This window comes from Subtercola boreus (assembly GCF_003399645.1).
GTDB lineage: Bacteria > Actinomycetota > Actinomycetes > Actinomycetales > Microbacteriaceae > Subtercola > Subtercola boreus_A.
Map to the genome: position 1 here is coordinate 1 of NZ_NBXD01000030.1, position 115,343 is coordinate 115,343.

The 115,343-nt window shown below is 68.2% G+C and carries 98 protein-coding genes and 3 pseudogenes (1 of these 101 running past the window's edge); 38 read left to right on the top strand and 63 right to left on the bottom strand.

From position 1 onward, the window contains the following. Positions 1-474: 474 nt before the first annotated feature. Both B7R24_RS14685 and B7R24_RS14690 read right to left on the bottom strand, forming a co-directional pair. On the bottom strand, positions 475-3,120 hold the full coding sequence (locus B7R24_RS14685) for an ATP-dependent Clp protease ATP-binding subunit (RefSeq protein ID WP_116419718.1): 2,646 nt from the start codon (positions 3,118-3,120) through the stop codon (positions 475-477). 96 nt (positions 3,121-3,216) lie between these two features. Then, a complete protein-coding gene (locus B7R24_RS14690; protein WP_116419719.1) occupies positions 3,217-3,840 on the bottom strand; it encodes a hypothetical protein in 624 nt (207 codons plus the stop codon). Between the two features lie 113 nt (positions 3,841-3,953). Here B7R24_RS14690 and B7R24_RS14695 point away from each other — a divergent pair, with 113 nt between their 5' ends. After that, the gene (locus tag B7R24_RS14695; RefSeq protein ID WP_116419720.1) at positions 3,954-4,493 is read left to right on the top strand and encodes a GNAT family N-acetyltransferase; all 540 of its coding nucleotides are present in this window, start codon (positions 3,954-3,956) and stop codon (positions 4,491-4,493) included. Positions 4,494-4,637: 144 nt separating this feature from the next. On the opposite strand, the gene B7R24_RS14700 is transcribed toward B7R24_RS14695, so the two are convergent. Beyond that, positions 4,638-7,175, bottom strand: a complete 2,538-nt coding sequence (locus B7R24_RS14700) for a LamG-like jellyroll fold domain-containing protein (RefSeq protein WP_253259482.1) — start codon at positions 7,173-7,175, stop codon at positions 4,638-4,640. Positions 7,176-7,286: 111 nt separating this feature from the next. Further along, on the bottom strand, positions 7,287-8,141 hold the full coding sequence (locus B7R24_RS14705) for a putative protein N(5)-glutamine methyltransferase (protein ID WP_172582854.1): 855 nt from the start codon (positions 8,139-8,141) through the stop codon (positions 7,287-7,289). Positions 8,142-8,355: 214 nt separating this feature from the next. On the opposite strand from B7R24_RS14705, the gene B7R24_RS14710 reads away from it, so the two are divergent. Further along, a complete protein-coding gene (locus B7R24_RS14710) occupies positions 8,356-9,195 on the top strand; it encodes a fructosamine kinase family protein (protein ID WP_116419998.1) in 840 nt (279 codons plus the stop codon). Between the two features lie 81 nt (positions 9,196-9,276). Then, positions 9,277-9,891 carry a histidine phosphatase family protein gene (locus B7R24_RS14715; protein WP_116419722.1) on the top strand — a complete coding sequence of 205 codons (615 nt, stop codon included), beginning with the start codon at positions 9,277-9,279 and terminating at the stop codon, positions 9,889-9,891. Positions 9,892-9,979: 88 nt separating this feature from the next. Here B7R24_RS14715 and B7R24_RS14720 read toward each other — a convergent pair whose 3' ends face one another. Together B7R24_RS14720 and B7R24_RS14725 are read right to left on the bottom strand one after the other, a co-directional pair. Next, the gene (locus tag B7R24_RS14720; RefSeq protein ID WP_116419723.1) at positions 9,980-10,741 is read right to left on the bottom strand and encodes an anti-sigma factor family protein; all 762 of its coding nucleotides are present in this window, start codon (positions 10,739-10,741) and stop codon (positions 9,980-9,982) included. Next, positions 10,738-11,241 (bottom strand): sigma-70 family RNA polymerase sigma factor, encoded by a 504-nt coding sequence (locus tag B7R24_RS14725; protein WP_301182491.1) that lies wholly within the window; start codon positions 11,239-11,241, stop codon positions 10,738-10,740. The genes B7R24_RS14720 and B7R24_RS14725 overlap by 4 nt, the downstream gene beginning before the upstream one ends. 284 nt (positions 11,242-11,525) lie before the next feature. Here B7R24_RS14725 and B7R24_RS14730 point away from each other — a divergent pair, with 284 nt between their 5' ends. Both B7R24_RS14730 and B7R24_RS14735 read left to right on the top strand, forming a co-directional pair. Continuing rightward, positions 11,526-12,035: a Rieske (2Fe-2S) protein gene (locus tag B7R24_RS14730; RefSeq protein ID WP_116419724.1), complete on the top strand. Its 510-nt coding sequence runs from the start codon at positions 11,526-11,528 to the stop codon at positions 12,033-12,035. 10 nt (positions 12,036-12,045) lie between these two features. Next, complete coding sequence (locus B7R24_RS14735; RefSeq protein WP_116419725.1) at positions 12,046-12,744, top strand: DUF2231 domain-containing protein; 699 nt, start codon at positions 12,046-12,048, stop codon at positions 12,742-12,744. Between the two features lie 47 nt (positions 12,745-12,791). Here B7R24_RS14735 and B7R24_RS14740 read toward each other — a convergent pair whose 3' ends face one another. Genes B7R24_RS14740 through galT form a run of 5 tightly spaced genes read right to left on the bottom strand, consistent with a single transcriptional unit; the run spans position 12,792 to position 17,669 of the window. Further along, on the bottom strand, positions 12,792-13,262 hold the full coding sequence (locus B7R24_RS14740) for a hypothetical protein (protein WP_116419726.1): 471 nt from the start codon (positions 13,260-13,262) through the stop codon (positions 12,792-12,794). A 56-nt stretch (positions 13,263-13,318) separates the two neighbouring features. Further along, entirely contained in the window at positions 13,319-14,296 is a 978-nt protein-coding gene (gene galE, locus B7R24_RS14745) for a UDP-glucose 4-epimerase GalE (RefSeq protein ID WP_116419727.1), read from the bottom strand. Next, complete coding sequence (locus B7R24_RS14750) at positions 14,293-15,324, bottom strand: aldose 1-epimerase family protein (RefSeq protein WP_116419728.1); 1,032 nt, start codon at positions 15,322-15,324, stop codon at positions 14,293-14,295. The genes galE and B7R24_RS14750 overlap by 4 nt, the downstream gene beginning before the upstream one ends. Continuing rightward, positions 15,317-16,528, bottom strand: a complete 1,212-nt coding sequence (gene galK / locus B7R24_RS14755; RefSeq protein WP_116419729.1) for a galactokinase — start codon at positions 16,526-16,528, stop codon at positions 15,317-15,319. The genes B7R24_RS14750 and galK overlap by 8 nt, the downstream gene beginning before the upstream one ends. Further along, on the bottom strand, positions 16,521-17,669 hold the full coding sequence (gene galT / locus B7R24_RS14760) for a galactose-1-phosphate uridylyltransferase (protein WP_116419730.1): 1,149 nt from the start codon (positions 17,667-17,669) through the stop codon (positions 16,521-16,523). The genes galK and galT overlap by 8 nt, the downstream gene beginning before the upstream one ends. Positions 17,670-17,812: 143 nt before the next feature. Between galT and B7R24_RS14765 the strand changes: the two genes are divergently transcribed. After that, on the top strand, positions 17,813-18,640 hold the full coding sequence (locus B7R24_RS14765) for a DeoR/GlpR family DNA-binding transcription regulator (RefSeq protein ID WP_116419731.1): 828 nt from the start codon (positions 17,813-17,815) through the stop codon (positions 18,638-18,640). A gap of 23 nt (positions 18,641-18,663) precedes the next feature. Here the strand turns inward: B7R24_RS14765 and B7R24_RS14770 are convergent, their stop codons facing one another. The 6 genes from B7R24_RS14770 to B7R24_RS14795 form a co-directional block, all read right to left on the bottom strand. Then, on the bottom strand, positions 18,664-20,007 hold the full coding sequence (locus B7R24_RS14770; RefSeq protein ID WP_116419732.1) for an aminotransferase class III-fold pyridoxal phosphate-dependent enzyme: 1,344 nt from the start codon (positions 20,005-20,007) through the stop codon (positions 18,664-18,666). Between the two features lie 72 nt (positions 20,008-20,079). Continuing rightward, the gene (locus B7R24_RS14775) at positions 20,080-20,778 is read right to left on the bottom strand and encodes a DedA family protein (RefSeq protein ID WP_116419733.1); all 699 of its coding nucleotides are present in this window, start codon (positions 20,776-20,778) and stop codon (positions 20,080-20,082) included. Then, a complete protein-coding gene (locus B7R24_RS14780; RefSeq protein WP_116419734.1) occupies positions 20,775-22,517 on the bottom strand; it encodes a sensor histidine kinase in 1,743 nt (580 codons plus the stop codon). The genes B7R24_RS14775 and B7R24_RS14780 overlap by 4 nt, the downstream gene beginning before the upstream one ends. A gap of 119 nt (positions 22,518-22,636) precedes the next feature. Beyond that, positions 22,637-23,311, bottom strand: coding sequence for a response regulator transcription factor (locus B7R24_RS14785; protein WP_116419735.1), 675 nt, complete (start codon positions 23,309-23,311; stop codon positions 22,637-22,639). Between the two features lie 167 nt (positions 23,312-23,478). Continuing rightward, positions 23,479-24,039 carry a hypothetical protein gene (locus tag B7R24_RS14790; protein WP_116419736.1) on the bottom strand — a complete coding sequence of 187 codons (561 nt, stop codon included), beginning with the start codon at positions 24,037-24,039 and terminating at the stop codon, positions 23,479-23,481. A gap of 95 nt (positions 24,040-24,134) precedes the next feature. Then, entirely contained in the window at positions 24,135-24,356 is a 222-nt protein-coding gene (locus tag B7R24_RS14795) for a hypothetical protein (RefSeq protein WP_116419737.1), read from the bottom strand. Positions 24,357-24,505: 149 nt separating this feature from the next. Here B7R24_RS14795 and B7R24_RS14800 point away from each other — a divergent pair, with 149 nt between their 5' ends. Next, positions 24,506-25,354 carry a TspO/MBR family protein gene (locus B7R24_RS14800; protein WP_116419738.1) on the top strand — a complete coding sequence of 283 codons (849 nt, stop codon included), beginning with the start codon at positions 24,506-24,508 and terminating at the stop codon, positions 25,352-25,354. 77 nt (positions 25,355-25,431) lie between these two features. Then, entirely contained in the window at positions 25,432-26,499 is a 1,068-nt protein-coding gene (locus B7R24_RS14805; protein ID WP_172582855.1) for a DMT family transporter, read from the top strand. Between the two features lie 101 nt (positions 26,500-26,600). On the opposite strand, the gene B7R24_RS14810 is transcribed toward B7R24_RS14805, so the two are convergent. Beyond that, a complete protein-coding gene (locus B7R24_RS14810) occupies positions 26,601-27,011 on the bottom strand; it encodes a hypothetical protein (protein ID WP_116419740.1) in 411 nt (136 codons plus the stop codon). Between the two features lie 154 nt (positions 27,012-27,165). Next, on the bottom strand, positions 27,166-27,813 hold the full coding sequence (locus B7R24_RS14815; protein ID WP_116419741.1) for a TetR/AcrR family transcriptional regulator: 648 nt from the start codon (positions 27,811-27,813) through the stop codon (positions 27,166-27,168). A gap of 76 nt (positions 27,814-27,889) precedes the next feature. On the opposite strand from B7R24_RS14815, the gene B7R24_RS14820 reads away from it, so the two are divergent. Further along, positions 27,890-29,365, top strand: coding sequence for a DHA2 family efflux MFS transporter permease subunit (locus B7R24_RS14820; protein ID WP_116419742.1), 1,476 nt, complete (start codon positions 27,890-27,892; stop codon positions 29,363-29,365). A 111-nt stretch (positions 29,366-29,476) separates the two neighbouring features. Here B7R24_RS14820 and pip read toward each other — a convergent pair whose 3' ends face one another. The 10 genes from pip to B7R24_RS14870 form a co-directional block, all read right to left on the bottom strand. Next, on the bottom strand, positions 29,477-30,457 hold the full coding sequence (gene pip, locus B7R24_RS14825; protein WP_116419743.1) for a prolyl aminopeptidase: 981 nt from the start codon (positions 30,455-30,457) through the stop codon (positions 29,477-29,479). Between the two features lie 41 nt (positions 30,458-30,498). Beyond that, positions 30,499-31,494: a bacteriorhodopsin gene (locus B7R24_RS14830; RefSeq protein ID WP_116419744.1), complete on the bottom strand. Its 996-nt coding sequence runs from the start codon at positions 31,492-31,494 to the stop codon at positions 30,499-30,501. A gap of 3 nt (positions 31,495-31,497) precedes the next feature. Continuing rightward, complete coding sequence (locus B7R24_RS14835; RefSeq protein ID WP_116419745.1) at positions 31,498-31,809, bottom strand: DUF7882 family protein; 312 nt, start codon at positions 31,807-31,809, stop codon at positions 31,498-31,500. 75 nt (positions 31,810-31,884) lie between these two features. Next, positions 31,885-32,589, bottom strand: coding sequence for a response regulator (locus B7R24_RS14840; protein ID WP_116419746.1), 705 nt, complete (start codon positions 32,587-32,589; stop codon positions 31,885-31,887). Beyond that, positions 32,586-33,992 carry a sensor histidine kinase gene (locus B7R24_RS14845; protein WP_172582856.1) on the bottom strand — a complete coding sequence of 469 codons (1,407 nt, stop codon included), beginning with the start codon at positions 33,990-33,992 and terminating at the stop codon, positions 32,586-32,588. Before B7R24_RS14845 ends, B7R24_RS14840 begins: the two co-directional genes overlap by 4 nt. 2 nt (positions 33,993-33,994) lie before the next feature. Next, positions 33,995-34,828 (bottom strand): ABC transporter permease, encoded by an 834-nt coding sequence (locus tag B7R24_RS14850; RefSeq protein ID WP_116419748.1) that lies wholly within the window; start codon positions 34,826-34,828, stop codon positions 33,995-33,997. Further along, positions 34,825-35,856, bottom strand: coding sequence for an ABC transporter ATP-binding protein (locus B7R24_RS14855; protein ID WP_116419749.1), 1,032 nt, complete (start codon positions 35,854-35,856; stop codon positions 34,825-34,827). Before B7R24_RS14855 ends, B7R24_RS14850 begins: the two co-directional genes overlap by 4 nt. A 157-nt stretch (positions 35,857-36,013) precedes the next feature. Continuing rightward, positions 36,014-38,146 carry an acyl-CoA dehydrogenase family protein gene (locus tag B7R24_RS14860; protein WP_116419750.1) on the bottom strand — a complete coding sequence of 711 codons (2,133 nt, stop codon included), beginning with the start codon at positions 38,144-38,146 and terminating at the stop codon, positions 36,014-36,016. 205 nt (positions 38,147-38,351) lie between these two features. Continuing rightward, positions 38,352-40,406, bottom strand: a complete 2,055-nt coding sequence (gene recQ / locus B7R24_RS14865) for a DNA helicase RecQ (RefSeq protein WP_116419751.1) — start codon at positions 40,404-40,406, stop codon at positions 38,352-38,354. Between the two features lie 103 nt (positions 40,407-40,509). Further along, positions 40,510-42,723 (bottom strand): bifunctional metallophosphatase/5'-nucleotidase, encoded by a 2,214-nt coding sequence (locus tag B7R24_RS14870; RefSeq protein WP_253259956.1) that lies wholly within the window; start codon positions 42,721-42,723, stop codon positions 40,510-40,512. A gap of 147 nt (positions 42,724-42,870) precedes the next feature. Here B7R24_RS14870 and B7R24_RS14875 point away from each other — a divergent pair, with 147 nt between their 5' ends. Further along, a complete protein-coding gene (locus B7R24_RS14875; RefSeq protein ID WP_116419753.1) occupies positions 42,871-43,494 on the top strand; it encodes a TMEM175 family protein in 624 nt (207 codons plus the stop codon). 77 nt (positions 43,495-43,571) lie between these two features. Here the strand turns inward: B7R24_RS14875 and B7R24_RS14880 are convergent, their stop codons facing one another. The 6 genes from B7R24_RS14880 to B7R24_RS14905 form a co-directional block, all read right to left on the bottom strand. Then, positions 43,572-45,992: a DEAD/DEAH box helicase gene (locus B7R24_RS14880; RefSeq protein ID WP_116419754.1), complete on the bottom strand. Its 2,421-nt coding sequence runs from the start codon at positions 45,990-45,992 to the stop codon at positions 43,572-43,574. A gap of 342 nt (positions 45,993-46,334) precedes the next feature. Beyond that, positions 46,335-48,449, bottom strand: coding sequence for a YhgE/Pip family protein (locus tag B7R24_RS14885; protein WP_116419755.1), 2,115 nt, complete (start codon positions 48,447-48,449; stop codon positions 46,335-46,337). Further along, positions 48,446-51,550, bottom strand: a complete 3,105-nt coding sequence (locus B7R24_RS14890; RefSeq protein WP_116419756.1) for an MMPL family transporter — start codon at positions 51,548-51,550, stop codon at positions 48,446-48,448. Before B7R24_RS14890 ends, B7R24_RS14885 begins: the two co-directional genes overlap by 4 nt. A 12-nt stretch (positions 51,551-51,562) precedes the next feature. Next, on the bottom strand, positions 51,563-52,162 hold the full coding sequence (locus B7R24_RS14895; protein ID WP_116419757.1) for a TetR/AcrR family transcriptional regulator: 600 nt from the start codon (positions 52,160-52,162) through the stop codon (positions 51,563-51,565). Positions 52,163-52,226: 64 nt separating this feature from the next. Beyond that, entirely contained in the window at positions 52,227-55,463 is a 3,237-nt protein-coding gene (locus B7R24_RS14900; RefSeq protein WP_116419758.1) for an efflux RND transporter permease subunit, read from the bottom strand. Between the two features lie 41 nt (positions 55,464-55,504). Continuing rightward, entirely contained in the window at positions 55,505-57,577 is a 2,073-nt protein-coding gene (locus tag B7R24_RS14905) for an MMPL family transporter (protein ID WP_116419759.1), read from the bottom strand. 72 nt (positions 57,578-57,649) lie between these two features. Between B7R24_RS14905 and B7R24_RS14910 the strand changes: the two genes are divergently transcribed. Continuing rightward, on the top strand, positions 57,650-58,168 hold the full coding sequence (locus B7R24_RS14910) for a MarR family winged helix-turn-helix transcriptional regulator (RefSeq protein WP_253259484.1): 519 nt from the start codon (positions 57,650-57,652) through the stop codon (positions 58,166-58,168). 289 nt (positions 58,169-58,457) lie between these two features. On the opposite strand, the pseudogene B7R24_RS18170 reads toward B7R24_RS14910, so the two are convergent. Then, a pseudogene (locus B7R24_RS18170) lies at positions 58,458-58,616 on the bottom strand (MerR family DNA-binding transcriptional regulator); the annotation flags it as partial. Positions 58,617-58,674: 58 nt separating this feature from the next. Next, positions 58,675-60,918, bottom strand: coding sequence for a transglycosylase domain-containing protein (locus B7R24_RS14920; RefSeq protein ID WP_147304060.1), 2,244 nt, complete (start codon positions 60,916-60,918; stop codon positions 58,675-58,677). Positions 60,919-61,057: 139 nt separating this feature from the next. Here B7R24_RS14920 and B7R24_RS14925 point away from each other — a divergent pair, with 139 nt between their 5' ends. Then, on the top strand, positions 61,058-62,002 hold the full coding sequence (locus B7R24_RS14925; protein ID WP_116420001.1) for an aldo/keto reductase: 945 nt from the start codon (positions 61,058-61,060) through the stop codon (positions 62,000-62,002). 73 nt (positions 62,003-62,075) lie between these two features. Here B7R24_RS14925 and B7R24_RS14930 read toward each other — a convergent pair whose 3' ends face one another. Beyond that, entirely contained in the window at positions 62,076-63,053 is a 978-nt protein-coding gene (locus B7R24_RS14930; protein ID WP_116419761.1) for a sugar-binding transcriptional regulator, read from the bottom strand. A 128-nt stretch (positions 63,054-63,181) separates the two neighbouring features. Between B7R24_RS14930 and B7R24_RS14935 the strand changes: the two genes are divergently transcribed. From B7R24_RS14935 to B7R24_RS14960, 6 genes are all read left to right on the top strand, one after another. After that, on the top strand, positions 63,182-64,957 hold the full coding sequence (locus tag B7R24_RS14935; RefSeq protein ID WP_116419762.1) for a glycerol-3-phosphate dehydrogenase/oxidase: 1,776 nt from the start codon (positions 63,182-63,184) through the stop codon (positions 64,955-64,957). A 168-nt stretch (positions 64,958-65,125) separates the two neighbouring features. Further along, complete coding sequence (locus B7R24_RS14940; RefSeq protein ID WP_116419763.1) at positions 65,126-65,893, top strand: MIP/aquaporin family protein; 768 nt, start codon at positions 65,126-65,128, stop codon at positions 65,891-65,893. 102 nt (positions 65,894-65,995) lie between these two features. Then, complete coding sequence (glpK, locus tag B7R24_RS14945) at positions 65,996-67,516, top strand: glycerol kinase GlpK (RefSeq protein ID WP_116419764.1); 1,521 nt, start codon at positions 65,996-65,998, stop codon at positions 67,514-67,516. 111 nt (positions 67,517-67,627) lie between these two features. Further along, positions 67,628-68,767 carry a hypothetical protein gene (locus B7R24_RS14950; protein ID WP_116419765.1) on the top strand — a complete coding sequence of 380 codons (1,140 nt, stop codon included), beginning with the start codon at positions 67,628-67,630 and terminating at the stop codon, positions 68,765-68,767. A gap of 54 nt (positions 68,768-68,821) precedes the next feature. Beyond that, positions 68,822-71,026 (top strand): APC family permease, encoded by a 2,205-nt coding sequence (locus tag B7R24_RS14955; RefSeq protein WP_216363719.1) that lies wholly within the window; start codon positions 68,822-68,824, stop codon positions 71,024-71,026. Positions 71,027-71,246: 220 nt separating this feature from the next. Then, a complete protein-coding gene (locus B7R24_RS14960) occupies positions 71,247-71,501 on the top strand; it encodes a DUF3073 domain-containing protein (RefSeq protein WP_116419766.1) in 255 nt (84 codons plus the stop codon). A gap of 202 nt (positions 71,502-71,703) precedes the next feature. Here B7R24_RS14960 and B7R24_RS14970 read toward each other — a convergent pair whose 3' ends face one another. After that, positions 71,704-72,147 (bottom strand): hypothetical protein, encoded by a 444-nt coding sequence (locus B7R24_RS14970; RefSeq protein WP_147304061.1) that lies wholly within the window; start codon positions 72,145-72,147, stop codon positions 71,704-71,706. A 35-nt stretch (positions 72,148-72,182) separates the two neighbouring features. Then, entirely contained in the window at positions 72,183-72,632 is a 450-nt protein-coding gene (locus tag B7R24_RS14975) for a sterol carrier family protein (protein ID WP_116419768.1), read from the bottom strand. A gap of 432 nt (positions 72,633-73,064) precedes the next feature. Here B7R24_RS14975 and purD point away from each other — a divergent pair. Further along, a pseudogene (gene purD, locus B7R24_RS18530) lies at positions 73,065-74,336 on the top strand (phosphoribosylamine--glycine ligase); the annotation flags it as partial. Further along, positions 74,322-75,365: a phosphoribosylaminoimidazolesuccinocarboxamide synthase gene (locus B7R24_RS18535; RefSeq protein ID WP_437123536.1), complete on the top strand. Its 1,044-nt coding sequence runs from the start codon at positions 74,322-74,324 to the stop codon at positions 75,363-75,365. The pseudogene purD and the gene B7R24_RS18535, both read left to right, overlap by 15 nt. A 15-nt stretch (positions 75,366-75,380) precedes the next feature. Here the strand turns inward: B7R24_RS18535 and purM are convergent, their stop codons facing one another. From purM to B7R24_RS15005, 5 genes are all read right to left on the bottom strand, one after another. Then, on the bottom strand, positions 75,381-76,490 hold the full coding sequence (gene purM / locus B7R24_RS14985) for a phosphoribosylformylglycinamidine cyclo-ligase (RefSeq protein WP_116419770.1): 1,110 nt from the start codon (positions 76,488-76,490) through the stop codon (positions 75,381-75,383). Between the two features lie 85 nt (positions 76,491-76,575). Further along, positions 76,576-77,370, bottom strand: coding sequence for an anti-sigma factor (locus B7R24_RS14990; RefSeq protein ID WP_116419771.1), 795 nt, complete (start codon positions 77,368-77,370; stop codon positions 76,576-76,578). Further along, a complete protein-coding gene (locus B7R24_RS14995) occupies positions 77,360-77,917 on the bottom strand; it encodes an RNA polymerase sigma factor (RefSeq protein ID WP_116419772.1) in 558 nt (185 codons plus the stop codon). Before B7R24_RS14995 ends, B7R24_RS14990 begins: the two co-directional genes overlap by 11 nt. An 85-nt stretch (positions 77,918-78,002) precedes the next feature. Further along, the gene (locus B7R24_RS15000; RefSeq protein WP_253259485.1) at positions 78,003-78,710 is read right to left on the bottom strand and encodes a class F sortase; all 708 of its coding nucleotides are present in this window, start codon (positions 78,708-78,710) and stop codon (positions 78,003-78,005) included. Between the two features lie 49 nt (positions 78,711-78,759). After that, complete coding sequence (locus B7R24_RS15005) at positions 78,760-79,584, bottom strand: DUF4397 domain-containing protein (RefSeq protein ID WP_116419773.1); 825 nt, start codon at positions 79,582-79,584, stop codon at positions 78,760-78,762. Positions 79,585-79,788: 204 nt separating this feature from the next. On the opposite strand from B7R24_RS15005, the gene purF reads away from it, so the two are divergent. From purF to B7R24_RS15015, 3 genes are all read left to right on the top strand, one after another. Continuing rightward, positions 79,789-81,246 (top strand): amidophosphoribosyltransferase, encoded by a 1,458-nt coding sequence (gene purF, locus B7R24_RS15010; protein ID WP_116419774.1) that lies wholly within the window; start codon positions 79,789-79,791, stop codon positions 81,244-81,246. Positions 81,247-81,269: 23 nt separating this feature from the next. Continuing rightward, entirely contained in the window at positions 81,270-81,404 is a 135-nt protein-coding gene (locus B7R24_RS18325) for a hypothetical protein (protein WP_301182492.1), read from the top strand. Positions 81,405-81,479: 75 nt separating this feature from the next. Next, complete coding sequence (locus B7R24_RS15015) at positions 81,480-81,821, top strand: hypothetical protein (RefSeq protein ID WP_116419775.1); 342 nt, start codon at positions 81,480-81,482, stop codon at positions 81,819-81,821. 37 nt (positions 81,822-81,858) lie between these two features. On the opposite strand, the gene B7R24_RS15020 is transcribed toward B7R24_RS15015, so the two are convergent. Further along, a complete protein-coding gene (locus B7R24_RS15020; RefSeq protein WP_172582857.1) occupies positions 81,859-82,914 on the bottom strand; it encodes an LLM class flavin-dependent oxidoreductase in 1,056 nt (351 codons plus the stop codon). Positions 82,915-82,954: 40 nt separating this feature from the next. Beyond that, positions 82,955-84,199: an MFS transporter gene (locus B7R24_RS15025; RefSeq protein WP_116419776.1), complete on the bottom strand. Its 1,245-nt coding sequence runs from the start codon at positions 84,197-84,199 to the stop codon at positions 82,955-82,957. Positions 84,200-84,281: 82 nt separating this feature from the next. Between B7R24_RS15025 and B7R24_RS15030 the strand changes: the two genes are divergently transcribed. Further along, positions 84,282-85,181 (top strand): VOC family protein, encoded by a 900-nt coding sequence (locus B7R24_RS15030; protein WP_253259486.1) that lies wholly within the window; start codon positions 84,282-84,284, stop codon positions 85,179-85,181. A gap of 85 nt (positions 85,182-85,266) precedes the next feature. Here the strand turns inward: B7R24_RS15030 and B7R24_RS15035 are convergent, their stop codons facing one another. The 5 genes from B7R24_RS15035 to B7R24_RS15055 form a co-directional block, all read right to left on the bottom strand. Further along, on the bottom strand, positions 85,267-86,307 hold the full coding sequence (locus tag B7R24_RS15035; RefSeq protein WP_147304062.1) for an alpha/beta hydrolase: 1,041 nt from the start codon (positions 86,305-86,307) through the stop codon (positions 85,267-85,269). A 145-nt stretch (positions 86,308-86,452) separates the two neighbouring features. Then, entirely contained in the window at positions 86,453-87,679 is a 1,227-nt protein-coding gene (locus tag B7R24_RS15040; RefSeq protein WP_116419778.1) for a mechanosensitive ion channel family protein, read from the bottom strand. A 74-nt stretch (positions 87,680-87,753) separates the two neighbouring features. Continuing rightward, on the bottom strand, positions 87,754-88,959 hold the full coding sequence (locus tag B7R24_RS15045) for an MFS transporter (RefSeq protein ID WP_116419779.1): 1,206 nt from the start codon (positions 88,957-88,959) through the stop codon (positions 87,754-87,756). Between the two features lie 178 nt (positions 88,960-89,137). Then, complete coding sequence (locus B7R24_RS15050) at positions 89,138-90,679, bottom strand: catalase (protein WP_116419780.1); 1,542 nt, start codon at positions 90,677-90,679, stop codon at positions 89,138-89,140. Then, the gene (locus B7R24_RS15055) at positions 90,676-91,155 is read right to left on the bottom strand and encodes a Fur family transcriptional regulator (protein WP_116419781.1); all 480 of its coding nucleotides are present in this window, start codon (positions 91,153-91,155) and stop codon (positions 90,676-90,678) included. The genes B7R24_RS15050 and B7R24_RS15055 overlap by 4 nt, the downstream gene beginning before the upstream one ends. Before the next feature lie 165 nt (positions 91,156-91,320). On the opposite strand from B7R24_RS15055, the pseudogene purS reads away from it, so the two are divergent. The 3 genes and pseudogenes from purS to B7R24_RS15070 form a co-directional block, all read left to right on the top strand. Next, positions 91,321-91,560, top strand: a pseudogene (purS, locus tag B7R24_RS18175) (phosphoribosylformylglycinamidine synthase subunit PurS); the annotation flags it as partial. A gap of 128 nt (positions 91,561-91,688) precedes the next feature. After that, positions 91,689-92,411 carry a phosphoribosylformylglycinamidine synthase subunit PurQ gene (purQ, locus tag B7R24_RS15065; RefSeq protein WP_116419783.1) on the top strand — a complete coding sequence of 241 codons (723 nt, stop codon included), beginning with the start codon at positions 91,689-91,691 and terminating at the stop codon, positions 92,409-92,411. A 169-nt stretch (positions 92,412-92,580) separates the two neighbouring features. Next, positions 92,581-93,267 carry a hypothetical protein gene (locus B7R24_RS15070; protein ID WP_147304063.1) on the top strand — a complete coding sequence of 229 codons (687 nt, stop codon included), beginning with the start codon at positions 92,581-92,583 and terminating at the stop codon, positions 93,265-93,267. A 48-nt stretch (positions 93,268-93,315) separates the two neighbouring features. Here B7R24_RS15070 and B7R24_RS15075 read toward each other — a convergent pair whose 3' ends face one another. Further along, complete coding sequence (locus tag B7R24_RS15075) at positions 93,316-93,882, bottom strand: hypothetical protein (protein ID WP_253259487.1); 567 nt, start codon at positions 93,880-93,882, stop codon at positions 93,316-93,318. Between the two features lie 210 nt (positions 93,883-94,092). Between B7R24_RS15075 and purL the strand changes: the two genes are divergently transcribed. Then, positions 94,093-96,402: a phosphoribosylformylglycinamidine synthase subunit PurL gene (gene purL / locus B7R24_RS15080; protein WP_116420006.1), complete on the top strand. Its 2,310-nt coding sequence runs from the start codon at positions 94,093-94,095 to the stop codon at positions 96,400-96,402. Positions 96,403-96,406: 4 nt separating this feature from the next. Here the strand turns inward: purL and B7R24_RS15085 are convergent, their stop codons facing one another. From B7R24_RS15085 to B7R24_RS15095, 3 genes are all read right to left on the bottom strand, one after another. Next, on the bottom strand, positions 96,407-96,766 hold the full coding sequence (locus B7R24_RS15085) for a chorismate mutase (protein WP_116419785.1): 360 nt from the start codon (positions 96,764-96,766) through the stop codon (positions 96,407-96,409). Between the two features lie 9 nt (positions 96,767-96,775). Beyond that, positions 96,776-97,750, bottom strand: coding sequence for a DMT family transporter (locus B7R24_RS15090; RefSeq protein ID WP_253259488.1), 975 nt, complete (start codon positions 97,748-97,750; stop codon positions 96,776-96,778). Positions 97,751-97,866: 116 nt separating this feature from the next. After that, positions 97,867-98,286, bottom strand: coding sequence for an organic hydroperoxide resistance protein (locus B7R24_RS15095; RefSeq protein ID WP_116419786.1), 420 nt, complete (start codon positions 98,284-98,286; stop codon positions 97,867-97,869). A 52-nt stretch (positions 98,287-98,338) separates the two neighbouring features. Here B7R24_RS15095 and B7R24_RS15100 point away from each other — a divergent pair, with 52 nt between their 5' ends. Together B7R24_RS15100 and B7R24_RS15105 are read left to right on the top strand one after the other, a co-directional pair. Continuing rightward, positions 98,339-98,947, top strand: a complete 609-nt coding sequence (locus B7R24_RS15100) for a maleylpyruvate isomerase family mycothiol-dependent enzyme (RefSeq protein ID WP_116419787.1) — start codon at positions 98,339-98,341, stop codon at positions 98,945-98,947. 83 nt (positions 98,948-99,030) lie between these two features. Next, positions 99,031-100,206, top strand: a complete 1,176-nt coding sequence (locus B7R24_RS15105) for an alcohol dehydrogenase catalytic domain-containing protein (protein ID WP_116419788.1) — start codon at positions 99,031-99,033, stop codon at positions 100,204-100,206. Between the two features lie 27 nt (positions 100,207-100,233). Here the strand turns inward: B7R24_RS15105 and B7R24_RS15110 are convergent, their stop codons facing one another. The 3 genes from B7R24_RS15110 to B7R24_RS15120 all read right to left on the bottom strand — a co-directional run bounded on the left by B7R24_RS15110 (position 100,234) and on the right by B7R24_RS15120 (position 102,426). After that, complete coding sequence (locus B7R24_RS15110; RefSeq protein ID WP_116419789.1) at positions 100,234-100,443, bottom strand: DUF2945 domain-containing protein; 210 nt, start codon at positions 100,441-100,443, stop codon at positions 100,234-100,236. A gap of 199 nt (positions 100,444-100,642) precedes the next feature. Continuing rightward, the gene (locus B7R24_RS15115; protein WP_116419790.1) at positions 100,643-101,932 is read right to left on the bottom strand and encodes an adenylosuccinate synthase; all 1,290 of its coding nucleotides are present in this window, start codon (positions 101,930-101,932) and stop codon (positions 100,643-100,645) included. Between the two features lie 2 nt (positions 101,933-101,934). Next, complete coding sequence (locus B7R24_RS15120; protein ID WP_116419791.1) at positions 101,935-102,426, bottom strand: DUF3151 domain-containing protein; 492 nt, start codon at positions 102,424-102,426, stop codon at positions 101,935-101,937. 185 nt (positions 102,427-102,611) lie between these two features. On the opposite strand from B7R24_RS15120, the gene B7R24_RS17870 reads away from it, so the two are divergent. From B7R24_RS17870 to B7R24_RS15150, 7 genes are all read left to right on the top strand, one after another. Then, positions 102,612-104,027 carry a hypothetical protein gene (locus tag B7R24_RS17870; RefSeq protein WP_216363722.1) on the top strand — a complete coding sequence of 472 codons (1,416 nt, stop codon included), beginning with the start codon at positions 102,612-102,614 and terminating at the stop codon, positions 104,025-104,027. 79 nt (positions 104,028-104,106) lie between these two features. Further along, complete coding sequence (locus B7R24_RS15130) at positions 104,107-104,814, top strand: AfsR/SARP family transcriptional regulator (RefSeq protein ID WP_116419792.1); 708 nt, start codon at positions 104,107-104,109, stop codon at positions 104,812-104,814. A 41-nt stretch (positions 104,815-104,855) separates the two neighbouring features. After that, a complete protein-coding gene (locus tag B7R24_RS15135) occupies positions 104,856-105,542 on the top strand; it encodes a TetR/AcrR family transcriptional regulator (RefSeq protein WP_116419793.1) in 687 nt (228 codons plus the stop codon). Further along, entirely contained in the window at positions 105,539-106,243 is a 705-nt protein-coding gene (locus B7R24_RS15140; RefSeq protein WP_116419794.1) for a hypothetical protein, read from the top strand. Before B7R24_RS15135 ends, B7R24_RS15140 begins: the two co-directional genes overlap by 4 nt. Beyond that, positions 106,240-108,471, top strand: coding sequence for a YhgE/Pip domain-containing protein (locus B7R24_RS15145; RefSeq protein ID WP_116419795.1), 2,232 nt, complete (start codon positions 106,240-106,242; stop codon positions 108,469-108,471). The genes B7R24_RS15140 and B7R24_RS15145 overlap by 4 nt, the downstream gene beginning before the upstream one ends. A 53-nt stretch (positions 108,472-108,524) precedes the next feature. Continuing rightward, positions 108,525-108,674, top strand: coding sequence for a hypothetical protein (locus tag B7R24_RS17680; RefSeq protein ID WP_172582858.1), 150 nt, complete (start codon positions 108,525-108,527; stop codon positions 108,672-108,674). A 41-nt stretch (positions 108,675-108,715) separates the two neighbouring features. After that, entirely contained in the window at positions 108,716-109,315 is a 600-nt protein-coding gene (locus tag B7R24_RS15150; RefSeq protein ID WP_116419796.1) for a hypothetical protein, read from the top strand. Positions 109,316-109,330: 15 nt separating this feature from the next. On the opposite strand, the gene B7R24_RS15155 is transcribed toward B7R24_RS15150, so the two are convergent. Next, entirely contained in the window at positions 109,331-110,908 is a 1,578-nt protein-coding gene (locus B7R24_RS15155) for a molybdopterin-dependent oxidoreductase (RefSeq protein WP_116419797.1), read from the bottom strand. Positions 110,909-111,090: 182 nt separating this feature from the next. Here B7R24_RS15155 and B7R24_RS15160 point away from each other — a divergent pair, with 182 nt between their 5' ends. Further along, a complete protein-coding gene (locus B7R24_RS15160) occupies positions 111,091-112,443 on the top strand; it encodes a beta-propeller fold lactonase family protein (RefSeq protein ID WP_116419798.1) in 1,353 nt (450 codons plus the stop codon). A 17-nt stretch (positions 112,444-112,460) separates the two neighbouring features. Here B7R24_RS15160 and B7R24_RS15165 read toward each other — a convergent pair whose 3' ends face one another. The 3 genes in view from B7R24_RS15165 to B7R24_RS15175 are tightly spaced (each overlapping or abutting the next) and all read right to left on the bottom strand, a layout consistent with a single transcriptional unit that may run on beyond the window. Continuing rightward, the gene (locus tag B7R24_RS15165; protein ID WP_147304064.1) at positions 112,461-113,780 is read right to left on the bottom strand and encodes an MFS transporter; all 1,320 of its coding nucleotides are present in this window, start codon (positions 113,778-113,780) and stop codon (positions 112,461-112,463) included. Then, positions 113,777-115,108, bottom strand: coding sequence for an NtaA/DmoA family FMN-dependent monooxygenase (locus B7R24_RS15170; RefSeq protein ID WP_116419800.1), 1,332 nt, complete (start codon positions 115,106-115,108; stop codon positions 113,777-113,779). Before B7R24_RS15170 ends, B7R24_RS15165 begins: the two co-directional genes overlap by 4 nt. After that, positions 115,105-115,343, bottom strand: the 3' portion of a protein-coding gene (locus B7R24_RS15175) for a cysteine hydrolase family protein (protein WP_253259489.1). It continues 475 nt past the right edge of the window; the window shows 239 of its 714 coding nt (coding positions 476-714); the start codon falls outside the window, past its right edge; it ends in the stop codon at positions 115,105-115,107. The genes B7R24_RS15170 and B7R24_RS15175 overlap by 4 nt, the downstream gene beginning before the upstream one ends.

Genomic DNA, 115,343 nt, shown 5'->3' on the forward strand with positions numbered 1-115,343 from the left:
TCCAGGTGCAGTGCGACCTGTGGTTCCCCCACGAGGACCTGCCGCTCGGCGACGATCAGCACGCGTCACCGCCGGTGTTGGTGATGACCTCGATCTGTTCCGGGTTCATCCAGGCGCGGGTGGGGCGCGGGCGGCCGCAGCGGCTAGAAGGGGCCGAAGCCCCCGAGGCGGCGGGTGGAGCCGGAGGCGGCGTCGCGCCGCGGCGGAGTAGGAGGCGGCGGCGCGGGGCGCGGCGCTCTCGGTGGGGGCGGGGCGCGGGTGGAGCTACCGGCCCGTGTCCCGGGTGCGGTGCTGCGGCAGGAGCCGGAGCACCACGAGCATGGCGATCACCAGGACGGATCCGGTGGCGAACCAGAACAACAGAGTCGTGCGAGCGACCTTCGGTGTTCCCCACGCTGGGGAGGGTTCCTGTACGTGCACCAGGAACGGCAGAAGGCCGGATCCGGGAGGGTCCGGCCTTCTGCGGGCCGAGCGTTACGCCGCGAGAGGCAGCGCGGCTTCCGCGGCAGTGCCGCCGGCACTCCCACCGGTACGGGACGCCCCAGGGGTCACGACGAGGGTGCCGGCCACGGCATCCACGGTGACGGCGCCGCCGTCGGTGAGCGCCCCCGTCACGAGCAAGTCGGCGATCTGGTCGTCGACCTCGCGCTGGATGACGCGGCGGAGCGGCCGGGCGCCGTACTCGGGCTCGTAGCCGTGTTCTGCGATGACGTCGACCGCAGCATCCGTCACCGTCACGCTGATCGACCGGGCTGCCAGACGGGCACGGGTTGCGCCGAGGAGCAGTTGCACGATCTCGCGCAGTTGCGGCTGATCGAGCTTCTGGAACAGCACGATCTCGTCGATACGATTCAGGAACTCGGGCCGCATCGCCTCACGGAGCTTGCCCATGACACGATCCCGCAACGCCTTGTCGCTGCCGAACCCGCCTCCCGCACTCGGATCCGCGACGAAGCCGATCGCGCCCCCGCGGCTCGCCAGGAACTCCGAACCGAGGTTCGACGTCATGATGATCACGGTGTTGCGAAAGTCGACCGTGCGACCCTGACCGTCGGTCAGGCGACCGTCGTCGAGCACCTGCAGCAGCAGGTTGAACACGTCGGGGTGCGCCTTCTCAATCTCGTCGAAGAGCACGACGGAGTAGGGGTTGCGGCGAACCCGCTCGGTGAGCTGGCCGGCTTCGTCGTAGCCGACGTATCCGGGAGGGGCGCCGACGAGCCGCGACACCGTGTGCCGCTCGCCGAACTCGCTCATATCGAAGCGCAGCATCGACTTCTCGTCGCCGAACAGCGACCCGGCGAGAGTCTTCGCCAGTTCGGTCTTGCCCACCCCGGTCGGCCCGAGGAACAGGAAGCTGCCGACCGGGCGGTTCTGGTCGCCGAGCCCTGTGCGGTTGCGTCGTACGGCCTTCGCGACTACCGAGACGGCGTCGTTCTGGCCGATGACGGCCAGGTGCAGCTCCTCCTCCAGCGCGGCGAGGCGAACACGGTCGACCTCGGTGAGCCGGGAGGCGGGGATGCCCGTGGCCCGCGAGATGACGGCGGCGATCTCGGCCTCGTCCACGACCGCCGCGCTGGCGGCAGAAGCAGAAGACGCAGAGGCGGAAGCAGAAGAAGTCGTCGCGTTCGCACCGAGCGACCCCAGCGTCTGGGTCACGCCCTCGATCTCGTCGCGGAAGCGGGATGCCTCTTCGTAGTGCTCCGACGCGACCGCCGCGTTCTTCGACGCCTCGAGCTCGGCCAGACGCGCGAGGAGGGCCGAGACATCCACTCGCTTGCCCAATCGGAGGCGCAACCGCGCACCGGCCTGGTCGATCAGGTCGATCGCCTTGTCGGGCAGGAAGCGGTCGGTGACGTACCGGGCCGAGAGTTCGACCGAGGCGCGGATCGCGTCATCCGTGTACGTCACGCCGTGGTGCTCCTCGTAGGCTCCGCGGAGCCCCGACAGGATGAGCACAGCGTCTTCGATCGACGGTTCGGGCACCTGCACGGGCTGGAACCGGCGTTCGAGCGCCGCATCTTTCTCGATACCGCGGTACTCGCGCAGGGTGGTCGCACCCACCAGGTGCAGGTCGCCGCGGGCCAGCCGGGGCTTCAGGATGTTTCCGGCGTCCATTCCCTCACCGGCACCGCCAGCGCCGACCACCGTGTGCAGCTCGTCGATGAACACGATGAGCTCGTTCTTGTGGGCGCTGATCTCGTCCATCGTCTTCGTCAGACGCTCTTCGAAGTCGCCGCGATAGCGGGTTCCGGCGAGCATCGCGGGCAGATCGAGCGAGATGACGCGCTTCTCGCGCAGGGCCTCGGGCACGCCGCCATCGACGATGGCCTGGGCGAGTCCTTCGACGATCGCGGTCTTTCCGACACCGGCCTCACCGATCAGCACCGGGTTGTTCTTGGTGCGGCGCGACAGGATCTCGATGGTCTGCTCGATCTCATCGGACCGCCCGATCACGGGGTCGAGCCGCCCGTCACGGGCGAGCTGGGTGAGGTCGGTGCCGAACTGGTCGAGCAGGGGGGTCTCGGATGCGGCGTCTGCTGCCGGTGCGTCTGAAGCCGCCGCACCGCCGGCGGTGGTGCCGACGTCTTCGCGCATTCCGGCCTGCAGAGCATCGGGTGTGACGCCGGCTGCGGCGAGCACCTGGCCGGCGGGGGAATCCTGGTTCAGCACGAGCGCGAAGAAGAGGTGCTCCGGGTCGATGTAGGTCGAACCGGATGCCCGGGCCACCTGGTAGGCGTGAAAGAGCGCTCGCTGGGCCGACTGCGTCAGCGCGGGAGCGGTGTCGGTGCGCCCGCTGGCCTGCGGCAGCCGCTGCTCGGCGGCATCTGCCACGACGGTGGGGTTGGCGCCGACGCGCGAGATGGCGTCGGAGGCGGGTTGCTGGGTGGCGATGACGCGGAGGATGTGCAGGGCATCCAGTTCGCTGTGTCCGTGTTCGAGCGCGAAACGGCCGGCTTCGGCAAGCACCTCGTGGGTGCGCCGACTCATCAGGCGGCTGATGTCGATGGAGCGCCCGGTCTGGGCCTGGCGCTGCTCGCCCTGCAGGTAGCGGGCGAGGAATTCGTCGAAGGAGTTGCCTTCGTTCGGGTTCTCGGCGGTGAAGTCTGGGGTGTTAGGCATGTGTCCTCCTGTGAAACGTGAGTGCCCTCGACTCAAGTCAACGCCGTACCCCCCGGGGGCATTCCCGTCCTCACGAAATACTTGAGTCGACCCGACTCAACGCAGTTTCGGAGACGCCCGACCCGGAGTGTTGCGACCCAACGCCTGCAGATCGATGTGACGGAGGGCCATCATCCGGCCCGCCCGTTTCTGCGCATAGTCGGCCTCGGTCGCCGAGCCGGCCACCCGATCGAGGCGGGACTCGACGTTCGACCGCACGTCGTTCCAGGCGGTCTCGCGGGCGGCTTCGACGACCTCGTCGACGAAGCCCGGCTCCCCGCGGAGGCGCGTCAGCTCGGAGGCGAGGGCGGAATAGGTGACACGACGCTGAGTGAGGAGCGTGAGCTGGTCGCTCACCTCATCGGTCTGCGTACCCGACTTGCGCTTCTTGCCCTCCAGCAGGGCTGAATCGGCCTGCATGCGCCGGGCGTAGCTCACCTGCTCGAGCGCAAGGTCGATGAGCTCGGAGCGTACGAAGACCCGCGCACTCTCGACATCGAACGCCTGGTTCTCGCGCAGGGCCTCGACGATGATGAAGTTCTTCGCGGCCATGGTGAGAGCGAGCCGCGTGATGAGCACCCCCTCGTCGACCGAGCGGGCGACGGCCGCCGCGTCGAGTGGGTGCAACGTGAGCGAGCTGCGTCGAAAGAGCGAGCCGAGCCGTGACCGCCTGTTCACCACTGGCCACACCTCCTCGTCTCATGCAACAACCCCTCCCAACCTACGGCGTCGACCCCGCCGCCGACAGGCCACACCCCGCACCCGCTCCGAATAGGGTGGGTGCAGGAGGCGTGATGATCATTCGACAGGCGGGGGCGGATGATATGCCGGCGATTCTGGCGATCCACAACGATGCCATTGTGAACTCGGTGGCGATCTGGACCGACACGACCGTCGATCTGGCCGAGCGGGCGGCGTGGCTCGAGGGGCACGAACGCGACGGCTATCCGGTGCTGGTCGCGGTCGACGAGCCCGACGGCACGAGCGCGGGGCCGAGGGGCGCGGGCGGCGACAGGGACGGCACCGTGCTCGGCTACGCGAGCCTCAGCAGTTGGCACGCGAAGAGTGGTTTTCGGCATACCGTCGAGGATTCGATCTACCTCCGCCCGGATGCCACGGGGCGCGGGCTGGGAAAGGTTCTGCTCGGGGCGCTGCTGCAGCTGGCGCGGGAGGGCGGGTACCACGTGGTGGTGGCCGACATCGAGGCCGGCAACGCGGCATCCATTCGCCTGCATGAGACGTTCGGGTTCGAGAACTGCGGCACCGTGCGCGAGGTGGGCACGAAGTTCGGGCGCTGGCTCGACCTCACCACGATGCGCCTCCCCCTCACCTGAAGGCCCGCCACGCAGGCACGCACGCAGCCTCACCACGCCACCGACGCACGACGCAGCACGCACGAGCGCAGGCACTCTCCGGTCCAAAGCGTTCTGGATGGGCCGGAGAATGCCTGCGCAGGGTGTTGTGCGGTGGCGCGGGTGCTACTTGGCGGGGCCGGCCGCCGTCAGCTGGGCGACCTCGGCCGCCGACAGGGCGCGATCGAAGATCTTCGCGCCGTCGACGGAGCCGTTGAGGTAGTCGACGGGGTTGCCGCCGAACTTGCCTCGGCCGACCTCGAAGTTGCCCGTTCCCTTGTCGCCGCCGCCGAGGATGCCGACGCTGCCCGAGAGCTGGCCGTCGACATAGATCGACAGCTTCGAGTTCGTCACGTCACGCACCCCGACCAGGTGGTACCACTTGCCCACCTGAGGCACGCCCACCGTGTTCGCCAGTGCGCGAACGCTTGCGAAGCTGAACGCCCAGCGCTTGTCGGCACCCGAGTACTGCAGGAAGAAGGCGCTGTTCGCGTCTCCGTCCTCGCTCGCGACCGTCTGGAAGGCGTCGCCCGCCGCGTTGAGCTTCGCCCAGGCCGAGACACTGTAGTTCGTGTTCTCGGTCGGGATCAGCGTCTTCGCACTTTCGGCGAACTGGTTCACGCCGTTGAGCACGAGCGCGTTGCCGTCGAGTCCGGGGCCGAAGGCGGCACCGTTCTTCAGCGTGAGCGGGTTACTGCCCACCGAGTCGGCGGCCGTGGTGCCCGACGTCTCGTCGAACTTGTAGGAGTCGACACCCGCGAGCCCGGGGGTTCCGGGAGGAGCGGGCGGCGTCGCCTTGGCGCCGGCGGCGATCACCTCGAGGTTGATGGCGCGAACGCGGGCCTCATCCACCTTCTCGACCTTGCGGTCGTAGGTGAAGAAGCCGTTCTGCTCGCCCTCGACATCCGTGATCTGCGTGTAGACCGCGCCCGAGAGGCCGTAGGGCGCTCCCTGGTCACGGAGCACGGCCGTATTGGCGACGTACTTGTCATTCAACTCGGCGGCATCCTTCACCGACCCGTAGGGGTTGATGCTCGCGGTCGGCCACAGGTGACCGGCCACACTGAGCGTCAGGCCGCCGTGCTCACCGTCGATGGATGCCCGGGTGGCGTCGGGCGCGGGAAGCGCCGGCCCCTGGTACTGGTGCCAGTCGATGATGTCGCCCGTTCCCGGGTCACCGGGCGTGTCGCAGCAGTTGGAGCCCGATCGGTCGTTGACCAGCCGTGACGGATCCTGCGCCTTCACCTGGGCGCCGACATCCGATGCCGCCTGAACGCTCCACTGGCCCCAGCCCTCGTTGAACGGGATCCAGCCGATGATCGACGTGACGTTCTTCAGCTGGTCGACCATGGTGGCGGTCTCGGAGCGGAAGTTCGCCTTGTCTGCGGTGCTGAGCGAACCGTTGCGACCGGTCGGCAGGGCGGGTGAGTCCTGCCAGACCATCAGTCCGAGCTTGTCGGCCCAGTAGTACCAGCGGGCCGGCTCGATCTTGATGTGCTTGCGGATGGTGTTGAACCCGAGATCCTTGGTCTTCTGGATGTCGAACTTGAGTGCGGCATCCGTCGGCGCCGTGTAGATGCCGTCGGGCCAGTACCCCTGGTCGAGCGTCGAGAGCAGGAAGGTCGGCTTGCCGTTCAGCGTGATGCGCTGCTTGCCGTCGACGTTCGCGATCGCAATCGAGCGGAGGCCTGCGTAGCTCTCGAAGATGTCCTTACCCGTGCTCGAGGCCAGCGTGGCCTTGAACGTGTACAGGAACGGGTCGTCGGGGCTCCACAGGTGGGGCTTCGGAATGGTGATCTTCATGGGGTCACCGATCGTTCCGCTGCCGGAGGCCACCTTCGTCTTACCGTCGTAGACATCGACGTTCAACTTGGCCTTGGTCGGGTCGCCGTTGACGGTCGTCGTGATCGCAAAGGAGCTCGACGCGACATCCGGAGTCGCCGTGAAGCTCGCGATGCTGGTCGCAGCGACGGGCTCGAGCCAGACGGATTGCCAGATTCCGGATGCTGCGGTGTAGAAAATGCCGCTGGGGTCGTTGCGCTGCTTGCCGACCGGGATGTTCGCGTCATCGACGGGCGAGTGCACGGCGACGACGATCTCCTGCTGGCCGGTTGCGCGGAGGGCTCCCGTGATGTCGACACTGAACGCGTCGTAGCCGCCGGTGTGGCGGGCGACCTGGGTGCCGTTCACGTAGACGGTCGCGTCGTAGTTGACGGCGCCGAAGTTCAACCGCAGGTGCTGGTTTCCGTTCCGAAAGCTGTTCGGAACGTCGACGAGCTTGCGATAGAACATGAATTCGTCATGCTCCTGCACACCCGAGAGTGCCGATTCGGTGGGGTACGGCACGAGGATCTGGCTGGCCAGGTCTTTGCCGAAGGACGGCTTCGTGAAACCGTCGGTGCCGGTGTACTGCCACAGACCGTTCAGGCTCTGCCACTTCGGCGCTGCCACGCTCGGGCGGGCGAGCTGCGGGCGCGGATAGTCGGGCAGCGCATTCGTCGGCGTGACATCGGCTGTCCACGGGGTGGAGAGCGGAGCGGGCTTCTGCGCCCATTCCGCTTTCGCTCCGGCCGCGATGGCGGCGGTGGGGGCGGAGAGCAGACCGATGGCGCAGGCTGCGGCGAGCCCCAGCCCCATCAGTCTGCCGAGATTCTTTCTTCTCATTCGAGACCAACTTCCTTGTTGATGCAGAGGCGACCAGAAAGCCAGCTGTGAATTCACTGCTGTGAATTTGCACAGAGACGGTCGTCACTCAGAAGTGTCGCAAAATAGTGTTCAAAAGTCCATTGATGTTCGAAAAAGATCGTTTGTGAAAGGTGCGGTGCCGATCACGACCGTGACTTCGTACTCATCGTCAGCCAGCGTTCGGGCGTGGAGGCCGCCGGTTTCGAAGATCCCCGACGCCACGTGGGCCTGCGCTTCGTTCACTTCGACCAGCAGGTGACCTCCCGGGGCGAGCCAGCGTGTGGCCTCGGTCGCGATGCGGCGCTGCAGGTCGAGCCCGTCTGTGCCGCCGTCGAGGGCGAACCGCGCCTCGTGCAGGCGGGCCTCGGGCGGCATGAGCTCGAGGGCGTCGGTCGGCACGTAGGGGGTGTTCGCGACGATCACGTCGACGGTGCCGGCGAGGCGCGGCGGTAGTGCTGCGAAGAGGTCGCCGGTGAAGACACGGTCGGGGTGGCTGAGGTTCTGGCGGGCGCACTGGGTGGCGGCCGGATCGAGGTCGGCCGCGTAGACGACGGCCTGCGGGATGCTCGCCTCGACGACGGCGGCGATGGCGCCCGATCCGCAACAGAGGTCGAGCACCACTGGGGTGGGATGGTGGGGCCCGGTGTTCGCGTCGCGGGTCAGCGATACCGTCACCTGGGCCAGGAACTCGGTGCGGCGGCGCGGAACGAACACGCGGTCGGCTACGCGGATGCGGAGCCCGGCGAACTCGGCCCAGCCGAGGATGTGCTCGAGCGGAAAACCCTCGACCCGCCGCGCGACCATCGCCTCGAGTTCGGCGCCCGAACGCGCAGCCTCGAGCAGCAGCGCCGCCTCGTCTTCGGCGAAGACGCACCCGGCCGCTCTCAGGCGCCGGACGATCTCGTCAGCGGTCGGAGGGATGGGCAGAGGAGCGCCGGCCGGCAAAGCGGGAGCGGTCGGTCAGTCGCGGTAGGGCGACTTGAACATCGCGATACCGGCCGCGACGCCGGTGATGCCCACGCCCACCGTGATGAAGGCAAGCAGCCCGATCAGAAACCCTGTCATCGCTCTTCTCCCTCTGCTTACGTCGACCTGTGCTGCAATCCTAGCGGGCGGTTTCCCCTGACCGGGTGGGGAAGGCGGTGGCAGCATGGTGGGCATGGGTGACGGCAGTTCTGACGGTGGCGGCCGGGTGTTCGAGAAGAGGCGGGCGGATGCTCCACCGGGGTTCTTCGAGGCAGAAGCCGCCGGGCTGGCCTGGCTGGCCGCAGCGGGTGGATCCCGCGTGGTCGGGGTGGTCTCGGTGGAGCCCGGGCGCATCCGACTCGAGCGAATCACCGAGGTGAGCCCGTCGGAGCCGAGCGCCCGGCGATTCGGCGCCGCCCTCGCCACGACGCACGACGCGGGGGCGCCCGCTTTCGGCGCCGCACCGCCCCCGTTCGGCGCAGACCCGCCGGGAGGCAGCGTGGAGCCGACCGCGGGCAGCGCAGGCGACAGTGCACCGATGTTCATTGGGCGGCGCGCCCTGCCTGCCGCCCTTGGAACGGCGTGGGGGCGGTTCTACGCCGAAGCGCGCGTGCGCCCCTTTCTCGACCCCGCCGAGCGGGCAGGCAACCTGAGTCGAGCGGCGCGCTCGGTGGTCGAGGACGCCTGCGACCGGATCGCCGACGGCGAATTCGATGACGGCGAGCCGCCGGCGCGCATCCACGGCGATCTCTGGGCCGGCAATGTGCTCTTCGCCGCCGAGGGGGTCGTGCTCATCGACCCGGCCGCCCACGGTGGCCATCGCGAGACCGATCTGGCGATGCTGGCGCTCTTCGGATGCCCGTTCCTCGGGAGCATCGTCAGCGCCTACGAGGAGTCGCATCCGCTCGCCCCGGGCTGGCGTGAGCGTGTTCCGCTGCACCAGTTGCATCCGCTCGCCGTGCACGCCGCAGGTCACGGGCCCTCGTACGGACACGAACTCGAACGCGCCGCCTTGTTGACCCTCGCCCTGTAGCCCCGGGCTCACGGGCCAACGAGATCCACCCGACGACACCGATTCGCCCGAGTACCGGCGCCCGGGTGCGACAATTGTGAGGTGAATTCCGCTACCACCTTTGCTCTCGTTCGTCACGGTGAGACCGACTGGAACGCCGAGCGCCGCATTCAGGGCCGGTCGGATGTTCCGCTGAACGACACCGGGCGCGACCAGGTTCGTGCCACAGCCGCACTGCTGCGGGCGGAGGAATGGGACTTCGTGGTCAGCTCGCCCCTTTCCCGGGCGCGCGAGAGCGCCGAGATTCTGGCGGCCGAACTGGGGCTCGAGGTGATCGGGCACGTTCCCGAACTGGTCGAACGCCACTACGGGCTGGCTGAGGGCATGCAGGACGGCGACGAACTGCGAGCGCTGCGCATTCCCGGCGGGTTTCTCGAAGCCGAGACCGAAGAGGATGTCGCGGCACGGGCATCCGTCGCCCTGCGCGCGCTCGTGGCCGAGCATCCCGGCGCCCGGATCATCGTCGTGGCGCACGGCACGCTGATCAGACTGGGGCTTTCGGCGCTCAGTGGCGGGCCGGTCGAGACCATCCGCAACGCGGGTCACTGCGTGATCCAGCACGAGTTCGGCGAGGGTGACGCGGCACTGTGGTCGCTTTCGATCGTGAACGGTGCTGCCTGGGGCGTGGGCGTGCAGCCCGCCCGCGCAACGGCCTGAGGGACTGGGAAGCTGACCGCCTGAGGGCTCACGGTCTGCGGACTCGCGGGCTGCAGGCTGGCGGTCTGCAGGCTGCCCGTTTGCGGCCCTACGGGTCGGAGCGCAGCAGCACCGCCCCGGAGTCGCCGTCGACGATCGAGACCGAAGCGATGTCGGCACGGTGGATGCTCGTGGTCGCGGTCGGCGTCGCTGTGGTTCCGGGGCCCGAGGTCCAGGTCGCCACCCGGGTGCTCGCGCCGGAGCGCTCGGTGACGACCATGGCGTAGTCCCGTGCGTAGGCCGAGCCGCCGAGCTTCTCGTACGTGCAGGTCCAGTCGATGCGGGTGCCCCACGGCTCATCGTCGAGGGTGGCGACGGCCGTGAGCGGGCTCGGCACCTCGGCGGTGAACGTGAGCTGGCTCGCGAGGGTCGCTCCGGGGGTGGGCTCCGGGGGCAGCCCTGGGGTGCGGCCGAAGCTGAGCGCGAGAGTGACGGCGATGGCGGCGGCGACGGCAGTGAATGCGGCTGCAGCGACCAGCACCCTGGGTCGCGGGCGGGTGCGGGTGCGGGTGCGGGTGGGGCTCGGCAGGAGCGGGCTCGACAGGAGCGGGTCCCGCAGCGCGACCGGTGCCGGCGCGGCAGAGCTCGGCGCCGCCGGGTCGAGAAGCTCGAGCGCCTCCGCCCGCGGGATCGACGCGAGCAACCCGGGCATACCGGCGAGCTCGGCGAGGGCGGCCCGGCACTCCGGGCACCCCGCCAGATGATGCTCGTACTCGTGTCGCTCGGCGGGTGAGAGCGAGCCGAGCACGTACGCAGCATCCCACTCGCGGTAGCGGTCGACGCCGGGTGAGTCGAAGTCGGGGTCGGTCACCTCGTCACCCCCTTCTCCTGCAGCGAGAGCCGCAGCGCGCGCAGGGCATAGTGCAGGCGGGACTTCACCGTTCCATCGGGGATGCCCAGCTGCTCGCCGATCTCAGCGACCGTCTTCTGGCCGTAGAACGAATGCACGAGAACCTCGCGGTGCGGCGGTGAGAGCTGACTGATCGCCTCGGAAACCAGCCAGGCCTCGAGAACCGCGTCGGTATGGTCTGCGGATGCCCGTTCCGGCACGGTATCGGTGCCGATCTCGTTGCGCGCGCGGGCGCTTCGCCAGTCATCGATCACGAGGTTGCGCGCCACGGTGAACAGCCACGAGCGACGGGATCGGTCGTTCCGCAGAACGTCAGGGTTGCGCCAGGCGCGCAGCAGGGTCTCCTGCACGACGTCTTCGGCGAGCTGGCGGTCGCCCGTGAGACGCACGACGAAACGACGGAGGGCAGGAGCGTGCTCATCGTGCAGCTCGCGCAGCAGGCCGGACCGGTCATCCGTCACCGCCGCACCCTCTCTCTTCACCATGACACCTGTGAATACGAAGTCCACGACGAAAAAGTTCATTTCTGGGTGAACGGAACGGTCGGGACTCTCGTAGGTACCGGTAGCAGTATCTCAAGTGAGCGCATTTCGGGCGACTGCTGCATCTCGACCGTCCCCCGTAGCACGTCGCTCGCAGCACTTCCTTCGTAGCACTTCCTTCGTAGCACGTCCCTCGTAGCACTTTCTTCGTAGCACTTCCTTCGTCGCACGTCCCTCGTATCGCAGAAACGAATTGGAGCATCATGACCGAGAACAAGGCCATCAGCCGCCGCGTCATCCTCACCGCCGGAACCACGGGTGTGATCGGCGCGAGCACACTGCTGCTCGCCGCCTGCAGCACGGGTGGGGCCGACACGGGAACGGCCGCCAGCACGGCACCGACCACGGCGCCGACCTCGGGTGCGGCCGGCACGGCGAGCACGGCGCCCAGCGCGGCCGCCTCCGGCTCCGCATCGGCAGGTGGGGCGACCATCGCCAAGCTGGCGGATGTTCCGGTCGGCCAGGCCACGAGCGTCGAGTTCGAGGGCCAGGCCCTCCTGGTCGCGCAACCCACCGCCGGCTCGGTCGTCGCCTTCAGCTCGGTCTGCCCCCACCAGGGCTGCGCCGTGGCGTTCGCGAAGACGAATTTTGCGTGCCCCTGCCACAATTCCACCTTCGACCTCGCCACCGGCGACGTCACACACGGCCCCGCGCAGAAGGGGCTCACGCCCGTCTCCGTGACCGTGTCGGGCGACTCGATCGTGGCCGCGTAGGCTGCCCATCATGCTGCCCTACGAAGTCAACGGACTGCCGCTGCACATCCTGCTGGTGCACGTGGTGGTGATCGTGCTGCCCGCCGCGGCTCTGATGACGGTACTCGGCGCCGTGTGGCCCGCGTTCCGGCGCAGGCTCGGGGTGTTGACGCCCCTCGTCGCGCTGATCGGCCTCGTCAGCGTGCCCCTCGCGACAAATGCGGGCGAGTGGCTCGAGGCGCGTGTCACGTCGACTCCGCTCATCCAGGCGCACGTCGCCCTCGGGGACACACTGCTGCCGTGGGCGGTCGGGCTGTTTCTCGTGTCGCTCGGGATCTGGGTGTGGTACCGCTGGTTCGCCGCCGTGCGGGTGCCTGCGGAGGGCCGAGGAGTGCGCGCGGGGTCGCCCCGGCCGGCAGGGTCGCTCGTTCCGGCGGGTTTCGCCGCCCCGGGGACACCAGCGGCGGACTCATCCGGCGATGAACCGTTGCACGGCGACGACCCGTACGCCCCGCTGTCTGGAGCGGCGACGACGACCCCGGGCGTGCGCCCCACAGCCCCCGCACGGGCCCGCGTCGGCCGCACCACCTCTGCCGTGGTTTCGGTCGCCTGGATCGTGCTGGCCCTCGTCGTCTCGACCGGCACCGTCGTCAAGGTCGTACAGATCGGCGAATCAGGCTCGTCTGCCGTCTGGCAGGGCAGCTTCAGCACCGACCCCGTCGAAGGCTGAGCCGCCGCGAGGCGCACCACCCGACGGGCGCACGGGGTTCGATGCGCCTAGGGGATGCGCCAGAAGTCGGTGCCTCCGCTCAGGCGGTTGCGTTCGGTGATGGTCGGGGCGCCGGGTGTACCGAGAAGCACCATGCTCCACGTTCCGGTCGGTACGAAGCGACTCACCCCTGACGCCCAGAGCGCAACGTTGTCGGCGCGGTACACGACGACGTTGCCGTCGCTCTGGAGGCTGATCTTGGCGGCGCCCCGGCCGTAGGTGCGCGACTGCCAGACGGCGCGACCACTGTCGGCGTACAGCACAAGGTTGCCGTCGGTCTGGAAGACGAGCTTGGAGTTGTCGGTGCGCGACTCGACCCAGAACGCTCCAAGACCGAACTCCGTGAAGCCACTGTCGGAGCTCCACTTGTATTCGGCGAGTGTTCCGTCGGCGTGGGCGGCCTGCGGCACGAGTGCGCCGGCAAGGAGGGTTGCTGAAATGAGGGGTGCCGCAACAAAGGCACGGAGGGTTTTCTTCATTCACCCAGAATACTGAGTAAGTCTCATGTAGAACAGAGCGAAGACGCCCCGCGCTTTCAAACCGAGCGGGTGGCCGCTGCCCAGCCGGAGGCGATCATGTCGGTGAGCGTGTGGGCGGGAGCCCAGTCGACGTCGCGGGCCGCACGCTCGCCCGAGGCAACGATGCGGGCAGGGTCGCCCGGGCGAGGCGGAAAGACCTCGGGGGTGAACGGGATGCCCGTGACCTCTGCCATCGACGTCATGATCTCGCGCACCGAGACGCCCGAACCGCTGCCCAGGTTGTAGGCGGCGTCGAGGGGGTGCCCCGCGTCGAGGGTACGGGCGGCCGCAACGTGGGCGGCCGCGACATCCGCCACATGAACGTAGTCACGCACGCAGGTTCCGTCGGGGGTGGGGTACTGGTCGCCGAAGATCTTGGGGGTCTGGCCGTTCTGCAGCGCGCGGAACACGAGCGGGAACAGATTGTGCGGACTGGTGTCGCTCACTTCGGGGAGCGCGGACCCGACGACGTTGAAGTACCGCAGCGCGGTGTGCCGCAGGCCGGTCGCGACAGCCTGGTCGGCGATCAGCCACTCCCCGATCAGCTTCGTTTCGCCATAGGGCGACTCGGGCGAGGTCGCGGTCTCCTCTGTGACGAACTCCGCCGGAGTGTTGCCGTAGACGGCGGCACTCGACGAGAACACGATCGACCCGACGCCGGTCTCGTGCATGGCCTCGAGCAGGTTCACCGTGGCCGTGACGTTCTGCGTGTAGGTGTGCAGGGGCCGCTGCACCGAGACACCCGCGTACTTGTAGCCGGCCAGGTGCACGACGCCGGTGATCGGATGCTCTGACCCCGCATACCCGGCGAAGACACTGTCGACGAAAGCCCTGTCGACGAGCGAACCCTGTTTGAGGGTCGCTCCGTCGGGCACGAACGAGGCCCGGCCACTGGAGAGGTCGTCGATCACCACGACCTCGATCCCAGCGTCGAGGAAGGCGCGGGCGACGTGCGATCCGATGTAGCCGGCGCCGCCGGTCACGAGCCAGGTCATGGAGTCTCCGTGGGGTCTGTCGCGGGGAGGGAAGTCGGGTGTGAAGCGGGCAGGGCGGTAGAACGGAGTGGGGCTGACGGGGTCGCCTCAGGCACGACGAACGTGATGCCCCACGACGCGGTCCAGCTCGAGCCGGGCTCGATCACGTGCAGGTCGATCGAGCTGTTGAGCGCGTCTGGCGGCGCCGTGGTCGGTTCGACGGTGACCGCCCAGATGGGGCCGTCGGCCGTCGGGAAGATCTGCGTCGTGAAGACCTGGCTGTGACTGTAGTTCGCGTCGCCCCAGAGCTCGATCCGCCGGGCATCCGGAGCTTTGATCGTGTGCACGTACCGACCGTCGGGCTCGGGAGTGAGGTCGAAGTAGGCGGTGTCGAGGTCGAGATCGCCGACCCGGGCCCCCTGGGAGAGGTCGTACGGGGTGCCGGCGACGGGCTCGGCTCCGATCGGGTTCAATCTCTCATCCACCAGCACGCGGGTCGCCGCACGAACGGTCACGACCAGCTCGGGGATGGGCACGTCGCCGATGCGGAAGTACGGGTGCGCGCCGAGTGCCGTCGGCGCCGGCCGCTCCCCCACGTTGTTCAGCGTGTGCGTCACCGTGAGCGTGTTCTCGCCGAGCTGGTAGGCCGTGTCGACGGTGAGGGCGAAGGGATAGCCGTCGGTGGGCTGGATGCTCGCCCGCAGCACGATAGACGACTCCGTGCGGCGCACCACCGTGTGCTGCAGCGCGAAGAGAAAGCCGTGCAGCGCGTTGCCGCGCTCGGGCTCGGTGAGGGGCAGCTGGCGGATCGTGCCCCCATCGTTCCAGCGCCCGTCGCGCACGCGGTTCGGCCAGGGCGCGAGCATCCAGCCGGGGCAGAAGAGCGGTTCGGCGTCTTCGGCGAAGCCCTGGATGATCGGCACGCCGTCGAACTCGAGAACCCGCAGCATCGCACCGACCGAGGTGACGACGGCGTGGGCCGACGGCACTCCGTGCTCGGGCCAGACGAGATCGAACTGTTCGCCGGTGGGAAAGTGGTGCTCAGTCATCGACGTGGCCTTTCATCGTGGCTCCGGCTGACGGATGCACGACGAAGAGGTCGGGCTGCCGAAAACTCAGCTCTCTGAACCTCTCCAGAATACGGGCTTCGAGGGCAGGCCTCTGCGCGCGCGGAACGAGCGCGAGTGCGGAGCCGCCGAAGCCTCCGCCGGTCATCCGCGCGCCGATCGCCCCGTTGGCCTGAGCCGTGGCCACCGCGAGATCGAGTTCGGGCACCGAGATCTCGAAGTCGTCGCGCATGGAGACATGTGAGGCGTCGAGCAGGTCACCGATGCTCCGCGGCCCGTCGGACTCCAGGCGCCGCACCGTCTCCTCGACGCGGTCGTTCTCGGTGATGACGTGCCGCGCCCGACGGAACGTCTCGTCGTCGAGCCTCTCCTGCATGCGCGGCAGGTCGGCCGGAGTGAGATCGCGGAGGGAGCCGACGCCCATCGTGGCAGCGGCGAACTCGCAGGATGCCCGTCTGGCCGCATAGCCACCGGTGGCGTGGTCGTGGCTGACCCTGGTGTCGATGACGAGAATCTCCAGGTCTTCTGCAGCGAGGCCCAGCGGAACGCTCTCAGTGCTCATGCTTCGGCAGTCGAGAAAGACGGCCGCGTCGGTGCGGCCGAGCATGGAGGCGGACTGGTCCATGATGCCCGTGGGTGCGCCGACGGCCTGGTTCTCGGCGATTTGGCCGATGCGGGCGAGCTCAGTGGGGGTGAGCCCGAGCTGCCAGAACTCGTTCAGCGCGACCGCGGTGGCGCACTCGATGGCGGCCGAGGAGGAGAGCCCGGCACCGATGGGTACCGCGGAGTGGATGTGCAGGGCGAAGCCGGGGAGGGTGGAGGTCGCGGCGGGCACCTCGGTTTCGGATGCCGCTGCGGCACGCTCCGCGAGCGCCCACGCGACGCCGAGGGGGTAGGCCGACCAGCCGTCGAGCGCGGCCGGGGCGAGGTCGGCCAGCGCGATCTCGACGATCTCATCGGAGAACGTCGACGACACGCGAGCGACACCCTGAGCATCCGGAGCGGCCGGGCCCAGCGCGACGACAGCGCGACGGTCGATGGCGAACGGCAGGACGAAGCCCCTGTTGTAGTCGGTGTGCTCGCCGATCAGGTTGACGCGGCCGGGCGCCGACCAGAAACCCAGCGGCGGGCGGCCGTGGCGCGCCTCGAACTCGGCCGCCAGTTCTGCGAAGAGGGGGTCACTCATGGCTCTGGTAGCTCTCTCGGAGGTTCTGGGCGGTCAGTTCGGGGGGAACGTCGCCGATGAAGGCACCCATCGCCGACTCCGACCCGGCCAGGAATTTCAGGCGGTCGACCGCGCGGCGGGGAGACGTGATCTGCAGCATCAACCGGATGTCATCGCGGTGCGCGTTCACCGGCGCCTGGTGCCAGCCCGCGATGTACGGCGTCGGCGTCGGGTAGAGCCCGTCGATAGCCCGCAGCACGCGCGGGTAGAGCACCGCGAGCTCATCGCGTTCTTCGGGCGTGGTGGCCGCGAGGTCGGGAAGCTGGCGATGGGGCAGGATGTGCACCTCGACCGGCCAGCGTGCCGCGAAGGGAACGAAGGCGCTCCAGTGTTCGCCCTGCACGATCATCCGGTCGCCCGCCTGCTCGTGGGCCAGAATGTCGGCGAACAGGTCGGGCCCGTACGAATCGATCGACGCGATCAGGCGCTGGGTACGCGGGCTGACGAACGGGTAGGAGTAGATCTGGCCGTGCGGATGATGGAGCGTGACGCCCACCTGCTCGCCACGGTTCTCGAACGGGAACACCTGCTCGACCCCCGGCAGCGCGCTCAGCACGGCGGTTCGGTCGGCCCAGGCCTCGATGACCGTACGGGCGCGCGACGTGCCCAGCGAACCGAACGAGCCCTCGCGCTCCGGGCTGAAGCACACCACCTCGCAGCGGCCGATGGATGGCCGCGACCGGCCTAGCGCAATGCCGCGCTCGAGCGGAACCGGGGTCTCGCCTGGCCCCAGCAGGTCGGGGCCGAACGAGGGCGAACGGTTCTCGAACACCGCGACGTCGTAGAGGCTCGGCACCTCGGAGGGGTTGTCGGGCGCCTGCGGGGCGAGGGGATCGAGGTTCGCCGGCGGCAGGAAGACGCGGTTGTTTCGGGCGGCCGCGATCGAGATCCACTCGCCGGTGAGCACGTCCTGGCGCATGACTGCGGTCGCGGGCCTCGGGTCGAGCAGACGTTCGTCGGGCAGCCGCTCGGGCGCCAGGGTCGTGTCGGCGTCGTCGTAGTAGACCAGTTCGCGGCCGTCGGCCAGCACGTAGGGACGTTTCACGATGGGCAGGCCGTCGACGAGCGAGAGATCTTCGCCGGGCGATGCAGTGGTGGGCATGACGTACTTTCGATATCGCAAATCGGTGGAGCATGATTGTGCCATCAACGCTACCGGATACCGACGATCGCTGTAAAGAGCTTGTGAATGCTTGTGTTTGTTTGCTTATTGACAAACTCGGGGGTTCTGTCCAGCATGGGGATATGGCCGAGATCGAGAACGACCAGCAGCTGCCGGCACCGCTTCGCCGTGAACGCATGCTGGCGGTGATCGATGACCGCGGATTCGCCCGCGTGGCCGAACTCGGCGAGATCTTCGGGGTCTCCGACGTGACCGTGCGCGCCGACCTCGATGAGCTCGATCGCCAGAAGGCCATTCGGCGCGTTCACGGCGGCGCAGTCATCCGGAGCCGTCAACTCCTGAACGAGCCGACCTTCGAACAGTCGATCGGGGCCTCTGCGATCGAGAAGGCCCAGATCGGCGTATTGGCTGCGAGCCTGGTGAAGTCGGGGCAGAGCGTGCTGCTCGACGTCGGGTCGACCTCACTCGCTGTCGCGGTGGCGCTGGTCGCGCGCCCGGAGCTCACCGATGTTGTCGTCATCACGAACGGGTTGAGCATCGCGCTCGCCCTGGAACCCGCGATCGGGCCGTTCACCGTGATCGTCACGGGAGGCACCCTCCGCCCGCGGCAGCACTCGCTCGTCGAACCGCTGGCGACGTCGATGCTCCGCTCGCTGCACGCCGATCTCGCCTTCATCGGGTGCAACGGCGTCGACAGCACCGTCGGCGTCACGAACGTGAACCTGCCCGAGGCGCAGGTGAAGCGGCTGATGCTCGAGTCGGCGACCCGGTCGGTGGTGATCGCCGACCGCAGCAAGCTCGGCCAGGTCCACCTCGGCACCGTCGGAACGCTCGCCGAATTCGATGCCCTGGTCACGGGGCCGGGTCCGGCTCCGGATGCTCTGACCGACGGTTTTCGCGACGCCGGCCTCATCGTGGTCACCGATCGCGAGTCGGCCGCCCGGTTCTGAGGGGTGGGCGTTGTCTCCCGGGGTCAGACCTCGAAGGAGGCCAGAGCCTCCTCGATGACCGTGGCCGCGTCGTCGATGAGGGCGTCGCTGATGACCACGCTGGGAAGGAAGCGCAGAACGCTGTCCCAGCTGCCCGCGTCCAGCACGATGACGCCGTTCGATGTGGCGTGCTTGATCACCGCCGAGAGCGCCTCGGGGTTCGGCTTGACGGTTCCCGGATGTACGAGCTCCACTCCGAACATGGCGCCCTTGCCGCGCACCTCGCCGACGACCGCGAAGCGCTCCGCCCAGTCGCCGATGCGAGCGAGGAAGGCACGCTCCACGCGCTGCGCCTCAGCGATCAGGTTCTCGCTCTCGATGAGGTCGAAGACCGCCAGCGCTGCGGCAGTGGAGACCGGGTTGCCGCCGAATGTTCCACCGATGCCACCGGGCTGTACGGCATCCATGATGTCTGCCCGGCCTGTGACAGCAGCGAGCGGGAAGCCGCCCGCGATGCCCTTGGCGCTGGTGACCAGGTCGGGAACGACGTTGTGATGCTCGATCGCGTACCAGGCCCCCGAGCGGGCGATACCGGCCTGGATCTCGTCGGAGACGAACACGATGCCGTTCTCGGTGCAGAACGAGCTCAGCGTCTCGAAGAAGCCCTCGGCCGGGATGACGATACCGCCGTCGCCCTGGATCGGCTCGACGAAGAGCGCGGCCAGCTCGCTCGCCCCGATGTGCGTCGTGATGTAGTCGATCGTGCGCTCGGCCGCCTCGACACCGGTCATTCCCGCGGGGTCGCGGAACGGGTAGCTCGTCGGAACGCTGTAGATCTCGCCCGGGAACGGCCCCATACCGGCGCGCTCGGGCCAGGGGCGGTAAGTCATCGCCATGGTGAGGTTGGTGCGGCCGTGGAACGCGTGGTCCAGAGCGGCGATCGCGCGGCGCCCGGTGAACTTGCGCGCGATCTTGACAGCGTTCTCGACGGCTTCAGCGCCCGAATTGACGAGAATGGAGCGCTTCTCGAAGTCGCCGGGGGTGATCTCGGCGAGCTTCTCGGCGACCAGCAGGTAGTTCTCGTAGGGCGTCACGGTGAAGAGTGTGTGCGTGAGCTTCGCCGCCTGGGCGCTGGCCGCCGCGGCGATCGCGGGATGGGCATGGCCGATCGTGGTGACGCCGATACCGCACCCGAGATCGATGATCTGGTTGCCGTCGACATCGACCAGGATGGCGCCTGAACCGTGATCCATGTAGATGTCGGCGAGCGTACCGGCCCCGCGCGACACGGTCTTCAGACGGCGGGCGTGAAGCTCCTTCGATTTCGGGCCGGGAAGCTCGGTGACGATTTTGCGTTCTTGGGAGACAGAGAAGGGTGCGGAAGCCATACTTCGAGCTTAGGTCGTGGTGGCGGTCTGGTCGCGTTGGCGGCCGGCCGGGTTGTGCGGTGACGCGTCGGGTCAGTTCGCCGCATGGTTGGCCCGGCGGGCGCGCAGCACCGAGACGAGGATCGAAACGAGGGTGATGACGAGGATGCCGCCGATGACCACGTCGATGTACTGCGTGACGAACTCCGAGACCCCCGGAATGTGCCCGAGGAAGTAGCCGAGCAGCACGATGAGCAAGGTCCACGCCACCCCGCCGATCGCGTTGAAGAGGAGGAAGGTGCGGTAGTGCATCCGGCCCACGCCTGCGGCGACCGGCGCGAAGGTACGCACCACCGCTATGAAGCGGGCGATGATGACGGCCAGCCCGCCGTATCGGGTGAAGAACCCCTGGGTGCGCTCGACGCTCTTCGTGCTGAAGATGCCGGAACTCCTGCGCTCGAAGATGCGCGGGCCGGCGCGATAGCCGATGGCGTAGCCGAGCTGGTCGCCGAGTACGGCCGAGAACGAAATGGCGAGCAGCACGAGCCAGAGCGGCGCCGGAATGACTCCGGTGTAGGTGAGCAGGCCCGTGAAGAACAGCAGAGTGTCGCCGGGCAACACGAAGCCGATGAGCAGGCCCGTCTCGGCGAAGATGATGGCGCAGACGACGACGAGCGCCCAGGGGCGGGCATTCTGGATGAGAGCGTGCGGGTCGATCGGATTGATGCCCGAGAGGGCGGCGGCACCGTGGAGGGTGCCGAGCGCGTTCGCGGCGAGGGTTGCGGAGGTCACGCGGTGTGTTCCTGACTGGCCGGACGTTCGAGGTGTGCGGGCGGAGAGCTGTGGGGCAGCGGCGGGCTGGACGGTTGCGGCGAAACAGGATGCTGCCCCGCGACAGGAATCGAGACGACGACGCCGAGCCCCCGCGGCTGCCGGTTCGTTATCGTAACAGTGCCTCCGGCAGACGTGACCAGCGCCTGCACGATCGACAGGCCCAGCCCCGCCCCCCGCGATCCCGGCCTGGTACCGCCGCGGGACTCGTCTTCCCGGGCGAACCGGTCGAAAGCGAGCGGAAGGAACCCCGCCGACATGCCCGGCCCCGTGTCGACGATCTCGAGCACGACGAAGCCCGCCGCGCCCGCGGTGAGGGTCGCCCGAACGGTCGCGGTCGGAGACGGGACGGGTGCGGTGCGCGCCCCGGCCTCTCTCATGGCGACGATGGCGTTTCCGAGGAGGTTGTCGACGACCCGGCCGAAGCTGCGCCGGGAGAGCTCGATTCCTCCGGGCCCCGGCAGCGTCGTCATCGGGGCGGACGACGTTTTGGATTCGGGACTCACCCGTGTGTGGCTGTGGAACGAACCGACGGCAGACGCGCTGCCACCTCCCGATGGGGCACCGCCCGACACGGCACCGGCCGATGCGGAACTGGCCGCACCTGATGCGCCCACCCCACCCGCCGACATCGCGCGGGGTGCGAGGCCTACAGGCGCCCCTCCGCCCGCGTGAGGAGCCGCCGCCGAGGCAGACCCCGTCGCGACGATCTCGTAGTCGACGACGATCTCGGAGCCGATGCTCAGCAGGCGCGCACGATCGATGGCGTCGACGAGTTCGTCGGCCAGATCGTCGAAGGACGTGGTCTCGCGAGCTGTCATTCCCTCGATGCGGGTGAGTTCGAGCAGGCTCGCCGCGAGCGCCGAGAGCCGCTGGACGGTTCGCTCGGCGGACTCGATCTCGCCCAGCAGAGCCTCCGCGTCGCCGGTGCTGAGGTGCGCGAGTTCGAGCTGGGTCTGCAGGATCGCGAGGGGCGTTCGGAGCTCGTGGCTGGCATCCGAGACCAGCTGCTTCTCCCGGTCTGCCGAGGCCCTCAGCTGTCTGATCAGGTCGTTCAGCGTGGTGGCGAGGTCGAAGAGCTCGTCGCGTGCCGGCCCCACCGGCAGCAGTTCGACCGAGGCGCTCCCCCTCAGCCGCTCGGCGGTTCGACGCATGGCCGACACGGGCCGCAGTGCCGCCGAGGCCAGCAGCCACGACCCCACCCCGAGAAGCAGGGTCAGGATGACCAGCCCGAGTGCGAGCGCTCCGGTGAGGTTGTCGAGCGAGAGTTTCGACGCGGCCTCGTTGCGGGCGGTGACGACCTGCCAGACCCCCGCAGGGGTCGCGACCTCGCGCGCGATGACGAGGTACTGCGCGGCGGGGGTGCGGACATCCTGTGTCGCCGACCCGGCCGCGGCCAGTGCGTCGAGCTGGGGGGCCAGTTCGGCGGGCAGCGAGGACTGCATCACCCGACCCGATGGACCGATCACTGCCACGAGCTGGCCCTGGGCCGGCGTGTCGAGGTTCCCGCCCCGCCCGTCGGCGATCTCCTGCTGGTACTGGGCGGCGTCGCCCTGGAGGAGCATGACAGACGAGCTGGTCAAGATCGACGCGACCTGGCGATGCACGACGACGGCCGTTCCGGCGAAGAAGACGATGGCGATGACCAGTGTTCCGAGGGTGAGCCGTACCCGGATCGAGAACCTGCGCAGGGGCTTCACCGGCGCATCACGCCCCGCCCGACGTCACCCACGCCACCTCCCGAGCGAGCGGGCACCGGCGACGCATGACGTCGACAGCGACGGCACCTGCGACGGGAACAGCGGGGATCGAGGCCGGTTCACTCGGCGACCTCGAGGCCGTAGCCGATGCCGCGGCGGGTGGCGATCGACACGTCGGAGCCGAGGGGGTCGAGTTTTCGGCGCAGATAGCTCACGTACTGGTCGACCACGTTGGCGTCGATGTGCTCGGTGCGACCCCAGACCTCGTCGAGGATTTCGGAGCGACTCATGGTCACCCCGGGCCTGCCTGCGAGGAGCCGCAGCAGGTCGAACTCCTTCGGACTCAGCGAGAGAGTGGTGCCGGCCACAGTGGCACGGCGATTGTGGCTGTCGACGACCAGGGAGCCGACGGTGAGCGAGAGCTGGGGCCCGACGCTCTCGCGTCGGAGAAGGGCCCGGATGCGCGCGGTCAACTCGACGAAAGCGAAAGGCTTCGTGAGGTAGTCGTCTGCGCCCGAATCGAGACCCTTCACGCGATCGTCGACGTCGTCACGGGCCGTGAGCAGCAGGATCGGGACCGAGGAGTTCTGCTCACGCATGTGCCGGCAGAACTCGAAACCCGACATGCCGGGGAGCATCACGTCGACGATGGCGGCGGAATAGGGCGCGGCACCGACAGAGATGAGACCGTCGACGCCATTGGCGACGCGGTCGACCTCGTACCCCTCGGCCGTGAGGCCCTTGGCCAGCAGTCGGCCCATTTCGTCTTCGTCTTCGACAATCAGCAGTCTCACGAATCACCCTTCCGTTCTGATTATGCTGGCACGCTCCCACGGATCGGCGATTGCGGTGCCGCAAAGATGTGGAAACTCACACGGGCGTGCTTCCTGTGGAGGAATGAACATGCCCACACGGGCAGGGGTAGGGGCAGGGGCAGGGGCCGGCTCGGATGTTGCGGCCCTCAGCCCAGCCGCACCCGCCACGGGTCGGCGCGCGATCCCGACCCCAGAATCGTCGCCGCCACCACGACCTGCTGCGCATCGAGCGTGTGTGGCCGCAGCTGCGCTGCCCACTCACGGCTGAGGCCCGGCGGCAGGTAGCCGACCTTGTGCGATCCGAGGAAGAGCAACAGCTCGACCCGCACGGCGTCGGCGTCGAAGGGGTTGTTGGGCTCGAGTTCGAGCGCCGCGAACAGCGGTTCGCCCTGCTCGGCGAGCGCCAGGCGAGCGTCGACCACGGCGCCGATCGACTCCTGGTGGTAGGCGGTCGCATACACCTCGAACGGATGCTCGACCTCGACTTCGACCGTCGAAGACGGGTTGCCGACGGCCACTCCGAGCAACTCGGCCCTCAGCGCATCATCGTCGTGCCGCAGCGCCGCAGAGGCCCGGAACGAGACGATCGCGGCTGCAGCGATCGCCAGCGCGAGGAGCCAGCCGATGTGCGGCAGGAAGAGCGCAAGAAAAGCCACACCGACCAGCACGCCGCGAAACCACCCCGGCCAGGTCGATGGGCTGAGCATGCTGAACGAACCTCGGATTGTCGGCGAACGTGTTACGCGCCTGAAACGGAGCGCTACGCGTCTGAGATGGTGCGCTACGCGTCTGAGATGATGCGCTACGCGTCGGAGATGTCGTGCGCCATGCGCGCAAGACTGATGTCGTCCACCTCGACCATCGCCTGCTCGAATCGCTGGCGGAGGTTCAGCAGAACGAGGGCGAGCGGCTGGCCGGCGTGGTCTTGCCTGACCTGGGCGAGGATGCCGACCGTCTTCTCTTCGTTCGACGCATCGTCGCTGCCCGCCATGATGGGGGCGGTCTGTTCACCGTTTTCAGCCATGTTCCATCCTCCCACAGCAAAAAGGGCAGGGGGACGGCCTGCGCCAACCAGACGAAACGCCCACAGACACGTGCAGACCGTGATACACCGGATGCTGCGACCATGGTCAGAGCACGGGGCACTGCTTCCGCGGCGAAAGGGGCGGCACGATGACGGCAACAGCTCACAGCGGGGGGCGTTCGCGGGCCACACCGGGCCGCCACTCCTCCGACCTCCTGCGACAGATTCTCGTCGCCGTCGGGGCCGTGGTGGCCGTGGTCGGCGCCTTCGTCGGGTCGGGTGCGGCCGGCGGAACCCCCATCGCCGAAGCCGCCGGCGGCGCACTCAGCGCAGACGCGACACTCCTCGCCCCCGCCGGTGGCGCCTTCGCCATCTGGAGCATCATCTACCTGGGCCTCGTCGCCTACGCGGTCTGGCAACTCCTGCCCGCACAGCGAACGGATGCCCGGCAACGCTTCATCGGATACCCGGTGCTCCTCACCCTGATCATGAATGCGGCGTGGATCCTGAGCGTGCAGGCCGGCCTCCTGGTGCTCAGCGCTGTCATCATCGTGCTGCTGCTCATTGCGCTCTGCTGGGCGTACGGCCGCATCATCTCGAGCCGGGCACGGGGTCGGCGCTCGGTGATCGGAACCCTCCTCACCGATGGCACGATGGGTCTCTACCTCGGCTGGGTGAGCATCGCGACGGCCGCGAATCTCACGTCGGGCCTGCAGTTCGCTGGCTTCACGGGCTTCGGATGGTCGGCAGAGGCCTGGGGCGTGGCCGTCGTAGGCGTGGCCGGCGCGGTGGGCGTGCTCGTGGCTCTCTGGAGCCGCGGCAGCATCTCACCCACGCTCTCGCTCGCCTGGGGGCTGGCGTGGGTCGCGGTGTCGCGGCTCACCGGAACGCTCGAGTCGACGCCGGTCGCGGTGACGGCCATCGCGGCGGCGGCCGTCGTCGTCGTCGTGACGGTCACGGCGCGGGTCGCCGCTGTGCGCGCCGCACGCTCTGCCTAGGGAACCCTCGAGGTCAGACGGGGCCGCCCGCCCGTCTGACCTCTGGGCACGCTCGGCGCCTGTGCCACAATCGGAACGTGACCAGCCACGGCCCCCCGACGAGCCGGAGCGGTCGCATCGCGGCCCTGCTCGTGATCGCGGCGGCCGTCTGCTTCGGTACCACGGGTACGGCCGGGGCCCTCGGTGCCGGTGACGCGAGTGCGCTCTCGTTCGGCGCCGCACGGATCGTATTCGGCGGCGCTCTGCTCGCGATCATCGCGCTCGGGATCGCCGCCCGCTCGCGTCGCGGCACCGACGGTACGGCGCCCGCGTATCCTGCGGCCAGCGGCGACCGCACGGGTGCCGCTCCCCCAAACACCGCTCCCACGAACGCCGCTCCCCCGAACACCGCTCCCGCGCACACAACTCCTACAAACACCGTCCGCCCGCACCTGCCTGCACGGGTACGCCTCCCCGCCCTCGGCCTCGTGGCCATCGGGGCGGTCGGGGTCGCCGCCTACCAGCCCGCCTTCTTCACCGGAACCCGCGAGAACGGGGTGGCCGTCGGCACCCTCGTGGCCCTCGGATCGGCGCCCATCCTCACCGGACTGATCGAGTGGGCCGTCAGGCGCCGGCCCCCCGGGCGGCGCTGGGCCCTCGCCACAGCGGTCGCCGCGGCCGGAGTCGCTGCGCTCTCGGGGGTGTTCGGGGCAGACTCGGGGGCAGCATCCGTCACCGGCCTGGGCCTCGCCGGGTCTCTCGGGGCGGGCGCCTCGTACGCGGTCTACGCTCTCAGCAGCAAGCTTTTGCTCGACCGCGGCTACACGCCGTCAGCCGCCATGGGTGCGACTTTCGGCACCGCGGCCGTGATCATGCTGCCCGTTCTGCTCACCTCGAACCTCAACTGGCTCGGCCAGCCCGGTGGGCTCATCGCCACCGCCTGGCTCGCCGTCGTCTCTGTGGCGCTCGCCTACACCCTGTTCGCGATCGGGCTGCAAACCCTGACCGCGTCGCGCGCGGCCACCCTCACCCTTGTCGAACCCCTCACCGCGACGGTGCTCGGCGTGCTGCTGCTGCACGAGCACTTCTCCCCCTCGATCGTCGCCGGGCTCGTGCTGCTCGTCGCAGGCATCCTCATACTGACGACCGGCCGCCGCCTGGCATAGTCCGGTCGGCGGGTCGAGTCGCGAAGTCAGGGAGCCACAGAAGTCAGAGAGCTACAAAAGCCAGAGAGCTACAGAAGCCAGGAAGCCACGAAGTCCGGTCGTCACGCTCGACGCTGCAGCAGCAGCCGCCGAACCGCCGGAAGTTGCGTCGAGGGACTGGAGAACGCACCCTCCATTGCTGCCACAACCGCGTCGACATCGAGCCGCGGTGGCTCGGTCATCGCCGAGACCCCGGTCACCCCCACCCCGGTCACCCCTACCCCGGTCACCCCCACCCCGGTCACCCCGACCCCGGCCCCCGCATTCCGCCGATGCTGAGCCGCCCGCGGAGTCGAGTGAGAGGCGGCCTCCGCCGCACCGGCGGCGAGCGCCCGCACGCCGAGCACGAGCCAGACCGAAGCACCGGCCGCCAGGAGCGCAAGGAGCAGGGCGACGGATGCCATCACCACGATGGCGAGCGCAGCCCGGTCGCCGATCAGAAAGCCGGCAAAGGTGAGTGCGGTGATGAGCATCGGGATCTCCTCCGGGTCGGTTCATACGAGCCTAGACAGCCCGCCGCACGAGCAGAAGGCTGCGACCGACTCTCATCGGTGACCCTTAGCGGGGGTGGAGGCAACGCCCCGCTTCACGGTCCACGAACCCAGGCCACGGGCATCCGCAGCCCACTTACCGGGGCGGTGACGCGCTGTCAGCCGCCAGCCTGCGCACCTGGTCGAGCTTTCTCTCGAACGAGCCGGCGAGGAGTTCCCGTGCATCCGCATCGGTGTCGAATTCGTCGATCATACGCAGACCGATCATGGTGTTGATGAGCATGCCCTCCGCGAGAAAGGCGCGCACCTCCTCAGGGCTGAACCCCGCGGCATCCCTCAGGTATCGGTACACCTGCATGAACCCGCCGCGGCCGGCGGGCCCGATCGTGTGGTCTTTGCCCAGCACGAAGGCATGCATCAGGGACAGCAGCAGCCCCGGCTCGTTGAGCTGGTCGACATAGGCGGCGCCCAGGCGCGCCGACAGAGTGGGATGCTCGGGCCCGACCGGTGCGTCACGATCGCTCTCGACCACCCGCGCGAACGCCCCCAGCAGAGACTGCAGAGCTCGCTCGATCACCGCGAGGAACAACTGCTCCTTCGTACCGAACGCCTGCACGACGTACGGTTGACTCACTCCGGCGGCACGCGCGATCTGGGCAGTCGTTGCACCGACATAGCCGTAGTCACCGAACACCTTCATCGCCGCCTGCATGATCAGCTCACGACGGTCCTCGCCGCGCATGCGGGTGACGACGGCGGTACTCCCAGTGCGTTCAGGACTCATGTTTGACAGGTTATCAGCTGATAGCTAGAGTCCTTAGTGATCGAACGATAACTTATCTCCGGAAGCGAGCGCGGCCATGACTGCCACCCCCTCCATCGACGACAGCCCCGCCCTGACCGCCCCCGGTTCACGACGCCGTATCCCCATCTGGCTCGCCATCGTCGCGGCATCGCTGCCCATGTTCATGGCCACGCTCGACAACCTCATCATGACGAGTGCCCTGCCGGTCATCCGCCTCGACCTGAACGCCTCGATCGGCGAACTGCAGTGGTTCGTGAACGCCTACACCCTCGCGTTCGCGACGTTCATGCTGATGGCAGTGGCGGTCGGCGACCGGCTGGGCCGGCGGTCGGTCTTCGTGTTCGGCATCGCCCTGTTCACGGTCGCATCGGCGTTCTCGGCCCTCAGCACCGACCCGTGGATGCTCATCGTCGGCCGTGCATTCCAGGGCGTGGGTGCTGCGGCGCTCATGCCTCTCTCGCTCACCCTCCTCGTGGGTTCGGTGAGCACAAGGCTGCGGCCGCTCGCCATCGGAATCTGGGGCGGGGTCTCCGGGCTCGGCGTCGCCCTCGGGCCGCTCATCGGCGGAGCGGTCATCGAGGGCTGGAACTGGGAGGCCATCTTCTGGCTGAACGTTCCGACCGGCATCATCTCGGTACCCCTGGCGTTGCTCGCCCTGCCGAACACCTTCGGCGCTCGCCTTCGCGCCGACGTTCTGGGCTTGGCGCTGGTCGGAGTCGGCGTGCTGGGCGTCGTCTACGGGATCGTGCGCGGCAACGACGCGGGCTGGTCGAGCGTCGAGGTCGTCGGGTCACTGGTTGTCGGGGCCGTGCTGCTGGTGGCGTTCGTCGTGTGGGAGTCTCGCACGACGGCACCGCTGCTGCCTCTGAGGCTCTTTCGCGACCGCAGTTTCAGCGTGGCCAACGTCGTGGGGTTCGTGTTCAGTTTCGGCATCTTCGGGTCGATCTTCATCCTGATCCAGTTCCTGCAGATCGTTCAGGGGCACAGCCCGCTCGAGGCCGGGCTGATGACGATGCCCTGGACGATGGCCCCGCTCATCGTCGCCCCCCTCACCGGGTTGATCACGCCGCGCATCGGCACGAGGCTGCCGGTCGTGGTGGGGCTCGCCTTCCAGTCGGTCGGCGTGTTCTGGTTGGCGGGCATCCTGTCAGCGGACGCGACGTATGCGTCGATGATCGGCCCGTTCCTCTTCGCGGGAATCGGTATGGGGCTCGTCTTCGCCCCCTCATCGACCGCCGTGCTCGTGAACATGAGCTCCGCCGACCAGGCAAAGGCCTCGGGAACGAACTCGACCCTCCGCGAGGTGGGCGTGGCGCTCGGCATCGCGGTGCTGACCGCCGTCTTCACGGGGGCCGGCGGCCAGCTCACCCCGACGGGATACGTGGGGGCAGCCATCCCGGCCGTCATCGTGGGGGCTTCGGCGCTCGCGCTCTCGGCCCTGCTCGCCCTGCTGCTGCCCGCGGGCCGCGCCACCCGCACCGCCCCCACGGCCATGCCGGCCACCGCCCCCGCGACCGCCCCCGTTGCGTAAAAGAGGCCTCCGGCTCCGCTGAGGCTGCAGGGAGAGCAATGGCGCCGTGGTCCTCTCTTACGCCGCGACGCCACGACGCCCCGAGGGAACGACGTGCCGCCGCGCCGGACGTCAGGCCGCGAAGCGGTCGGTCGCCTCGAGGAGGGCGTCGAGGATGCCCGGCTCATCGAAGGCGTGGCCGGCGTCGTCGACGAGCGTGAACGATGCCTCGGGCCAGGCCCGGTGGAGGTCCCACGCGGTGAGCGCCGGTGTGCAGAGGTCGTACCGCCCCTGGATGATGGCACCCGGGATGTCTCGCAGCACGCCCGCGTTGGCGATGAGCTGCCCCTCCTCGAGCCACCCTTCGTTGATGAAGTAGTGGTTCTCGATGCGCGCGAACGCGAGCGCGAAGGAGGGCTCAGTGAACCGCTCCACCACCTCCGGCTTCGGCAGCAGCGTGATCATCGACGACTCCCAGGTCGACCACGCAACGGCGGCGGGCCCGTGCACGAGCGGGTCGGGGTCGTTCAGCAGCCGGTGGTAGGCGCGGATGAGGTGCCCCCGATCATCCGGAACCAGCTTCGAGGCGGTCACCGGTTCCAGAAAACCCTCCCAGAGGTCGGGCGCGATCAGACGGGCACCGCCCTCGTAGAACCAGTCGAGCTCGAGCTTTCGCAGCGTGAAGATGCCGCGCAGCACGAGTTCGGTGACGCGCGACGGGTGCGTCTGGGCATAGGCGAGGCCGAGGGTGCTGCCCCACGACCCGCCGAACACCATCCAGCGCTCGATGCCGAGGTGCTGGCGGAGCTTCTCGATGTCGTCGACGAGGTGCCAGGTCGTGTTCGACGCGAGGTGATCGGGCGAGGTCGAGGCGTGCGGGATGCTCAGTCCGCAGCCGCGCTGGTCGAAGAGCACGATGCGGTACTTCGCGGGGTCGAAGAGGCGGCGGTGCGTCGCACTGGTGCCCCCACCCGGTCCGCCGTGCAGGAAGACCACGGGCTTGCCGTTCGGGTTGCCGGAGGTCTCCCAGTAGAGTTCCTGGCCATCGCCGACCGGCAGGAAGCCGATCTCGTCGGGCTCGATCTCGGGGTACAGAGTTCTGCGGTCAACCATGCTTCGAGCCTAGGGCCCGCACGTGCATCCGGTGTCGCGTCTCAGTCGTCCGACGACGACTCGGAGCCCTCGTCAGCGGGCTGCGGCGCCGCCGGTACCGCAGCACCCATCGGCGGCCTCGCGCGACGCGCATGCACTGCCGCACCCTCTGCCAGGTACACCTCCCGCGCCAGACCGGCATCGGACTGCTTCACCGACGAGATCCAGATCGACTCCGGATGCACGTCACGACCCGCGCGCACATCTTCTGCCGTGCGGAGCTTGGCCACCCGGTGGATGAGCGTTCCGAAGCCGATCTTGACGACGACGTCGGCGACGCAGAGCGTGATCTGCATCGCGGTCGCCCAGGCTCCGCCGTTGCCGAACACCTGGATGATGTAGACGATCGGATAGAGCGCCCACCCCGACAACAGCAGCACCGTCGCGGTGCGGAGCAGCTGCGCCGAGGCCGGCGTCAGCTCGTCGAACGACGCACGCACGGCGCGGATGAGCACGACATTCGTGACGATCCAGAACACACAGCTGATTCCGCCCCAGAGGAGAAGGCCCGCGGTGGCGTCACCGCCAACCGCGCCCACCTCGCTGGGGACGATGATCGCTCCGAGAAACCCGGTGAAGATCATCAGGAGGGCCGCGCCCGCGGCGATGAACCGGGCGCGCCGGATGCGGGCGCCCGTGAACGTCACGACCGCCATGAGCTCGATCGTCAGAAGGGGAACCGTGATCGACCAGTCCATGTACCGCAGCGCGAAGGAGATGATCGCCCCGTCGTTCGGAACGTAGAGGGCCCCCACCCTGTCGTAGCCGTTCAGAAAGCCGACGAGTATGACGGCGTACGAGACGGTCGCGACCGCCGTGACGGCAAGACGGGCGACGGTCGCGGGGCGGAAGTGCGCTCCGACCTCACGCTGCGTGACGAGCGTTCGGAAGAACCCTGTGAGCAGTGCCAGCGCGGCGACCACGATGAAGTAGAGCGTGAGGAGGTACTCCGGCTGGCTGAGCGAAGCAGACCAGGGCGTGAAGGAGGTGAAGGCCATGCGTTATGAACGCCCTGTCAGTGGTTCAGACGTGAAGAAGAGACCGCTGCCGCTGTTCGCCGACTCCATCAGGGCGTCGATCCACTCGCGGTTGATCGTCGGAATTCTGCTGCCGTAGAAGCGGTAGTAGATCGTGCTGCTCGGGTCGAGCCAGATGGCGCTGCGGCCACTGCCGGCCTCAGGCGCATCGTTCCACGAGAAGATGAAACTCTCACGACGCCGCAGTTTCGCCGTGATGACGATCTGCAGGTGGGTGAGGGCACGGTCGTCGAAGGACACTTCGATACTGGGACTTCCATAGAGCAATGTGCCCATGCGCGGGCTCCTTCGTTGATTCCAGCCTAGCGCCGCGCGATGACAATCGCTGGCCCGAGGCTCGAGCGGGTCGCTTCAGCGCGGCGCCACCAGGCCGGCCTCATAGGCGAGGATGACCGCCTGCACCCTGTCGCGGGCCTGCAGTTTCATCAGCACACGCCCGACGTGCGTCTTGATGGTCGACTCCGAGACGACGAGGCGCACGGCGATCTCGGAGTTGGTCAGCCCTTCTGCGATCGCGATGAGCACCTCCCGCTCTCGCTCGGTCAGGGCGGCCAGACGTTCGTCGGCCGGATCCGGTGCCCCGGAAGCCTTCGCCTCGGCCCCGCGCTCGGGCAGTTCCGACCCGAACATCTGCAGCAGCTGGCGCGTGACCCGGGGTGAGACGGCGGCGTCGCCCGCCGCCACCGACCGGATCGCCGCAACGAGTTCGCTCGGCCGGGCGTCTTTCAGCAGGAATCCGCTGGCGCCGGCCCGCAGGGCGTCGAATGCGTACTCGTCGAGGTCGAACGTCGTCAGGATGAGCACCCTGCTTTCGGGTACCTCGCGAATGATCTGTTGCGTTGCCTCGATGCCGTTCATTCCGGGCATCCGAACATCCATCAGGATCACATCGGGCCTGAGAGCCACCGCCTGCCGCACCCCCGTCGCGCCATCGGAGGCCTCCCCCACGACCTCGAAGCCGGGCTCTGCTTCGAGCACCATGCGAAAGCCCATGCGCAGCAACGCCTGGTCATCCACCAACAGAATGCGGATGTCGCCGGGTTCCGTCTCGCTCATGCGACCTGCTCCCTCTGCGGAATCACGGCGCGAAGCTGCCAGCCCCCGGCCGTCGTCGGGCCTGCCTCGAGTGAGCCGCCGTAGCCGCGCACACGTTCGCGCATGCCCATGATGCCATTGCCGGTGCCGATCGAGGGCGCGGCCACCTGCGACTGGCCCTCGTCGGCCACCGTGACGCTCACCTCCCGAGGGCCGTACACGACGGTCACGACCACGTGCTTCGGGTCTGGCGCATAGCGCAGGCTGTTGGTCAGCGCCTCCTGCACGATGCGGAAGACGGTGAGCTGCAGCCCGGAATCGGGCGCGATCGCCCCCGAGACGGTGTACACCACCACCATCCCTGCGCTGCGGAACGAGGAGATCAGCGCGGCGAGGTCGTTGTGGCCGGGCTGCGGGGTGAGCGAAGCCGGGGCGTCGGATGCCGCCCCGAGCGTCTCGCCCGCCGGCCCGCCGGGCGCATCCGGAGCCTCCGGCGAATCTGCACCCGCGGCCGTGCCCGGCGCCGCACCCGGAGCCGCACCAGCGGCCTCCACGGCCGGATCGAGCGGCTTCGACAGCACGCCCAGCACCAGGCGCATGTCGGCGAGCGCCACCCGCCCCGTCTCGGCGACCTGCCGGATCGCCTCCTGGGCCCGCTCCGGGTTCACAGCGATCGTGCGGTCGGCGCCGTCGGCGAGGGTGACCATCACCGTGAGGCTGTGCGCGACGATGTCGTGCATCTCCCGCGCGATGCGAGCTCGTTCGGAGGCCGCTGCGAGCAGCGCCTGCTGGTCTCGCTCGCGGGCGAGCTGGGCGGCGCGGTCGAGCAGTGCCTCGACATAGCGTTTGCCATTGCCCACGTTGATTCCGATGAGCGTGGCGATCATCATCAGAAAGACGGAGAACAGCGACATCGCGATGGTCGCACCGAGGTCGCCGCCGAGGGCGATCAGCCCCGCCACCATCCGGGCAACGGCGAGCACCCCGAACGACAGCCAGGCCGCCCGCACCGACACATACACCGCCGCACCATAGAGAGCGACGAAGGGCGCAATCTGGTCGGGGCCACTCAGGGTCTGCGAGACGAGGAGGATGCTGAGGGCGACCACCCCCACGAGCAGCAGCGGATGACGCCGCCGGAGATACAGGGCGACGATCACCAGAAGCGAGCCGACGACGGCGAGGATCGTTCCCGCGACGTTCGGGACGTCGCCCCGGCCGCCGGCGAGGGTCACCAGCACGAAGAGTGTGGCGGGTAGGCCGAAGAGCACCACGATCGCACTGTCGACGACCCACGGATGCCGCGCGAAGAACTGGCGGAACACGCCCGGTGGCCGCGGCAGACGCAGGTCGTCGACAACGACCGAACGCCCGGCCGCCGTCGCCGTTTCGGGCGAGGAGACCGGGCGTTCAGCAGAGGTCATGCTCAGGCATCCCTCCGGCGCATCAGGACGGCAGCGGCGGCCAGCGCCACACCGATCCATCCGATCATAATGAGCAGGGCCTGCCACCACTCGAAAACACCACCCGACTGGTAGATGTTCGCGCCGGCCGACCCGGGCAGCCAGTCGGAGATGCTGTGTGCCCAGTCCACCGGGATGAGGCCGAAGATGACGGGGACGACGAGCAGCAGACCGAGCGCCGCGGCTATTCCTCCGGCGGTGCTGCGAAGAATCGCACCGACCCCGAGCGCAAGCACCCCGGTCAGGGCCAGGTAGCCTGCGGCGCCGATCAGCGGCAGGTAGACGCCCGAATCGAACAGGTTCGAGGTGATGTTCGAGCCCGCGAGGATGGGGTACGTGACGAGGTAGGCGAGCAGGATGCCGACCAGCGAGACCACGAAGGTCGTCACGCCGAAGACAGCGAGCTTCGCCCACAGAACGGGCAGACGTTTCGGCACGGCCGCGAAGCTCGAGCGGATCTGGCCCGTCGAGTACTCGCCGCTGATGACGAGCACACCGAGAACCGAGACGACGAGCTGGCCGAAGGCCACCCCGGCCGTCGCGACCACGATCGCGAGATCAGCCAACTCGAGATTGGGGCCGCGGCTGCCCGCGGGCGCGACGTTGTTCACAGAGAACGAGGCGATGAGCAGACCGATCGCGATCTGAATGACGATGATGATGGCGTAGGCCCAGACCGTGGAGCGCAGCGAGCGCAGCTTGATCCATTCGGAACGGATGATGCCACCGGCGGTGAGCCGGAGGGGCGAGGCGGGCAGCGCGGTGCTGCGGCGGGCGGGAGCGGTCGCGGTGCTCATCGTGAGACCTCCGTGTGGGTCGGGGCGGGAGCGGCGTGGCTCGCCGCGTGGGATGGTTCATGCGGCGTGTCGATGCGCGCGGGGTCGGCGTGCGCGTTCGCCGTCGTCGGATGCGCGGGGTCGAAGACGCCCGTGCGGTACTCCACCGAGTCGGCGGTGAGATTCATGTAGGCGTCTTCGAGCGAACCCTTCATCGGGGTGAGCTCGTGCAGGACGATTCCGTTGGCTGCGGCCACCTCGCCGACGGCGGCAGAGGTGATGCCGACGATCTCGAGGGTCTCCCCGTCGACGCTGGTGATGGTGACGTCGGGCGAGTTCAGCAGCCGTGCCATCTCGGCGGCGCGGGGGCTGACGGCTCGAACCGTCGAGGTGGTTGCGCCGCTGACCAGGTCGGCCACCGGAGCGTCGGCGATCACACGGCCCTTGCCGATCACGATGATGTGGTCGGCGGTCAGTGCCATCTCGCTCATCAGGTGGCTCGAGAGCAGCACCGTCCGACCCTCGGAGGCGAGGAAGCGCACAAGCTCACGCACCCACACCACTCCCTCGGGGTCGAGGCCGTTGACCGGCTCGTCGAGGATGAGGGTGGAGGGGTCGCCCAGCATCGCCGCGGCGATACCGAGACGCTGACCCATGCCGAGCGAAAAACCACCGACCCGTTTCTTGGCGACCGAGTCGAGGCCGGTCATCTCGATGACCTCGCGCACCCGGGATGCCCCGATTCCGTGCGTGGCACCGAGGGCGAGGAGGTGGCTGTAGGCCGAACGGCCCTGGTGGATCGCCTTGGCGTCGAGCAGCACCCCCACCTCGTGAAGCGGTGCAGTGTGGTCGCGGTAGACCTTGCCGTTGACGGTGACGCCACCGCCGGTCGGGCGGTCGAGGCCCACGATCATGCGCATCGTGGTCGACTTTCCGGCGCCGTTCGGGCCGAGAAAGCCGGTGACGAGGCCGGGTCTGACGGTGAAGGTCACCTGGTCGACCGCGGTCTTCTGGCCGTACTTCTTCGTGAGTTCGTGTGCTTCGATCATGCTTCGACACTACGAGCCGGCCCCACCCCCGGGCATCCGCCCGCAGACGGGTCTTTGGGTGCCGCGACGGCGGGAGGGGTGGTACCGGGGTACCACCCCTCCCGCCGCAGGCATCGTTCTTCGGGCCCTCCTTCTTCGGGGCCTCCTTCTTAGGGGCCTACTTCTTCGGGGCCCTCTCGTCGACGGGGGCGTTGCCGCTCGCGCGCAGATCGCGGTAGTAGTCGCGGGCCTCGTTCTGGCGGGCTGCCTCCTGGCCGGAGGCGATGGGCGCCCGAACGTGCTCGGGTCCGTAGCCGAAGGCGTCGACAAGGTCGACAGCGTGCGGGCGGAGCCGGGCGGTGAGGCGCTCGATGTACGCCTGAACGGCGCGGGCGCGGCTCGGCGACAGCCGTCCGTTGATGAGGTACCACGCCGCATGCTTCTCGATGAGGCCGAGCCCGAAGAGGTCACGCACCCAGGTCAGCACGGCCTTGGTGCCCTCATCGTCGATCTTCGTCAGAGCATCCGTGAAGGCCTCCCACTGGAGCAGCTCGCCGTGCGCCCGAGCCGCCTCGATCATCGCGTTCTGGTTGGCATTGAAGAGGTCGGCCGCCTTCTTCTTCGAGCCCTTGCCGGCCGCGCGGAGGTTGCCCGCGATCTCGCCGACCATCGTCTCGACCCGGTCGGTCAGCAGGGCACGCTGCACTCTCGCCGAACGGAGCTGGCCCACCGACCGAGCGACCGAGCGGCGGTCTGAGACGTTCTGCGCCAGCCGTCGGAGACCCGAGCCGTTGACGGCCCGGTCGGTGGCCTGCTCGACCGCATACCGCGCGAGGACACCCACGTCGGCCTTCGCAAAGCGTCGGCTGTAGTCGGTGAGAAGGCGCTTCGCCACGAGCTGCAGCAGCACATGGTTGTCACCCTCGAAGGTGGCGTACACGTCGAGGTCGGCGCGCAGGCTGGTGAGCCGGTTCTCGGCGAGGAATCCTGCGCCGCCGCACGCCTCGCGGGCCTCCTGCAGTGTGTCGAGCCCGTGCCAGGTCGAGAGCGGCTTGAGCGCGGCGGCGAGGGTCTCGAGATCTTGGCGGTCGACATCCGTATCGCCTGCGCCCGAGAAGACGCTGTCGAACTTGGTCAGCAGCACCTCGTGGGCGAAGCTGGCCGCGTACGTCGTCGCGAGCCGGGGAATGAGGCGGCTCTGGTGCTTCTGGTAGTCGAGCAGCACCTCTTCATCGGTGTCGCTGCCGGCGGTGAACTGGCGGCGCTGGCTGCCGTAGGTGATCGCGATCTTGAGGGCGATCTTCGCCGCAGCGGTGGACGCACCGTCGAGTGAGACGCGGCCCTGCACGAGGGTGCCGAGCATGGTGAAGAAGCGGCGCCCGGGGCTCGAGATCGACGAGGTATAGGTGCCGTCGGCAGCGACATCACCGTAGCGGTTGAGCAGGTTGAGCCGCGGAACGCGAACGTGGTCGAAGTGCAGGCGGCCGTTGTCGATGCCGTTGAGGCCGCCCTTCAGCCCGTCGTCCTCGCCGCCGACACCGTCGAGGAACGTTCCGTCAGCGGAACGGATCGGCACGTAGAACGCATGAACGCCGTGGTTCACGCCCGCGGTGATGAGTTGGGCGAACACCACGGCAGCGGTGCCGTCGACCGCCGCGTTGCCGAGGTAGTCCTTCCACGCTCCGCGGAAGGGGGTGTGGATGATGAACTGCTCGGTCTCGGAGTCGTACGTCGCCGTCGTTCCGATGCTCGCCACGTCAGAACCGTGGCCCGTCTCGGTCATCGCGAACGCCCCCGGAACCTCGAGGCTCATGATGCTCGGCAGGAACGTGTCGTGGTGGTACTCGGTTCCGAGGTGCAGCACGGCGGCTCCGAACAGGCCCCACTGCACGCCCGACTTGATCTGCAGCGACGGGTCGGCGGTGACGAGTTCTTCGAAGCCCGCGATGTTGCCGCCGTGGTCGTCCTGCCCGCCGAGGCGCTTCGGAAAGGCCTTGTTCACGGCGCCCTCCTTCACCAGCAGGTGCAGCTGGCCGAGAGTGGTCTTGCGGTGCTCGGCAGTGCTCTGGCCTTCGATGCGCTGCATCTCAGGGCGGGCAGTGACGGCCCGAGACTCGAGGCGGGCCTCAGCCCAGGTGCCGAGGAGGTAGTGGCTCAGCCAGTCGATGTCGATCCGCGGCTCAGCCGGCTTCGGGGAGGCATCCTTCGAAGACGACCGCTTCGGAGTGACGACCTTCTTCAGCACCGGTGCCGGCGGCGCGTCGGCGGATGTCGAAGTAGTGGGAGTCTCGGTAACAGCTGTGGTGACCATCGGGGGCCTTCATCTCTCGCGTCGTTGCATGTGCTCGCGATTTCACGATAGGAGCCCTCCCTCCGGAGCCCAAACAGGCAGTACCGCCCCTACAACCTCGGCGCTTGCCTCCCGCGAACCACCTGCGACAACCTACAACCTCCCCCGCCATCCATGTGACACCTGCGACAACCCCCGCCCCTCCCGCCTCCGCGCTCTCAGCGGGTCAGGCGTTCGCCGCGACGACCTCGAGCAGGGCCTCGCCGAAGGTGTCGAGCTTCTTCTGGCCGATGCCGGGGATGCCGTCGATGTCGCCGAGGGCGGCGGGTCGGCGGGTCGCCAGTTCACGGAGGGTCGCGTCGTGGAAGATCACGTAGGCCGGAACGCCGAGCTCCTTCGCCGTCGCCGAGCGCCAGACGCGCAGCGCCTCGAAGAGCGGGACGGCGTCGTCGCCGAGGTCGGCTACGGCACCGGCACGCGAACGCGACGAAGATCGCGGCGCGCTCGCTGCCCGCTCGGGCTCCGTGCGCATCGAGACCGTCATGGCGCCGCTCAGGACCGCCGCACTGTCGGGGGCGAGAACGAGCGTACCGAAGCCGTCGTCGTTCACCGCAAGGAGCCCCTTGGCCAGCATCTGCCCCACGACCCCGCGCCACTGCTGCTCGGAGAGGTCGTCGCCGATGCCCCACACCGCGAGGTCGTCGTGCCCGTACTGCGTCACGCGGGGGGTCTTCTTCGCCCGGAGGATGTCGATGAGGTGGCCCGCACCGAACTTCTGGTTGCGCTCGCGCTGCAGTCGCACCACCGTCGAGAGCAGTTTCTGGGCGGGAACCGTGCCGTCCCATGCGGCAGGCGGAACGAGGCAGGTGTCGCAGTTGCCGCAGGGAGTGCTCGTCTGCCCGAAGTACCCGAGCAGGTTCACGCGCCGGCAGTCGACGGTCTCGCAGAGGGCGAGCATCGCGTCGAGGTGCGACGAGAGCTTGCGCCGGTGCGACGCGTCGCCCGGCGACTGCTCGATCATGCGCCGCTGCTGAACCACGTCTTGAAGCCCGTAGGCGAGCCATGCCGTCGACGGTTGCCCGTCGCGCCCTGCCCGACCCGTCTCCTGGTAGTACCCCTCGACCGATTTGGGCAGGTCGATGTGAGCCACGAAGCGCACGTCGGGCTTGTCGATGCCCATGCCGAAGGCGATCGTCGCCACGATGACGACGCCGTCTTCGCGCAGGAACCGGGACTGGGTGCGTGCACGCGTGCCCGCGTCGAGCCCGGCGTGGTACGGCAGGGCGTTGACACCGTTCGCCGCGAGGAACTGCGCGGTCTGCTCGACGGTCTTGCGCGACAGCCCGTACACGATGCCGGCGTCACCCGCGTGCTCGCTGCGGATGAGCGACAGCAGTTGTTGCCTGACCTCGCCCTTGTTCTCGATGCGATACCGGATGTTCGGCCGGTCGAAACTCGCCACGAAGTGTTGAGCGTCGCCCATGCTGAGCCGCTCGGTGATCTCCTTGTGTGTCGCCTCTGTCGCCGTGGCGGTGAGGGCGAGGCGCGGAATGGTCGGCCAGCGTTCGGCCAGCTCGGAGAGCCCGAGGTAGTCGGGGCGGAAGTCGTGACCCCACTGCGAGACGCAGTGCGCCTCGTCGATCGCGAAGAGCGAGATGGTGCCGTTGTCGAGGAACCGCTTCGTGCCCTCGGAGGAGAGCCGTTCGGGGGCGACGTAGAGCAGGTCGAGCTCGCCCGCCAGGTAGGCGCTCTCGACGCGCTCGCGCTCCCGGGCATCCTGCGTCGAGTTGAGGTAGGCGGCGTTCACGCCGACGGCGAGCAGAGCGTCGACCTGGTCTTGCATCAGCGCGATGAGCGGAGAGACGACCACGCCCGTTCCTTCGCGAAGCAGCGCCGGAATCTGGTAGCAGAGCGACTTGCCGCCACCGGTCGGCATCAGCACGACGGCGTCACCGCCGCCCGCGACCCGGTCGATCACCGCGGCCTGGTCGCCGCGGAAGTCGTCGTACCCGAACACGCGCTTCAGCACGGAGCGGGCGTCTTCGGCGAGAGCGGGCCGAGCCCGCACAGCGGTCGGTGCAACGGCGCGACGCGCGCCGCCAAACCGACCGGCACCCCCGCCGCCGCCACGCGCAGGCTCGTCGAACCCGTACCCGGGGAACTCGGGCTCGGGGTAGTCGGGTACGGGGGGCTCCCACGCGGGGGGTTGCCACTCGGCGTCGGGCCACTCCGAGGGCGGCGGTTCGGCCTCGGGGTATTCGGCGCGTGAGTGCTCTGTCATGGTTCCAGTCTAGGTTCGACCCCCGACACGCGAACCGAAAGGGCCGAGGCTGTGGAGAGAAAGTTCTCCACAGCCCCGGCCCTCAGGTGGTGAGGCCGAGCACTCAGACGGTGCGGCGCCGGCGGGTTGCCACGGCGGCCCCGCCGATGACCAGCGAGAGCAGCGCCAGCACGCCGAGCCCGAGGCTCGCAAAGCCCGACGCCCCCGTGTTCGCCAGGCTCCCCGTCGCACCCGAGCCCGAGCCCGACCCAGATCCCGAGCCCGAACCGGGAACGGGCACAGCAGTCGCCGTCGGCACCGGAGTGGGCTCGGGCGTCGGAGTCGCAGCCGCAGCTGTCGCCACCGTCAGCAGCGGTGCCGACGTGCCCGTGCCGGCGATCGACAGCCCGATCACGTCGCCGACCTGAGCGGTTGCCGGCACCGTGAAGGTGACGGATGCCCGGCCGACCTCATCGGTCGTGTCGACGATCGACGGGTCGATCGTTCCCGTGCCGATCACGACACCGTTCGACGTCACATCGACGGTCGACGCCGTGGGCTCTCCCGCGCTGAAGAGCAGCGAGGAGAGGTTCGCCGTGATCGTCTGCCCGGCAGCGATCGCCGTCGCATCGACCGAGCCGTCGTACGAGACGCCCACCGCGCGCTGGGCGTAGTCGGGCGACGCCGTGCTGGTCTGGGCGAAGTAGTCGACCATCGACTGCAGGTCGATCTTGCCGGTGTCGGCGACATCCGTTCCCTGGGCCAACGTGAGGAAGTTGTCGCCACCGGATGCGAGGAACGAGTTCACGACGACCTTCACGCTCGCGTCGGCCGCCAACGGTGAGCCGTTCAGCGAGATCGAGGTGATGTGCGACCCGGCCGCGGCGAGCGGGTCGTACGTGTAAGAGAGCGACTTCGACAGACCCAGCTTGAGGAACGTACGTGCAGCGGTGGCAGGCTGCCACTGCTCTTCGAGAACCTGCTTGACCTGGGGCGCCGTGAGGTTCAGCGTCACCGGGGTGTTCGCGAACGGCTGCACGCTTGCTGCCTCCTTGTAACTGACCGATCCGTCGGCGTCACCGTCTCCGGCGAACGTCAGATCCGTTCTGAGCCCGCCGGGGTTCATGAACGCCACCTCGGCGCCCGACTCCCGGGTGGAGGCGAGCTGCACATCGGCCACGAAGTTGCCGAGGGTCGACTCGCCGCCGCGGTTCTCACTGCCGTCGCTCTGATGCGCGCGGTTGAAGTCGGCGGTGATGGTTCCGGTCTCGACGCTGCCCAGCACATCGGCCGTGGCGACCGCTTTGTCGACGATGGACTGCACGGCGGGGTCGGCCGGGTAGAGCGGCGCATTGCCATTGGCCGCATCCGTCAGGGGCAGAACCTCCGACGTGATCGACAGCAGCTGCTTGGTCGAGGGGTCGACCGACAGCGCGAGGTGGCCGAGGTCCATGCTGTACGAACCGGTCTGCAGCACGGGCCGGGTCGCCCCGGGAACGCCCGGTACGGGAGCCTCGTAGTTGTACAGCTGGTGAGTGTGCGCGCTGATGATCGCGCTCACCTTCGAGTTCACGCCACTGATGATCTTGCCGAACACCGAATCGGATGCCGCAACCTCCGGCGTCGCCGCACCCTCGTGCACCAGCAGAACGACGACGTCGGCTTCGCCGTTGGCAGGATCCCCGTCTTTCAGCTCGTCGGCGACGGTGTTGACGCTCGAGACGATCGGGCCGACAGTGACCGTCGAGAGGCCCGCGGGGCTCACCAGGGAGGGCAGCTCCTCGGTCACGGCTCCGATGAAGCCGACCGCGATGCCACCGACATCTTTGACGAAGTACTGGTCGAACGCCGGTGCGCCCGTCGCCTTGTCGAAGACGTTGGCGGCGAGGTAGGGGAAGTCGGCTGCGGGCTCCACGCGGTTCTCGAGGTCTGCCGCACCCTTGTCGAACTCGTGGTTGCCGACCGACGACACGTCGAGCTTCATCGCGTTCAGCGCGTCGATCGTGGGCTGGTCATCCTGAATGAACGACGTGAACGTCGACGCTCCGATGTTGTCTCCGGCCGAGGCGAAGATCGTGTTCGGGTTCGCTTGGCGAAAGCTGTCGACAGCGCCGGCCAGAACGGCGGCACCGGCGGTGGTGCCACTCGCCTCGAGCCGACCGTGGAAGTCGTTGATGTTCACGATGTCGATGTTCACGGGCGCATCGGCGGCGCTGGCTGTGTCGACGGATGCTGCACTCAGGCCGACCGCCAGTGTCGCCACCGCGGCCAGCGCTACGACTCGTGGCAGGCGCCGTGGGGAGGATTGCTTGGTGGACACGGGGCTCTTCGCAGACACGGCGCTCTTTCGTTCGTCTCGGGCACCCCTGAACAGGGGCACCCAGAGAACTCTACGGATTGTGTGTCGATTCACAGAGAACGAGTTTCATCTGTAACGAGATATTCATCTGGATCGCGCGGCGCCCAGCTTCGCAATAATGGGCCCATGGTGATCACCCGCGGCTACGACCGGCTCGTCAACCTCAGCGACGCTGTCATCGCCATCGCGGTCACGCTGCTCATCCTGCCGCTGGTCGACGATGTTGGCCGGCTCGGAACCCAGTCCCCCGCCGACTTTCTCGCCGACCAGGGTCTGCAACTCTTTCTGTTCGCGCTCAGTTTCGTCGTGATCGCTCGCTTCTGGCTGCTGCACCACCAGATCTACCGCAACATCGACGGCTACACGCTGCCGCTCATCTGGGTCAACTTCGCGTGGCTGCTGTCGATCGTCTTTCTGCCCTTCCCGACGGAACTGCTCGGCCGCGGCAGCAGCATCGACCGAACGGCGGCGTCTCTCTACATCGGCACGATGGTGGTGACGTCGCTCACGAGCCTGGTCCAGATGGCGCTGATCATTAGGCGCCCCGAGATGCAGATCGAGGCGGTGCGCGACACGCTGCGCCTCACGCCCTCGGTCGTCTCGACGGTGACGATGGCCGTCGCCCTCCTCCTGGCTCTGACGATCCCGGGCGCCGGGGTCTACCCGCTGCTCCTGCTCATCCTGGGTGGGCGCGTCGAACGGCTGATTGTGCGCCGCCAGAACAGACGCGCCGTCGCGAACGCCGGCTGAGCCGGAACGCGAAAAACGGGCTCCGGATGCCCACCCGAGGGTGAGAGCATCCGGAGCCCGTCTGAGAGTGCTGCGGCCTACACGCCTGCGCTCTGCAGGTCGTCGATGAGGCGGTCGCCGGGGGCGGCCGGAACCATCGTGGCCTCGATGTCGGCCCGGCCGAGCAGTTCGTCCATGCGGCGGCGGCGTGACTTCGAGATGAGCGTCACGACCGTGCCCTGCTTGCCGGCGCGGCCCGTGCGGCCCGAGCGGTGCAGGTAGGTCTTGTACTCGTCGGGAGCATCGGCCTGGATGACCAGGTTGATGTCGTCGACGTGGATGCCGCGGGCCGCGACGTCGGTCGCCACGAGCACGTTGACCCGGCCGCTGGTGAGCAGTTGGAGGTTGCGCGTGCGGCGTGACTGGTTGAGGTCGCCGTGCAGCGATGTGGACGGGATGCCCGCATCGTCGAGCTGGTCGGCGAGCTCTTCAGCGAACGCACGGGTGCGGGCGAAGATCAGCGTCTTGCCCTCACCCGAGGCGAGCTGCTCGATGATCGCACGCTTGTCGCGCTGCTCGATCAGCAGCACGCGGTGGTCGATCGTCGAGGAGGCCTGGTCTTCACCGGCGACTTCGTGCACGGCCGGCTCGACGAGGAACTCGTTGACGAGCTGGGCGACACCCTTGTCGAGGGTGGCCGAGAAGAGCAGCTTCTGGCTCTTGTCGGCGGTCAGGCGGAGGATGCGCTGCACCGGCTCGAGGAATCCGAGGTCGCACATGTGGTCGGCCTCGTCGAGAACGACGATCTTGACCTGCGAGAGGTCGAGGCGACCCTGCTCGACGAGGTCTTCGAGGCGGCCGGGGGTCGCGATGATGATGTCGGTTCCGCGCTGGAGGGCCGAGACCTGCTTGAACTGCGGCACTCCGCCGAAGATCGGTGTGGTGAACAGACCGACCGAGCGGGCGATGGGCTGCACGGTGCGGTCGATCTGCATCGCGAGTTCGCGGGTCGGGGCCAGGATGAGGGCGCGCGGCAGGCGGCCGGGCTTGCGGCCCTTGGCTCCGTCGTTCTCCATCAGTCGCTCGACGAGCGGGGCGCCGAAGGCGATGGTCTTGCCCGAACCGGTCTTGCCGCGGCCGAGGACATCCTTGCCGGCGAGAACGTCGGGGATGGTGGCGGCCTGGATCGGGAACGGGCTCGGAGCACCCATCGACGCGAGCTGACGCGTGATGTTGTCGCCGAGGCCGAGGTCGCCGAACGTGGTGTTCACGACGTCGGAGGCAGTGGTGACCTCGGCCTCGAGGCGTTCGAGTACGACGTCGTCCTGCGGTCCGAAGCGGCCGGCTGCTGCCGTGCCCTGGCCTTCGCTGTAGCCGGTGTTCTCGCGCTTCGGGTAGAAGTCGCTGCCGCGGGCGGCACGGTCGGTGTTGGAGTCGCGGCGGTCATCGAACGAGCGCACGGGGCGCTCGGTGCGGTCGCTGCGGGCCGGGCGGTCGCTGTAGCTGGGACGCTCGGTGCGAGCCGGGCGGTCGCTGTAGCTCGGACGCTCGGTGCGGGCCGGGCGCTCGGTGCGCTCGGGCCGGTCTCCGTACGAGGGGCGACCCGTGGATGCGCCGCGGTCGCCATAACTCGGACGCTCGGTGCGTGCGCCGCGGTCGGGACGGTCGCCGTAGCTCGGACGCTCGGTGCGTGCGCCGCGGTCGGGACGGTCACCGTAGGAGGGACGCTCGGTGCGGCCTGCGCCGGACGCGTTGCGGTCACCGTAGGCGGGACGCTCGGTGCGCTCGGGACGGTCACCGTACGAGGGGCGACCGGTCGAAGCGCCGCGGTCTCCGTATGAGGGGCGACCCGTGGATGCGCCGCGGTCGCCATAACTCGGACGCTCGGTGCGTGCGCCGCGGTCGGGACGGTCACCGTACGACGGGCGCTCGGTGCGTGCGCCGCGGTCGGGACGGTCACCGTAGGAGGGACGCTCGGTGCGGCCTGCGTCAGACGCGTTGCGGTCACCGTAGGCGGGACGCTCAGTGCGCTCGGGACGGTCACCGTATGAGGGGCGGCCGGTCGAAGCGCCGCGGTCTCCGTATGAGGGGCGACCCGTGGATGCGCCGCGGTCGCCGTAGCTCGGACGCTCGGAGCGACCTGCGCCGGACGCGTTGCGGTCGCCGTAGCTCGGACGCTCGGAGCGACCCGCGCCAGACGCGTTGCGGTCACCATACGAGGGACGCTCGGTGCGAGCACCGCGATCGGGGCGGTCGCCGTATGAGGGGCGTGATCCGCGGTCGCTGTAGTTCGATTCGCGAGTGGGGGTTGCGGCGCGCGGCTCCCAGTTGGGGCGTTCGCCGCGGTTGGTCGGGGCAGCGCCGCGCGTGGCGCGCTCGTCGGCGTTCCAGCGGGCCTTCTTGGGCGCCCCAGCTTCGGCCGGCTTGTGGCCGCGGTGGCCGGCGCTTCGCGCTCCGGCTGCACCCTTCGGTGCGAACTTGTTGCCGCCCGTGGACGACTTCTTCGAGTAATCAGGCATGGTACTTTCCGGGTTGTTTCATTTGCATGGCAAAGCGGTCAATACATTTGCGATTGACTTTTGCTGAACCCGGGCAGTCTTTGGCCGGGGCCGTTTCACATACGTGATTGTTCCCGCCCCGCGCTTTCACACCCCTGCACACGTTCGTGCGGTGTTCTTGCGCTTGTGCACTTACTGCCTGACGCATCCATATTGCGTCATGCCTGACCAGCGACGAACACTGGCGCACGAAACGAGAAACCGGCCCACCTGACTTACAAACCCATCCGCGCAGCACGCGCGGTGTCAAGAGCCGACCTGCCAACGATACACGGCCGGCCCTCGAAAGTCACGAACCTGGTGTCAGGTGGCGAGTCCCGGCTTCGGCGCGGGCCCAGCCAGAGGCTGCGGTCGAGCATCCGAAGCACCGGCACCAGCACCACCACCGGCCACGCCTGCACCAGCCCCAGCCCCGGCCCCGGCCCCGGCCGCACCCGTCCCGCCCTGCCCGGCCCGCGTCACTGACCGTGACCCGGTGCGCCGCGACGGCGACCCCACGAGCAACCAGCCCGTACGGATCGGGTTGCGTCGCCCGGCGAGCGCCACGCCGGCGAACAGCAGGCTCAGCAGCAGCAGACCCGCCAGAACGACCACACTCGTCAAGATCGGCCCGGAGTCACCACCCGTCAGGATCCCCTGCATGCCCGAGACGGCATATGCCAGGGGCGAGATCGAACTGATGAACTGGAACGGCCCGTTCAGGATCTCGACCGGATAGACACCGGCCGTCGTCGCGATCTGCACCGCGAAGAGAATGAGCGAGATCACCGTTCCGATGCGCCCGAACGCCAGGCTCAGGAACTGGTGGAACGCCGTGAAGGCCAGCGCGACGAGCAGCGCGAAGCCGAGCGTCGCGGGGAACGCGCCCCACGAATCGCCCATGCTGACCTGGAGGAACGCCACCACGACCAGCGCCTGCAGCACCGCGAAGACGGCCGCCCGGCCGAAGGTGCGCAGCACGAGCCGCCCGGTCGACGCCGAACTCACCAGCAGCGACGGTCTGATCGGCCGGAGGAACAGGAAGATCGCGACCGCGCCCATCCAGAGTCCGGCGGGGATGATCAGAATGGCGATCACGTTGCCGATACCGCCGACGCTGTTGTCTGTCGACACGTTCACCGCGACGGGATCGGCGGCGACCTTCGCCGACGCCGCCGGATCGGCTGCCGCGTTCTTCGTGAGCGCATCCGCCCCTGTCTGCAAGCCCGACTGCAGGGTCGTCGCGCCGGTCGTGAGCTGCCCGGCCCCGGCGGCCGACTGCTCGGCACCGGTCGCGAGCGCTGCGACCCCGTCGGAGAGCTGTGAGGCACCCGAGTTCAGCGCGCCCGAACCCGCGGAGAGCTGTGACGCACCCGAGGCGAGCTGTGAGATGCCGGACTGGAGGGCATCCAGACCCGTGGCCGTCTGCGACGAGAGGGTGGACCCTCCCGCGGCAGCCTGGTCGAGCCCGCCCGAAAGCTGTGCGTAGGTGCCCAGCAGAGTGCTCTTCTGGGTGGGAGTGAGATTGGGGTTGCTGTTGATGGCACCCTGGAGGCCCGACTCGAGCTGGTCGAAGCCGCCCGCGATCTTCGAGACCCCACCGGTGTAGGTCGAGACACCGTCTGAGAGCTTCGAGAGGTTCCCCGCCTGAGAGTCGAGCGTCTGCACGCCGTCTGCGAGCGAGTCGACGCCGCCGGTGTACTGGGCGACACCCGAACTGAGAGAAGCTGCACCGGATGCGGCACTGGCCGCTCCCGTCGAGAGCTGGTTGAGGCCATCCGTCAGGGCCTGGCCACCCGAGGCGAGCTGACCCGCCCCGCTCGCGGCTGTGGAGAGCTGTGTGCCCACTGTTCCGAGCCCGGAGTAGACGCCGGTCAGCACCTGTGAGGTGATGGTCTCACCGAAGCCGGCCTTCAACGCGGTACCGACGGTGTTGGCGACGATGCCCGTGAGGTACCCGTGCGAATCGTCGGTGGTGATGTCGATCGTGCTCTGAACGGGTGTGGGGGTGCTGAGCGTGTTGATCTCTGCGGAGAAGTTCTCAGGGATGGTCAGCACCGCATAGTAGGTCCCGTCGGCGAGACCTTTGGCGGCGTCTTCGCTGTTCGTGACGTTCCAGTCGAAGCCGGTCTGGTTCGGCCCGGTGAGCTCGGTCACCAGGCCCCGTCCGGCGTAGACGGTCGACTGGGTGCCGTCGGCCGCGGTCGTCGTAAGTAGCTTGTCGTTGTTCACGACCGCTGCCGGCACCCGGTTGAGGTTCTCTGTGACGTTCGAGAACGCTCCGGAGAAGAGGCCGTTGCCAGCGAGCGGTATCGCGATCACCGCGAGAGCGGCGAGGGCCCAGAGCCAGGCGTGGCGCCGACGGTGCGAACGCACGGGCGAAGGCGTCGACGCAGAGCCCGCGGCGGCCGGAGTGGACGGGTCATGGATGATGCTCATCGCAGTGTTCCTTCGTGACGAGACGGTTCGGAGAGTTCGAGGGTGACGAGGGCACGCCCGGCTGAGACCGAGCCTGTAGGAGGGGCATCGGGCAGCCCGATCACGAGGGCTGTGTCTTCGGGCACGAGCTGTGCCAGGGCATCCACGAACTGCAGGTGGTTCTCGAGCGGCGACCCGAGGTCACCGGTGTCGAGGACGAGCATCCACGCGCCGTCGGCGAGGCCGAGGGCGGTGAGAACGAGGGACGAAGCGACCGGAGTGAGGGCGCCGAGTGCGGTGTTCTCGCTGATCGGCAGCTCGCGCGGTATCTGGGCGAGTGCCCGGTTGATGTCGTCGATGCGTTCGGTGAGCTCCTCGGCGGAGGCGCCGCGACCGAACAACCGCCGTGCGTAGCGCAGCCGCTCCTTCAGCGCCCGGCCCACGGAAGTCTCGAGGTCGGGCCGCGATGACGACAGGTCGACGAGGGTCACCCGCCGGCTCACTGCACCCGCCTCCGAGGGGATGGTGAGACCCTGCACCTGCAGCTCTCCCGACTCCGGGGTCAACCTGCCGGCCAGGGTCGCCCCGACGAGCCGTCTCGAGGTGGTGTCGCCGGCGAGCACCAGAATGGAGCCCGGTGCGACAGACAGGTCGATCGTGTTCTCGACGCCGCCGATGACCAGGTCTTCAGCCGTGATGACGTCTGCCGGATGCCCGGCAGCCCAGGAGGCGCTCGAGATGTGTTCGCGCAGTCCCTCCCCTTCGACGTCGACGTTGGGCAGCAGGCGGGCAAGACCGCGCGGCAGCTTCCACGCCGTGTCCCCGAGCAGGGTCATCACGGCCGGAACGAGGGTCATGCGAACCAGGAACGCATCGACGAACACGCCGACAGCGAGGGCGAGGGCGATCTGCTTGATCGCACCGGTGCCCTCGGGAACGAAGGCGAAGAACACGAAGAACATGATGAGCGCGGCGGCCGTGACGACCCGCGCACCCTGCACGAAGCCGACCCGGATGGCCCGCCGCGCGTCCCGTGTCTTCACGTACTCCTCACACATGCCCGAGACCAGGAAGACCTCGTAGTCCATCGCGAGACCGAAGAGAATCGCCATCAGCAGGATGGGCAGGAAGCTCAGGAGCGGCCCGGTGGCGCCGACATTGAGCAGATCGGCGCCCCAGCCCCACTGGAACACGGCCACCGCGACACCGAAGCTCGCCCCGACCGAGAACAGAAAGCCGACGGCCGCCTTGATCGGAACGGCGATGGAGCGGAAGACCATGGCCAGCAGCACGATCGAGAGACCGACCACCAGGATGCCGAACGGCAGCAGAGCGGCCGTGAGCAGATCGGAGATGTCGACGGCCACCGCGGTCTGGCCCGTGACGGCGATCGGGGTGCCGAGGTCTGCCGTGATCTTCGGATTCAGGTCGCGCAGGGCGTGCACCAGCGTCTTGGTGTCCGGCGAGTCGGGGGCGGTGTCGGGAATGACCTGGAAGATCGCGGTGTCGAGCGTGGCATCGGGCACCCCCTGGCCGACCAGCGTGACTCCCGGAACGGTGCGGAGCTCGTCGCCGATCTTGGTCAGCACGCCCTGGATGTCGGTCGACTGCGTGATGTCGGCGACCACGATCAGCGGGCCGTTGTAGCCGGGGCCGAAGCCCGAGGCGATCAGGTCGTAGGCCTGCCGGTTCGTCGAATCGGCGGGCTGCTGGCCGGAGGTGGGCAGGTTGAGGTCGAGGCTGAAGGCGGGAATGGCGGCCACACCGACCAGGCCGCAGACGGCGATGATGAACACCACGGGAGCCTTCATCACGAGCCCCACCCAGCGTGCGCCCATCGAGCGGGAGGCCGGTTTGCCGGCCGACCTCTCGACGCGCGCCTGATCGGTCGCAGCGCGTTTGGCGGCCCGGGCCGCGGCGCGCGGGCTCAGGCCGGTTCCTCCCGTACCCGCCGCGGCGGCATGGTTGCCGGCGTGCACCGGCGCAGAGGGGTCGACGGGGGCGTCGATCGTTCGGGCGGCGTGCGGGTGCAGCTGTGCATCCGCCGCTACGGCATCCTCGTCGTGGGCCAGGGCGGCGAGGGCCCGCCGCTCCACGCGCGACCCGGGCTTCGGGCGCAGGCGGTTCTTCGCCAGACCCATGATGGCGGGCAGCATCGTTGCGGCGATGCAGACCGAGATGAAGACGGCGAATGCGGCGGCCACACCCATGACGCTCAGGAACGGGATGCCGACGACCAGCAGTCCGAGCAACGCGATGATCACGGTGGTTCCGGCGAACACCACGGCGCTGCCGGCGGTGGCCACCGACTGCGCGGCCGACTCTTCGGGCTCCATGCCCTGCGCGAGCTGGGTCCGGTGCCGCGACAGGATGAACAGGGCGTAGTCGATGCCCACGGCCAGGCCGATCATGACGGCCAGGAGCGGCGCGGTGCTCGAGATCGTGGTGAGCGCCGAAGCCAGGGTGACGCCGCCGATGGAGATGCCGACGCCGATCAGCGCAGAGAGGAGGGGCAGGCCCGCGGCGAGCAGCGAACCGAAGGTGATGAACAGCACGACGGCGGCGAACAGCACGCCGAGGCCCTCGGAGGGCGAGATGCCGACGGTGTTGTCCTGGAAGACCGGGCCGCCGTACTCGACGCGAAGACCGGCGTCGGCCGCGAGGGAGCGCGTGTCCTGTACCGCCGTGATGGTGCTCGCCGGGATTTCGATGGTCGGCCCGTCGAACGAGACCGAGGCGTAGGCGATGGTCTTGTCGGCCGAGATGGCGTTGGCCGCGTATTCGGAGTAGGGCGTGATCACCGAGCTGACGTGCGGGATCTTGGCGATGGCATCCGTCACCGCGGTGATGGCGGCCTGGTCGGCGTCATCCGTCACGCTCTGGCCCGCGGGCACCTCGAACACGACCTGGGCGCTCGACCCTGCGGCGGCCGGGAACACGGCGGCGAGCTTGTCGAGCGCCTGCTGCGACTCCGTGCCGGGAATGCTGAAACTGCCGTCATAGCTGCCGCCCAGGCCGATGCCGACGCCGAGGATGGCCGCGAGGAGCAGGAACCAGCCGACGATCATCTGCCAGGCGTGCCGAAAGGAGAAGCGGCCGATGCGATAGAGAAGCGTTGCCATGGTGCTTTTCTCCTAGGAGGCGACGGCCGGAGCCATATGGAACGGGATGAGGATTTCGGAGATGACGTCGACGAGCGCCCTGCGCACGTCGACGTCGGTCTCGGCGACGGCTGCACTCTGCAGGGGAACCGAGATGGCGACGACATACGCCGCACCGGCGAGGGCGATGCCGAGCCGGATGCGCTGCTCGGTCGTGGGCAACCCGGTCATGAACTTGTCACCGAGGTGCTGGATCAGCTGGCGGGCGCGGTCGATGGCCGGGATGCCTGCCAGCGACTGGCCCTGGTTGATGATGATGTGGGCTTCGAGCCCGTATTCCAGGAGGAAGTCGACGAACTCGTCGATGAAATCGAGGCGCAGTCGATCGTCGGTGATGCGGCTGATGAGGTTCTCGAAGATCGCCTCGATACCGTTCAGGGCCGGCGTGAGTGCGGCCTCCAGAAGGGCCTCCTTCGAGGCGAAGTGGTAGAGCACGCTCGACTTCGAATAGCCCGCCGCATCGGCGATCTGCTGCAGCGAGGCTCCGGCATAGCTGGTCTCGACAAACAGGCGTAAGGCGACCGCCTTCAATTCCTCTGAGGGGTCTGGTCGAGAGCTGGCATTTACTGGCACTCGAAAACCCTAGCTGACCGCTCGGTCAGCTCCTGCACGATCGGTCAGATCTGTGGGGCTACTCTCAGGCTCGGGTCGTCTGCGGTGCGACGCCCTGAGGCTTCGCTGCAACGAATCGCTGCTCACGACGGAGGTGACGCCGCTCGAGGCGGCCCATCACCACGCTGTAGAGCACCGGCAGCACGATCAGCGTGAGGATGGTCGACGAGACGAGGCCGCCGATCACCACGATCGCCAGCGGCTGCGAGATGAACCCTCCATGGCCCGTGAGTCCGACCGCCATCGGCAGCAGCGCGAAGATCGTGGCGAGCGCGGTCATGAGAATGGGCCGGAGCCTCCGCGACGCCCCCTGCACCAGCGCCTCGCGAACGAGGAGGCCCCTCGCCCGGTACTGGTTGACGAGGTCGATGAGCACGATGGCGTTCGTCACCACGATACCCACGAGCATCAGCACACCGATGATCGAGGGCACGCCGAGCGGGATGCCCGAGATCACCTGCAGCGCAATGGCCCCCGTCGCGGCGAACGGCACAGACACCAGCAGCAGAACCGGCTGCAGCAGGCTCTTGAACGTGGCGACCATCACGACGTAGACGATGAGGATAGCGACGAGCAGGGCGATGCCCAGCTGGCTGAACGCCTCGGTCTGGTCGGAGGTCGCGCCGCCGAGCGTCGCGGTCGCGCCGGCGGGCAGCTGCACCCCATCCACCGCCTTCTGCACGTCGGCACTCGCCGACCCGAGGTTGTCGCTCGACGGAGTGGCGGTCACGGTGGCCGTGCGCAGGCCCTTGCTCGTCGTGATGGTGTCGGGCCCGTTCACCCCGGAGACGCTCGCGAGGGAGTCGAGTCGCACCGGCCCGGTCGCCGTCGGAATGACGAGCGCCGCGAGGTCGGCCTGGGTGGCGGGTGTGGAGTCGCTCGCGATGTAGATCGTGTACTGCGTGCCGTCGATCACGATCGACCCCGCGGTCTGGGGCTGCATCGCATTGGCCACGATCGATCCGACCGCCACCTCGCTGAGCCCCGCCTCGACCGCCTTGGTGCGGTCGACGGCCACCGCGATGTACGGGCGCGTGGCGGCGAGATTCGAGGCGCTCTGGGTGATGCCGCCGAGCCCCTGCACCGACGCGAGCACCGCTGCGGCGGCAGTCTGCAGGTCGGCCTGGTTCGTGGCCGTGATGTCGACGGAGATGTCGGAGGAGGTTCCGAAACCGGCTGAGGCGGCCACGGTGATCTGGCCGGTGTCGGGAATCGCGGCGAGGTCGCTTCGAACCGTCTGCTGCAGAGCATCCTGGTCGGCGCTGTCGTCGGTGGTGACGGAGTAGGTGATCGCGTTGCCGCCACCGCCCACGAAGGCATCGCGCAGGCTGCTGCCGCTGGATCCGATCGACACCTGCACGGTCTTCACGCCCTCGATACCCTGCAAGGCCTGCTCGACCGCGCGGGCGGAGGCGTCCTGGGTGTCGAGACTCGCTCCCACCGGCACCGTCTGCGTGACGGTGAGGGTGTTCTGCCCGCTGTTGCCGAGGAAGTTCGTCTTCAGCAGCAACGCCAGCCCAGCGGTGCCGGCGAGCACGATGACGGCGACCAACAGGGTGGCCAGGGAGTGCTTCAGCGTCCAGGCGAGCAGGGGCAGGTAACGCCGCTGCAGCCTGCCGGGCGCTTCGTCGTCGATGGCCTCGGGCTCCCGGCGCGAACGGCGGCCGGGCTGGGCGGCGGGCGCATCCGGCATCGGCGGCAGGCCCTTCGGCACCGCGGCGTGCGGGTGTCTCAGCGCGCGCCGCTGCGCCCGCGTGAGGCGGTGCGAACTGCCGAGGAACCAGTACGCCAGCACCGGGACGATGGTCAGCGCGACGAACAGCGAAGCGAGCAGCGCGATGGTCACGGTCAGAGCGAACGGCCGGAACAGCTCACCTGTCGTACCCTGCACGAACGAGATCGGCAGGAAGACGGCGACGGTCGTGATGGTCGACGCGGTGATGGCGACAGCCACCTCGCGAACAGCGGCGACGATGACCCCGGCACGGGTGGCCGGGTTGATCGGGCCGGAGGCCTCGGCCCGAGCCAGGTGCCGCTTGATGTTCTCGATCACGACGATGGAGTCGTCGACAACGCGGCCGATCGCGATCGTCAGTGCACCCAGAGTCAGGATGTTCAGCGAATAGTTCGCGGCCTGCAACCCGATGAACGTGATGAGCACCGAGGTGGGGATCGAGATCGCCGTGACGAGCGTCGAGCGCACGGAGAGCAGGAAGATGAGGATGATCACGACGGCGAAGAACAGCCCCAGCAGCCCCTCGGTCGCGAGCGACTCGATCGACTGCTGGATGAACGGGGCCTGGTCGAAGACCACGGTGAAGGTTGCTGCGGGCAGCGCTGCCTGCAGCTGCGGGATGAGGTCCTGCACCCCCTTCGACACATCGACCGTGTTCGCCGATGGGAGCTTGGTGACGGCGATGGTGAGAGCGGGCTCGCCGTTCACCCGGGAGAGCGACGTGACGGGATTGTCGACGAGCGCGACCGTCGCGAGGTCGCCGATCGCATAGACACCTCCCCCGGGTTTGGCCGCGGGAAGGGGGATGGCGGCGATGTCGGCCGTCGAGCCGAGCTTCGAGCCGGCCTGCACCGACAGAGTGGAGCCGTTCTCGGTGATCGACCCGGCGGGGAGCAGCGCTCCGTTCGACGTGACCGCCGTCTTGATGAGGGTGGCGCTCAGCCCGGCCTGGTTGAGTTTGTCGCTGTCGGGAGTGATCGTGACGCGCTGGCCCGGGTCGCCCAGCAGCTGGGCCGAACGAACGCCCGCGACCTGCTCGATGTCGGTCAGGGTCGAGCCGCGGATGGCGGTGGCGAGGGCCTTCGTGTCACCGCCGGTGACGGCGACCTGGATGACCGGCAGATCGCCGATGCTGCCGCTCAGCACCTGGGGGTCGAGGTCGCTCGGCAGGGCGGATTTGATGCGGTTGATCGCCTGGGTGATCTTCTGTTCGGCGTTCGGGAGGTTCGTGCCGTAGACGAACGTCGCGTTCACGATGGAGAGGTTCGTACTCGAGGTGGCCGAGGTGGTGTCGATGCCCTCGACCCCCTGCACCGCCTGCTCGATGGGGGTCGACACGTCGTCATTGACCACCTCGGGCGACGCCCCCGGGTAGTTGGTGAGGATCACCAGCTGGGGGAAGTCGATCGACGGGATCAGCTCCTGCTTCAGACTGGTGAGCGCGAGCCCGCCGAAGACGGCGACGACGATGGTCACGAGCGCGATGAGCGCCCGGTTCTTCATACTCAACACCGCGAGAAAATGCACGGGTTCAGTGTCTCACTTCTACACGGCGTCGAAGCCCGCCGCTACCGCGCATCGGGGACCGACACAGCGCCTCGGCGGAGCGCGCCCGGCCACCAGAACCGGTCGCCCGTCACGAACACCAGCGCGGGCACCAGCACCGTGCGCACCAGCAGGGTGTCGAGCAATACCCCGATGCCCACGATCACACCGATCTGGGTCAGCGCGATGATCGGCAGCACGCTCAGCACCGCGAAGACGGCAGCGAGCAGGATGCCGGCACTCGTGATCACCCCGCCGGTCGCCGAGAGCGCGTGGATCATCCCCGGCCGAGTGCCGAGCCGCCCCGCCTCCTCCCGGGCCCTCGTGATGAGAAAGATGTTGTAGTCGACGCCCAGCGCCACCAGGAACAGAAAGCTGAACAGCACCACACTCGTGTCGAAGGCCGGAATGTCGAAGATCGTCCTGAACACCAGGTTCGCCGCTCCGAGGCTCGCGAAGTAGCTCGCCACGACCGTCACGATCAGCAGCACCGGCGCAACGAGCGCCCGCAACAGCACGAGCAGCACCACGAAGACGATGCCGAGGATGATCGGGATGATCAGCTGCTCGTCATGGGTCGCGGCGGTCTGTTCGTCGAGCGCCGTGGCATCCGTTCCGCCCACCAGTGCTTTCGAGGCCGCACCGGGCGCTGCCGCGTATGCCTCGCGCAGCGTCATGATGGTCTGGAACGCAGCATCCGACTGCGGCTCCGCGTCGAGGGTGACGCTGAGCTGGGTGGTCGTTCCGGCGGCTTGGCCCACGGTGACGGCCGACACCCCGGGGGTGGACGTGGCGATCGCCTGGGCGTCGGTGACGGCATCCGTCGGCGTGATCACCACCGTCTGCGCGCTCTGGCCGGCGGGAAAGGCGCTGTCGATGACCGTCTGGCCCTGGGCCGACTCGGGATTTCCGCGGAACTGCTGCACCTGCGACAGCCCCACACTGAGGTTCAACGCCCCGAAGGCCAAGGCGCCGAGCACGACGACACTGCCGATGACGACCGCCACGGGCCGGCGCGAAACCCCGTGGCCGAGGCGGGACCAGAAGCCGTGCTCGGTCTTCGACTCGGAACCGTAGGCCGGTACGAAGGGCCAGAACAGGCCGCGTCCGAAGATGACGAGGGCCGCGGGCAGCACGAGCAGCGCGAAGACCATTGCGGTGACGATGCCGATCGCGCACGCGAAACCGAGCGCTCGGTTGCCCGAGAGGTCGGCCAGCAGCAGCGTCAGGAGGCTGAGCGTCACGGTGCTGCCGCTCGCCAGCACCGCCGGGCCCGCCCCGCGGAGCGCCCGCGACATGGCGACCCGCCGGTTCTCGTGCCCTCGCAGCTCCTCGCGGTAACGCGCGATGAGAAGGAGCGCATAGTTCGTTCCCGCGCCGAAGACGAGCACCGACAGGATGCCCGAGATCGAGGCGTCGATCGTGAACCCGAACACGCTCGCCAGCTGTTTCACCAGGATGCCCGCCAGGGCGTCGGCCGCCCCGATGACGGCCAGCGGCACCAGCCACAGCCAGGGACTGCGGTAGGTGATGAGCAGCAGCACCGCCACAACGATGACGGTCACGAGCAGCAGGCGGAAGTCGGCGCCCTGGAACGCCGCAGCCACATCGGCCTGGAACCCTTCGGGGCCGGTGACGTACGAGCGGAGCCCGTCGGGCAGGTCGGCGCCGGCGAGCGCGCGGAGCGCCACCACGCGCTCGCCCTGCGTGTCGGAGTTCGTCGCGGCCGGCAGCGGCAGGGACAGCAGCGCTGCCGTGCCGTCGTCGGAATACTGCGCCGGCGGCAACTGGCCGGCGAGCGACTCGGGCGCCAGTGCGGCTGAGCGCCCGGCGATCGCGGCCCTGTCGGCCTCGGTCAACACCGTCCCGGCACGGTCGAAGACCACGAGCGCGAAACCGGCGTCGGAGTTCGGCAGCTGCTTCTGCAGCTCGGCCACCTGAGCGGACTGGGTGGTGGCTGGGAGCCCTGCGGTGGGGGCGACGGTTCCGCTGCTGGTCGGGGCGGTGGCGAACAGGATGCCCGCCGCCACGATCGCGAGGGCCAGAACGATCCACGCCGTGAACTTTCCGCTGACAGAATCGGTGACGCGTCGCATCCGGGAGCCCCATTTCTCTCACTTGCCTGACTATTAAGCACCTTGACAATAACAGAAGCTAGGATGAATGTCATGACGGGATCGGAAGCAGCTGAGTTGCCGTCGGCGCCGCGCGTGCCGCGTGAGCCGCGCGTGCCGGTCGAGGGCGAGATGCAGCAGGCGAGCCTCGTTTTTCGCGAGCTGCTCACCCTCACCGCAGACTTCGAGAGGGTGCTGGCCGCGCACCTCTCGGTGAACGGCACCGACCTCGACGCGATGCAGCACCTGATCCAGGCCGGGCCGCTGAGCCCCACCGAGCTCGCGCACCGGCTCTCCATCACCACCGCCGCCACCACGCTCGTGATCGACCGGCTCGAGAAGGCGGGGCACGCGACGCGCGAGGCGCACCCCAGCGACCGGCGCAGCGTGCGGGTCGTGCCGAGCGAGGCATCCGTCGCCGCCACCTTCGCGGCCCTCGGCCCCCTCATCTTCGGCGTCGACGCCGTGCTCGACGACTTCACCCCGGCCGAACGCTCCGCCATCGAGACCTACCTCGGCCGGGTCGCCGCCGTCTACCGCCGCGTCATCGCGGAAACCCCGCCCGCCCCCTGACACGCCCCGCGGCGCCCCCGGCCCCCGGCCCCCCGGGGTCACGAGCAAAACCGGCACGAATTCGGGATGCCGCGCCAGATAGCGCGGCGGATGCCCCGAATCGTGTCGATTCTCGGCCAAACACCGGCGACGGGTGGCGCGCCCACGCCCGTTCCGCGCAACAGGCGCGGCAGTCGACGGAAGCGGCGTCAGTCGGCCCCGGTGGCGGCGTAGACGCGCAGCGCCTCGCCCATGTAGACGGCCGTGCCGCGCCGTGGCGATCGCGGGCGCGTCCGAAGCGCTCGTCGGCCCGGTAGCCGTTGGCAGCGACCCGACGGGGCACCAGCAGGCCGAGGTCGCCGTAGTGGCGGAGGGTGCGGTTGGTGGTTCCCGCGAGCGCCGCGATCTGCTGGATCGACCACTCGCGCGGCTGTTGCGGCCGCTTGGCGGACTCTCGTTTCTCGCTCATGCAGCCCACGGTAGAGCGTGACGCAGCGTCAGGGTCACACTCTCGGGCTGTCCGACGCTCAACCGGTGGGCGCGGGGGTGGGAATGGGCGACCCAGTGGGCGCATCGGGCGCCCCGGTGCTCGCCGGGGCGGGCGCGGAAGCGGACGGCGTCGGCGACGAGGCACCCGCACCAGTGCCAGAACCCGAGCCCGTCGACCCGCGCCCGCGCGCCGACGCCGGCAGCGGGAACGACGAGCCGCCCCGCGCATCGCCCGTTCCCCTGTAGAACTCCTTCCACACGTACAGCCGCGACAGCCCGCTGCCGACCTTCACGCCGTTCGCCCCGGTGACCGCCGTCTGCCTGATCGAGACGTTGCCGGTGACGTTGCCGACCCAGGATGCCGACACGAGCTGGGTTGTGCCGCCCACCAGCCAGACGTCCTTCTCGGCGTCGGTGGTGCCCGTCTTGCCGAAGTGCGGTGTTCCGTCGGCAGGGTTCGCCGTCGTCGCCGTGCCCGACTGGATCACGCCCTGCATCGCATACAGCGCCGTCTGCGCCAGCACCGGGTCGATGGCCTGCGTGCAGCTGCTCTGGGGAACATCCACTGCCGCCCCCGCCGCGTCGGTGATGCTCGAGATGGCGACCGGGGTGCAGAACAGTCCGTTCGCGGCGACCCCCGCATAGGCGGCGGCCATCGTCAGAGGGGAGACCTCATTGCCGCCCAGAACGGTGGCATAGAGCCCGGTGTCCATCGCGTTGCCGTCGGCCCTGTGCATCCCGAAGTCCGACGCGATCTTGTTGATGTCGCAGAGGTCGAGCTTCGTGGCCATGTTGAGGAAGGCGTTGTTCACCGAGTCTTCGAACTGCGTGAGCACGGTGGCATTGCCGCCCACCTCGCCGGCGTCGTTTCCGGCCTTGTAGGGCGTCGAGACGGTTTCACCGCAGCTGTTCGTGATGTTCGAGCTGGTGAACGTCTGGTTGTTCGACCCGTTCACGACATCCGAGAGCGAATGCCCGGTCTTCAGCCAGTCCAGCAGCACGAACAGCTTGCTCGTCGACCCGTTCTGAAAGCCGGACGAGCCTCCGTAGGCCGCATCCGTGCTGTAGTTGATGGCCGTGTTGGTGGCAGGGTCTGCGGCCGGATCCTGACTGTAGGTCTTGTTCTGTGCCATCGCCAGGATCTTGCCCGTTCCCGGCTGCACCGTCACGAACGCTCCTCCGATGTCGACGCTCGACATCGACTGGGGCACGTAGTCGGTCACCGCCTGGTTCGCCGCCGCCTGCAGACTCGGGTCGAGGGTCGTCACGATCGTGTAGCCGCCCCGGTTCAGGGCGTTCGCCCGATCATCCGCCGTCGCTCCATAGGCCGGGTCGTTCAGGATGATGTTCTTCACGTAGTCGCAGAAGAACCCCGCCCCGTCGCTCGCGGTCTGGCAGCCGGTCGAGAGCGGGGTGATGTTCGGGGTCACGGGAGTCGCGACCGCCGCGTCGAACTGCGGCTGGGTGATGGCGCTCTCCTTCAGCATCGACGCGAGAACATCCTTGTCGCGGCGGGCCGTGTTCGCGGCGATGTTCGCTGGCTCGTCGATGCGAAGCCCCTCGGGCTCGTTCACGATGGCCGCCAGGCTCGCCGCTTGGGGCAGTGTCAGGTCGCTGGCATTCACCCCGAAGTAGTACTGCGACGCCGCCTGGATTCCGTACACCCGCCCGCCGAAGAGGGCGATGTTCATATATCCGAGCAGGATGTCGTCTTTGCTGTACTCCTTCTCCAACCCGATCGCGAGCTTCAGCTCCTTCAGCTTGCGGTCGGGGGTCGTCGCGGTGGCCTCGGCGTACGCGGCGGCCTCCGCCGTCGGATCGCTGATCGCCTCCGCCCGCTGCACGAGGATGTTCTTCACGTACTGCTGCGAGATCGTGGATGCGCCCGACGCGATATCGCCCGTCACGCTGTTCGCGATGAGGGCCCGAACGGTGGACTGCACATCCATGCCACCGTGAACGTAGAAACGCGGGTCTTCGGTCGACACGATTGCGTCTTTGAAGTACTGCGACACATCGTTCCACCCCACGTCCTGCCGGTTCTGGTCGTAGAACGACGCGAGCAGGGTCTGGCTGCCGTCGGCGTTCTGCGCGTAGATGCTCGAGGTCTGCGAGAGCGCATCGGGCTTGATGTACCCGGGCAGATTCTCGAAGGCGTCGAGCGTGGTGTTGACCCCCACGCCGGCGAGCGCCACGGCCGGGGTGACCATGGCTGCGACCAGCACTCCGGCGACGACGCTGCCGGCGACCAGCCCGAGGGCGGCCCGAATCGGTGTCAACACGCAGTCTCCCTCATGCCGGCCGGGGTCGGCCTGGCGCAGCCTCACACGCTAGGTTCCCTTCCTGTTCAACGGTGATGAACCGTCTGGAGAACTGCTGGCAACAGCGGGCGTAGCCTGAGAGCATCTCGAAAGGATGACCATGCCCCGCATCGGCGCAAGCGACCTCGACGTCTTTCCTCTCTCTCTCGGCGGCAACGTCTTCGGCTGGACAGCCGACCGAAGCACCTCCTTCGACATCCTCGACGCCTACGCCGCAGCGGGCGGTGACTTCATCGACACCGCCGACTCCTACTCTGCGTTCGCCCCGGGCAACCACGGGGGCGAGTCGGAGACACTCATCGGTGAGTGGATGACCGCCCGCGGCAACCGCGACAAATTCGTCGTGGCGACCAAGGTCAGCCGGCACCCCGACTACATGGGTCTCGCGGCGGCGAACATCGCTGCGGCCGCTGACGCGTCGCTGGCGCGTCTCGGCGTCGACACCATCGACCTCTACTTCGCCCACTTCGACGACGACGAGACCCCTCTCGATGAGACGGCGGGCGCCTTCGACGAACTGGTGAAGTGCGGCAAGGTGCGGTACATCGGCCTGTCGAACTACTCGCCTGAGCGCATCGAGGCGTACTTCGAGGTGGCCCGCGCGAACGGGTTCGCATTGCCGGTCGCCCTGCAGCCGCACTACAACCTCGTGCACCGCAACGAGTATGAGGAGCAGTACGCACCGCTCGCCGAGCGCGAGAACCTCGGCGTGGTGCCCTACTTCGCCCTTGCCAGCGGGTTTCTCACCGGCAAGTACCGCTCCGCCGACGACCTCGCCGGCACCGCGCGCTCAGCCGGAGCCGCGAAGTACGCCACGCCTCAGGGCCTCGCCATCGTCGACGCGCTCGACGAGATCGGCAGTGCGCACGGTGCGAGCATCACCACCACGGCCCTCGCCTGGCTGCTCGCCAAACCCACCATCACGGCGCCCATCGCGAGCGCGTCGAAGGTCGGGCAGGTGGCCGACCTCGTCGCGGCCCCGAACCTCGCACTCACGCCCGAGGAGGTCGCCCGCCTCGACGACGTCTCCGCCTGGCACGCCTAGCCCGCCCTCACCGTTGTGCGCAAAAGCACCCAAGACCTCCGGTTTGGGTGCTTTTGCGCAGAACGTGGGGCGGCTAATCGTCGAGCAGGCCGTGCAGGGTCGCCTCGTCGACGATGAGGTCGGTGATGAGCTTCGCTGCGAGCGCTCCCCGCAGGGCGGGCATCCGGGACTTGCCCGAGACGACGCAGACCCGCCTGGAGACGCGGGCGAGCTGTTCGAGCGGCGGCCCGCTCGAACGCAGGTTCATCGGCACATCCGAACTCGATCCGTCGGCACGGTAGAACACGGTCGCCACGTCGCCCACCACGTTCGACGCCGTGAGGCTCTGGAAGTCGGACTCGTCGAGATACCCACTCGTGTAGACGTGGCCCGGCACCTCTGACAGCGGTGTTCCCAGCCCGAAGAGCGCGACATCCATCCGCTTCTGAATGTCGAGTACGCGACGGATGCTGCGCTCACGCCAGAGCACCTGCTTGGTGGCCGGATCGTCGAAGAACGCCGGCACCGGAAACTGCTGCACGTAGGCGCCGTAGGCCGCCCCGAACCGGCTCATGATCTCGCTGGCGTAGACGATGCCTGTCGTTCGGGTGTTCGCCGCACCGTTCAGCTGCACGATCTGGGAGTTGTGGGTCACCTTGGGTTGCAGGTGCCGGCTCACGGCGCTCATCGTGCTGCCCCAGGCGATGCCCATCGTCATGTTCGAGTCGAAATACTGGTTCAGGATGCGCGCGGCCGACATTCCCACCCGCTCCAGCCGGTCGATCTCGTTCGCCGAATCGGGCACCGGAACCACATGCACGGTGACGTGGTGCTTGTCCTGGATGCGCTGCAGCGCCGTCGAGATGCGCTCCGCCGGCGTCTTCACCTGGATCTCGACGAGACCCGCCTCGCGGGCGTAACTGATGAGGCGGGAGACCGATGAGCGGGAGGTGTGCAGCTCGGCCGCAATCGCCTCCATCGTCAGGTCTTGCATGTAATAGAGATGTGCAGCCCGCAGGGCGTCACGCACTCTCTCGCTGGCGGGCGGATGCTCGAAGATCGAGGTTGCCATCGGGCGCCTTCCCACGTTCTGCACATGTGTGCAAGTAGCTTGACCATTCTTGTCACAGTTCTCAGTATGTATTGAGTCACACGGATTGCGTCGGAGCAACCTGGGACTTACACGAAGGCGAGTGAACAGTGACTGACTACAACGCTGAAAAGGCTGCGACTACCGAACTCCGCAGCGATGTTCAGGCAATTCTCGATCGCCCGACGGCCCAGGTTCTGGTCATCGGTGGCGGTATCAACGGCGTAGGAACATTCCGCGACCTGGCGCTGCAGGGTGTCGACGTCGTTCTCGTGGAGCGCAGCGACTTCGTCTCCGGGGCATCCGCTGCCTCGAGCCACATGATCCACGGTGGCGTCCGCTACCTCGAGAACGGTGAATTCCGACTGGTTCGCGAGTCGGTGCAGGAGCGCAACCGACTGCTGCGCCTCGCACCCCACTACGTGAAGCCGCTGCCCACGACCATCCCGATCTTCTCCACCTTCTCGGGCATCCTCTCGGCTCCCCTCCGGCTGCTGACCCACAAGCCCGGCGGCAAGACGAAAGAGCGCGGCGCCCTGCTCATCAAGGTGGGCCTCACCGGCTACGACTCGTTCTCGCGCGACGGTGGCACCGTGCCCCGCCACGAGTTCAAGGGCCACAAGAAGACGATGCAGAAGTTCCCGAAGCTCCGTGACAGCGTGAAGTACACCGCTCGTTACTACGACGCCGCCGTCGAGAACCCCGAGCGCCTCGCGCTCGACATCATCGGCGACGGGATGGTGGCCGGTAAGGAGAAGGCCCGCAAGGCCAACTATGTCGAGGCGATCGGCTCGAGCCCCGAGGGCGTGGTTCTGCGCGACACCGTCAGTGGTACCGAGTTCACAGTCAAGGCCGACGTCGTAGTGAACACCTCCGGCCCCTGGACCGATCTCACCAACGCGGCGCTCGGCAAGTCGTCGAGCTTCATGGGCGGCACCAAGGGCTCGCACGTTGTGCTCGACAACCAGGAGCTTTTCGACGCCTGTGCCGGTGGCGAGATGTTCTTCGAGAACAACGATGGCCGTATCGTGCTGATCTACCCGCTGAACGGGCGCGTTCTCGTGGGAACGACCGACATCGACGCCGACCCCAGCGAGCCCGCGGTGTGCACCGAAGAAGAGGTCGACTACTTCTTCGAGCTGGTCTCGCACGTTTTCCCAACCATCGCGATCGATCGTTCGCAGATCGTGTTCCGGTATTCAGGCATCCGCCCGCTGCCCAAGCACGACGACACTGCCCCCGGGTTTGTGTCGCGCGACTACCGCATCGAGCAGACCACCTTCGCCGGCGACAAGAAGACGCCGATGCTCAGCCTGGTCGGCGGCAAGTGGACGACATGGCGCGCACTGAGCGAGCACCTCACCAATGAGACGCTGGCCCTGCTGAAGCTGACCCGTTCGGTCAGCACCGAGAACCTGCAGATCGGCGGCGGCGTGGGCTTCCCGGCCACGGAGTCGGCGACGAAGGCCTGGGTCGCCGAGCACTCGGCCGGCCTCACCCCGGCGCGCACCGCCCAGCTGCTGAAGCGTTACGGCACCAAGGCGTCGGAGGTGATCACCCACATCGGTGAGCACAGTGACGACGCGGCGCTCACCTCGCTTCCCGACTACAGCACCGCCGAGCTCGACTACCTCGTCAACACCGAGTACGTCGTGCACCTCACCGACGTGGTTCTGCGCCGCACGATCGTCGCCTTCACCGGCGGCCTGACCCAGCCCGTCTTCGACGAGCTCAGCACGATCGTCGGCACGCACCTCGGCTGGTCGGCCGAACAGCTGGCCGCCGAGCGAACCCTGGCGACCGAGAACCTCGCCTTCTTCCACGGGTTGAAGCTCGAGGCATCGGTGCCGTCAGAGGTGGCCGAGGAGTTCACTCCCGCGAAGTAGGACTGTCGGGTGCGACCGCATCCGACAGGCGTGATTTATGCACGGATGTGCATGACAGACGTCTTGTACGCGGGGCGCAGTCGGCGCTAGGTTTCAGGTGCTCCGATACTGCGCCCCCGCGCACAGGGCGACACACACAGGCGAAGTCGCCTCAGAAGAAAGGTCAACGTGGACAATCTCGGTATTGATTTCGTTTCGGAGTTGGTGGGCACAGCCCTCCTCGTACTCCTCGGCTGCGGCGTCGTCGCCAACGTCGCCCTCACGAAGTCGAAGGGCTTCAACGGGGGCACCCTGATGGTCAACTTCGGCTGGGGCCTCGCGGTCTTCGCCGGTGTCATCGTCTCGTACGCATCGGGCGCACACCTGAACCCCGCTGTGACCCTCGGCCTCGTCGCCAACGGCGCCAAGACGTTCGGTGGGGCAGACTCCCTCGTCGACGTCAGCTTCGTGAGCGTCATCGCGTACATCGGTGCCCAGCTCATCGGTGCCATCATCGGTGCCGTGTTCTGCTGGCTGGCCTACAAGCAGCACTTCGACGAAGAGCCCGAGCCCGCCAACAAGCTGGGCGTGTTCTCGACCGGTCCCTCGATCCGTTCCTACGGGTGGAACCTCGTCACCGAGATCATCGGCACCTTCGTGCTGGTCTTCGTCGTCATCGGCTTCGGTCGCCAGGGCGCGACCGGCGGCCTCGCAGCCCTCGGCGCACTGCCCGTCGCCCTCCTCGTCGTCGGCATCGGCGCCTCGCTCGGTGGCCCCACGGGATACGCCATCAACCCGGCACGTGACCTCGGCCCGCGCATCGCACACGCCATCCTGCCCATCAAGGGCAAGGGCCCGTCGGACTGGGGCTACTCCTGGGTTCCGATCGTCGGTCCGATCATCGGTGGGGTGCTCGCCGGTCTTCTCGCCATCCCGCTGCTGCCCATCCTCGGCTAGACCCGTCCTACTTTGCGCAAAAGCACCCAAACAACACGGTTTCGGTGCTTTTGCGCAAACTGAACCATCGCTTCACGCTACGAAACAACAAAGGAGTTACACATGAGCGAGCAGTACGTCATCGCCATCGACCAGGGAACCACCTCGTCGCGCGCCATCATCTTCAACCACGAAGGCGCCATCGTCTCGACGGGCCAGAAGGAGCACGAGCAGATCTTCCCGAAGGCGGGCTGGGTCGAGCACAACCCCAAAGAGATCTGGGACAACGTTCGCGAGGTCATCGGCCAGGCCCTCTCCAAGGCCAACCTGACACGCCACGACATCGTGTCGATCGGTATCACCAACCAGCGCGAGACCGCTGTGGTGTGGGACAAGAACACCGGTGAGCCCGTCTACAACGCCATCGTCTGGCAGGACACCCGCACGCAGTCGATCGTCGACCGCCTGGCGGGCGAGGAGGGTGTCGAGAAGTACAAGGACATCGTCGGCCTTCCCCTCTCCACCTACTTCGCCGGCACCAAGATCGTCTGGATCCTGGAGAACGTCGACGGAGCCCGTGAGCGCGCCGAAGCCGGCGACCTCATCTTCGGCACCACCGACACCTGGGTTCTCTGGAACCTGACCGGCGGAGTCAACGGCGGCCAGCACGTCACCGACGTGACCAACGCGTCCCGCACCCTGTTCCTCGACCTCAAGACGCTCGAGTGGCGCGACGACATCCTCGCTGACTTCAACGTTCCGAAGTCGATGCTGCCGACGGTCAAGAGCTCCTCCGAGATCTACGGTCACGCCAGCGACAACTCGCTGCTGCGCGAGGTGCCTATCGCGGGCATCCTGGGCGACCAGCAGGCTGCCACCTTCGGCCAGGCCGCCTACGACAAGGGCGAGGCGAAGAACACCTACGGCACCGGTAACTTCATCATCTTCAACACCGACACCGAGATCGTGAAGAGCGAGAACGGCCTGCTCACCACGATCGGCTTCAAGCTGGGCGAGGGTGAGACCCACTACGCGCTCGAAGGCTCGATCGCCGTCACCGGTTCGCTGGTGCAGTGGCTGCGCGACAACCTCGGCATCATCAACTCGGCGCCTGAGATCGAGACGCTGGCGAAGACGGTCGACGACAACGGTGGCGCGTACTTCGTGCCCGCGTTCTCGGGTCTGTTCGCGCCGCACTGGCGGTCGGATGCCCGTGGTGCCCTCGTGGGTCTGACGCGGTTCGTCAACAAGGGTCACATCGCGCGTGCAGCGCTCGAGGCCATCGCGTTCCAGACCAAAGAGGTCATCGACGCGGTCAACGCCGACTCCGGCGTTCCGCTGACCGAGCTCAAGGTCGACGGTGGCGCCACCTCCAACGACACCCTGCTGCAGTTCCAGGCCGACATCCTGGGCGTACCCGTGGTTCGCCCGGTGGTCGCCGAGACCACTGCGCTGGGCGCCGCCTATGCCGCCGGTCTCGCCACCGGCTTCTGGTCCGGCCTCGACGACCTGCGCGCCAACTGGCTCGAAGACAAGCGCTGGGAGCCGAACATGGACGAAGACGAGCGTGCTCGCCTCTACCGCAACTGGAAGAAGGCTGTCACGAAGACCCTCGACTGGGTCGACGAAGACGTGCGCGAGTAGCACTTCGCCGTACTGAACGTACGGGGGGGCGGGCATCCATTCGGGTGTCCGCCCTCTTGCGTTCCCGGGCACCCGGAGTAAAGATCGACCGGGGGCCCGACCGGGAGAACCATGCCCCCACCCCCCGAACCCAGTGCAGAAGCCGCCTCGGCCCGCGACGCCGAGCGGTGGTTCCGCAGCCGCGGACTTCCCTTCTTCGCGCACCCCGGCTCTCGCGGCACGCTGCTGGTCGCCCGCACAGCTCCCGTCATCGCCCTTTTGTGTTGCGTCGAGCTCGCCGGCTCGCTGCTCCAGCGCACGAGCATCAGTATCGATGCCCGTGCGCCCCTCCCCGGCGCTGTCGTGCTCGTGGCCATGGCACTGGGTCTCCTGGTTCTCGTGGCGATCCCCGCAGCCGCGCTTCTGGCCGCTGGCACGTGGCTGCGCGAGTGGCCGCGCAGCACGACGACGGCCGGGTGGGTGCTCATCGTGTACGACGTCGTCGTCGCACCGTGGGTGGTCGGTCATCCGTTCGCCCTCCTCGACCACCTCGCGGCCGGCCTCAGCGTGGCGCTGGCCCTGCTCGCGACCCGGCTCGGCGTCGGGTCGCTCGCGAGCTGGACGATGCGCTCGGCCATCAGGCAGTTGCGCGCCCTGCCGCAGCTGGCGAGCCGGGCCCTCCCCCTGCTGATGCTCGTCGTCGTCGTCTCGTTCTTCTCCCGCAACCTCTGGGAGGTCGTGAACGCCCTGCCAGCGGTACGCCTGGCGGGCGTTGTGTGGGTCTTCGCGCTGCTCGGACTGCTGTTCATCGTTCCGGTGACGCGAACCGAGCTGATCGGGCTGGGGAACGCGGCCGACGCCACCCCCGAACTCAGCCGACTCGAAAGGGTCAACGTCACCGTCGTGCTCGTGCTTGCGCAGAGCCTCCAGGTGGTGATCTTCTCGGGACTCGTCTGCGTCTTCTTCACCGGCCTCGGGTCGATCGCGTTCACACCGGCTGTGCTGGATGTGTGGCTCGGCCCCGGGCGAGCGCCCCTCGAACTCGCCGGGGTGCGCCTGCCCGTCGACGCTGCCCTCGTCAAGACGGCAGTGTTCCTGAGCTGCGTCTCGTCGCTGAACTTCCTCATCTCGGCGACGACCACCGCGAGCTACCGTTCGGCGTTCTACGACCCCCTGTTCGACGACGCGAAGAAAGCCCTGGCGGTGCGGGCCCACTACCGCTGGGCGGTACGCCTCGAAACCGGCCAACGGATCGTTGCCGAACGGGAATAAAGCACGCGGCGCCTCAGTTGGACGCTCTATTTATCAGGTGTAGTGTCGTCACTCGTGACTAACGAACCCAAGTCAGCGAAGCGCTGGATCATCGGTGAACCGCTGCCCAGCCACAAGCTGGAGGGGCAGCTTCTGCCGAAGCGTCTAGCACTCCCGATCTTCGCGAGCGACCCTCTGTCGAGCGTGGCGTACGCGCCGCAGGAACTGCTGATGATCCTGCTCATCGGCGGGCTCGCGTTCTTCTCCTTCGCCCCCTGGGTCGCGGCAGCGGTCATCCTGCTCCTGGTCGTCGTGGTCGCCTCCTACCGCCAGCTGGTGAAGGCCTATCCATCGGGCGGCGGCGACTACGAGGTCGCCCACAAGAACCTCGGCGAGAAGGCCGGCCTGGTGGTCGCGTCGGCCCTGCTGGTCGACTACGTGCTCACCGTCGCCGTGTCGGTCGCCAGTGGCGTCGACAACATCATCTCGGCCGTCCCGCAGCTCAACGGCTTTCGCGTCGAGCTGGCAATCCTGTTCGTCATCCTGCTCGCGGCCGTCAACCTGCGAGGTGTTCGGGAGTCGAGCAAGGCGTTCGCCATCCCGACCTACGTCTTCGTCGGCAGCGTACTGCTGATGATCGTGGTGGGGCTCACCCGCACGGCGCTCGGCGGTGCCCCCGTTGCCGAGTCGGCCGACTACGGGGTCAAGGCCGAGAGCTTCGGGCAAGTGGCGGTCATTCTCCTGCTGCTGCGCGCCTTCTCGAGCGGATGCTCGGCCCTCACCGGTGTCGAAGCCATCGCCAACGGCGTGCCCGCCTTCCGCCGCCCCAAGGTGCAGAACGCCCAGCGCACGCTGGTGCTGATGGGCAGCATCGCCATCACCCTCTTCGCCGGACTCGTCGCCCTGGCCCTCATCTCGGGCGTGCACTACGCCGAGAACAGCTGCGACCTGATCGGGTTCGCCGAGTGTGCGACGACACCGCAACGCAGCCTCATGGCGCAGGTCGCAGCATCCGTCTTCGGCAACAACTCGCTGATGTTCTTCGTGATCCAGGCCGCGACGGCCGCGGTGCTCCTGCTCGCGGCGAACACGGCCTTCAACGGGTTCCCGCTGCTCGGCTCGGTGCTGGCGAAGGACTCCTACGCGCCCAAAGCGATGCTCACCCGGGGTGACCGCCTCGTGTTCTCGAACGGCATGATCCTGCTCGCACTGGCGGCATCCGCGATTCTGCTGGTCTACCAGGCGTCACTGACCAACCTCATCCAGCTCTACATCATCGGCGTGTTCGTCTCGTTCACCCTCGGCCAGAGCGGGATGATCGTGCACTGGGTGAAGCTGCTGAAGAGCGGTGCGCCCGACCGGGGGGCGACCATCCGGAGCCTGACCATCAACTCGTTCGGGGCACTGTTGACCGGTGTCGTGCTGATCGTCGTGACCATCACGAAGTTCACTCACGGCGCTTGGCTGGTGTTCGTGATCATGCCGATTCTGTACATGTTCATGCTCGGCATCAACCGCTACTACCGTGACGTGAACAAGGAGATCGAGGTCGATCCGGTCACCACGTTCGGCGCGAAGGGCGATCACGCCATCGTTCTCGTGGGGCGCATGCAGAAGCCCGTGCTCAAGGCCCTGGACTACGCGATCGCCGCACGACACGCCTCTCTCGAGGCGGTGCACATCTCGATCGACGAAGAGCAGACGGCGCAGCTCGAACGCGACTGGGCGCAGCAGAACATCGACGTTCCCCTGCGCATCATCGAGTCCCCCTACCGCGACGTGGCCGAACCGCTCTGCGCCTACATCAAGAAGCACCGCACGAAGTACGGCGCCGAGGTCGTGACGGTCTACACCCCGATCTACATCGTCGGTCACTGGTGGGAGTCCCTGCTGCACAACCACAAGGCTCGCCGCCTCAACAAGCGCCTGATGCTGGTGCACGGAGTCACCGTTTCGCTGGTGCCGTGGCTGCTCGACTCGAGCGAGCTCATCTACGGGCGCCGTTCACGCCCGGTACCCGGCCAGGAACGGCGCGGAGATCCCATGCGGCCCATCGCACGGGCCCACACGCCGTCCGTTCACGACGGCGCGCCGCGGCATCCGGCAGACGCAGGAGGCCGCACCGGCTCGATCCACCTCGGCGACGCGGGGGCTGCTGCGGAGCCGGTCACGGTTGCGGCAGGGGCTGCTGCGGGCGCCACGGCGGGGCGGCAGCAGCGGGATGTGCGGCGGCAGGCCGCGCGAGACGCAGCCGCCGAGTCGAGGCGCACGCGCAACTAGGCGTATTCCGGCGCGGTCGACGTTGATCCCGTGGTCGGCGCAGTTCACCCGGCCGTCGCAGTTCACCCGGTCGGCGCACTTCACCCGGTCGTCGCACTTCACCCGGTCGGCGCACAGAAGAACGCCGTGCGCTGCATGCTAAACTCACGTGTAGTTTTTCTCGTATTCAACTCATCCGGGTGGCGTTCATCCCCCGGCCCGAAAGGTGAGGGGGTCACGCATGGGGCGCGGCCGTCAAAAAGCTAAGCACACCAAGGTTGCTCGCGAGCTGAAGTACTTCAGCCCCGACACCAACTACAGCGCCCTCGAGCGCGAGTTGGGCACCCACTCCGAACCCGATTTCGCCGCACTCGCGGCCAAGTACGACACCGACCCCGAGGCCGACCTCGACGATCCCGACCTCGAAGACGACGACGAAGAAGACGACGACCTCGCTTCGTCCTGGGGTGCGCCAGACGAGAAGCGCCTCGCGTAGGGCGAACTCGCTGGTCGCGCTGCACTCGCCGGCACTGCAATCGCCGGCACTGCACTCGCTGGTCGCGCTGCACTCGCCGGCACTGCAATCGCCGGCACTGCACTCGTTGGTCGCGCTGCACTCGCCGGCACTTCCGGTCTGACGCAACGCCGACTGCCGACTGCCGACAGGCGTCAGCAGTCTGCCGTTCGCCTGGGTAGCGCTACTCTGCGCGTGACTCGGTAGAGGCCCTGCCTTCGGCGTCGCCGGTGGTCTGCCCTGCGGGGGCGGCATCCGCCTCACCCTGAGCGGACTCGATACGTTCCACACGGATGGTCTTCGCGCCGTGGCGCGAAGCGCGATCGATGACGAGGGCGACGACGGCTCCGGCGGCGACCCCGACGACGACGAACAGAAGGCCGAGGAACCCGAAGATCTGGGCCGGATTGAACCCCGGAGGTTCGGGGAACACGAAGGTCAGAACGAGCGCGATGATCAGCCCGACGATGGCGCCGGCCGTCATGAACCGGAAGTACCGCGGCGAACGGTGGATCGTGACGGTGTCATCGCCGACGCGCTGCTCCCCCTCGAACAGTGGCTCGTCGGGCACGACATCGTTCGGTTGCGGACGCGTCGGCTCAGCCGCAGGATCACCAGTATTGCTCACCCTTCTATTGTCGCCCACTCCCACGGGATGCGGCTTCAGCGCCGGTCATCCATCGCCGCCGTTCCGGTGTCGGACTGCCCGGCCGCGGGACGGATGCCGGCGATCGGCACGAATCCGCGGAGGTCGGCTCGCTGCCCCGAGGCGTGGATCGTTCCCCCCGCGACGCCCGCCTCCCACCCGAGTTCACCGCCTGCGAGAAGGAGCCAGGTGACGGCATCCATCTCGACCACATTCGGCGGCGTACCGCGGGTGTGCCCCGGGCCTTCGATGCACTGGATGGCCGCAAAGGGGGGCACCCGCACCTCGACGGTGTTGCCCTTCGCGCGCTCGGCGAGCAGCTGCAGGGAATACCGCACGGCGGTCGCCAGGGTCGGCCGCGGCACCGCCGTCGAGGGAGCGTGTGTTCCGCCGGCCGCGACCAGGGCGACCCGGGCGGCGTCGACGGCGGCCCACCCCTCAGCATCCGGAATGCGCGCGCGAGCCATGCTGCAAGGCTACTGAGCCGCGAGCCGCCTCGCGACCGGCGCGCGCGTGGGTTCGCGGGGCGGCCGGTGGGGGGAGACCTACCGCCCCGCGAAGAGAGTTCGTGCGGCCTGGCGCCGGGGGAAGCACCCGGCCGCACGAAGCTGGTTCGCGCGCCGACCGGCCAGCAGGGGGGGAGTTGGGGCCGACGCGCGAAATCTGGGGGTGTCGTGTGGCGGACGACTAGGGGGGGTACCGCCCGCCACACGGGTGCGAGAAGCCATGATCAGCACCTCACACAGGAAGAGAGTGGATGCCGGCCAATCCATTACGCGACTTCCGCACTTTTCTCGGGAAAGTTTTTCCTCTCCCCCCACAACAGGCGATCAAGCCGAGTTCTCCACCGTTCCCAGACCCACCCCGAGCCCTTCCTGCCGCCGCCATAGAATCGTCGAGTGAAGATTCTCGTTCTGGGTTCCGGTGCTCGTGAGCACGCCATCGTCGCTGCGCTGCTGGCCGAACAATCGCCTGTGGGTGGCCCCCACGAGATCATCGTCGCCCCGGGCAACGCCGGAATCGCGGCGGCGGTTGCCGTCGCCCCGCTCGATCCGAACGACCCAGAGGCCGTCACCAACTTCGCGAACGAACAGAGCGTGCAGCTCGTCGTCGTAGGGCCCGAAGCTCCCCTCGTGGAAGGTGTGGCCGACGCCCTCCGCACCCGCGGCATCCCCGTCTTCGGTCCGGGCCGGGCCGCGGCCGCCCTCGAGGGCAGCAAGACGTTCGCCAAGCGCATCATGGAGGCGGCGAACGTGCCCACGGGCCGAGCGATCCGTGCCGCCAGCACAGACGAGGTCGAGCGGGCGCTCGACGAGTTCGGGGCTCCGTATGTCGTGAAGGCCGACGGCCTCGCGGCAGGAAAGGGCGTGCTCGTCACGAGCGACCGCGAGGCCGCGCGTGCCCACGCCGACGAGTGGCTGTCACACGGCGATGTTCTCTTCGAGGAGTTCCTCGTCGGGCAGGAGGTCTCGCTCTTCTTCCTGACCGACGGTCACACCGTCGTGCCGCTCTCCCCCGCGCAGGACTACAAGCGCCTCCTCGACGGCGACCTGGGCCCGAACACGGGCGGCATGGGGGCCTACTCACCGCTCCCCTGGCTCGATGACGAATTCGAGAGCGAGGAGGCGTTCGTCGACGAAGTACTCGTCTCGATCGCCGTGCCGACCGTTCGCCGCCTTGCCTCGGAGGGTACTCCGTTCATCGGGCTGCTGTACTGCGGGCTCATCCTCACCCCGGCAGGCATCCGGGTCATCGAATTCAACGCCCGGTTCGGCGACCCCGAGACCCAGGTCGTGCTCCCGCGCCTGACCACACCGCTCAGCGCCCTGCTCTTCGCCAGCGCCACGGGAACGCTCAGCCAGCAGCCGAAGCCCACCTTCTCCCGAGACGCGGCGGTGACCGTCGTACTGGCCAGCGAGAACTACCCCGGCACCCCTGTCACCGGTCGTCCCATCACCGGGGTCGCCGAGGCCGACGCTCTCGAGGGCGTACACGTCACGCACGCGGCGACAGCGCTGCAGAACGACCGGCTGATCGCCACCGGTGGCCGCGTTCTCAGCGTCGTGGCCACCGGCGGCGATTTCGGCCGGGCGCGCGCCCGCGCCTACCAGGCGCTCTCCGTCATCCACCTCGAGGGCGGTCAGTTCCGCACCGACATCGCCGCCCGGGTCGATGGGTCTGCAGCGACCCCGCTTGCTTCTGCTCCGGCCGCCGCCGAACCCGCCGAAGCGACAGTCGGCGCCGAGTCTCCCGCCCCTGAGGCGCCCGCCCCCGAGGCACCAGCCGCCAAGGGTCAGCGATCCGTTCTCGCGGGGTGGCACCACGTCTACTCGGGCAAGGTCCGAGACCTGTACGTTCCCGAGGGCGCGGCTTCGATCGCGGATGCCCCGGCCGTGCTCGTCGTTGCGAGCGATCGCGTGAGCGCCTTCGACGTCGTTCTCGAACCGGGTATTCCGCAGAAGGGCGAGCTGCTCACCACCCTCAGCCGGTGGTGGTTCGACGCGCTCGCAGGGTTTCCGAACCACCTGCTCACACCGCCGGCCTCGACACCGTCCGCCTCCACGCAGTCGCTGATCCCGCAGGTTCCGGCCGAGGTCGTCGCCCGCGCGATGCTGGTGAAGCCCCTCGACATGTTCCCCATCGAGTGCGTCGTGCGCGGCTACCTCTCGGGCAGCGGCTGGATCGAATACCAGGCGACGCAGAGTGTGTGCGGTGTGCCGCTCCCCGCAGGTCTCCGCGACGGCGACAGACTGCCGCATCCGATCTACACGCCCGCCTTCAAGGCCGATCTCGGCGACCACGACGAGAACATCACCTTCGAGCGCACCGTGCAACTCGTCGGTTCTGAGATCGCGACGGCACTCCGCGATCTGTCGCTCGCGATCTACGCCCGGGCGTCGCAGATCGCGGAGACGCGCGGCATCATTCTCGCCGACACGAAGTTCGAGTTCGGCGCCGACCGTGCCACCGGTGAGATCACGCTCGCCGACGAGGTGCTGACGAGCGACTCGAGTCGCTTCTGGGATGCTGCCGCCTACGACTCCGGCGACCGAACGGCGAGCTTCGACAAACAGATCGTGCGCAATTGGCTCGCCGCGAACTGGAACAAGAGCGGCACGCCCCCCACCCTCCCCCCGGAGGTCGTCGCCCGCACCGCCGCCCGCTACGCCGAACTCATCGCCCGCCTCACCGCGCCCTGACGCCCCGGCGCAGGGTCAGCGCGCGTACGCACCCACGAGCCGCACCGCTCCGCCGTCGACACCCTTTGCGCCCTGCTCGAACCCCGCGAGGTCGGCGGGCGGGCGGGGAGCCGTTGAGACGGCTCCGACCGGCCAGGCACGGATGCCGTCGGCCGCGAGGGCCGTCACGATCGAGGCCGACGACGCGGGATCGACGACCGCGAACATCCCGATGCCCAGGTTCCACGTGCCCTCGGCGCTCTCGAGTGTCGTACCGGCCCAGTCGCTGAGCACCCGGAACACCGGCAGCGGCGACCAGGTCGAACGATCGACCTCGATCCACGACCCGCGGGGCAGCACGCGCGCCAGGTTCGCGGCGATACCACCCCCGGTCACGTGGGAGAGGGAGTGCACCGCCCCGGCGAGCGCGGGCGCGTCGAGCAGGGAGAGCAGCGGTGTCGTGTACAGCCGGGTCGGCTCGAGCAGCGCCTCTCCCACCACCCCTCCGAGTTCGTCGGAGACGGACGTGTACGAGATCGACGCTCCCGCCAGGATGTGGCGCACCAGGGAGAACCCGTTCGAGTGCAGCCCGGACGACTCGAGGGCGAGCACCACGTCACCGTCGACGACCCGTTCGGGGCCGAGCAGGGCATCCGCCTCGACCACACCCGTCGCCGCGCCGGCCACGTCGTAGTCGTCGGGCCCGAGGAGACCCGGATGCTCGGCCGTCTCGCCCCCGACGAGCGCGGTTCCGGTGGCGGAGCACGCGCGCGCGATCCCGGCAACGATGTCGGCGATGCGTGCAGGCACGACCTTGCCGCAGGCGATGTAGTCCGTCATGAACAGGGGGCGTGCGCCGACCACAACGATGTCGTCGACGACCATTCCCACCAGGTCCTGGCCGATGGTGTCGTGCTTGTCGAGCGCCTGCGCGATCGCGACCTTCGTGCCGACACCGTCGGTCGACGTCGCCAGCAGCGGGCGCGTGAACGATTTCAGCGCCGAGACGTCGAAGAGACCGGCGAAACCCCCGAACCCACCCATCACGTTCGGGCCGTGCGTCGCCGAGACGGCCGCCTTCATCAGCTCGACCGCGAGGTCTCCGGCACGGGTGTCGACGCCGGCGGCGGCATAACTGTTCGTCATGCGTCCATTCTCCCGTACGGCACCGGATGCTGCGGGCAGGCCTCCAGATCAGACCGCCGGATGCTGCGGCCCCCGGCAGTCGACCTCAGGAGTCGAAGCTGCCGCGCACGATGGAGTTCGACGAATGGGCAGGGTTGCCGTCGAGCGGCTCCGAAGACACATCGACGATGGAATACTGCGACATGTCGATGTCTGTCGGGATGGCGAAGGTACCCGAGTCGCCCGACAGCAACCCGAGGCTGACCAGCTTGGTGAGATCGGCGCTGAGCAGCCAGACCTCCCGGTAGGCGTCCGGCCGGTCAGTCGCCGCGTTGACGGAGATGACCATCGAGGTGTCGGCGCCGTTCGACTCGACCACGGCATCGCCGGTCGCGCCCGGCCAGTCCGGGAGCGCGGTGAGCGCCGCCCGTGCGAGCACCGTGACGCTCGGCGCCCCGCCCGGGGCATCCGTCGGTCGAAGAAGGAACGACGTCGTGACCCCGCCCGCCGCCGCGGCCAGCACGACCGCCGCGGCCAGGGCGAGCCAGCGCACGGGCAGACGGCGACCCCGCACCGAACGACCGCGCACCGAACGACCGCGCACCGAACGACCGCGCACAGATCGCCCGCGCACCCCCCGCCCGCGCTCACGGCGCTCCGCCGAACTCACCTCGGGCGTCGCATCCGCCCCGACCGCAGCGGCGATCTGGTTCCAGACCCGCTCGTGAGGCGCCACCAGAGCGGGCACCGAGGCCGTCGAGCGCCCCGCCGCGGCCGCGCCGGTGAAGGCCGCCAGTGTCGACGTGCAACCCGGGCACGACGCGATGTGAGCACGGTCGTCGTCACTGCCAGCGGGCTCGCCGAGCGCGAGCAGGGCCAGGATGTCGGGGTCAGTATGCATCGATGTTCACCTCCAGTCGCACTTTCAGTTTCTCCAGGCTCCGTCTGATGTGGCTCTTCACCGTACCGAGCGGTAGGGCGAGTCTTTCGGCGATCTGCACGTGGGTGAGGTCGTCGAAGAACGCGAGATGCATGACCTGACGGGCCACAGGGTCGAGCCGGGCGAGTTCGTCGGCCACGAGCAACCGGTCCGCCACGTCACCGGGGTCTTCGGAGAGCTCAGGCCCAACGGTTGCCTCGAGTTGCTGGGCAAGTGCCCGGGCGCGGGTTCGCACGGTGTGGGCATCCGCGATCTTGTTGCGCGTGATGCCGACCAGCCACGCCGGCAGTCGCGACCGTGTGCTGTCGAACTTCGCCCGTGAGCGCCACGCCGAGACGAAGACGCCCTGCGTGACATCTTCGGCCTCGCCGACATCGCCGAGGGAGCGGAGCGCGAGGGTGTACACGAGCGGCGACCACCGGGCGTAGACCGCAGCGAGCGCACGATCGTCGCCGTCGACGAAACCCTGTACGAGCTCGTCGTCGTCATCGGGCGCGGTGTCGTTCACAGGTGCGGGGGCTTTCTGAGTGGATGTTCGGCCGAGACAGCGCGTCTCGGTCGAACAGAGGACTCCATGATGGCGTGTTCCGGAATCACGCGACAGGGGTGGCGGTCACGATCACATTGTCGAGATAGTGGCCGGTGTCTGCGTCGAAGACACCTCCGCAGGTCACGAGAACGAGCCTCGGGGCCCCTGATCGGTCGAAGATCTGGTCGAGCGCGACATCCGTCTTGGGTGTTCGGGTGACCTGCGTGACGGTGTAGACGTGGATGCTTCCGTCGGCGGTTGTCAGCGAGACGGTCTCACCGGCGGCGATGTCGCGAAGCTTCACGAACTGCCCGAGCCCGAACACCAGAGAATCGACGTGGGCGGCGATCACGGTGGTGCCCGCGGGGTCGTCGGGCGCCGGACCGTACTCGTACCAACCCGCTTCCGCCGAATCCTCCGGCAACTCCATCTGGCCGGCCGCATCGACGCCCATCGGGAGCACCGCCATATCGATGTCGACCGCTTCGATGCTGAGGTGGGTCGGTGCGACGACGACAGCAGAGACCTGCGAACCGAGAGCAGACGAGCGCACGGGCACCGGCGGGGCGGTGGGTCCCGCATCCGTCGGCGGCGTCGCGGCGGAGGTCGGAACCCCGGAGGGGGCGGGAGTGGGCGAGGTGATCACGAGCGGTGGCATCGGCGTACCCAGCGGCACGGGGTCGCTGCCCGAGCATCCGGTGAGTACGGCCGCCACCACGCCGAGCGCCGCCGTGAGGGCGAGAAGGCGCGCACGAGCATCCAGGACTCTCACGGGCCTCCTCCTCCTCACGACGGCAGCTCTCGGCAACGGTGCGGCGGGCCTACGCGCCGACGCGGCTGCGACGACGCATCAGCACCACGAACCCTGCGGCAAGCAGCAGCGCCAGGGCGCTCCCGCCGGCGATCAGCGCGCCCGAGTCGTCACGGTCGCCGACCAGGCCGGCCGTTCCACTCGGGATGCCCGACGGGTTCCCGTGCAGGCCGTCGATGGTCTGTACGGCCAGCTTCAGGTTGTTCGCGGTGAGGCTGCCCCAGGCGTAGACGATCGTGTTGGTGCCCTCGGCGACGGTCACGTCGGCCGGGCCGATCACGGGCGCGGTCGTTCCTGCTGCGGCGACAGAGGCCGAGATCGTGCCCGCGGGGAGGTTCAGAACCTTCTCGCCCGGGTTCACCAGGCCGCTGATCACGGCGCTGCCACCGGCGAGCACGTCGACCGCGGGAGCCGCAGCCGTGTGTCGCACCGTCAGACGGCCCTCACCGGCGGTCGTCGTCGAGGTGTCGTTCGTGTAGAGCGTCGCCGTCGGGGTGCCGTCTTCCTTGAGGTGTGCGACGGCGGTGTAGTTGCCGCCGTCGGCGAGCGCGAGGTCGATCGGGCCGATGACGGGCTTCGAAGCGTCTGCCGCATCCGCTGCCGTGATAGCGACCGAATAGGTACCGGCGGCCAGGTCGAGCGGGCCTGCCAGGTCGCCGGGCTGGAAGTTGTCGAGCGTCAGTGCTCCGTTGACGTAGACGTCGACGGGGGTGTCGGGCACGGCGTGCAGCACCGACAGCTTGGCCCCGGTGGCCGCACTTGCACTGGTCGGAATCGCCACGCCCACCAGCGCGATCGCTCCGACGGCCAGCCCGGCGAGCATCCTCTTGTTCACGGTCTTTCTCACGATGGTCCTCCTTGACACGCCCGTTGGCGGGCTGGGGCGTCGATCGCCTTACCCAGTACTTCTGTCGAATGGGCGGTTCTGGATGCACGGCAGCTCACTTTCTTTCGAAACGGTGCCCCGGACATCCGACTCGCGCGCGCCCATAGAATGGAGAACGGCCTATTTCTCTACCCGTCTGGAGCCCGCCAAAGCATGTGCGGCATCGTTGGCATCGTTTCGTCTGAACCCGTCAATCAACTCGTCTACGACTCCCTGCTGCTGCTGCAGCACCGCGGGCAGGACTCCACCGGAATCGCCACCGCCGAACGCGACACCTTCCACGTGGTCAAGGCGAAGGGCCAGGTCAGGGAGGCTTTTCGAACCCGCGACATGCGCAGTCTGCTCGGCACGATGGGCCTCGGCCACGTGCGCTACGCCACGCACGGCAACGCCGGCAGCGAGCAGGAGGCCCAGCCGTTCTACGTGAACGCCCCGTACGGCATCATCCTCGTGCACAACGGCAACCTCACCAACACGCGCGAGTTGACGCAGGAGCTGTTCCACATCGACCGGCGCCACCTGAACACCGACTCCGACACCGAGCTTCTGCTGAACATCCTGGCCCACGAGCTGCAGCAGCAGGTCTCCGGTCTCGACCTCGACCCCGAGACCGTGTTCAACGCGGTGTCGCGCGTACACGAACGCGTCGAGGGTTCGTACGCCACGATCGCCATGATCGCGGGTCACGGGCTGCTGGCGTTCAGAGACCCGTTCGGCATCCGGCCGCTCACACTCGGCAAGCGCGTGCTCGAATCGGGGCGCGATGAGTGGGTCGTGGCATCCGAATCGCTCGTGATGGAGAGCCTGGGCTACGAGGTCGTTCGCGACGTCGCGCCGGGTGAGGCCGTGTTCATCTCGATGAACGGCGAGCTGTTCACGAAGCAGTGTGCTCCGGATGCTCGCCTCGTACCCTGCGCGTTCGAGTTCGTCTATCTGGCCAGGCCCGACTCGGTGCTCTCGGGCATCTCGGTCTACGAAGCGCGACTGCGTCTGGGCAACCGGCTCGCCGACACCGTTGCGCAGTGGGCGCCGTCGGGCGACATCGATGTCGTCATGCCGATCCCCGACTCGTCCCGGCCCGCCGCCATGCAGGTCGCGCAGAAGCTCGGTATCGAGTACCGCGAGGGGTTCTACAAGAACCGCTACGTCGGCCGAACGTTCATCATGCCCGGCCAGGCGGTGCGCAAGAAGTCGGTGAGGCAGAAGCTCAACGCGATGTCGACCGAGTTCAAGGGCAAGAACGTGCTGATCGTCGACGACTCGATCGTGCGCGGCACCACCTCGAAGGAGATCGTCGACATGGCCCGCCAGGCCGGCGCCAACAAGGTGACGTTCGCTTCGGCTGCCCCGCCGGTGCGGTTTCCGCACGTCTACGGCATCAACATGCCCTCGCGCGATGAGCTCGTGGCTCACAATCGAAAGATCCCCGAGATTGCGGCGTACATGGGTGCCGACCACCTGATCTACCAGGAGGTCGCCGACATGCAGGCTGCCATCATCGAGGGGTCATCGGTCAAGGAGCTCGAGATGAGCTGCTTCACTGGGGATTACGTGACCGGAACGGTCAGCCCCGAGTACCTCTCGTGGGTGGAGCGCACGCAGAACTCGTAGTCGGTCGGCTGGGCGGGGGTTGGATGTTCGACATCAGACGCGCGCACGTCATAGCGATCGCGCTCGCGGTCGTCATCAACCTCGGGGTCGCCGGAGTCGCGCTGCGGGTCTACGTCTTTCCCGACACGGACGCACCGGCCACAACCGATGTCGCCTAAGTCATCGGCCCGCCGACCGCGTCGCGGGTCGCGATCGCCCAGCAGACGGCCGCGGCCGGCCTTACCGCGAACGTGATGATCTCGGTCGCAGCCGACGGCGAGTTCTCCGCCGCGAACCTGCCGATCTGCACGACCCCGCAGCCGTTCGCGGTCTACTGCGAGACACCCGACCCCTTCACCACGCAGGGCGAAGCGCGCGATCTCAGCGCGCTCGCGGCCGAACACGGCTGGACCAGCGCGACTGTCATCACCTTCACCCCGCACGTCGTACGGTCCCGGATGATCATGGAGCGCTGTTTCACGGGCGACCTCCGCATGGTGGCCGATGACACACACCTCACCCCGGCCGGCTGGGCCTACGAGATGCTCTATCAGACGGGCGCGTTCGCGAAGGTGCTGCTCGACACGGGGTGCTGAGCTCGGGACGCCACGCGGTGCGGCGCGGGCGCCCGGGTCAGGCCGGGACCGGAGCCGCGTTCGCCGGCGTCCAGCCGAAGGCGGGGGCGACGTGCAGGGCGATCGACTCGATGAGGTGGGCGTTGTACTCGACGCCGAGCTGGTTGGGGATGGTGAGCAGCACGGTGTCGGCGGCCTGCACGGCGGCGTCGGCGGCGAGTTGGGCCGCGATCACATCGGGCTCGCCGGTGTAGCTCTTACCGAAGCGGGCAATGCCGCCGTCGAGGTAGCCGACCTGGTCTTCGCCGTCGCCGCGCGAACCCGCCCCGCCGCCGAAGTACCGGCGGTCGAGGTCGGTGGTGATCGGGATGACGCTGCGCGAAACCGAGACGCGCGGCTCCCGGATGTGGCCGGCCGCGGCCCATGCGGAACGGTAGAGCTCGATCTGCTCGGCCTGCAGTTCGTCGAACGGCACGCCGGTGTCTTCGGTGAGCAGCGTGGAGCTCTGCAGGTTCATACCCTGCTCGGCCGCCCAGACGGCGGTCGCACGGGTGCCCGAACCCCACCAGATGCGTTCGCCGAGCGACGGCGACTGCGGTTCGATCGCCAGCGGGGCAGACGACCTGGACATCTGCGGATTCGGGCGCGCAACCCCGGCCCCGGCGATCGCGGCCCGGAAGATCTCGGTGTGCCTGCGGGCGAGGTCCGCATCCGTCGTGCCCTCGGCGGGAACGTAGCCGAACAGCTCCGAGCCGCGAAGCGAGGTCTCGGGTGATCCACGGCTCATGCCGAGCTGTAGGCGCTCGCCGCTGATGAGGTCTGCCGCGGCCGCCTCCTCTGCCATGTAGAGCGGGTTCTCGTAGCGCATGTCGATCACGGCCGTGCCGAGTTCGATCCGCGAGGTGCGTGCGCCCATCGCAGCGAGCAGCGGGAACGGCGAGGCGAGCTGGCGCGCGAAGTGATGCACCCGCACGTAGGCCCCGTCGATGCCGAGCTCTTCCGCAGCCTCTGCGAGTTCGATCGACTGGAGCAGAGCATCCTGAGCCGTTCGCGAACGCGAGCCCACGACGGGCTGGTAGTGACCGAACGACAGAAATCCGATGCTCTTCTTCATGATCGCTACAGCAACGGACGTCTCCGCGTTATTCCCTTCTTCATGCGTTTGCATGCACAGACGAAAGGGCGGCGGATGATCGGCGGCGCGGCAGGCAGAGAGAGAGCAGCACCAGCCCGGCGACCGCGACGCCCACGTAGACGAAGCCGATCGGCGCCTGGCTGTCGTCGGGCAGGCCGGCGGCGGCGGCCATCGTCACCGCGACAAAGAGGTAGCAGATGGCACTCGTGAGGCCGCCGACCAGCCCGAGATTACGGTCGAAATACCCGAGAGTGAGGCCGTAGGCGAGCGGGCAGAGGGCCCCGCAGCCGGCGAGGGCGAGCATCCCGCCGAGGGTGATCCAGAGAAGGCTGGGCCCGACGAGCACACCGCTGAGGCACAGGATGATCGCCCCCGCGCCGAAGAACCCGAGCGCCGTGAACGCCAGAACCCGCGCCGGGACCCGCGTGGCGAAATGCGCCGTCGAGAGCTCGCCCGCGAGGTTCGCCGCCCCCACGAGCAGCGCGACACCACCGTAGAGCGCCGGCGAGAACCCGAGCTGCACCTCGTAGAGCAGAGGCGCGACCACCCCGAAGAGCAGTTGCGCCACCGCGAAGACGGCGAACACGAGCGTCAGGGCGATGAAGATGCGGCGACGGAGAGTGGATGCGAGCACCCCGCCGACCTCCCGCAGGTCGATCGGGGTGCGCCCGTCTTTTGCCAGCGTCTCGGGCAGCAGCAGCGCCACCGCGACTCCGGCGGCGAGCGCGGCGACGGCGACCGCCACGAAGATGCCGCGCCAGGAGATGTACTCCACGAGCAGCCCGCCGATCGCAGGGGCCATCACCGGCGCGAGACCCCACGAGGCACCGAGCAGACCCGATATTGAGGTGAGCCGGGCGCCACGAAAGCGGTCGGCGGCGATCGCGTACACGATGACCATGGTGGAGCATCCACCCAGCCCCTGCAGAAAGCGCATGCCGAGCAGCGTGTAGACGTCGGCGGTGAGGGCGCAGCCGACGCTCGTGACAAGGAGAAGGGCCAGGCAGACCAGAAGCGTCGGCTTACGGCCTCGGGCGTCAGCGATGATGCCGATCGGCAGCAATCCGACGCTCATTCCGAGCACGTAGGCCGAGACCGTGTTCTGCACGAGCGTATTCGAGGCGCCCAGGTCGGTCACCATCGTCGGGATGGCGGGCGTGTAGATGTCGATCGGCACTTGGCTGAGCGGGATGATCGCCAGGAGGATGACGAGCAGAAGCCGGTTCGAGCGCTTCGTCGCGGCAGGTGCCGGCGCAACATCCATTGGTCTCTCCCCCGTCGATTTTCTGGCGCCAGCTTAGGGGAATACGTCTCCCTTGCACTTAGTTGTAGCTACAATGAATCGCATGAGTACAGACTTGACGGCGCCGGCATCGAGCAGCGCCTTCCTGTCGGCAGCCACGGGGATGGGGCCGGTGACCTTACGGGTGGGCGACCTCGACGGCATGATCCGGTACTACCGCGACGGCGTGACGCTCGACCTCCTGAGCCACGACGGCCCCGTGGCCGTGCTCGGCCGCGGAACGGTGCCGGTGATCATCCTGCAGCATGCCCCCGAGCTGCGAAACCCCGAGCCCCGTTCCGCGGGCCTCTACCACTCGGCCGTTCTGTTCGAGAGCCGCGAGGCGCTCGCCGCTGCCGTCTACTCGGTCGCGGCGTTCGCGCAGGGGTCGTTCACGGGAAGTGCCGACCACAGAGTCAGCATCGCGTTCTACTTCACCGACCCCGAGGGCAACGGCGTCGAGCTCTATTGGGACCGCGACCGCACCGAGTGGAGCTGGGTGCACGGGCAGATCGAGATGGCGACGCTGTACGTCGACCCGAACGGTTTTCTGCAGGAGTTCCTCACGCCCGCGTCGGTCGAGGAGCCGCGCATCGGCGGCGCATCCGTCGGGCACGTGCACCTCTCGGTGGGCGACGTCCAGGCGGCCGCCGAGTTCTACGTGCGGAGGCTCGGTTTCGAGAGCACCTTCGAGGTGCCGGGCAGCGCGCTGTTCGTCTCGGCCGGCAAGTACCACCACCACATGGCGATGAACACGTGGGAGAGCCGTGGCGCCGGGCGGCGGCAGCTCGCCCTCGGGCTGGCGGAGGTCGACATCGTCGTGCCGTCCGCCGACGATGTCGCGGCCCTCGAGGAGCGGCTCGGGCACTACCGGGAGCCGTTCGGGAACGACGGACGCTCACTGCTGGTGGATGACCCGTGGGGCAACCGGGTGCGGGTGTCGGCGGCGACGGCCGCCGGCTAGCGCTCGAGTTGGCCAGAACCGACACGTTTTCGGCTCACCGCCGTGATAAGCGGGGCGGATGCGCGGGCCCATGTCCATTCGGGCGCTACGACCGGGCGAGGCGGCCGGAGGCGAGGAGTTCAGAGGCGAGGAGTTCAGAGGCGAGGAGTTCAGTGATACGGGCGACGGCAGCGTGCCAGATCGTGGCGGCGGGGTCGATGACGGCGAAGTGGTCGCCGGGCGCTTCGAGGAGCTCCGGATGATCGAGCTGCGCGTTCGCGGCGAGGGCGCGGTTCGGCAGCACGAGCTCCGGCCCGTCGTCGCTACCCTGCACCAGCAACCACGGTGTGCGGCGCTGCGTCCAGAGGCTCGGGGATGCGGCGGCATAGGCCGCGGACTGCCTGCGCGGGGATCCGCCGAGCGCCATCTTGACGGCTCCGTCGCTGGAGCGCCGGCGGTACGAGTCGGTCAGGTCGACCACCCCGGCGAGCGACACGGCGAGGTCGATCCGCGGTGCGCCGGAAGTGGCGGCTGCTGCGCCGGGCGCGGAGGGCGGGGAGGGCGCAGCGGGCGCGGAGGGCGGGGAGGGCGCAGCGGGCGCGGAGGGCGGGGAGGGCGCAGCGGGCGCGGAGGGCGGGGCGAGCGCAGCGGGCGCGGCGAGCGCGGGCGCGCCGGGCGCAGGGGTGGCGGACGCTCCCTCCTCCGCTAGCTGGAGCGCGAGCTGCCCGCCGGCCGAGTGGCCGATCACGACGAGCGGCGCGTCGGGCACGAACGACTCGATGCCACCCAGCGCGGCGAGAGCGGCGTGCACATCGGCGTGCGTGGCCGCCCAGCCATGGGCATCCGGTCGGCGGTACTCGACATTGAAGACCGCCCAGCCGCGGTCCGCGAGGTCGGCAGCCATCGGCGTCATCAGGTCGAGCGTGTAGGGCGAGCGGTAGTAGCCGCCGTGCAGCAGCAGAGCGGTGGCGAGGGGAGCCCGGCCGGCCCCGGGCATCCGCCACTCGCCGAACTGGTCGGGATCGTCGCCGTAGGCGATGCGAAGGCCGCCCCCACCACCAGCAGCGACCCCGCCACCCGTACCGCCCCCGTCTCGGCCTCCGACGCTCGCGTCTCCGCTCGCCCCTCCGCTCACGTCTCCTGCCACACCCGCACCTTCCCCAGCTTTCACCGTGACCACCCCGTGCATCCCGCTGCCGGCGCCCTCGACCCCGTGGAGGGGAGGGCGCGCCGGTTCGTCCGTTTCGCTGCTGCGCGCGCAGGCGCGGATGCGACAAACCACCGCGGGTCGATCACCGGTCGTCCCGGGGGGCGGGCTCGCGCGGGACGCGGGCCGCTCGCGGCACCTCGAGCGGCCCCGTGAACTGGGCACCGCGGAGGGCGGCGGAGGCGTCGCCGCTGAAGAGAGCGTCGGGGAGCGTGTCGGTGCTGAGCGTTCGGCTGCGCGGCACGTCGGACTCGAGCGGGGTCTCCGAGTGCTCCACACGGGTGCGCGGCACCGAGAGCGGCGAGACCTGCTGCACCCAGCGCACGAGCTGCTCGCGCACGAAGCAGCGGAGGTCGAAGAGAGTGGGCGCATCCACCGCCGTCACCAGGATGCGGATGTGCACGAAGCCCCCGACGGCATCCGTCACCTGCAGGATGGCGACGCGGCCGTCCCACAGCTCGGTCTGGTTCATCACGCGGTGCAGTTCGTCGCGCATGCCGTCGGGGTCGACCCGCCAGTCGAGATCGAAGTCGACGGAGCCCATCAGCTCGGAGTTCTTGCGCGTCCAGTTCTGGAAAGGGGTGGTCGTGAAATAGGTCGACGGCAGCACCATTCGACGGTCGTCCCACAGGTGCACGACGACATACGTCAGGGTGATCTCCTCGATGCGACCCCATTCGGTCTCGACGATCACGACATCGTCGACCCGGATCGCATCGCTGAACGCGAGCTGCATCCCGGCGAACACATTCGCCAGCGTCGACTGCGCGGCGAGACCGGCGACGATCGAGATCAGCCCGGCTGACGCGAGCAGCGACGCACCCGCCGCCGAGACGCCCGGGAAGGTCAGCAGAATCGCCCCGAGCGCGATCAGCACACCCGCGACGACCGTGACGCGCCGGATGATCAGCACCTGCGTGCGCAGGCGCCGGGCATGACGGTTGTCGGGCACGTCGGTGCGGTACCGGGCGAGACCTAAGTCTTCGAGGAAGATCGCGAGGGCGCAGAACAGCCACGCTCCGGTGGCGATCGATGCGATCAGCGCGGTGTGGCTCAGGAACTCCCGCCACCACGGGTCGACCGAGGTCATGGCCTGCAGGGCGATCCACAGCGCTATCACCAGCAGGAAGACCCGGAACGGCACGCGCGCCCGCCGGATCAGCCGCACCGCCCACTCCTTGCGGCGACTGATGCGGCGAACGATCAGCGCCGTGAGCGCGGTCACGACCAGCGCGCAGACGATCGCTATGGCGATGTAGACGAGGGCCTGCAGCCAGGGCGTCGAGGTGATGCCAGCGATGAAATCGGTCATTCGCTCCATCGTAAACCGCCCGACTGAGTGCTGCTTATGAGCGGGCAGTGCTCCTCATGAGCGGGCGGTGCTGCCTATGAGCTGGCCCGGGCCCGGGCCCGCTCCGAGCGCACGGCGAGCGCCCAGACCACCAGGGCCAGCCCGACGAGCACGATCGCCTGAACCGCGACCAGAGTCATCCCGCCCGCCCCGAACGCGATCGGGCCGAGCAGCGCGCCGAGCGACCCGCCCAGGAACACCGCCACCATGAACATCGTGTTCGCCTGCGCCGGCGAATGCGGATTGGCCTGCAGCGCCCGGTTCTGGTTCGCCGACTGCGCGGCCTGGTTGCCGAGCGTCAGCACGAACATGGAGATTCCGAACAGGATGCTCTGGCCGGAGTCGATGACGACGGTGATCACTCCGAGCAGCGCGACCCCGAGCGTCACCCCCGCCACCTTCAGTGCACCGAACCGGTCGACGAACCGGCCGGCGAACGGAGTGGCGGCACCGGCAGCGAGCCCGACGAGGCCGAAGAGGCCGGCCTGGGCGACCGTCCAGCCGTACTGCGGGCCTGTCAGGTGCAGCACCATCACCGTCCAGAACGAGTTGAACATCGCGAAGGCGAAGAAGTTGGTGAGCGCCGAGTAGACCAGGGGCGGACTCGTCGTCACCAGACGCAGGGTCGAGACGAGTAGCGCGCCATAGCTCCTGCCGATGCCGCTGAGCTCGACGTCGGTTCGAAGCGCCCGCCTCACCAGCGGAATGAGGAGCAGCATCAGCGCGGCGAAGATCGCGGTCACCAGGCGCCAGCCCAGAGCATCCACCAGCAGGCTCGCGACGATGCGCCCGCCGAAGATGCCGACGAGCAGGGCGCCGACCAGCGCGGTCGTCGTGGCACCCGAGCGACCGGCTGGCGCCAGCCGGTTGGCTGCCGGAATCGTCAGCTGGGCGATGTTCGCCACGATTCCGACGGCGAAGAAGCCGACGATGACGCTCAGGATGTCGGGCAGCACACTCGTCGCGAGCAGCGCGACGGCCAGCAGAACGAGCTGCACCGTGATCTGCCTGCGCGGCTGGATACGGTCGCTCAGCGGCACCAGCAGGAAGATCCCCAAGGCGTACCCGACCTGGACGGCGGTCGCGGTGAAGCTCGCGACGCCGGGGGCGACGCCGAGGTCGCGGGCGATGTTCGTGAGCATCGACTGCGGCAGGTAGATGGAGCTCACCGCAACCGCCGCGACGGTCGCGAGCACGAAGAGCTGCACGGTCCAGCGGCGGTGTGCGGGCAGGCTTGGCATTCGGCAGGTCTCGTTCGGGTTCAGATTCTGGATGCCCGGGGCGACGCACGCCGAACAGGCCGAAGGGGCCGACGCCTCACGGCGCCGACCCCTTCGTCACTTCGTACAGCAGACGTTACTCCTCGCGCGGGGAGCGCCAGGCCTGCAGCGCCAGGCCCGCAGCACGGGGCCTGCAGCTCTAGACCTGCAGCGCGACCTCGGCCTCGGACTCACGGTTGATCCCCGCGGCATTCGGCGGCGCGACGTCGGGGTCGATGCCACCGGCCGATGAAGCCTCGTTCAGCGCGGCCTCGACGCGGTCGCCGAGCGTCTGGTCGACGTTCCGCCAGTACTGCAGGGCGCGGGCCTTGATCTCGGGGATCGTGACCTGGCCGACGTGTCCGGCGATGTTATCGACGAGACGGTCGCGCGCGGCGTCATCGAGCACCTCACGAACGAGGGTTCCGGCCTGGCCGAAGTCGTCGTCCTCCGCGTGCAGGGTGGCGGCGGAGCGCTGCAGCTCGCCGTCGTTCTGCCAGCCGGCACTCTCGGCCGCGACATCCGGAGCCGCAGCGGGGCCACCGAACGAGTTCGGGGCGTACACCGGGGTCTGCGGAGCGTTGAACGCGTAGCGCGCAGCGCCGTCCTTCGAGTACGAGTTCACCGGAGCCGCGTGCGGGCTGTTGACCGGCAGCTGGGCGTGGTTCGTTCCGACGCGGTAGCGGTGCGCATCCGCGTAGCTGAAGATGCGGGCGAGCAGCATCTTGTCGGGGCTGGCGGCGATTCCGGGAACGAAGTTCGACGGGGCGAAGGTGGCCTGCTCGATCTCGGCGAAGTAGTTCTGGGGGTTGCGGTTCAGCGTGAGCGTGCCGACGCGGTGCAGCGGGTAGTCGCTGTGCGGCCAGACCTTCGTGAGGTCGAACGGGTTGAAGCGGTACGTCGCCGCATCGGCGTAGGGCATGATCTGCACCGAGAGGGTCCAGCTCGGGAACTCCTCGCGGTCGATGGCCTCGCCGAGGTCGCGGATGTGGAAGTCCGCGTCTTCGCCGGCGATCTGGTTGGCGTCAGCCTGGCTCAGGATCTCGATGCCCTGGTTGGTCTTGAAGTGGTACTTCACCCAGAAGCGCTCGCCCTCGGCGTTGATCCACTGGTAGGTGTGCGAGCCGAAGCCGTCCATGTGGCGCCACGACTTGGGGAGGCCGCGGTCGCCCATCAGCCAGGTGACCTGGTGGGCCGATTCGGGGCTGAGCGACCAGAAGTCCCACTGCATGTCGTTGTTGCGCAGGTGCGAGCCCGGCAGGCGCTTCTGCGAGTGGATGAAGTCGGGGAACTTGATGCCGTCGCGAATGAAGAAGACGGGGGTGTTGTTGCCGACGAGGTCGTAGTTGCCCTCGGTGGTGTAGAACTTCAGCGCGAAGCCGCGCGGGTCGCGCCACGTGTCGGGGCTGCCCTGCTCGCCGGCGACGGTCGAGAAGCGCGCGAGCGTCTCGGTGGTGGTGCCGGGCTGGAAGAGCGCGGCGCGCGTGTAGGCCGACACGTCGTCGGTGATCTCGAGCGTGCCGAACGCGCCGCCGCCCTTTGCGTGCACGATGCGCTCGGGCACCTTCTCGCGGTTGAACTGGGCGAGCTTCTCGACGAGGTAGTGGTCGTGCAGAGGAATGACGCCGTCGGCGCCGACGGCCTGGGAGTGCTCGTCGCTTGCGACGGGGGCGCCGGATTCGGTGGTGGTGTACTCAGTCATGCGTTCTCCTTCTTATGGTTCTGGCTGTTCTGCTGGTTCTGGCTGTTCTGGTGGCAGGCGGGGCAGAGGCCCCAGTAGGTGACCTCGGCGGTCATGATCGCGAACGTGCCCGGCGCCGCGGGGCCGGTCGGCTGGGCGGGCGTCAGGCAGGGTGCGTGGCCGACCGCGCAGTCGATGTCCTGAACCGCGCCGCAGCCGGTGCAGATGGCGTGGTGGTGGTTGTCGCCGATGCGCCGTTCATAAAGGGCGGGTGAGCCGGCCGGCTCGATGCGCCGGATCAACCCCGCCTCGGTGAGCGCCCCGAGCACCACGTACACCGACTGCAGCGAGATATCGGGCTGCGCTTCGCGCACCCGTCGATGGATCGTGTCGGTGTCGGCGTGCGGCAACCCGTCCAGGGCCTCCAACACGGCCAGCCGCTGGCTGGTGACGCGCAGGCCGGCGCTCCGGATGCTGTCGGCTGGCTCGGGCGTCATAGCTCACAGTCAAGCACTTATTGTGAGTAATTCATAATAAGGATCGCTCACGAGACGGGGTCGCCGCGGCATCCGCTCGCCGGCGGGTGCCGTTCCCCGGGCATCCCGCTCGCCTGCCCGGTACACTTAAGCCACCCGTTCGCGTCACTTTCGTAGGAGTTCCAGGTGCCCACAATCGTCGTAGAGGTCATGCCCAAGGCCGAGCTGCTCGACCCGCAGGGCAAGGCGGTCGCCGGAGCGCTCGCGCGGCAGGGTCGGTCGCAGATTCTCGGGGTGCGTGTCGGCAAGCGGTTCGAGATCGAGGTGGCGGGGCCGGCCGACGACGCGATTCTCGCCGAGGTCGCCGTCCTGGCCGATGAGCTCCTGGCCAACCTCGTCATCGAAGACGTGATCAGCGTGCACTTCGCCGGCGCCGACGGGTTCGGCATCGACGCCACCGCAGACTTCGCCTCGGGCAACGTCACGACCGACACGTCATTCGACGAGGCATCCACCCCCGAAGCGCAGGCAGAGATTCGCGAGGGGCTCTCCTGATGGCGGTCCGCGTCGGAATCGTCACCTTCCCCGGCTCGCTCGACGACCGTGACGCCGCGCGTGCGGTGCGGCTCGTCGGGGGTACGCCGGTGCCGCTCTGGCACGGAACCCACGACCTCGACGGGGTCGATGCGATCATCCTGCCCGGCGGGTTCAGCTACGGAGACTACCTGCGGGCGGGCGCCATCGCATCGCTCTCGCCCATCATGTCGGAGGTCATCTCGGCTGCTTCGACGGGGATGCCGGTGCTCGGAATCTGCAACGGGTTCCAGATGCTCGCTGAGGCGCACCTGCTGCCGGGCGGGCTCATCCGCAACGACCACGGCACGTTCGTCTGCCGCGACCAGCGGTTGCGCGTCGAGAACACGACGACGGCGTGGACGTCGGCATACGCCGGGGCTGTCTCATCCGTCGCCGGGGCGACCGAGATCACCATTCCGCTGAAGAACGGCGAGGGCGGGTTCATCGCCTCGGCCGACACCATCGCGCGGCTGGAGGGCGAGGGGCACGTGGTGTTCCGTTACCTCGATGTGAACCCGAACGGGTCGATGAACGACATCGCCGGCATCACGAACGCCCGCGGCAACGTGGTCGGGCTCATGCCGCACCCCGAGCACGCCGTCGAGCCCGGCTTCGGCCCCGACACCACCGACGCTATGCGCTCCGGCACAGACGGCCTCCCCCTCTTCGCCTCCGCCCTCACCGCCCTCCTCCCAGCCTGACCCCCCCTCCCCTACCTCGCCACCCACCCCACACCCCCCCGCCTCTCCATCGATAGGTCGAAATCCCTCCCAACCGGCCGGTTTTGGGAGAGATTTGTCCTGTCGATTCGTTGCGAGGGGGCGTGGATAAGTCTGGGTGGGTTCTTGGCTGATGCGGCAGGGTTGGTGCATGCCGAAGCACACCCCTCTCCCGCCAGAACTGGGCGGCAGAGCATTCTCCGTCCGTCGAGCGAAGCTCTGCGGTGTGAGCAACCAGCGCCTGGACGCAGTCGACCTGATCGCTCCCTTCCACGGCGTGCGGTCCAGCCTTCTGGCCATCACCAGCATCGAGGTGATGTGCAATGCCTGCTCGCCTCGAATGACTCCTGAGCAGTTCTTCAGCCACACGACAGCGGGTCGGCTGTGGCATCTGCCACTGCCTCGTTTCTTCTCGTCGTCTGAACCGCTCCGTGTTGCTACGCCCGCCCGGGACAGTCGGCCGCGGGCGGCCGGGGTCACGGCGCACCGGCTCTGCCCGCCCTCGCACCGGGCGGTCGTGCTGGGGAGGGTGCGGGTGAGCGACGCCGTGAGTACGTGGTTGCAGCTGGCGAGCATCCTGATCCCGGGCACACGGTCTGCGTTCGTACCACGGGTCGACCTTGCCTATTCCGAATGGAAGGTGCTTGTCGAATACGACGGTCAGCAGCACCGCACCGACTCGAAGAGGTACGCCCGCGACGTCAAGCGCGCGGCAGACCTGCGCGAGGCGGGCTGGGTTCTGATCACCGTGCTGAAGGAGGGACTCCACGGAGCCGGGCAGACGGCGTCGGTCGACAGGATCCGGCGGGCCCTGCAGACTGCGGGTTGGCGGCCGTGAGGATCGGATGCCGGATGGGACCAGGAGGTGTCGTACCAGGAGGTGGGGTCAGGTGGCGGGGGTGCAGCCGGGGGGCTCGGAGTTGCCGCTGATGGTGAAGTCCTGGCAGGTGAGGAAGCGGGATTGGTTGGCACCGAGCAGGAACGATGCCACGGCGATGACGAAGACGGTGAGCAGCACCAGCAGTTTGCCGCGGGCGGGGATGGACTCGCCGATCTCGGGCCAGATGACCTTGGCGAGGGCCCAGATCATGAAAGGGATGCCCACCACAACCGCGAGCGCCGCAATCAGGGCGACGACAACGGCTGCAAGATCGTCATCGCTGTCGGGCAGGATGAGCTCGATGAGCAGCACGACCGTCGGAACGAGGAGGGTGAGGGAGGTCCAGCCGAGACGCTTGCGCGCACCGGGGAGCAGGGCTGCAACGAGGAACGCAGCCGTCGCCGCAGCCCACACCGTCAGCAGGTCGTCGAAGAAGATCTCGCCCCAGGCTCCCAGGGTGAACGCGGGCCACCACACGGCAAGACTCATACCCACGGCGATGACGCCCACCTGCTGGAACGGCAGCGGCGCGCGCGGCAGGGGCTCGGCGGCGGGAGGCTCGGCGTCGGACACGCCGCCACGGTACCATCGCGCAGCGGCAGGGGCGCGGAGACTCGGGCCCGGACGGCGCACGGCGCGCTTCCCGTAGAATCGAGGGGCGAAAACCCGCGCCCCCAGAAGGAGCTCCTCCGCGTGTCTGACACCGCCGAAACCGCCGCCGCATCCGCCGCTTCCGCCGCACCAGGCGCAACCGGCGCACCCGACGCGCACGCCGAGTCCGCAGTGGCCCGCCCCGCCGTCGACAGCGTCGCCGTGGCCACCGCGACACCCGAGAAGGAGCAACCGTATGCCGCGCTGGGGCTGAAGCCCGATGAGTACGCGCGCATCCGCGAGATTCTGGGGCGGCGCCCCACGAGCGGCGAGCTCGCCATGTACTCGGTGATGTGGAGCGAGCACTGCTCGTACAAGTCGAGCAAGATCTACCTGCGACAGTTCGGTTCGAAGACGACCGAGAAGATGCGCAAGAACCTCATGGTGGGCATCGGCGAGAACGCGGGCGTCGTGGATGTCGGTGAGGGCTGGGCGGTCACCTTCAAGGTCGAGTCGCACAACCACCCGAGCTACATCGAGCCGTTCCAGGGCGCAGCAACCGGTGTCGGCGGCATCGTGCGCGACATCATCTCGATGGGGGCACGGCCGGTCGCGGTGATGGATCAGCTGCGTTTCGGCGACATCGACAACGCCGACACCGCGCGTGTCGTGCACGGCGTCGTCGGCGGCATCAGTTTCTATGCGAACTGCCTCGGCCTGCCCAACATCGGCGGCGAGACGTACTTCGACAGCGTGTACCAGGGCAATCCGCTCGTGAACGCGCTGGCGGTGGGCGTGCTGCGGCACGAAGACATTCATCTGGCGAATGCGTCGGGCGCGGGCAACAAGGTCGTGCTGTTCGGGGCTCGCACCGGCGGCGACGGCATCGGCGGGGCATCCATTCTGGCAAGCGACACGTTCGACGCCAAGGGTCCGACCAAACGCCCGGCCGTGCAGGTCGGCGACCCTTTCGCCGAGAAGGTTCTCATCGAGTGCTGCCTCGAGCTGTTCCGCGAGAAGCTGGTGGAGGGCATCCAGGACCTGGGCGCCGCCGGCATCTCGTGCGCGACCAGCGAGCTCGCGAGCAACGGCGACGGCGGCATGTACATCGAGCTCGACAGAGTGCTGCTGCGCGACCCCTCGCTGAACGCCGAAGAGATCCTGATGAGCGAGAGCCAGGAGCGCATGATGGCTGTCGTTCAGCCCTCCAAGCTCGAGGCCTTCCTTGCCGTCGTGGCGAAATGGGATGTCGAGACCAGCGTTCTCGGCGAGGTGACCGACACGGGGCGGCTCATCATCGACTGGCGCGGCGAACAGATCGTGAACGTCGAGCCGCGCACGGTCGCGGTCGACGGGCCGGTGTACGACCGCCCGGTGGAATACCCGGCGTGGATCGACCGACTGCACGAAGACAATGCGCTGACACTCCCCCGGGCATCCGACCCCGAGGAGCTCAGACGCCAGGTTCTCGCCCTGCTCGGTAGCGCCAACCTCGCGAGTAAGAGCTGGATCACCGACCAGTACGACCGCTATGTCATGGGCAACACGGCGCTCTCGTTCCCCGATGACGGCGGAATGATCCGCGTCGACGAGGAGTCCGGGCTCGGTTTCGCGATCGCCACCGACGCGAATGGGCGCTACTGCCAGCTCGACCCGTACTTCGGAGCGCAGCTCGCCCTGGCCGAGGCGTACCGCAACGTCGCTGTCACAGGCGCGGTTCCCGTCGCGGTCACCGACTGCCTCAATTTCGGCAGCCCGGAGAACCCCGAGGTCATGTGGCAGTTCTCCCAGGCCGTCGCAGGGCTGTCGGATGCCTGCCTCGAGCTCGAGATTCCCGTCACGGGCGGCAATGTGTCGTTCTACAACCAGACCGGCAGCGCTCCGATCCATCCGACGCCCGTCGTGGGTGTGCTCGGCGTGATCGACGATGTCGCACGCCGGGTTCCGAGCGGATGGCAGGACGAAGGCAACAACATCTACCTGCTCGGCATCACGCGCGAGGAGTTGGACGGGTCGGCGTGGGCCGGCACCGTGCACGACCACCTCGGCGGACGTCCGCCGGTCGTCGACCTCGCGGGTGAGGCGACGCTCGCCGGGCTGCTTCACGCCGGCGCCATGCAGAGTCTGCTCGCGTCGGCGCACGACCTCTCCGACGGCGGGCTCGCCGAGGCCCTGGCCGAGGCGGTACTGCGCTTCGGCGTCGGTGCGCGCGTCTGGCTCGACGAGATGATGCTGCGCGACGGCGTCGACATCACGACGGCCCTCTTCAGCGAGTCGACCGGGCGAGTGATCGTCTCGGTTCCGCGCGAAGACGACGTGAAGTTCATGGGCCTCTGCGAGGGCCGCGACTACCCTGTGCTGCGCATCGGTGTCACCGACCGCGGTGCGGAGGGAGCGGATGCCGCCCTCGACATCCAGGGCCAGTTCAGGATCGGGCTCGCGGAGCTGCACCAGGCGCACCGGGGCACCCTCCCCGCACGCTTCGGAACGGCGCCCGCCTGAGCCCTCAGGCCCGGGGGACGGTGATGGAGCCGGTGTCGCTCGCAATCTTCTCGTGATGGTGAATGACCTCGGCCACGATGAAGTTGAGGAACTTCTCGGCGAACTCGGGGTCGAGGTGCGCCTCTTCAGCGAGGCCGCGCAGTCGCTTGATCTGCCGCGACTCACGCTCGAGGTCGGCGGGCGGTAGCCCGTGTCGCGCCTTCATGCGCCCGACCTGCTGCGTGAACTTGAAGCGCTCGGCGAGCAGGTGTATCAGCGCAGCGTCGACGTTGTCGATGGACTCCCGGATGCTCTCGAGCTGCCGCAGCGCCCAGGCTGTCTCTTCGGAGCTGGGGATCGAATGGCCGGGTTCGTTCTCTTGCATACGTGAACTCTATTTCGTCCCGGCCTGATCGGCACGCGCGGCGAGAGCGGTACGCGCCCCCAGCAGGCGCAGGCGCTTCTGTGTGAGCAGGATACCCAGCAGCACCAGTGCCGCACCGAGCGGGGCGTTCCAGCCGAACCGTTCACCGAGCACCAGCACCCCGAGAATCACCCCGATCACGGGCGTGATGTACGTCACCGTCGATGCCGAGGTCGGGCCCCAGGATCGCAGCACGTTGATGTTCCAGACGTAGACCAGGCCGGTTCCGAGGGCGCCGAGCGCGAGCAGGCTGGCGGCGATCGGCAGCGTCAGGGTGAACGCCGAGACGGCGACCACCGGGGTCAGCAGCAGGATGACCACCGCACCCATGCCGATCTGCAGGAACGCGAACGGCACTCCTGCGATGGCCCGGCCGCTGAGGAAGCGGCGCGTGTACGCAAAGGTGAAGCCGTAGCAGATCGAGGCGAGCAGGCAGGCGAGTTGGCCGACGAGGTTGCCGGTCAGAGCGGCGTACGACCACGGGCTGATGATGACGACCGTTCCGGCCACACCCAGCGCGATGCCGAGGAACTGGTTGCCGTTCAGCCGCTCGACCCGAAAAGCGACCGTCGACATGATGGCGGTCATGATGGGCGTGACCGAGTTGTAGATGCTCGCGAGGCCCGACGAGACATATTGCTCTGCCCAGGCGAAGCACAGGAAGGGAACTACACAGCCCACGGTTCCGAGAACGAGAAAATGCAGATAGACACGAGGCTCCCGCGGCAACCGGTGTCGGCCGACGAGCGTGATCAGGCCGAGGGTGAGGGCCCCGAGAACAAGCCTCGACCAGGCCACCTCGCCGTAGCCGACGCCCGTCAGGGCAACCTTCATGAAGAGGAAGCTGGCGCCCCACACAAGCCCCATCCCGATGAACTGGGCGAGCACACGCCAGTCTTTCGAGTGCGTAGCGGGGAGGGTTGCCCGCAGGAACTTTTTGGTCACCCAGAGACCCTAGCGCCAACAGGAGCCGGCACCCCGGGGGTAACACGAACAAGGCACCGGCCCCTGAAGAATCAGCATCGATATCCTGCCACGTGGCAGGAACCAGGCTCGTTTACCTACTCGACGACAGAGATCGTCACATCGATGTTGCCGCGGGTCGCGTTCGAGTAGGGGCAGACCGTGTGGGCGGCGTCTGCGGCCTCCTGGGCCTGCTCCCTCGACGCCTTCGGAATGTAGACGTCGAGTTCGACGGCGAGGCCGAAGCCGCCCTCGCCGTTGCTGCCGATGCTGACGCTGGCCGAGACCTCGGCGTCAGTCGTGTCGACGCCCAGCCTCTTGCCGACGACATGCAGCGCGCTCAGGAAGCACGCCGAGTAGCCGGCCGCGAAAAGCTGTTCGGGGTTCGTGCCGTCGCCGGTTCCGCCCATCTCTGTGGGAGGGCGCGTGTCGAGGTCGAGGCGGTCGTCTTCGCTGCGCACGTGGCCGTCGCGGCCACCGCCAGACGCGTGGGCAATTGCGGTGTAGATAGCTTCCATTCCACAAGTCCACCACAGTTTGCGATGGCGCGTGGGGCCCTACGATGGTCAGATGGGCAACGTAGCCAACTTCCATGAGGCCGCCTCCGCATTCGTCGAGCTGGTCGCGAAGATCGCGCCTGACCAGTGGGAGTTGCCCGGGCTTGGCGAATGGACGGTGCGATCCCTGGTCGGCCATACGACACGCGCGATCCTCACGGTGGAGACCTACCTCGGCCACGATGACGCCGAGCGCATCGGACTGCCGACCGCCGAAGACTACTACGCGCTCATCTACCATGACTTCTCCGATCCGGCCGCGGTCGCACAGCGGGGTGTCGACGCCGGCGTCTGGCTCGGCGACGACCCGGTGCAGCAGGTTCAGGATGCTCTGCAGCGCGCCAGCCGCTCGATCGACGCCGCACCCTCCGGCCGTGTGGTCTCGGTCGGGGGGCACGGAATCGAGCTCTCGCAGTACCTCCGCACGCGGAGTTTCGAACTTGTGGTGCACTCCATCGACATCGGCCGCGCCATCTCGAAACCGCACGGGCAACCCGTGGGCTGCATCACCGACGCCACGTCTCTCGCCGCCCGCATCGGTGCACGGGCGGGGTCGGGCGAGGAGATCCTGCTGGCGCTCACCGGCCGCGCGCCGCTCCCGCCCGGCTTCACGGTGGTCTGAGTCGCTTCTTCAGAACCTCCGCGACACTCCGCGGTGCGCGTCAAGCCCTGTCGCAGCATCCGCCCCTCGCGTAGACCGGAACCATGAAAGCACTCACTTTTCAAGGAACCCAGAAGGTCTCGGTCGAAACCGTGCCCGACCCCCGCATCGAGCTGCCGACGGATGTGGTGGTCAAGATCACCTCGACCGCGATCTGCGGCTCCGACCTCCATCTGTACGACGTGATGGGCGCGTTCATCAACAAGGGCGACATTCTCGGGCACGAACCGATGGGCATCGTGGTCGAGGTCGGCAGCGCGATCACGAAGCTCTCGGTGGGCGATCGGGTGGTCATCCCCTTCGTCATCGCGTGCGGACACTGTTACATGTGCATCCGCGGCCTCAGCAGCCAGTGCGAGACGACGCAGAACCGACAGTCGGGCAGCGGTGCCTCGCTCTACGGCTACACCGAGTTGTACGGCGACGTTCCCGGAGGCCAGGCCGAGTACCTGCGCGTACAGCTGGCCGATGACAATGCGGTGAAGGTCGGCGCCGACCTGCCCGACGAGCGCTACCTCTTTCTCAGCGACATCCTGCCGACCGCCTGGCAGGGCGTGAAGTACGCCGACGTGCCCGAGGGCGGAACCCTCGGCATGCTGGGCCTCGGCCCGGTCGGCCAGTTCGCCAGCCGTATCGGAAAGCAGCTCGGCTACCGCGTGCTCGCGATCGATCCCGTGCCGGAGCGCCGGGCGATGGCCGAGCGGCACGGCGTCGAGACACTCGACCTCACCGATGACGCCCTCGAGAAGCTGCGCGACCTCACCGAGGGCCGCGGGCCCGACTCGATGCTCGACGCGGTCGGCATGGAGGCGCACGGCAACCCGGGTGCGGCTTTCGCCCAGAAGGCCGCCGGGTTGCTCCCCGATGCGATTGCCAGGAAGGTCATGACGACGGCCGGCGTCGACCGCCTCGCGGCCCTGCACCTCGCCCTCGACGCCGTGCGGCGCGGCGGTACCGTGTCGCTGAGCGGCGTCTACGCCGGTGTCTCCGACCCGATGCCGATGAAGGACATGTTCGACAAGGGAATCACTCTGCGCATGGGCCAGTGCAACGTGCAGAGGTGGGTGGGCGAGCTGCTGCCCATCGTCGAAGACCCCGCCGACCCGCTGGGCACCGAAGACCTGACGACGCACGCTGTGCCGCTCGACCGTGCCCCCGAGATGTACGAGACGTTCAAGAACAAGGAAGACGGCTGCATCAAGGTCGTGCTGAAACCGTAACGCGAGGGCAGCAGGCGGGGCCCGGGGCTACTTCTTGTCGAGCGCCTCGGGCTTGTGTACGGCCTCACCGCCGGACTTGCTGCTCTTCACAAGGTACTGGGGCTCGTCTTTCGACGCCTTCACATCGCGCTTCGCCGCGTGCGTTTCAGACGTGATCTTCTTCTCGACCGTGCCCTCGGCTTCGCCGCCGTGGGACTTCCAGGTCACTTCATCGCCCTTTTTCAGTTCATCAGCCATGCTCCGACGCTACGCGTTCGGCTCCGGATGACCGTGGGCTTGTTCGACGCGCGCGACAGCCGTAGGCTGCCCCCGCGCGAACGGACACATTTTCGTGCCACCTCCGGCCTCTTCGGCGCGGATGCCCCGAATCGTGTCCATTCGACCGGCGGAGACCTCCACGGTTGCGCCAGCGACCCGCCGGACGGCAACCGAGCGGCTACTGCCCGAGCAGGTCGTGCCGCACGACGATGGCCTCACGGCCCGGGCCGACGCCGATCGCCGAGATGCGCGATCCGCTCATCGCCTCGACGGCGAGCACGTAGCGCTGCGCCGCCTGTGGCAGGTCGTCGAAGGTACGGACGCCGGTGATGTCTTCGCTCCAGCCCTCGAACTCTTCGTAGATGGGCACGGCGTGGTGGAAGTCGCTCTGCGACACGGGCACCTCGTCGACGCGAACGCCGTCGACCTCGTACGCGACACAGACCGGGATCGTCGAGAGCCCGGTCAGCACATCCAGTTTCGTGAGAACGAAGTCGGTGACGCCGTTGATACGCGCCGAGTAGCGCGCGATGGGTGCGTCGTACCAGCCGCAGCGGCGCGGGCGGCCCGTGGTGGTGCCGAACTCGAACCCGTTGGCGCGCAGGAACTCGCCCGACTCGTCGAACAGCTCGGTCGGAAAAGGACCGGCGCCGACGCGCGTCGTGTAGGCCTTCACGATTCCGATGACCCGCTCGATGCGGTTCGGGGCGACGCCCGAACCGGTCGCTGCGCCTCCGGATGTCGCGTTCGAGGAGGTGACGAAGGGATAGGTGCCGTGGTCGACGTCGAGCATCGTGGCCTGGCCGCCCTCGAAGAGCACGGTCTTGCCGGCGTCGAGCGCCTGGTTGAGCACGAGAGAGGTGTCGACGACCATCGGTCGCAGGCGCTCGGCAAAGGAGAGCAGGTTCTCGACGATCTCGTCGATGTCGATCGCCCGGCGGTTGTAGACCTTCACGAGCAGGTGGTTCTTCTGGTCGAGCGCGCCCTCGACCTTCTGGCGAAGGATGTTCTCGTCGAAGATGTCCTGCATGCGGATGCCGAGACGGTTGATCTTGTCGGCGTAGGCCGGCCCGATGCCGCGCCCCGTCGTGCCGATCTGGCGTTTGCCGAGAAAGCGCTCGGTGACCTTGTCGAGCGTGCGGTGGTACGCCGTGATGACGTGGGCGTTCGCGCTGATCAGCAGGCGCGAGACATCCACCCCGCGCGAGATGAGCGCCTCGAGTTCGTGGAAGAGCACCTCGATGTCGACGACGACGCCATTCGTGATGACGGGTGTCACGTTCGGTGTCAGGATGCCCGACGGAAGAAGGTGCAGGGCGTACTTCTGGTCGCCGACGACCACGGTGTGCCCGGCATTGTTACCACCATTGAACTTGACCACGTAGTCGACTCGAGTACCGAGGAGGTCGGTGGCCTTACCTTTGCCTTCGTCGCCCCACTGGGCGCCGATCAGAACGATTGCTGGCACGGTCAGAGCCTTTCAGATGGTGCGGCGGACGACGCGGGCGTCGCAGGATCGGCGGCATACTGCTCGTTCTCGATGGCCTCGGCCGCCGTTGCATCGGCGCCGTTCAGGAACTCGGTCAGCCTCACGACCTCGTCGTTCTCGCCGATGGCCCCGGCTGCGCGCCTCAGCGCGTAAAGAGAGCGGAGCACTCCGCGGTTGGGTTCGTGCGACCACGGTACAGGGCCCTGCCCGCGCCAGCCGCCCTTGCGCAGCGCATCGAGGCCACGGTGGTAGCCCACCCGGGCATAGGCGTAGGAGGGGAGGATCTGCCCCGCCTCGAAGGCCCGGTCGGAGAGCAGGGCCCAGACGAGCGAGGACGTCGGGTGCCGACGCACCAGCGCCTCGAGTTCGGCGCTCTGCGGGGCGTCACCCGTGGGGTTGGCCGAGAGCGACTCACCCACTTCGTCGGAGCTCAACAGGGTCGGGGGCACACCTAGGAGGTTTTCACCGGTCACACTCGATCCTATCGCGGGCGCTCCGGCCCGCCCATTCGCCGATCAGCGACAACTCGGCTGCACAGAAACCCCGCCTGTCACGCCCGAGTCACGACAGCGTCACGAGTGCTCGTGCACACTACCTCCACTGAGGGGCATCTGGCCCCCCATTGAGGGGTAATCGACGCACCAAGAGGGGCACGTTCGTGAAGACGATCGCAGCACAGCCGACAGCATCACCACGCCACAGAAAGACCAGAACGGCAGGGTCGCACAGCCTCTCGCGACTCGCCTCCGTACGCTCGATCGGACTGTTCGCAACAGTCACGATGTTCGTCGCATTCGTCGCCCTGACCCTGGGCACCGTCGGAGCGTATCCCACCACGGCGGCCGCAGCCGAACCGGTGGCACTCAGCCTCTGCAACGGAACTGACAACGTCGGCGGCCAGGGTGTGACCTGCGACGTCATCGTGACGAACACCCTCAACCTCCAGACGGGCACGGAGTCATCCGTCACGAAGGTGACCGAGTGCCACGGAGCCGCCAATGCAGCCCTCACTTGCGTCACCACCACCACGCCGGCCGGCTCTCTCGTCACGTCGGTCGACCAGTGCAACGGATCGGGCAACGGCGGAGGCGGGGCGGTCGCCTGCACGGTCTCCCTCGTGAACACGATCATCGGAACCTCCACCTCGACACCCGCCACGATCAACCAGTGCAACGAATCGGGCCAGGGCGGTGGCGCAGAACCCACTGTCGCCTGCACCCCGTTGGGGAGTACCACCAATGCCACGATCTCCCAGTGCAATGGATCGGGTAACGGCGGAGGCGCCACCATCCGCGTGCAGTGCACCGTTCCGACGTCGACCCAGAGCTCAGCCATTCCCGTCGTGATCGCACAGTGCAACGGCTCCGGCAACGGCGGCGGCGCCACCGTCATCTGCACCAGCACGACGACCACGATCATCCAGCCGGGAACAGCTTCGCCGACCGCAACACCCGTCCCCACCGCCACACCGACAGCGACGCCCACCGCAACGCCCACCGCGACACCGACGCCGACCGCCACACCGACGCCGACCGCAACACCCACCCCCACCGCAACACCGACGCCGACCGCCACACCGACGCCGACCGCAACACCCACCCCCACCGCAACACCGACACCCACCGCAACACCGACACCCACGGCCACCCCCACCGCAACACCGACACCCACCGCAACACCCACCCCCACCGCCACACCGACACCCACCGCCACACCGACCCCGACCGCAACGCCGACACCGACGGCAACCGCGATCCCCGTCCCGATCCCCACCTCCACCCCCACCGCAACACCCACACCCACCGCAACCACGACCCCGACCCCCAGTGCCGCCGCCCCGACGCCCGCACCGAGCGCCTCAGCGACACACGCACCCGTCGTGTCGAACCGGTCATCGGGCACCTCCGCCAGCACCGGAACGAAGACCGGCACCACCGAGCTGGCTGAGACCGGAGCACAACTCGCGCCCGCCTTCGGTGTCGGCCTCGGTGCCCTGCTCGCCGGCATGATCGCCGTTCTGGCAATCTCTATCACAAAGCGGAAGAAGTTGTCAGCCCTCCCGCCCAAAAAGTAGACGATGTTTACTGGTTGAGTACCCCCTTCTTGGGGGTGCTCAACCTGCCAGGCTCGGCAGGGCGGGGAGGTCTCGCGCGATGTCGCACATCAGGCTGCTGGGCGGATTCTCCCTCACCGAACCCGTATACGCCCCAACGAGCTTCGGATCGCGGCGCCTGCTCGCCTACCTCGCTCTGAAACCGACCGCGATCACCCGTGCCAGCATCGCCGGCACCCTCTGGCCCGAGGCCAACGACCATCGGGCAGGCCTCAGCCTGCGCTCGACGCTCACCCGCATGGATCCGGCTCACCGGTTGCTGCTCGACATCGGCCCGACGACCCTCGGTCTCTCGCGCGACGTCGAGGTCGACCTGCACTCTTCCCATCGTCTGGCCGTGCGCCTCCTGCCCATCGATCTGACTCCGTCGCTGTCCGACATCTCGATCTCCGCCGTCGCTGCACTGTCTGAGGAGCTCCTGCCCGACTGGTACGACGAATGGGTCGTCGCTGCCGCCGAAGACTGGCGAGCCCTTCGCATGAACGGCCTCGAAGTTCAGACCCGCGAACTCCTCAAGCGCCGCCGTCTTCCCGAGGCCGGAGTTGCCGCACGAGCAGCCATCGCCGTCGAACCATTGAGGGAGAGCGCACAGGCCGCCCTCATCCGCGTGCACCTGGCGGAGGGCAACCCCTCAGAAGCGCTGCGCGTCTACCGCCGCTACTCGGTGCTTCTCGACGGTGCCCTCGGGCTCGCACCGACAATCGCGCTCGCCGCACTGATCCGCGACCACGACACCTCAGATTCATGAAATAACTTGCACAGCCGTGTGCAAGTTATTATCGTTGGGGTGTGACATCTCCCACCTCGACACCTCCCCCAGATCGCACCCAGGGCGATCGCACCCAGGGCGGTCGCACCCCCCGACGTGATGCGACCGAGAACCGCGTCGCGATCCTCGACTCGGCGCGACTGCTGCTGAACCGCGATCCCGATACCTCGCTCGACGCCATCGCCAGCGGCGCCGGCCTCTCACGCCGCGCCCTGTACGGTCACTTCGCCACCCGGGACGAGCTCATCGCCGAGCTGCTCGCCTCGGGCAGTGCACGAATCACGGATGCCCTCTCCTACTTCGATCCGGCCGACTCCCGGGTCGCCATCGCTCTGATCGGCGCCCGGCTGTGGTCTGAGGTCGAGAACGTGCGCGTCATGGCGCAGGTCGCCATCCGCGGACCGCAGCGACACCTCGTCGCCCGCACCCTCTCCCCTGTTCGGCACCGACTGCTGAGCGTCGTGACCACCGGTGTCGCCGCGGGCGAGCTGCGGCAGGACATCGCGCCTGCCACGCTGGCCCCGCTCATCGAGGGGGCCGCCCTCTCGGTGCTCGACGAGGCGGTGCGTTCGAACCTCTCGAACGCCGAAGGACACCGCCTGGTCATGCTGGCGGGGCTCGCCACGGCGGGTCTGTCGTGGCGAGAGGCAGCCGCGTTGATCGAGGAGCACGCCGAACTTCGGTTCGCTGAGGAGAAGACAGCGTGAAGATCATCCTGAACCACGTCGTGAAGGGTGAGAACGGCGAGAACCTGCCCGAGACATCCTGTTCGTTCGAATCGGGCGGAGTGACGGTCGTGGCGGTCGAGACCGCCCAGCGGCCGACCGTACTGTCGCTGTTGGCAACCGGCCGCATGGCACCCGACGAAGGCACCGTCACGATCGACGGCTCGGACGATGCCGCCCGCCTGCGCGCGGTGACCGCCATCGTCGACGCCCCCGATGTGAGCGAGCCGGTGGGCGACCTGCGCCTTCGTGCGATCGTGCAGGAGGAGCTCATGTTCGCGGGTCGCCCCTCGAACCGCAACGCGACCGCCGCCGCGCTCGACGAACTCGGCGTGACCGAGTACGCGGGCTGGGAGGTGCAGAACATGCCGACCGTCGTACGACTGCGGATGCTCGCCGAGCTGGCAGCATTGCGCCCCGGCATCGAGGCGCTGGTTCTGACCGCACCCGACCGGCGCGGCAGCGACCCGCTCGAGTGGTGGGATGTCGCAGCCGACCTCGCGCGGCGGGGACTGGCTGTGCTCGTGATCGCCAGCCCCGCCTCCGCCGCCCTGCTCGCCGAGGTGGGCGCGCGTTTCGAGGCCGACCGCCTCGCCGAGGTCGAACGCCGCGAGGCCGACCTCCTCGCCCACCTGCTCGCCGAGAACTCCATCCCCGAACCATCACCGAAAGACCCCTCGTGAAGATCCTCACGCTTGTACAGACCGAGTTCCGCAGGCTGACCGCAACCGGCCTCGCCCGCCTCGCGCTCGTCGCTCTCATGCTCGTGCCCGTCATCTACGCCGGCCTCTACCTCTGGGCCAACAGCGACCCGTACGCACAGCTCAAGAACATCCCGGTCGCGCTCGTCGTCGAAGACACCGGCGCGACCCTCGATGGCACGGCCGTCGACTACGGCACGCAGGTGCACGATCAGTTGATGAAGGACAACAGCGTCAAGTGGATCGACGCGACCGCCGATGAGGCGGCATCCGGTGTGAAGAACGGCGAGTACGACTTCGTGCTGACCCTCGGGCCCGACTTCTCGACCCTGCTCACCTCGGCCGGCACCGCCACACCCGAGCAGGCGGTCGTGCAGCTCACCACGAACGACACGAACAGCTTTCTCGCCTCGTCGATCGCCGCGACCGTCGCCGAGAAGGTGCGGCTGAGCATCTCGGAGCAGGTCGGCGAGGCTGCCGCACTGCAGTTCCTGAACGGATTCGCGACCATCCACGACAATCTCGCGACCGGCATCGACGGGGCGAACCAGCTCGTCGACGGCACCGCCCAGGCCCAGACGGGTGCAGCGTCGCTCGCCGACGGGGCCTCGACGCTCGACGCGGGTGCACAGACACTCTCCGAGGGCGCCGCCAGCGCAGCGAGCGGGGCCGCCACCCTGTCGAGCGGGGCCGCGGATGCCGCGACCGGCGCAGCCACGCTGGCCGACGGCGCTTCGCGACTGTCGAGTGGAGCATCCACCCTGTCCACGGGCGCGAACCAGGCCAGCACCGGGGCCGGTCAGCTTGCCGACGGGCTCGGCACCCTCAGCGACAGCGTGGCGGGCCTGCCCGCCGCCACCGCGACCCTCAACGGCGGGGCGCAGAAGGTCGCTGCCGGCAATGCCTCGCTGGCCACGGCGTCGGGCACGGTCGCCGAGGCGACCCAGGATGCTGCGGACCGGGTTCCCGTCGTACGAGCCCAGATCGTCACCCAGTTGCATGCCGCGCACCTCACCGAGGCGCAGATCGCCGACGTTCTCGCCCAGCTCGACACCGTGGGGACGGCGATCGACGACGGCAACGACGCCGCGAAGGGCCTGGACACCCAGATCTCGACGTTGGCCGATGGCGCGGCCCAGGTCGCGGCGGGCACGCAGCAGCTCGCGGATTCGGCACCCACCCTCGCCGCAGGTGCCGCGTCGGCGGCCTCGAAGTCGACCGAACTGGCCGCGGGCAGCGCCCAGGTGGCAGATGGCGCATCCACCCTCGCCGCCTCGGCCTCCGAGCTCTCCGACGGGGCAGGTTCGCTGCAGGCGGGCACGGCCGAGGTCGCCGACGGGGCCGCCTCGCTCGCCTCGGGCACCCAGCAGGTGGCCGACGGCGCATCCACTCTCGCCAGCGGAACGGGGCAGCTTGCGAGTGGGGCTTCGACGCTCTCGACGGGCGCCGGCCAGCTGCACTCCGGCGCGGTCACGCTGCGCGACGGTCTCGCGTCGGGCGCCGACCAGATTCCGAACTACAGTCCCGATGAGCGGCAGACGGCGGCTGCCACCATCGCGACGCCGGCCCGCGTCGACACCGACACCGTGACCAAGGCGTCGACCTACGGGGCAGGTATGGCGCCGTTCTTCATCAGCCTGGCTGCGTGGATCGGCATCTACGCGCTGTTCCTCATCATCAAGCCGCTGTCACGCCGTGCACTCACGGCGATCAGGGCACCGCTTCGCGTGACCGCCGCGGGCTGGCTCGCTCCGGCGCTGCTCGGCGCCCTCCAGATGGCCGCGGTGTACTTCGTGGTCACAGTTCCGCTCGGCTTCAGCGTGGCGAATCCCGCGCTGATGCTGCTGTTCATGGTGTTCACATCGATCACCTTCGTGGCGATCATCGGGGCGCTGAACATCTGGCTGGGGAGCGTGGGCCAGTTCCTCGGGCTCGTACTCATGGTGCTGCAACTCGTGACCGCCGGCGGCACCTTCCCGTGGCAGACGCTGCCCGGGCCGCTCGCCGCGCTGCACCACGTGCTGCCGATGAGCTATGCGGTGGACGGCATTCGGCAGCTGATGTACGGCGGCGACCTGTCACTCGCACTGAACGATGTGGGAGTGCTCGCCCTCTGGCTGGTGGGCGCCATCGCGTTCTCGATGTTCCTCGCCTCGAAGAAGACCGCCCAGCGCACCCTGCGCGACCTCCGCCCGTCGCTCATCGGCTGAGGATGCCTCGTCGAATACCGCCCCGGCCGGTCGAAACGGGGTAGCGTTCGAGCATGAGTACCTCCGAGAACACCCCCCAGCCCGACACGACCCCGCCGGAGTCCGAGAGCACGCAGCCCGCGCCGGATGTGGTCGACCCCGCACTCGACGACGCGATGCGCAGCATCCGCGGAGTCGGGGAGAACCTCCGCGGGGAGGACTGACCCTGCCCGTTCTGCCCACCCGGGCGTCGACGACGACGCTGGTGGGCGGGGTGGGGGTGGTGCTGGGGTCGCTGTACGGGGCGGTTCTGTCGGTTTCGGATGCTCTGCTGCTGCAGCGCGAAGTGCTGCTCTTCATCAATCCAGCGCTCGAGCTGGTCTCGGCCATGGTGTTCGCGGTTGCGTTCGGGGTGCTCGCGTTCGGGGTACCGGGCGAAAGCGGAATCACTGGAGCATCGCGGATCGGGCCGGGCGCGCTCTTCGTGTTCGGGGTGTCGCCGCTGGTGGTCGAGCTGTCGCAGGCGCTGCCGACCGGTTTCGAGCAGCCCCAAGCGACGATCGAGGGGTATGCATCGCTCGCGGTGACTGCTGTCGGTATCGCCGCCGGGGTGGTTGCCGCGATCGCGGTCGTTCGCGCGAGGGCCCTGCGCGGGTATGCGCGATGGGCTCTGTTTCCGGCCGTGGTGGCGAGGGGAGCAGCGACTGCGCTCGCCCTCGTTCCGCTGCAGGAGGCCGTCGTCGCGTCGACCGGGGCGGGCGGGGTCGGCGCTCTCGTGACGGTGGCGGCGGGGGTGGCGTATGCGCTGCACGGCCGGGGCCGCGACATCCAGAACCTGCTGCGGGTGCTGAACGAGAAGTGGTGAGTGGGTTAGACCGCTCTACTGCACCGTGAGCTTGATCGTGTGCCAGCCCGTCGAGCCATCGGGCGCGGGCGGAGCCTCGTCGGAGGTCTGCGTGTAACCAGACGTGTCGGTCGCTCGAACCGCGACGGTGTGGTCTCCGGAGGTGGCCTCCCACTGCAGCACCCACTGGCGCCAGGTGTCGGCCGAGATCGGATCGGCGAGCGTGGCCTGCTGCCAGTCCCCGCCATCGATCTGCACCTCCACCGTGGCGATACCGGTATGCTGCGCCCAGGCGACACCGGCGATCGGGATGGTGCCGGCCGCGAGCCCGGCGTTCTGGCGGGGCGTGTCGATGCGCGACGAGGTCTTGACCGGGCCGAGCGCGCTCCACCCGCGGGGGGTCCAGTAACCCATGTCCTGGGCGAACGTCGTGACTTTCATCTCGACCACCCATTTGGTCGCCGAGACGTAGCCGTAGAGACCTGGCACCACCAGGCGCGCCGGGAATCCGTGCTCGACGGGGAGCGGTTTGCCGTTCATTCCGACGGCCAGCAGTGACTGGCGCGAGGCATCTTGCAGCACCTCGAGCGGGCTGCCCGCCGTGAATCCGTCGGAGCTGCGGGAGAGCACCATGTCGGCACCCGCCTGTGGCTTGGCGCGCTCGAGCAGAAGGTGGAGGGGGTAGCCGAGCCAGAGTGCGTTGCCGATGAGGTCGCCGCCGACCTCGTTCGAGACGCAGGTGAGCGTGGTGTAGTTCTCGACCAGGGGTAGCGCCAGCAGCTCTGCGAACGAGATCTCGACCTCGTTCTCGACCATGCCGGTGATCTTCAGGCTCCACGTGTCGGGGTTGAGCTGCGGAACCTGCAGGGCGGTGTCGATGCGGTAGAAGTCGGCGGCGGGCGTGACCACGGGGCTGAGGTTGGCGATACCGAGCTCCGTGCCGGCGGGCAGCGCAGCGGCGGAGGTCGTCGCCGTCGGCAGAACGAGCGCGTTCCGGGCGGCGGTCACGACGGCGGCACCGGCGTTCATCGCGCGGGCCCCGACGCCCGCGATGGCCGAGGCGGCTGCGGCAACGACCATCCACGTCACGAACTGGCGGCGCTCGAGAGCGGCCGGGCCGGTGCGAACGACGGGGCTGGCAGCTGTGGTGGCGGTCGCCTTGCGCGACCCGTCTTCGCGCACGCCCCACCGCTTCAGCCGCTGCTGCAGGGCGTTGAGCACGACGACGCCCACGAGCATGCCGACCACGGTGGGAACCGCCGAGATTCCGGATGCCCCCTCCCGGGTCGTGACCGCGAACACGGCGATGGCAGAGAAAGCGACCAGAACGACCGTGCCGAACGGCTTGCGGCGGTATTCGAGATAGCCGGCCAGGGCCGCTCCCAGCACGATGATGATGCCGAGGATGGTGAGCAGGGCGGCCTTGTCACCCGTTCCGAAGAGGGCGATCGTGAGGGTCTTGACGCCGGGCGGGGCGAGGTCGATGACGAGCGAACCGACCGCGAAGAGCGGACTCGACTCGGCTCCCACGAAAACGGCCACGACCTCAGCGGAGGCCAGAACAGTCGCTGCAGCGACAATGCCCGTCAGGGCCGCCCAGACTCCGCGTCGCATATCTGGAACTTTACGCTTGCGAACCTTGGTGCATGCTGACCGATCCCCGGGTGCCGCGGGCGAGGGCGAGTCGCGTAATGGATCGCGTGATGTTGCATCTCTTTATGTGACCCGCGGCACTGCAAGCGACTCGGGTCCGCGAGCCCGACTTCGCCCTCGCTTGCCTGAGAGGAACCACACCCATGAAGCTCAAAGTCGCGAGCCTGATCACGCTGACAGTTTTACTCACCGTCTGTTCGGTGACGTCCGCCGAAGCCGCTCCTACGTTCCTGGTCAAGACCGTCATCCCCCACGGAGTCGCGGGCATCGGTGACTCGCCCGCGGCCGTCGCCTTCGATTCAAATCATGACCAGGCATACATCGCTAACGAAACCGACAATTCTGTATCGGTAGTCAATACTCGTACGAACACCGTCATCAAGACGATCACTTACGACAGGACAAGCATTGGCAGGGGGCCATCGGGCATCGCGGCAGACCCTGTGCATGGCCAGATGTTTGTCTCGAACTACATCGACGGAACCGTTTCCGTCATAGACACTTCGACGAACGCAGTATCGGCCGTGATTGCGAACGGCCCAACGTCGATCGGCGATTACCCCAAGGGAGTGGCGCTAGACCCAAGTCAGAACAAGGCCTACGTCGTCAACTCGGGGAGTCGATCGATATCGGTGATCGACACCCGGACCAGAAGTGTCTCGAGAGTGGTGGACACGGGGACCGCAAGCGACGGCACGCCCCGATCGGTCGTCATCGACGAGATGCGCCATCAGGCGTATATCGTTCTCCAGGATGGTTCGGGCGGCGACGAAGTCGCCGTTGTAGACACGACAACCGACGTCATCACGAAGGTCATCAGCAGCGGAATCGGGAAAGGCGCTTCCGGCATAGCGGCGGATGCTGGCCATCACGAGGTACTGGTCACCAATTACGCCGACCGCACGCTCTCGGTCATCGACACCACCACCGATTCAGTGAGGTCTGTTGTGCCTCTTGGCTCCGAGGCGGGGCCGGGGGCGGTTGCTGTGGACGCTTCCGATCACTACGCCTTCGTCAGCAACGAGATCAGCAGCTCTGTGACAGTCCTGGATCTGACGTCAGGGAGCGTTCTTGCGGTCATTCCCCGAGGGAAAGATGGCATCGGATTCATACCGGGCGCAATTGCTGTCGATGATGAGAACCACCAGGTGTTTGTTTGCAATTTGGGGGACGGCACGGTCTCTGTGGTCTCACGAGTCCGTGTCAGCCCGAAAATCACTTCTGGCGCAGCGCCCAATGGCGTGACCGGCGCTCCATACTCCTTCGATGTACAAGCGACCGGCGAACCCACTCCGTCGTACACAATTGTTCCGTGGAGTTCGCTTCCCGAGGGGTTGGCACTCGACACGTCGAGCGGGGCAATCCGAGGGGTGCCGACGAAGCCCGGTTCGTACCGAATCATTGTGCAAGCAACGAACGGCGTGGCGCCGAGCGACTTCGTCACCTACCCCATCACCATCCTGCCGGGTGTCAGGCCGAGTGGCCCTCTCTTCTAGCCGGGTGGCCCTCGCTTCTAGGAGGCTCCCCGGGTGCCGCGGGCGAGGGCGAGGTAGATCGCGAGGGTGACGACGCTGACGGCTGCGAGGAACGCGACGGCCCACGTCACGCCGAGGGCGTCGAAAACCGCCCCGAGGGCAAGCGGACCGACGACGGCGCCCGCGTCGCCGACAGTGCGGAAGAGGCCCACGGCACTGCCCACCCGTGAGCGCGGGGTGACGTCGGCGAGAATGACGCCCGGCACGAGACTTCCGATGCCCGAGAGCACTCCGGTCGCAACGATGAGCCCTCCGAAGAACCACGGCGACGTGGCGAGCGGATACAGGCAGATCGCCGCCGCGGCGAGCAGGGTCGGCACGATGAGCAACCCCCGGCGGTGCCCGGCGTTCAGCCGCCGACCGACCCACGGCAGGATCGCCAGCGAGACCACGGTGGTCAGCCCGTATGCCAGACCGAGGGTGAGCGGCGTCAGCCCACCACGGTCGTAGGCCACAAGGGGAATGAGTGACTGGTCGCCACCGAACCGCACGAAGAAGATGCCGAAGCCGAGCACGCACACGCCGATGAGTGCGCGGCGGCGAGCACGGGCGTCCGAAGCGGGCGAACCGGTCGGCCCAGACATCTCCGTCTCGTCGGTGGGCTCCGCGTCGTGTACGAACTCCGAGGACCAGAACGCCGGGCTCGGCCTCAGCAGCTCCCACACGATCACGAGAATGAGCGGGATGGCCGCGACCACGAACACGAACGGCAGGGTTGAAACGGTCAGCACCACTCCCCCGAGCACGGGACCGACCGCTGCGCCGGCCAGCTGTACGGCCTGCACGGCGGAGAGGATCGAACCGCGGTTCGACGGGCTGGTGCGCTGCGTGAGCACGGCGAGGCCGACCGTGACGGCCGATCCGCCGAGCAGGCCCGCCACGAATCGCGCCGCCACGAGCAGTTCGACCGTGTCGATGAAGCCCGTCACGAGGGTCAGCAGCGCGAGGGCGCCGGTGACGGTGAGCAGCAGGGCACGGGCCGGTACCCGCCGGAGGAGCAGGCCCGCCGGCACGTTCACCAGGAGCCGGCCGAGGCCGAACGAGGAGACCAGCAGCCCGAGGATGACGGCCGAGGCGCCGAACTGCTGCGCATACTGCGGCAGCGCGGGCACGAGCGCCCCCCAGGTCATCTGGGAGGTGCCGACCAGCGCACAGACGAGGATGACCTGCTCCCACGGCACCCGAGGCGTCGCCAAACCGGCGGAATCGACGCGATTCCGCACATCCGCCCCGCTATCTGCCGAGGACGGCCGTTTTCGTGTCGATTCGTCGCTGGCGCCGACGGGGGCACCGCTCACGCGAGAAGATTCTCACGGAGGGTCCGCCCCGGGTACGCCGGTGCGACCGCACCGCGGCGCCGCAACTCCGGGGCGAGCAACTCCACCACGTCGGCCAGCGACGACGGGGTCGAGAGCGGGTTCGCGACCATGAACCCCCCGCGCGACCCGGTGGCCTCGAAGTTCTCCTCCAGGGCATCCGCGACCGTCTCAGCCGTGCCCGCGTAGGTCTGGTCGTACCCCGTGGCGTAACGCCAGCCACGCTCGAAGAACTCGTCGCGCGACATGCGCGCGTCGGCGCCTACCTCGTCGATGACGAGCTGCACGAACCCCGCCTGGGTTCCCTCGGCGAGGCGGATCTGCTCGGCCACATCCGACAGTGCGAACGCCGCCGGCAGGGCCCCGAAGTCGAAACCCGAGTTGTACGAGAGGTAGGCGCCGACCGCGTCGTGGCTCCAGACATCCAGCATCGCCTGCTTGCGGGCATCCGCTTCGTCGGTGGTTCGACCCAGGATCACCTGTACCGCCCAGAGGATGCCCACGCTGGAGGGGTCGCGCCCGGCAGCGGAGAGCGCAGCATCCAGAGCCGACCGATGCCTCAGCTGGGAGGTCAGATGCCCGCCGAGGCCGAAGATGATGTCGGCGAACTGGGCGGATGCCGCGATTCCCCGCGGCGACGAACCGGCCTGCACCACGACCGGGCGGCCCTGGGGGCTGGGCACCGAATTCAGCGGGCCCTGCACCGCGAAGTGCGCCCCGCGGTGGTCGATGCGGTGCACGCCGGCCGGATCGCCGAAGATACCGGTGGCACGGTCGGCGACGATGGCCGAAGCATCGACGGAGTCCCAGAGCGCGGCGCAGACCGCCATGAACTCCTCCATGCGGTCGTACCGTTCGCCGTGCGGGGGCAGGGCCTCGAAGCCGTAGTTCGCCGCATCCGAGACGCGCGTCGAGCCCACGACATTGAACGCGATGCGGCCGCCGGTCACGTGGTCGAGGGAGTTGAGCAACCGTGCCACGTAGTACGGATGCATGAACGTCGAGGAATATGTCAGCCCGAAGCCCACGTGCGAGGTCACCTGCGCCATCGCCGCGATGTACGGGCTCATGTCCTGCCGGGGCCACTGGATGCCCCACTTCACCGCCGCATCCATCGACCCTTCCCAGGTGTCGGGAATGCTCGTGCCGTCGCCGAAGAACAGCATGTCGATGCCGCCGCGCTCGGCCAGAACGGCCAGCTCCTGGAACATGCGCACATCCGGGTACGTGCGACCCTCCCACGACCCGGGGCTGGCCCACTTGCCCTCGGTATGGGTGAACGACAGGTCGAAGGCGAGATGCATGCTCATGCGGTGGCACCGCGAGACCACAGCTCGACGACCTCCGCCGAGGTCACCACGACACCGCTGTTCAGGGCGACATTGGCGAGAGAGTTCGCCTGGAGTTCGGGCTCGTAGGCAGCGGTCGCATCCGACGGCACGAGAACGGGAAGCCCGGCCTGGAACGCGTCGCGTGCCGTCGCGTCGACGCAGCAGTCGATCGTCAGTCCGACGACGGTCACCCATTCGATGCCGCGCGCGCCGA

What these genes read in the sequence shown, in the direction of transcription:
- B7R24_RS15045 (WP_116419779.1), bottom strand. Translation starts at nt 88,959, where the DNA reads ATGCCAAGCCTGCCCGCACACCGCCGCTGGACCGTGCAGCTCTTCGTG.
- B7R24_RS14885 (WP_116419755.1), bottom strand. Translation starts at nt 48,449, where the DNA reads ATGAGCATCATCCATGACCCGTCCACTCCGGCCGCCGCGGGCTCTGCG.
- B7R24_RS15170 (WP_116419800.1), bottom strand. Translation starts at nt 115,108, where the DNA reads ATGAGCATGCATCTCGCCTTCGACCTGTCGTTCACCCATACCGAGGGC.
- B7R24_RS14820 (WP_116419742.1), top strand. Translation starts at nt 27,890, where the DNA reads ATGACTGCCACCCCCTCCATCGACGACAGCCCCGCCCTGACCGCCCCC.
- B7R24_RS14875 (WP_116419753.1), top strand. Translation starts at nt 42,871, where the DNA reads ATGGTGATCACCCGCGGCTACGACCGGCTCGTCAACCTCAGCGACGCT.
- B7R24_RS15055 (WP_116419781.1), bottom strand. Translation starts at nt 91,155, where the DNA reads ATGACGCCCGAGCCAGCCGACAGCATCCGGAGCGCCGGCCTGCGCGTC.
- B7R24_RS17680 (WP_172582858.1), top strand. Translation starts at nt 108,525, where the DNA reads ATGAGTACCTCCGAGAACACCCCCCAGCCCGACACGACCCCGCCGGAG.
- B7R24_RS14765 (WP_116419731.1), top strand. Translation starts at nt 17,813, where the DNA reads ATGGCCGAGATCGAGAACGACCAGCAGCTGCCGGCACCGCTTCGCCGT.
- B7R24_RS14735 (WP_116419725.1), top strand. Translation starts at nt 12,046, where the DNA reads ATGCTGCCCTACGAAGTCAACGGACTGCCGCTGCACATCCTGCTGGTG.
- B7R24_RS14730 (WP_116419724.1), top strand. Translation starts at nt 11,526, where the DNA reads ATGACCGAGAACAAGGCCATCAGCCGCCGCGTCATCCTCACCGCCGGA.
- B7R24_RS14815 (WP_116419741.1), bottom strand. Translation starts at nt 27,813, where the DNA reads ATGAGTCCTGAACGCACTGGGAGTACCGCCGTCGTCACCCGCATGCGC.
- purQ (WP_116419783.1), top strand. Translation starts at nt 91,689, where the DNA reads ATGGCGGTCCGCGTCGGAATCGTCACCTTCCCCGGCTCGCTCGACGAC.
- B7R24_RS15025 (WP_116419776.1), bottom strand. Translation starts at nt 84,199, where the DNA reads ATGGATGTTGCGCCGGCACCTGCCGCGACGAAGCGCTCGAACCGGCTT.
- B7R24_RS14850 (WP_116419748.1), bottom strand. Translation starts at nt 34,828, where the DNA reads ATGAGCACCGCGACCGCTCCCGCCCGCCGCAGCACCGCGCTGCCCGCC.
- B7R24_RS14810 (WP_116419740.1), bottom strand. Translation starts at nt 27,011, where the DNA reads ATGCTCATCACCGCACTCACCTTTGCCGGCTTTCTGATCGGCGACCGG.
- B7R24_RS14795 (WP_116419737.1), bottom strand. Translation starts at nt 24,356, where the DNA reads ATGGCTGAAAACGGTGAACAGACCGCCCCCATCATGGCGGGCAGCGAC.
- B7R24_RS15130 (WP_116419792.1), top strand. Translation starts at nt 104,107, where the DNA reads ATGTCGCACATCAGGCTGCTGGGCGGATTCTCCCTCACCGAACCCGTA.
- galK (WP_116419729.1), bottom strand. Translation starts at nt 16,528, where the DNA reads ATGAGTGACCCCCTCTTCGCAGAACTGGCGGCCGAGTTCGAGGCGCGC.
- glpK (WP_116419764.1), top strand. Translation starts at nt 65,996, where the DNA reads ATGAGCGAGCAGTACGTCATCGCCATCGACCAGGGAACCACCTCGTCG.
- galE (WP_116419727.1), bottom strand. Translation starts at nt 14,296, where the DNA reads ATGACCTGGCTCGTGACCGGCGGCGCCGGCTACATCGGATCGCACGTC.
- purM (WP_116419770.1), bottom strand. Translation starts at nt 76,490, where the DNA reads ATGACGAACAGTTATGCCGCCGCCGGCGTCGACACCCGTGCCGGAGAC.
- B7R24_RS14790 (WP_116419736.1), bottom strand. Translation starts at nt 24,039, where the DNA reads ATGCTCAGCCCATCGACCTGGCCGGGGTGGTTTCGCGGCGTGCTGGTC.
- B7R24_RS15095 (WP_116419786.1), bottom strand. Translation starts at nt 98,286, where the DNA reads ATGGAAGCTATCTACACCGCAATTGCCCACGCGTCTGGCGGTGGCCGC.
- B7R24_RS15040 (WP_116419778.1), bottom strand. Translation starts at nt 87,679, where the DNA reads ATGACCGATTTCATCGCTGGCATCACCTCGACGCCCTGGCTGCAGGCC.
- recQ (WP_116419751.1), bottom strand. Translation starts at nt 40,406, where the DNA reads ATGACAGAGCACTCACGCGCCGAATACCCCGAGGCCGAACCGCCGCCC.
- B7R24_RS14685 (WP_116419718.1), bottom strand. Translation starts at nt 3,120, where the DNA reads ATGCCTAACACCCCAGACTTCACCGCCGAGAACCCGAACGAAGGCAAC.
- B7R24_RS14880 (WP_116419754.1), bottom strand. Translation starts at nt 45,992, where the DNA reads ATGCCTGATTACTCGAAGAAGTCGTCCACGGGCGGCAACAAGTTCGCA.
- B7R24_RS15050 (WP_116419780.1), bottom strand. Translation starts at nt 90,679, where the DNA reads ATGACTGAGTACACCACCACCGAATCCGGCGCCCCCGTCGCAAGCGAC.
- B7R24_RS14710 (WP_116419998.1), top strand. Translation starts at nt 8,356, where the DNA reads ATGGGTGACGGCAGTTCTGACGGTGGCGGCCGGGTGTTCGAGAAGAGG.
- B7R24_RS14770 (WP_116419732.1), bottom strand. Translation starts at nt 20,007, where the DNA reads ATGGCTTCCGCACCCTTCTCTGTCTCCCAAGAACGCAAAATCGTCACC.
- B7R24_RS15155 (WP_116419797.1), bottom strand. Translation starts at nt 110,908, where the DNA reads ATGCGACGCGGAGTCTGGGCGGCCCTGACGGGCATTGTCGCTGCAGCG.
- B7R24_RS14990 (WP_116419771.1), bottom strand. Translation starts at nt 77,370, where the DNA reads ATGCATACTGACCCCGACATCCTGGCCCTGCTCGCGCTCGGCGAGCCC.
- B7R24_RS14930 (WP_116419761.1), bottom strand. Translation starts at nt 63,053, where the DNA reads ATGGCAACCTCGATCTTCGAGCATCCGCCCGCCAGCGAGAGAGTGCGT.
- B7R24_RS14800 (WP_116419738.1), top strand. Translation starts at nt 24,506, where the DNA reads ATGACGGCAACAGCTCACAGCGGGGGGCGTTCGCGGGCCACACCGGGC.
- B7R24_RS14840 (WP_116419746.1), bottom strand. Translation starts at nt 32,589, where the DNA reads ATGAGCGAGACGGAACCCGGCGACATCCGCATTCTGTTGGTGGATGAC.
- B7R24_RS15070 (WP_147304063.1), top strand. Translation starts at nt 92,581, where the DNA reads ATGCCGAAGCACACCCCTCTCCCGCCAGAACTGGGCGGCAGAGCATTC.
- B7R24_RS15020 (WP_172582857.1), bottom strand. Translation starts at nt 82,914, where the DNA reads ATGAAGAAGAGCATCGGATTTCTGTCGTTCGGTCACTACCAGCCCGTC.
- B7R24_RS14960 (WP_116419766.1), top strand. Translation starts at nt 71,247, where the DNA reads ATGGGGCGCGGCCGTCAAAAAGCTAAGCACACCAAGGTTGCTCGCGAG.
- B7R24_RS14890 (WP_116419756.1), bottom strand. Translation starts at nt 51,550, where the DNA reads ATGGCAACGCTTCTCTATCGCATCGGCCGCTTCTCCTTTCGGCACGCC.
- B7R24_RS14855 (WP_116419749.1), bottom strand. Translation starts at nt 35,856, where the DNA reads ATGATCGAAGCACACGAACTCACGAAGAAGTACGGCCAGAAGACCGCG.
- B7R24_RS14860 (WP_116419750.1), bottom strand. Translation starts at nt 38,146, where the DNA reads ATGGTCACCACAGCTGTTACCGAGACTCCCACTACTTCGACATCCGCC.
- galT (WP_116419730.1), bottom strand. Translation starts at nt 17,669, where the DNA reads ATGCCCACCACTGCATCGCCCGGCGAAGATCTCTCGCTCGTCGACGGC.
- B7R24_RS14700 (WP_253259482.1), bottom strand. Translation starts at nt 7,175, where the DNA reads ATGAGAAGAAAGAATCTCGGCAGACTGATGGGGCTGGGGCTCGCCGCA.
- B7R24_RS14740 (WP_116419726.1), bottom strand. Translation starts at nt 13,262, where the DNA reads ATGAAGAAAACCCTCCGTGCCTTTGTTGCGGCACCCCTCATTTCAGCA.
- B7R24_RS14925 (WP_116420001.1), top strand. Translation starts at nt 61,058, where the DNA reads ATGCCCCGCATCGGCGCAAGCGACCTCGACGTCTTTCCTCTCTCTCTC.
- B7R24_RS15015 (WP_116419775.1), top strand. Translation starts at nt 81,480, where the DNA reads ATGATCTCGGTCGCAGCCGACGGCGAGTTCTCCGCCGCGAACCTGCCG.
- B7R24_RS14845 (WP_172582856.1), bottom strand. Translation starts at nt 33,992, where the DNA reads ATGACCTCTGCTGAACGCCCGGTCTCCTCGCCCGAAACGGCGACGGCG.
- B7R24_RS14975 (WP_116419768.1), bottom strand. Translation starts at nt 72,632, where the DNA reads ATGGCTCGCGCGCGCATTCCGGATGCTGAGGGGTGGGCCGCCGTCGAC.
- B7R24_RS14830 (WP_116419744.1), bottom strand. Translation starts at nt 31,494, where the DNA reads ATGGCCTTCACCTCCTTCACGCCCTGGTCTGCTTCGCTCAGCCAGCCG.
- B7R24_RS14750 (WP_116419728.1), bottom strand. Translation starts at nt 15,324, where the DNA reads ATGACTGAGCACCACTTTCCCACCGGCGAACAGTTCGATCTCGTCTGG.
- B7R24_RS14695 (WP_116419720.1), top strand. Translation starts at nt 3,954, where the DNA reads ATGATCATTCGACAGGCGGGGGCGGATGATATGCCGGCGATTCTGGCG.
- B7R24_RS15085 (WP_116419785.1), bottom strand. Translation starts at nt 96,766, where the DNA reads ATGCAAGAGAACGAACCCGGCCATTCGATCCCCAGCTCCGAAGAGACA.
- B7R24_RS18325 (WP_301182492.1), top strand. Translation starts at nt 81,270, where the DNA reads ATGTTCGACATCAGACGCGCGCACGTCATAGCGATCGCGCTCGCGGTC.
- B7R24_RS15110 (WP_116419789.1), bottom strand. Translation starts at nt 100,443, where the DNA reads ATGGCTGATGAACTGAAAAAGGGCGATGAAGTGACCTGGAAGTCCCAC.
- B7R24_RS14950 (WP_116419765.1), top strand. Translation starts at nt 67,628, where the DNA reads ATGCCCCCACCCCCCGAACCCAGTGCAGAAGCCGCCTCGGCCCGCGAC.
- B7R24_RS14835 (WP_116419745.1), bottom strand. Translation starts at nt 31,809, where the DNA reads ATGGGCACATTGCTCTATGGAAGTCCCAGTATCGAAGTGTCCTTCGAC.
- B7R24_RS15100 (WP_116419787.1), top strand. Translation starts at nt 98,339, where the DNA reads ATGGGCAACGTAGCCAACTTCCATGAGGCCGCCTCCGCATTCGTCGAG.
- B7R24_RS15030 (WP_253259486.1), top strand. Translation starts at nt 84,282, where the DNA reads ATGAGTACAGACTTGACGGCGCCGGCATCGAGCAGCGCCTTCCTGTCG.
- B7R24_RS14905 (WP_116419759.1), bottom strand. Translation starts at nt 57,577, where the DNA reads ATGCGACGCGTCACCGATTCTGTCAGCGGAAAGTTCACGGCGTGGATC.
- B7R24_RS15160 (WP_116419798.1), top strand. Translation starts at nt 111,091, where the DNA reads ATGAAGCTCAAAGTCGCGAGCCTGATCACGCTGACAGTTTTACTCACC.
- purF (WP_116419774.1), top strand. Translation starts at nt 79,789, where the DNA reads ATGTGCGGCATCGTTGGCATCGTTTCGTCTGAACCCGTCAATCAACTC.
- B7R24_RS15105 (WP_116419788.1), top strand. Translation starts at nt 99,031, where the DNA reads ATGAAAGCACTCACTTTTCAAGGAACCCAGAAGGTCTCGGTCGAAACC.
- B7R24_RS14910 (WP_253259484.1), top strand. Translation starts at nt 57,650, where the DNA reads ATGACGGGATCGGAAGCAGCTGAGTTGCCGTCGGCGCCGCGCGTGCCG.
- pip (WP_116419743.1), bottom strand. Translation starts at nt 30,457, where the DNA reads ATGGTTGACCGCAGAACTCTGTACCCCGAGATCGAGCCCGACGAGATC.